Annotated in this window: 109 protein-coding genes (2 of these 109 only partly in view); 55 read left to right on the top strand and 54 right to left on the bottom strand. The window is 66.7% G+C overall.

The genetic code is table 11. From position 1 onward, the window contains the following. The 6 genes from ACTJKQ_RS06510 to ACTJKQ_RS06535 all read right to left on the bottom strand — a co-directional run. On the bottom strand, positions 1-857 hold the 5' portion of the coding sequence (locus ACTJKQ_RS06510) for an AMP-dependent synthetase/ligase (RefSeq protein WP_440596371.1). 946 nt of this gene lie to the left of the window's left edge; the window shows 857 of its 1,803 coding nt (coding positions 1-857); it begins with the start codon at positions 855-857; its stop codon lies off the left edge, out of view. Further along, the gene (locus ACTJKQ_RS06515) at positions 854-1,672 is read right to left on the bottom strand and encodes an ABC transporter ATP-binding protein (protein ID WP_015011891.1); all 819 of its coding nucleotides are present in this window, start codon (positions 1,670-1,672) and stop codon (positions 854-856) included. Before ACTJKQ_RS06515 ends, ACTJKQ_RS06510 begins: the two co-directional genes overlap by 4 nt. A 13-nt stretch (positions 1,673-1,685) precedes the next feature. Next, positions 1,686-2,864 (bottom strand): ABC transporter substrate-binding protein, encoded by a 1,179-nt coding sequence (locus ACTJKQ_RS06520; protein WP_440596372.1) that lies wholly within the window; start codon positions 2,862-2,864, stop codon positions 1,686-1,688. A 17-nt stretch (positions 2,865-2,881) separates the two neighbouring features. Continuing rightward, positions 2,882-3,919: a branched-chain amino acid ABC transporter permease gene (locus tag ACTJKQ_RS06525; protein WP_015011893.1), complete on the bottom strand. Its 1,038-nt coding sequence runs from the start codon at positions 3,917-3,919 to the stop codon at positions 2,882-2,884. Between the two features lie 94 nt (positions 3,920-4,013). Then, on the bottom strand, positions 4,014-4,904 hold the full coding sequence (locus tag ACTJKQ_RS06530; RefSeq protein WP_056056932.1) for a branched-chain amino acid ABC transporter permease: 891 nt from the start codon (positions 4,902-4,904) through the stop codon (positions 4,014-4,016). Next, positions 4,901-5,743 carry an ABC transporter ATP-binding protein gene (locus ACTJKQ_RS06535; RefSeq protein WP_108500294.1) on the bottom strand — a complete coding sequence of 281 codons (843 nt, stop codon included), beginning with the start codon at positions 5,741-5,743 and terminating at the stop codon, positions 4,901-4,903. Before ACTJKQ_RS06535 ends, ACTJKQ_RS06530 begins: the two co-directional genes overlap by 4 nt. A gap of 155 nt (positions 5,744-5,898) precedes the next feature. Here ACTJKQ_RS06535 and ACTJKQ_RS06540 point away from each other — a divergent pair, with 155 nt between their 5' ends. Continuing rightward, positions 5,899-6,744 carry a TetR/AcrR family transcriptional regulator gene (locus ACTJKQ_RS06540; RefSeq protein WP_440596373.1) on the top strand — a complete coding sequence of 282 codons (846 nt, stop codon included), beginning with the start codon at positions 5,899-5,901 and terminating at the stop codon, positions 6,742-6,744. Positions 6,745-7,099: 355 nt separating this feature from the next. Here ACTJKQ_RS06540 and ACTJKQ_RS06545 read toward each other — a convergent pair whose 3' ends face one another. The 4 genes from ACTJKQ_RS06545 to ACTJKQ_RS06560 all read right to left on the bottom strand — a co-directional run bounded on the left by ACTJKQ_RS06545 (position 7,100) and on the right by ACTJKQ_RS06560 (position 9,625). Further along, positions 7,100-8,350: an ATP-binding protein gene (locus ACTJKQ_RS06545; protein WP_440596374.1), complete on the bottom strand. Its 1,251-nt coding sequence runs from the start codon at positions 8,348-8,350 to the stop codon at positions 7,100-7,102. Beyond that, positions 8,241-8,741 carry an AlbA family DNA-binding domain-containing protein gene (locus ACTJKQ_RS06550; protein WP_440596375.1) on the bottom strand — a complete coding sequence of 167 codons (501 nt, stop codon included), beginning with the start codon at positions 8,739-8,741 and terminating at the stop codon, positions 8,241-8,243. Before ACTJKQ_RS06550 ends, ACTJKQ_RS06545 begins: the two co-directional genes overlap by 110 nt. 122 nt (positions 8,742-8,863) lie before the next feature. Beyond that, positions 8,864-9,382, bottom strand: a complete 519-nt coding sequence (cueR, locus tag ACTJKQ_RS06555) for a Cu(I)-responsive transcriptional regulator (RefSeq protein WP_440596376.1) — start codon at positions 9,380-9,382, stop codon at positions 8,864-8,866. A gap of 36 nt (positions 9,383-9,418) precedes the next feature. Next, positions 9,419-9,625 (bottom strand): heavy-metal-associated domain-containing protein, encoded by a 207-nt coding sequence (locus ACTJKQ_RS06560; RefSeq protein WP_056742486.1) that lies wholly within the window; start codon positions 9,623-9,625, stop codon positions 9,419-9,421. Positions 9,626-9,793: 168 nt separating this feature from the next. Here ACTJKQ_RS06560 and ACTJKQ_RS06565 point away from each other — a divergent pair, with 168 nt between their 5' ends. The 3 genes from ACTJKQ_RS06565 (at position 9,794) to ACTJKQ_RS06575 (ending at position 14,583) form a co-directional block, all read left to right on the top strand. Beyond that, on the top strand, positions 9,794-12,055 hold the full coding sequence (locus ACTJKQ_RS06565; RefSeq protein ID WP_440596377.1) for a heavy metal translocating P-type ATPase: 2,262 nt from the start codon (positions 9,794-9,796) through the stop codon (positions 12,053-12,055). Between the two features lie 118 nt (positions 12,056-12,173). Next, positions 12,174-13,841 carry a methyl-accepting chemotaxis protein gene (locus ACTJKQ_RS06570; RefSeq protein ID WP_260665760.1) on the top strand — a complete coding sequence of 556 codons (1,668 nt, stop codon included), beginning with the start codon at positions 12,174-12,176 and terminating at the stop codon, positions 13,839-13,841. A 154-nt stretch (positions 13,842-13,995) separates the two neighbouring features. Further along, positions 13,996-14,583: a hemerythrin domain-containing protein gene (locus ACTJKQ_RS06575; protein ID WP_440596378.1), complete on the top strand. Its 588-nt coding sequence runs from the start codon at positions 13,996-13,998 to the stop codon at positions 14,581-14,583. A 104-nt stretch (positions 14,584-14,687) separates the two neighbouring features. Here ACTJKQ_RS06575 and ACTJKQ_RS06580 read toward each other — a convergent pair whose 3' ends face one another. After that, positions 14,688-15,791 (bottom strand): alkene reductase, encoded by a 1,104-nt coding sequence (locus ACTJKQ_RS06580; protein ID WP_099731640.1) that lies wholly within the window; start codon positions 15,789-15,791, stop codon positions 14,688-14,690. A 172-nt stretch (positions 15,792-15,963) separates the two neighbouring features. On the opposite strand from ACTJKQ_RS06580, the gene ACTJKQ_RS06585 reads away from it, so the two are divergent. Then, positions 15,964-17,190 (top strand): YbfB/YjiJ family MFS transporter, encoded by a 1,227-nt coding sequence (locus ACTJKQ_RS06585; protein ID WP_440596379.1) that lies wholly within the window; start codon positions 15,964-15,966, stop codon positions 17,188-17,190. Between the two features lie 8 nt (positions 17,191-17,198). Here ACTJKQ_RS06585 and gstA read toward each other — a convergent pair whose 3' ends face one another. The 4 genes from gstA to ACTJKQ_RS06605 form a co-directional block, all read right to left on the bottom strand. Then, entirely contained in the window at positions 17,199-17,807 is a 609-nt protein-coding gene (gene gstA / locus ACTJKQ_RS06590; RefSeq protein WP_440596380.1) for a glutathione transferase GstA, read from the bottom strand. A gap of 116 nt (positions 17,808-17,923) precedes the next feature. After that, entirely contained in the window at positions 17,924-18,697 is a 774-nt protein-coding gene (locus tag ACTJKQ_RS06595) for a class II aldolase/adducin family protein (protein WP_440596381.1), read from the bottom strand. A 248-nt stretch (positions 18,698-18,945) separates the two neighbouring features. Next, positions 18,946-19,401, bottom strand: coding sequence for a carboxymuconolactone decarboxylase family protein (locus ACTJKQ_RS06600; protein WP_056057668.1), 456 nt, complete (start codon positions 19,399-19,401; stop codon positions 18,946-18,948). A 224-nt stretch (positions 19,402-19,625) separates the two neighbouring features. Continuing rightward, positions 19,626-20,543, bottom strand: a complete 918-nt coding sequence (locus ACTJKQ_RS06605; protein WP_440596382.1) for an RNA polymerase sigma-70 factor — start codon at positions 20,541-20,543, stop codon at positions 19,626-19,628. Between the two features lie 184 nt (positions 20,544-20,727). Here ACTJKQ_RS06605 and ACTJKQ_RS06610 point away from each other — a divergent pair, with 184 nt between their 5' ends. Further along, positions 20,728-21,144: a DUF4087 domain-containing protein gene (locus tag ACTJKQ_RS06610; protein WP_440596383.1), complete on the top strand. Its 417-nt coding sequence runs from the start codon at positions 20,728-20,730 to the stop codon at positions 21,142-21,144. 128 nt (positions 21,145-21,272) lie between these two features. Then, on the top strand, positions 21,273-21,701 hold the full coding sequence (locus ACTJKQ_RS06615) for a hypothetical protein (protein ID WP_288851764.1): 429 nt from the start codon (positions 21,273-21,275) through the stop codon (positions 21,699-21,701). Between the two features lie 364 nt (positions 21,702-22,065). Here the strand turns inward: ACTJKQ_RS06615 and ACTJKQ_RS06620 are convergent, their stop codons facing one another. The 4 genes from ACTJKQ_RS06620 to ACTJKQ_RS06635 all read right to left on the bottom strand — a co-directional run bounded on the left by ACTJKQ_RS06620 (position 22,066) and on the right by ACTJKQ_RS06635 (position 24,311). Then, complete coding sequence (locus tag ACTJKQ_RS06620; protein WP_288851763.1) at positions 22,066-22,323, bottom strand: YkgJ family cysteine cluster protein; 258 nt, start codon at positions 22,321-22,323, stop codon at positions 22,066-22,068. 79 nt (positions 22,324-22,402) lie between these two features. After that, entirely contained in the window at positions 22,403-23,014 is a 612-nt protein-coding gene (locus ACTJKQ_RS06625; protein WP_288851762.1) for an NADPH-dependent FMN reductase, read from the bottom strand. Positions 23,015-23,127: 113 nt separating this feature from the next. Beyond that, positions 23,128-23,661: a DUF1772 domain-containing protein gene (locus tag ACTJKQ_RS06630; RefSeq protein ID WP_288851761.1), complete on the bottom strand. Its 534-nt coding sequence runs from the start codon at positions 23,659-23,661 to the stop codon at positions 23,128-23,130. A 56-nt stretch (positions 23,662-23,717) separates the two neighbouring features. After that, positions 23,718-24,311: a Crp/Fnr family transcriptional regulator gene (locus ACTJKQ_RS06635; protein ID WP_288851760.1), complete on the bottom strand. Its 594-nt coding sequence runs from the start codon at positions 24,309-24,311 to the stop codon at positions 23,718-23,720. Between the two features lie 150 nt (positions 24,312-24,461). Here ACTJKQ_RS06635 and mnmG point away from each other — a divergent pair, with 150 nt between their 5' ends. From mnmG to ACTJKQ_RS06710, 15 genes are all read left to right on the top strand, one after another. After that, on the top strand, positions 24,462-26,447 hold the full coding sequence (gene mnmG, locus ACTJKQ_RS06640) for a tRNA uridine-5-carboxymethylaminomethyl(34) synthesis enzyme MnmG (protein WP_440596384.1): 1,986 nt from the start codon (positions 24,462-24,464) through the stop codon (positions 26,445-26,447). After that, positions 26,444-27,127, top strand: a complete 684-nt coding sequence (gene rsmG, locus ACTJKQ_RS06645) for a 16S rRNA (guanine(527)-N(7))-methyltransferase RsmG (RefSeq protein ID WP_440596385.1) — start codon at positions 26,444-26,446, stop codon at positions 27,125-27,127. The genes mnmG and rsmG overlap by 4 nt, the downstream gene beginning before the upstream one ends. Before the next feature lie 117 nt (positions 27,128-27,244). Beyond that, positions 27,245-27,859 (top strand): LysE family transporter, encoded by a 615-nt coding sequence (locus tag ACTJKQ_RS06650; RefSeq protein ID WP_440596386.1) that lies wholly within the window; start codon positions 27,245-27,247, stop codon positions 27,857-27,859. A 24-nt stretch (positions 27,860-27,883) separates the two neighbouring features. Beyond that, positions 27,884-28,696: a ParA family protein gene (locus ACTJKQ_RS06655; RefSeq protein WP_056742454.1), complete on the top strand. Its 813-nt coding sequence runs from the start codon at positions 27,884-27,886 to the stop codon at positions 28,694-28,696. 34 nt (positions 28,697-28,730) lie between these two features. Beyond that, a complete protein-coding gene (locus tag ACTJKQ_RS06660) occupies positions 28,731-29,273 on the top strand; it encodes an RBBP9/YdeN family alpha/beta hydrolase (RefSeq protein WP_056742452.1) in 543 nt (180 codons plus the stop codon). Positions 29,274-29,338: 65 nt separating this feature from the next. Then, positions 29,339-29,545 (top strand): hypothetical protein, encoded by a 207-nt coding sequence (locus ACTJKQ_RS06665; protein WP_288851755.1) that lies wholly within the window; start codon positions 29,339-29,341, stop codon positions 29,543-29,545. A 25-nt stretch (positions 29,546-29,570) separates the two neighbouring features. Further along, positions 29,571-29,867: a cupin domain-containing protein gene (locus tag ACTJKQ_RS06670; RefSeq protein WP_440596387.1), complete on the top strand. Its 297-nt coding sequence runs from the start codon at positions 29,571-29,573 to the stop codon at positions 29,865-29,867. A gap of 39 nt (positions 29,868-29,906) precedes the next feature. Then, positions 29,907-30,824 carry a ParB/RepB/Spo0J family partition protein gene (locus ACTJKQ_RS06675; protein WP_099731631.1) on the top strand — a complete coding sequence of 306 codons (918 nt, stop codon included), beginning with the start codon at positions 29,907-29,909 and terminating at the stop codon, positions 30,822-30,824. Positions 30,825-31,061: 237 nt separating this feature from the next. Beyond that, positions 31,062-32,420, top strand: a complete 1,359-nt coding sequence (locus ACTJKQ_RS06680) for a hypothetical protein (protein ID WP_440596388.1) — start codon at positions 31,062-31,064, stop codon at positions 32,418-32,420. 12 nt (positions 32,421-32,432) lie between these two features. Next, positions 32,433-33,176, top strand: coding sequence for a class I SAM-dependent methyltransferase (locus tag ACTJKQ_RS06685; protein ID WP_056056984.1), 744 nt, complete (start codon positions 32,433-32,435; stop codon positions 33,174-33,176). Positions 33,177-33,509: 333 nt separating this feature from the next. Then, positions 33,510-35,048 carry a COG3014 family protein gene (locus ACTJKQ_RS06690; protein ID WP_192419428.1) on the top strand — a complete coding sequence of 513 codons (1,539 nt, stop codon included), beginning with the start codon at positions 33,510-33,512 and terminating at the stop codon, positions 35,046-35,048. Positions 35,049-35,083: 35 nt separating this feature from the next. After that, complete coding sequence (locus ACTJKQ_RS06695) at positions 35,084-35,491, top strand: YcfL family protein (RefSeq protein ID WP_056056988.1); 408 nt, start codon at positions 35,084-35,086, stop codon at positions 35,489-35,491. Between the two features lie 42 nt (positions 35,492-35,533). Further along, positions 35,534-36,151: a penicillin-binding protein activator LpoB gene (gene lpoB, locus ACTJKQ_RS06700; protein ID WP_056742439.1), complete on the top strand. Its 618-nt coding sequence runs from the start codon at positions 35,534-35,536 to the stop codon at positions 36,149-36,151. Positions 36,152-36,343: 192 nt separating this feature from the next. Further along, entirely contained in the window at positions 36,344-37,306 is a 963-nt protein-coding gene (locus tag ACTJKQ_RS06705) for a hypothetical protein (RefSeq protein WP_440596389.1), read from the top strand. A gap of 6 nt (positions 37,307-37,312) precedes the next feature. Next, the gene (locus ACTJKQ_RS06710; RefSeq protein WP_440596390.1) at positions 37,313-38,398 is read left to right on the top strand and encodes an alpha/beta fold hydrolase; all 1,086 of its coding nucleotides are present in this window, start codon (positions 37,313-37,315) and stop codon (positions 38,396-38,398) included. Between the two features lie 11 nt (positions 38,399-38,409). Here ACTJKQ_RS06710 and ACTJKQ_RS06715 read toward each other — a convergent pair whose 3' ends face one another. Both ACTJKQ_RS06715 and ACTJKQ_RS06720 read right to left on the bottom strand, forming a co-directional pair. Beyond that, on the bottom strand, positions 38,410-39,045 hold the full coding sequence (locus ACTJKQ_RS06715) for a flavin reductase family protein (protein WP_440596391.1): 636 nt from the start codon (positions 39,043-39,045) through the stop codon (positions 38,410-38,412). 238 nt (positions 39,046-39,283) lie between these two features. Continuing rightward, the gene (locus ACTJKQ_RS06720; protein ID WP_440596392.1) at positions 39,284-40,231 is read right to left on the bottom strand and encodes an AraC family transcriptional regulator; all 948 of its coding nucleotides are present in this window, start codon (positions 40,229-40,231) and stop codon (positions 39,284-39,286) included. A gap of 65 nt (positions 40,232-40,296) precedes the next feature. Between ACTJKQ_RS06720 and ACTJKQ_RS06725 the strand changes: the two genes are divergently transcribed. The 3 genes from ACTJKQ_RS06725 (at position 40,297) to ACTJKQ_RS06735 (ending at position 43,800) form a co-directional block, all read left to right on the top strand. After that, positions 40,297-41,574, top strand: a complete 1,278-nt coding sequence (locus ACTJKQ_RS06725; RefSeq protein ID WP_440596393.1) for an MFS transporter — start codon at positions 40,297-40,299, stop codon at positions 41,572-41,574. Positions 41,575-41,718: 144 nt separating this feature from the next. Next, positions 41,719-42,231, top strand: a complete 513-nt coding sequence (locus ACTJKQ_RS06730; RefSeq protein ID WP_440596394.1) for a DUF1993 domain-containing protein — start codon at positions 41,719-41,721, stop codon at positions 42,229-42,231. 177 nt (positions 42,232-42,408) lie between these two features. After that, positions 42,409-43,800, top strand: coding sequence for a hypothetical protein (locus ACTJKQ_RS06735; RefSeq protein WP_440596395.1), 1,392 nt, complete (start codon positions 42,409-42,411; stop codon positions 43,798-43,800). Between the two features lie 108 nt (positions 43,801-43,908). On the opposite strand, the gene ACTJKQ_RS06740 is transcribed toward ACTJKQ_RS06735, so the two are convergent. The 5 genes from ACTJKQ_RS06740 to ACTJKQ_RS06760 all read right to left on the bottom strand — a co-directional run bounded on the left by ACTJKQ_RS06740 (position 43,909) and on the right by ACTJKQ_RS06760 (position 52,600). After that, complete coding sequence (locus tag ACTJKQ_RS06740; protein WP_121941539.1) at positions 43,909-46,146, bottom strand: NADP-dependent isocitrate dehydrogenase; 2,238 nt, start codon at positions 46,144-46,146, stop codon at positions 43,909-43,911. A 241-nt stretch (positions 46,147-46,387) separates the two neighbouring features. Continuing rightward, on the bottom strand, positions 46,388-47,125 hold the full coding sequence (gene pdeM, locus ACTJKQ_RS06745; protein WP_440596396.1) for a ligase-associated DNA damage response endonuclease PdeM: 738 nt from the start codon (positions 47,123-47,125) through the stop codon (positions 46,388-46,390). 5 nt (positions 47,126-47,130) lie between these two features. After that, entirely contained in the window at positions 47,131-49,845 is a 2,715-nt protein-coding gene (locus ACTJKQ_RS06750) for a ligase-associated DNA damage response DEXH box helicase (RefSeq protein ID WP_440596397.1), read from the bottom strand. Beyond that, entirely contained in the window at positions 49,842-51,539 is a 1,698-nt protein-coding gene (locus ACTJKQ_RS06755; RefSeq protein WP_440596398.1) for an ATP-dependent DNA ligase, read from the bottom strand. The genes ACTJKQ_RS06750 and ACTJKQ_RS06755 overlap by 4 nt, the downstream gene beginning before the upstream one ends. Beyond that, entirely contained in the window at positions 51,536-52,600 is a 1,065-nt protein-coding gene (locus tag ACTJKQ_RS06760) for a ligase-associated DNA damage response exonuclease (protein WP_440596399.1), read from the bottom strand. The genes ACTJKQ_RS06755 and ACTJKQ_RS06760 overlap by 4 nt, the downstream gene beginning before the upstream one ends. 317 nt (positions 52,601-52,917) lie before the next feature. Between ACTJKQ_RS06760 and ACTJKQ_RS06765 the strand changes: the two genes are divergently transcribed. Next, complete coding sequence (locus ACTJKQ_RS06765) at positions 52,918-53,448, top strand: BON domain-containing protein (protein WP_440596400.1); 531 nt, start codon at positions 52,918-52,920, stop codon at positions 53,446-53,448. Between the two features lie 29 nt (positions 53,449-53,477). Here the strand turns inward: ACTJKQ_RS06765 and ACTJKQ_RS06770 are convergent, their stop codons facing one another. Continuing rightward, positions 53,478-53,996, bottom strand: a complete 519-nt coding sequence (locus ACTJKQ_RS06770) for a hypothetical protein (protein ID WP_440596401.1) — start codon at positions 53,994-53,996, stop codon at positions 53,478-53,480. Positions 53,997-54,257: 261 nt separating this feature from the next. Between ACTJKQ_RS06770 and ACTJKQ_RS06775 the strand changes: the two genes are divergently transcribed. Next, a complete protein-coding gene (locus ACTJKQ_RS06775) occupies positions 54,258-55,733 on the top strand; it encodes an ABC transporter substrate-binding protein (protein WP_440596525.1) in 1,476 nt (491 codons plus the stop codon). Between the two features lie 50 nt (positions 55,734-55,783). Here the strand turns inward: ACTJKQ_RS06775 and ACTJKQ_RS06780 are convergent, their stop codons facing one another. After that, the gene (locus ACTJKQ_RS06780; protein WP_209816647.1) at positions 55,784-56,110 is read right to left on the bottom strand and encodes a YnfA family protein; all 327 of its coding nucleotides are present in this window, start codon (positions 56,108-56,110) and stop codon (positions 55,784-55,786) included. Further along, positions 56,104-56,832: an ArsR/SmtB family transcription factor gene (locus ACTJKQ_RS06785; RefSeq protein ID WP_440596402.1), complete on the bottom strand. Its 729-nt coding sequence runs from the start codon at positions 56,830-56,832 to the stop codon at positions 56,104-56,106. Before ACTJKQ_RS06785 ends, ACTJKQ_RS06780 begins: the two co-directional genes overlap by 7 nt. A gap of 79 nt (positions 56,833-56,911) precedes the next feature. On the opposite strand from ACTJKQ_RS06785, the gene ACTJKQ_RS06790 reads away from it, so the two are divergent. Continuing rightward, positions 56,912-57,250, top strand: a complete 339-nt coding sequence (locus ACTJKQ_RS06790) for an NIPSNAP family protein (RefSeq protein ID WP_440596403.1) — start codon at positions 56,912-56,914, stop codon at positions 57,248-57,250. A 424-nt stretch (positions 57,251-57,674) separates the two neighbouring features. On the opposite strand, the gene ACTJKQ_RS06795 is transcribed toward ACTJKQ_RS06790, so the two are convergent. Together ACTJKQ_RS06795 and ACTJKQ_RS06800 are read right to left on the bottom strand one after the other, a co-directional pair. Then, positions 57,675-58,295, bottom strand: coding sequence for an IPTL-CTERM sorting domain-containing protein (locus ACTJKQ_RS06795; protein ID WP_288851739.1), 621 nt, complete (start codon positions 58,293-58,295; stop codon positions 57,675-57,677). A 131-nt stretch (positions 58,296-58,426) separates the two neighbouring features. Then, the gene (locus tag ACTJKQ_RS06800) at positions 58,427-59,851 is read right to left on the bottom strand and encodes an FAD-binding oxidoreductase (protein WP_440596404.1); all 1,425 of its coding nucleotides are present in this window, start codon (positions 59,849-59,851) and stop codon (positions 58,427-58,429) included. A gap of 170 nt (positions 59,852-60,021) precedes the next feature. Between ACTJKQ_RS06800 and ACTJKQ_RS06805 the strand changes: the two genes are divergently transcribed. The 10 genes from ACTJKQ_RS06805 to ACTJKQ_RS06850 all read left to right on the top strand — a co-directional run bounded on the left by ACTJKQ_RS06805 (position 60,022) and on the right by ACTJKQ_RS06850 (position 68,498). Beyond that, complete coding sequence (locus ACTJKQ_RS06805; protein ID WP_436076619.1) at positions 60,022-60,714, top strand: TetR/AcrR family transcriptional regulator; 693 nt, start codon at positions 60,022-60,024, stop codon at positions 60,712-60,714. 96 nt (positions 60,715-60,810) lie between these two features. After that, positions 60,811-61,809 (top strand): Bug family tripartite tricarboxylate transporter substrate binding protein, encoded by a 999-nt coding sequence (locus tag ACTJKQ_RS06810; protein ID WP_440596405.1) that lies wholly within the window; start codon positions 60,811-60,813, stop codon positions 61,807-61,809. Beyond that, positions 61,806-63,314 (top strand): carboxylesterase/lipase family protein, encoded by a 1,509-nt coding sequence (locus ACTJKQ_RS06815; RefSeq protein WP_440596406.1) that lies wholly within the window; start codon positions 61,806-61,808, stop codon positions 63,312-63,314. Before ACTJKQ_RS06810 ends, ACTJKQ_RS06815 begins: the two co-directional genes overlap by 4 nt. Before the next feature lie 108 nt (positions 63,315-63,422). After that, positions 63,423-63,995, top strand: a complete 573-nt coding sequence (locus tag ACTJKQ_RS06820; protein WP_056643459.1) for a hypothetical protein — start codon at positions 63,423-63,425, stop codon at positions 63,993-63,995. Continuing rightward, positions 63,967-64,431, top strand: a complete 465-nt coding sequence (locus ACTJKQ_RS06825) for a DUF2752 domain-containing protein (protein ID WP_099731605.1) — start codon at positions 63,967-63,969, stop codon at positions 64,429-64,431. Before ACTJKQ_RS06820 ends, ACTJKQ_RS06825 begins: the two co-directional genes overlap by 29 nt. A gap of 264 nt (positions 64,432-64,695) precedes the next feature. Next, positions 64,696-65,490: a GntR family transcriptional regulator gene (locus ACTJKQ_RS06830; RefSeq protein ID WP_099731604.1), complete on the top strand. Its 795-nt coding sequence runs from the start codon at positions 64,696-64,698 to the stop codon at positions 65,488-65,490. Beyond that, a complete protein-coding gene (locus ACTJKQ_RS06835) occupies positions 65,487-66,308 on the top strand; it encodes a transporter substrate-binding domain-containing protein (protein ID WP_056057032.1) in 822 nt (273 codons plus the stop codon). The genes ACTJKQ_RS06830 and ACTJKQ_RS06835 overlap by 4 nt, the downstream gene beginning before the upstream one ends. 68 nt (positions 66,309-66,376) lie before the next feature. Continuing rightward, positions 66,377-67,051, top strand: coding sequence for an amino acid ABC transporter permease (locus ACTJKQ_RS06840; RefSeq protein WP_099731602.1), 675 nt, complete (start codon positions 66,377-66,379; stop codon positions 67,049-67,051). Positions 67,052-67,057: 6 nt separating this feature from the next. Further along, positions 67,058-67,711: an amino acid ABC transporter permease gene (locus ACTJKQ_RS06845; protein ID WP_056057035.1), complete on the top strand. Its 654-nt coding sequence runs from the start codon at positions 67,058-67,060 to the stop codon at positions 67,709-67,711. Next, positions 67,695-68,498: an amino acid ABC transporter ATP-binding protein gene (locus ACTJKQ_RS06850; RefSeq protein ID WP_313771893.1), complete on the top strand. Its 804-nt coding sequence runs from the start codon at positions 67,695-67,697 to the stop codon at positions 68,496-68,498. Before ACTJKQ_RS06845 ends, ACTJKQ_RS06850 begins: the two co-directional genes overlap by 17 nt. Before the next feature lie 131 nt (positions 68,499-68,629). Here ACTJKQ_RS06850 and ACTJKQ_RS06855 read toward each other — a convergent pair whose 3' ends face one another. Beyond that, positions 68,630-68,998 carry an EF-hand domain-containing protein gene (locus ACTJKQ_RS06855; RefSeq protein ID WP_056057038.1) on the bottom strand — a complete coding sequence of 123 codons (369 nt, stop codon included), beginning with the start codon at positions 68,996-68,998 and terminating at the stop codon, positions 68,630-68,632. Positions 68,999-69,314: 316 nt separating this feature from the next. On the opposite strand from ACTJKQ_RS06855, the gene ACTJKQ_RS06860 reads away from it, so the two are divergent. After that, positions 69,315-69,755 carry a hypothetical protein gene (locus tag ACTJKQ_RS06860; protein ID WP_056057040.1) on the top strand — a complete coding sequence of 147 codons (441 nt, stop codon included), beginning with the start codon at positions 69,315-69,317 and terminating at the stop codon, positions 69,753-69,755. A gap of 260 nt (positions 69,756-70,015) precedes the next feature. Then, on the top strand, positions 70,016-70,585 hold the full coding sequence (locus tag ACTJKQ_RS06865) for a cob(I)yrinic acid a,c-diamide adenosyltransferase (protein ID WP_099731601.1): 570 nt from the start codon (positions 70,016-70,018) through the stop codon (positions 70,583-70,585). Between the two features lie 200 nt (positions 70,586-70,785). Here the strand turns inward: ACTJKQ_RS06865 and ACTJKQ_RS06870 are convergent, their stop codons facing one another. From ACTJKQ_RS06870 to ACTJKQ_RS06885, 4 genes are all read right to left on the bottom strand, one after another. Beyond that, the gene (locus ACTJKQ_RS06870) at positions 70,786-71,208 is read right to left on the bottom strand and encodes a hotdog fold thioesterase (protein WP_015011965.1); all 423 of its coding nucleotides are present in this window, start codon (positions 71,206-71,208) and stop codon (positions 70,786-70,788) included. Between the two features lie 251 nt (positions 71,209-71,459). After that, entirely contained in the window at positions 71,460-72,611 is a 1,152-nt protein-coding gene (locus ACTJKQ_RS06875) for an ABC transporter substrate-binding protein (RefSeq protein ID WP_056057691.1), read from the bottom strand. 199 nt (positions 72,612-72,810) lie between these two features. Beyond that, positions 72,811-74,352, bottom strand: coding sequence for an acetyl-CoA hydrolase/transferase family protein (locus ACTJKQ_RS06880; protein ID WP_440596407.1), 1,542 nt, complete (start codon positions 74,350-74,352; stop codon positions 72,811-72,813). A gap of 142 nt (positions 74,353-74,494) precedes the next feature. Then, positions 74,495-75,784: a solute carrier family 23 protein gene (locus ACTJKQ_RS06885; RefSeq protein WP_440596408.1), complete on the bottom strand. Its 1,290-nt coding sequence runs from the start codon at positions 75,782-75,784 to the stop codon at positions 74,495-74,497. A 131-nt stretch (positions 75,785-75,915) separates the two neighbouring features. Here ACTJKQ_RS06885 and ACTJKQ_RS06890 point away from each other — a divergent pair, with 131 nt between their 5' ends. Continuing rightward, a complete protein-coding gene (locus ACTJKQ_RS06890; protein WP_192419472.1) occupies positions 75,916-76,662 on the top strand; it encodes a zf-TFIIB domain-containing protein in 747 nt (248 codons plus the stop codon). Positions 76,663-76,699: 37 nt separating this feature from the next. On the opposite strand, the gene ACTJKQ_RS06895 is transcribed toward ACTJKQ_RS06890, so the two are convergent. Next, positions 76,700-77,086, bottom strand: coding sequence for a hypothetical protein (locus ACTJKQ_RS06895; RefSeq protein ID WP_288851726.1), 387 nt, complete (start codon positions 77,084-77,086; stop codon positions 76,700-76,702). 175 nt (positions 77,087-77,261) lie between these two features. Between ACTJKQ_RS06895 and ACTJKQ_RS06900 the strand changes: the two genes are divergently transcribed. Then, positions 77,262-78,173 (top strand): class I SAM-dependent methyltransferase, encoded by a 912-nt coding sequence (locus tag ACTJKQ_RS06900; protein ID WP_440596409.1) that lies wholly within the window; start codon positions 77,262-77,264, stop codon positions 78,171-78,173. A 100-nt stretch (positions 78,174-78,273) separates the two neighbouring features. Here the strand turns inward: ACTJKQ_RS06900 and ubiM are convergent, their stop codons facing one another. The 4 genes from ubiM to ACTJKQ_RS06920 all read right to left on the bottom strand — a co-directional run bounded on the left by ubiM (position 78,274) and on the right by ACTJKQ_RS06920 (position 82,095). After that, on the bottom strand, positions 78,274-79,560 hold the full coding sequence (gene ubiM, locus ACTJKQ_RS06905) for a 5-demethoxyubiquinol-8 5-hydroxylase UbiM (protein ID WP_440596410.1): 1,287 nt from the start codon (positions 79,558-79,560) through the stop codon (positions 78,274-78,276). A gap of 179 nt (positions 79,561-79,739) precedes the next feature. Next, positions 79,740-80,171 (bottom strand): hypothetical protein, encoded by a 432-nt coding sequence (locus tag ACTJKQ_RS06910; RefSeq protein WP_056057054.1) that lies wholly within the window; start codon positions 80,169-80,171, stop codon positions 79,740-79,742. A gap of 167 nt (positions 80,172-80,338) precedes the next feature. Then, entirely contained in the window at positions 80,339-81,235 is an 897-nt protein-coding gene (locus ACTJKQ_RS06915) for an alpha/beta fold hydrolase (protein ID WP_440596411.1), read from the bottom strand. A gap of 248 nt (positions 81,236-81,483) precedes the next feature. Further along, positions 81,484-82,095, bottom strand: coding sequence for a TetR/AcrR family transcriptional regulator (locus ACTJKQ_RS06920; RefSeq protein ID WP_056057057.1), 612 nt, complete (start codon positions 82,093-82,095; stop codon positions 81,484-81,486). Positions 82,096-82,201: 106 nt separating this feature from the next. Between ACTJKQ_RS06920 and ACTJKQ_RS06925 the strand changes: the two genes are divergently transcribed. After that, the gene (locus ACTJKQ_RS06925; RefSeq protein ID WP_440596412.1) at positions 82,202-84,274 is read left to right on the top strand and encodes an acetoacetate--CoA ligase; all 2,073 of its coding nucleotides are present in this window, start codon (positions 82,202-82,204) and stop codon (positions 84,272-84,274) included. Positions 84,275-84,362: 88 nt separating this feature from the next. On the opposite strand, the gene ACTJKQ_RS06930 is transcribed toward ACTJKQ_RS06925, so the two are convergent. After that, positions 84,363-85,361 carry a Bug family tripartite tricarboxylate transporter substrate binding protein gene (locus ACTJKQ_RS06930; RefSeq protein ID WP_440596413.1) on the bottom strand — a complete coding sequence of 333 codons (999 nt, stop codon included), beginning with the start codon at positions 85,359-85,361 and terminating at the stop codon, positions 84,363-84,365. Between the two features lie 94 nt (positions 85,362-85,455). Continuing rightward, positions 85,456-87,408, bottom strand: coding sequence for an AMP-binding protein (locus ACTJKQ_RS06935; RefSeq protein ID WP_440596414.1), 1,953 nt, complete (start codon positions 87,406-87,408; stop codon positions 85,456-85,458). 272 nt (positions 87,409-87,680) lie between these two features. Between ACTJKQ_RS06935 and pssA the strand changes: the two genes are divergently transcribed. Beyond that, positions 87,681-88,307, top strand: coding sequence for a CDP-diacylglycerol--serine O-phosphatidyltransferase (gene pssA / locus ACTJKQ_RS06940; RefSeq protein WP_056057700.1), 627 nt, complete (start codon positions 87,681-87,683; stop codon positions 88,305-88,307). A gap of 42 nt (positions 88,308-88,349) precedes the next feature. Continuing rightward, complete coding sequence (locus ACTJKQ_RS06945) at positions 88,350-89,192, top strand: PhzF family phenazine biosynthesis protein (protein WP_440596415.1); 843 nt, start codon at positions 88,350-88,352, stop codon at positions 89,190-89,192. 117 nt (positions 89,193-89,309) lie between these two features. On the opposite strand, the gene ACTJKQ_RS06950 is transcribed toward ACTJKQ_RS06945, so the two are convergent. Next, on the bottom strand, positions 89,310-90,191 hold the full coding sequence (locus ACTJKQ_RS06950; RefSeq protein WP_440596526.1) for a LysR substrate-binding domain-containing protein: 882 nt from the start codon (positions 90,189-90,191) through the stop codon (positions 89,310-89,312). Positions 90,192-90,257: 66 nt separating this feature from the next. On the opposite strand from ACTJKQ_RS06950, the gene ACTJKQ_RS06955 reads away from it, so the two are divergent. Next, entirely contained in the window at positions 90,258-91,403 is a 1,146-nt protein-coding gene (locus ACTJKQ_RS06955) for an MFS transporter (protein ID WP_440596416.1), read from the top strand. Between the two features lie 55 nt (positions 91,404-91,458). Further along, positions 91,459-91,737, top strand: coding sequence for a hypothetical protein (locus ACTJKQ_RS06960; RefSeq protein ID WP_288852457.1), 279 nt, complete (start codon positions 91,459-91,461; stop codon positions 91,735-91,737). A 602-nt stretch (positions 91,738-92,339) separates the two neighbouring features. Here the strand turns inward: ACTJKQ_RS06960 and ACTJKQ_RS06965 are convergent. Then, on the bottom strand, positions 92,340-93,266 hold the full coding sequence (locus ACTJKQ_RS06965) for a DMT family transporter (protein WP_440596417.1): 927 nt from the start codon (positions 93,264-93,266) through the stop codon (positions 92,340-92,342). Positions 93,267-93,439: 173 nt separating this feature from the next. Here ACTJKQ_RS06965 and minC point away from each other — a divergent pair, with 173 nt between their 5' ends. The 4 genes from minC to yccS all read left to right on the top strand — a co-directional run bounded on the left by minC (position 93,440) and on the right by yccS (position 97,707). Beyond that, complete coding sequence (minC, locus tag ACTJKQ_RS06970) at positions 93,440-94,204, top strand: septum site-determining protein MinC (protein ID WP_056057065.1); 765 nt, start codon at positions 93,440-93,442, stop codon at positions 94,202-94,204. Between the two features lie 47 nt (positions 94,205-94,251). After that, the gene (minD, locus tag ACTJKQ_RS06975; protein ID WP_056057067.1) at positions 94,252-95,067 is read left to right on the top strand and encodes a septum site-determining protein MinD; all 816 of its coding nucleotides are present in this window, start codon (positions 94,252-94,254) and stop codon (positions 95,065-95,067) included. A 2-nt stretch (positions 95,068-95,069) separates the two neighbouring features. Further along, positions 95,070-95,336, top strand: coding sequence for a cell division topological specificity factor MinE (minE, locus tag ACTJKQ_RS06980; RefSeq protein ID WP_015011987.1), 267 nt, complete (start codon positions 95,070-95,072; stop codon positions 95,334-95,336). A gap of 172 nt (positions 95,337-95,508) precedes the next feature. After that, positions 95,509-97,707, top strand: a complete 2,199-nt coding sequence (gene yccS / locus ACTJKQ_RS06985) for a YccS family putative transporter (RefSeq protein ID WP_440596418.1) — start codon at positions 95,509-95,511, stop codon at positions 97,705-97,707. A gap of 40 nt (positions 97,708-97,747) precedes the next feature. On the opposite strand, the gene ACTJKQ_RS06990 is transcribed toward yccS, so the two are convergent. Together ACTJKQ_RS06990 and ACTJKQ_RS06995 are read right to left on the bottom strand one after the other, a co-directional pair. After that, on the bottom strand, positions 97,748-98,338 hold the full coding sequence (locus ACTJKQ_RS06990) for an MOSC domain-containing protein (RefSeq protein ID WP_440596419.1): 591 nt from the start codon (positions 98,336-98,338) through the stop codon (positions 97,748-97,750). Then, the gene (locus ACTJKQ_RS06995; protein ID WP_015011990.1) at positions 98,335-98,856 is read right to left on the bottom strand and encodes a flavin reductase family protein; all 522 of its coding nucleotides are present in this window, start codon (positions 98,854-98,856) and stop codon (positions 98,335-98,337) included. The genes ACTJKQ_RS06990 and ACTJKQ_RS06995 overlap by 4 nt, the downstream gene beginning before the upstream one ends. Before the next feature lie 104 nt (positions 98,857-98,960). Here ACTJKQ_RS06995 and ACTJKQ_RS07000 point away from each other — a divergent pair, with 104 nt between their 5' ends. Continuing rightward, complete coding sequence (locus ACTJKQ_RS07000; protein ID WP_440596420.1) at positions 98,961-99,752, top strand: alpha/beta fold hydrolase; 792 nt, start codon at positions 98,961-98,963, stop codon at positions 99,750-99,752. A 61-nt stretch (positions 99,753-99,813) separates the two neighbouring features. After that, positions 99,814-100,572 (top strand): YdcF family protein, encoded by a 759-nt coding sequence (locus tag ACTJKQ_RS07005; RefSeq protein ID WP_056742352.1) that lies wholly within the window; start codon positions 99,814-99,816, stop codon positions 100,570-100,572. Positions 100,573-100,617: 45 nt separating this feature from the next. Here ACTJKQ_RS07005 and ACTJKQ_RS07010 read toward each other — a convergent pair whose 3' ends face one another. Further along, positions 100,618-101,193 carry a flavodoxin family protein gene (locus ACTJKQ_RS07010; protein ID WP_440596421.1) on the bottom strand — a complete coding sequence of 192 codons (576 nt, stop codon included), beginning with the start codon at positions 101,191-101,193 and terminating at the stop codon, positions 100,618-100,620. 48 nt (positions 101,194-101,241) lie between these two features. Beyond that, positions 101,242-102,579, bottom strand: a complete 1,338-nt coding sequence (locus ACTJKQ_RS07015) for a D-amino acid dehydrogenase (RefSeq protein ID WP_056742348.1) — start codon at positions 102,577-102,579, stop codon at positions 101,242-101,244. A 176-nt stretch (positions 102,580-102,755) separates the two neighbouring features. On the opposite strand from ACTJKQ_RS07015, the gene ACTJKQ_RS07020 reads away from it, so the two are divergent. Together ACTJKQ_RS07020 and ACTJKQ_RS07025 are read left to right on the top strand one after the other, a co-directional pair. Further along, positions 102,756-103,667: a LysR family transcriptional regulator ArgP gene (locus ACTJKQ_RS07020; protein WP_056057711.1), complete on the top strand. Its 912-nt coding sequence runs from the start codon at positions 102,756-102,758 to the stop codon at positions 103,665-103,667. 116 nt (positions 103,668-103,783) lie between these two features. Next, positions 103,784-104,407, top strand: a complete 624-nt coding sequence (locus tag ACTJKQ_RS07025) for a TetR/AcrR family transcriptional regulator (protein ID WP_082522288.1) — start codon at positions 103,784-103,786, stop codon at positions 104,405-104,407. Positions 104,408-104,508: 101 nt separating this feature from the next. On the opposite strand, the gene ACTJKQ_RS07030 is transcribed toward ACTJKQ_RS07025, so the two are convergent. From ACTJKQ_RS07030 to ACTJKQ_RS07050, 5 genes are all read right to left on the bottom strand, one after another. After that, positions 104,509-105,447 (bottom strand): fasciclin domain-containing protein, encoded by a 939-nt coding sequence (locus tag ACTJKQ_RS07030; RefSeq protein WP_146870307.1) that lies wholly within the window; start codon positions 105,445-105,447, stop codon positions 104,509-104,511. Between the two features lie 55 nt (positions 105,448-105,502). Beyond that, on the bottom strand, positions 105,503-105,958 hold the full coding sequence (locus ACTJKQ_RS07035) for a fasciclin domain-containing protein (protein ID WP_056057084.1): 456 nt from the start codon (positions 105,956-105,958) through the stop codon (positions 105,503-105,505). Positions 105,959-106,149: 191 nt separating this feature from the next. Then, the gene (locus ACTJKQ_RS07040; protein ID WP_015011999.1) at positions 106,150-106,572 is read right to left on the bottom strand and encodes a universal stress protein; all 423 of its coding nucleotides are present in this window, start codon (positions 106,570-106,572) and stop codon (positions 106,150-106,152) included. 113 nt (positions 106,573-106,685) lie between these two features. Then, positions 106,686-107,531 carry a metallophosphoesterase gene (locus tag ACTJKQ_RS07045; RefSeq protein WP_440596422.1) on the bottom strand — a complete coding sequence of 282 codons (846 nt, stop codon included), beginning with the start codon at positions 107,529-107,531 and terminating at the stop codon, positions 106,686-106,688. 12 nt (positions 107,532-107,543) lie between these two features. Then, on the bottom strand, positions 107,544-108,230 hold the 3' portion of the coding sequence (locus ACTJKQ_RS07050) for a LysR family transcriptional regulator (protein WP_440596423.1). The gene runs 291 nt beyond the window's last position; only the last 687 of its 978 coding nucleotides appear in the window; its start codon lies off the right edge, out of view; it ends in the stop codon at positions 107,544-107,546.

Raw genomic sequence — 108,230 nt, forward strand, 5'->3', positions numbered from 1 at the left:
TGCAGCTTTTCCCAGATGCGCGGCACGCCCAGGAACATGGTGGGCGCGACCTCGCGCAAGTCTTCCTGCACGGTGCGGATGGACTCGCCAAAGTTCACTTGCGCGCCGATGTACACGGGCACAAAGCTGGTCAGCATCTGCTCGGCCACATGGCACAGCGGCAGGTACGACAGGTGGGTGGTGTCCCGGGATAGCTCCAGCCGGTCCACGATGCCCGGCACCACGCCCCGGATGTTGCGGTACGAAATCATCGCGCCCTTGGGCTTGCCGGTGGAGCCCGAGGTGTAGATCATCAGGCCCACATCGTCGAGCCGCTGGCGTGCGAGGGCTTCGTCGATGATGGCTTGTTGGCCCGACGCTGCGCCCAGCTGTTCCACCTCGTCAAACGTGGTGATGAACTGCCGCACCTCGGGCGCAAAGCTGCGCAGGCCCTTGGTCTCCATGACCACGATCTTTTTCAGGCGCGGAAGCTCGGGCAGTGCGGCCAGCAGCTTGTCGGTTTGCTCCTGGTCTTCGCAGACCATGATCTCGATGTCGGCATGGCCCACCACATAGGCCACTTCGTTGGTGGGACTGGTGGGGTACACGCCCACCGTCACGGCGCCCACCAGGCCTGCGCCCATCTGGGCCAGCACCCATTCAATGCGGTTCTCGGCGATCACGCCCACATGTCCGCCCGCAGGCAGGCCCAGCGCCTTGAGGCCCAGGCCGAAGTGGCTGGCGCGCTGGTGGTATTGCGCCCAGGTAAAAGGCTTCCAGATGCCGAAGTCCTTTTGCCGGATGGCGATGCGCTGCGCGTCGGTGCGTGCGCGCTCGCGCAGCATCTGGGGCAGAGTGAGGTCGGGGAGTGTGCTCATGACAGCCAGCGTTTGCGACGCTTGTAGTGCTTGATCTCTTTGAAGCTCTTGGCCTCGCCACCACCGCCCATGCCCAGATAGAACTCGCGCACATCCGGGTCGTTGGCCAGGCGCTCGGCCGTGCCGTCGATCACGATCTTGCCGTTCTCCATGATGTAGCCCCGGTGCGCCACGGCCAGGGCCACGGTGGCGTTCTGCTCCACCAGCAGCATGCTGGTGCCGCGTTCGGCGTTGATGCGCGCGATGATGGTGAAGATGTCTTCGACCAGTTTGGGCGACAGGCCCAGCGAGGGCTCGTCGAGCAGGATGAGCTGGGGCTGCGCGATGAGCGCGCGGCCAATGGCCAGCATCTGCTGCTCGCCGCCTGACAGGTACCCGGCGAGACCCTTGCGCCGTTCATGCAGGCGCGGGAAGTAGCTGTAGACCAGATCGAAGTCGGGCGTTGCATCCTTGCGCCCCGTCAGCGCATAGGTGGCGGCCACCAGGTTCTCTTCGACCGTGAGGTCTTCAAACACGCGGCGGCCTTCCATCACATGACTCAGGCCGTTGCGCACCAGCTGCTGCGGTGCCACGGCGGCCGTGGGCTGGCCGTTGAAGTGGATGCTGCCGCTTTCCACCACACCATCCTCCAGCGCCAGCAGGCCCGAGATGGCCTTGAGCGTGGTGCTTTTGCCTGCCCCGTTGCTGCCCAGCAGCGCCACGATCTGCCCCCGCGGAACGGCCAGCGACAGGCCGCGCAGGGCCTGCACCACCTTGTTGTAGATGACCTCGATGTTGTTGACTTCGAGGACGTGGGCCGGGGTTGGCTGGGTCATGGCAACAGCAGGGTCAGAGCTTGATCCAGTCGGAGGCGGCGACCATCTTCTGGGCCTTCATGTCGGCGCGGTACACGCGGCCCACGGGGATCGAATTCCCGCTGATGGTGATCGGCACGCCGATCAGCCCGCCCGTGTCGAAGTCCTTGATGGAATTGAGTGCGGCCTTCAGGTTGGGGCCGGTAAGGGGCTTGCCAGCGTCCAGCGTGCGCTTGGCTGCCTCGGTGAACAGCATCGCGGCCAGGAAGCCCTGGATGTAGGCCGTGCTCTGGTACTCGGGCCGCAGCGCGCGGATCTTCTCCAGCATCGGCGCCTTCTCGGTGTCGTAGTAGTAGCGGTAGGGCATCACACCCATGAAGCCGTCGGCGGCGTCGCCCATCTTCATGACGGTGGAGCTGTCCATAGTCCAGAAGGTGCCCATCCACTTGCTGGTCATGCCCTGCTGCTTGCCCTGGGTGATGAACTCAGGGATGGGCGCGAGGATGTAGCCGTGGAAGATGGTGTAGTCGGGAGCCGCGCGGCGCAGCTTGATAACCTCGGTGGACACATCCACGCTGCCGGCGGGCGTCATGATCTTGATGGGCACCGACAGGCCCAGCTGCTTGGCCATGGCTTCGCTGGACTCGATGGGGTCGCGGCCGAATTCCGAATCGGAGTACACGAAGGCCACCTTGGCACCGGGCTTTTCCTTGGCGATGTGCTTGAGCAGGATGCCGAACATCTCGGTGTAGTCGGGGCCCACGAGGAACTGGTTGGGGTACTTCTTGGGGTCGTTGAGTTCGGTGGCAAACGACGCGCCCGCCATCAGGATATTGCCGTTGCGGTCCAGCTCGGGGTTGATGGTTTTGGAGAAGCCTGTGGAGTCGCCGTAGTACAGGTTGACCTTGTTCTGGCTGGTGATCTTCTTGAACGCAGCCACCGACACATCGACCTTGTAGCCGGTGTCCTCGGGCACGTACTTGACCTTGCGGCCCTTGATGCCGCCCGCGTCATTGAGCATCTTCACGTAGTCGCCCATGCCCGCGTTGATGCCCACGCCCGCAAACGCGAACACGCCGGTGAGCGGGATGGAGCCGCCGATCACGATCTCGTCAGCGCCTTGGGCCAGCACCGACAGCGGGCTGGTGAGGGCGGCGGCGCCGGCAGCTGCCAGCAGGGTGCGGCGGCGTGGGGAGGTGGGGGTGGGCTGCATGCGTGTCTCCTTGGGGGTTAGTTTCTGAAAGGCCAGAGATGGAAGAAACGACGGACGCGCCGCCACACTTCGGCCAGGCCATGGGGCTCGAAGACGAGAAAACCGATGATGAGCAGGCCAAAGATGACCGTGCGCACGGGCGAGAGGAACACCGTGAGTTCGCTGCCGCCAGGCATCAGGTCCACCACGAGCTTGAGCAGCTCGGGCACCATGGTCATGAACACCGCGCCCAGAATGCCGCCCAGGATGGAGCCCATGCCACCGACGATGATGGCCGCGAGGAAGAAGATGGACATGAGCAGGGGAAAGCTCTCGGGCGTGACCACGCGAAAGAAATACGCCCACAGGCCCCCGGCCACGCCTGCATAGAACGACGACAGCCCAAACGACAGCAGCTTGTAGCGCAGCAGCGGTATGCCCAGCACCTCGGCCGAGATGTCGCGGTCGCGAATCGCGATGAAGGCACGGCCCACGCGCGTGCGAAACAGGTTGGCCGCGCCCAGGAGCATGAGGAGGGTGACTGGCACGATGAGCCAGTACAGCCGGAACGAGGTGTCGAGCGCCATGCCGAACAGCTTGGCGGGCGGCACGCTCAGGCCACCGGTGCCGCCGGTGAACTTCCAGTTGGCAAAGATGAAGTGCGCGATGAACGATGCGGCAATGGTGGCAATCGCCAGGTACAGCCCTTTCACGCGCAGCGAAGGAATGCCCACCACGATGCCGCCCAGCATGGCGACAAAGCCACCTGCCAGCAGGTTGAGCACAAAGGGCGTGCCCACCTTGGTTTCCAGCACGGCCACCGTGTAAGCCCCCAGGCCCATGAAGGCCGCCTGCCCCAGGCTGACGAGGCCCGTGTAGCCTGTGAGGATGTTGAGCCCCGTGGCACTGGCCACATTGATGCTGACCAGGCAGGCCAGGTAGAGCCAGTAGTCGCTGGCCATGAAGGGGAAAAGCACCAGCAGCGCAGCGCCCACGGCCAGCCACACTTTTTGCGTGCGCGAGTCGAACAGCGCCGCGTCGGCGATGTAGGTTTCCTTGAGGGTTCCGATGCGCATGGGTCAGGCCTGCCGCCGGGCCGCCCCAAGGGAGGCCTGCGCCCCCTTGGGGGGCAGTGAATACACGAGGTGATGAACGTGGGGGTTCATGTTTTTACAGTCTCTCGATTTCGTGGGTGCCGAACAGGCCGTAAGGCCGCACCAGCAGCACGGCCACCAGCACGATGAACGTGGCCAGCAGCTTGTATTCGCCGCCCAGGTAGGCCCCGGCCAGCGCCTCGATCAGGCCGATGAGGATGCCGCCGACGAGCGCGCCCAGCACGCTGTCGAGCCCGCCCACGATGACGACCACCAGCACCGACAGCCCGAACACGCCCATGCTGGACGAGATGCCGCCAATCGAGCCAACGATGATCCCGGAGATGGCAGCCAGCATGGCCGAGGCCACCCAGGCCAGCGAAAACACGCGCGGCACGTTGATGCCCACCGAATACGCAGCCGCCTGGTCGCTGGCCGTGGCACGCAGGGCCACCCCGCCGCGCCAGAAGCGGAACACCACCAGCACGGCCGCGATGAACACGATGGCAATCACGGCGCCCCAGAACACCTTGGGTGCCAGGAATGCGTCCCCCACCATGATGGGCTGCGTGGGCATGAAGTCGGGCAGGCGGCGCTGGTCTGCCGTCCAGATCATCTCGACCAGGCCCACCAGCACCGAGGCCAGGCCCACGGTGACCATGAAGACGGAGATCGGCGGCTCGCCCAGCAGCGGGCGGATCATGGTGCGCTCGATCACCGCGCCCAGCAGGCCCGTGCCCAGCACGGCGGCGGGGATGGCCAGCCACAGCGGCAGCGCAAACATCGATGCAAAGGTGAAGAACAGGTACGCACCCACCATCAGCAGCTCGCCAATGGCAATGTTGACCACGCGGGTGGCCTTGTAGACCATGACAAAAGCCAGTGCGGCCAGTGCGTAGAGACCGCCACCGGCGATGCCGGTGAGGCTGATCTCAAACAGGTAGGCCCAGTCGAAGTTGCCGGTCATGCGGTGGTCACTCCCTGCAGCTTGGCACGCAGGTCGCCCACGTCGCCCGCGCCCAGGTAGGCGCGGATGACCTCGGGGTCCGCCTGCACCTGCGCGGGCGTGCCCTGCGCGATGACCTGGCCGAAGTTGAGCACCACCACGTGGTCCGACAGGTCCATCACCATGCCCATGTCGTGCTCCACCATCAGCACCGTCACGCCCCACTCCTCGCGCACGTCGAGGATGAAGCGCGCCATGTCTTCGGTCTCTTCACGGTTCATGCCGGCCACGGGCTCGTCCAGCATCAGGATCTGCGGCTGCATGGCGAGGGCCCGGGCCATCTCCACGCGCTTTTGCAGGCCGTAGGGCAGGGCCGAGACGGGTGCGTGGCGGATGTGGTCGATTTCGAGGAAGTCGATGATGCGCTCCTCGATGTCGCGGCGCAGTTCGGCCTCTTCGCGTCGGGCGCGGCCGAAGTACAGCAGCGCGTCGAGCACGTTGGTTTTGAGGTGCGCGTGGCGGCCCAGCTTGATGTTGTCGAGCACCGTCATGCCGCGAAACAGCGCGATGTTCTGAAAGCTGCGGCCCAGGCCCAGCTTGGCGCGCTGCGGCGCGGGCACGCGGGTGATGTCCTGCCCCTGAAAGCGGATCGAGCCCTGGCTGGGCCGGTAAAAGCCCGAAATGGTGTTGAACAGCGAGGTCTTGCCCGCACCGTTGGGGCCGATGACGGCGGTGATGGAGCCGGGCTGCACGTCAAAGCCTACGCCGGTCAGCGCCTTCACGCCACCGAACGCCAGGGTCACGCCCTGCACCTGCAGCAGGGGCGTGGCAGCAGCGGGGCCGGAAGGGGTTGTCTCCATTGGCTTTCTAATACGGGTTGACTGCAGCTTTTGACAGAAATTTCGATGGAACCCAGCGCAAATTTCCTACTTGTGCGTAAACTGTTTACTCGCAAGTAGATTCTGGAAGCCGCGACCCTCATCAGCATCCGTACTTTCCCGAGGAACTGCCATCCATGCCCCACGCCAAAGTGGCACCCCGCCGCCGCAGCGCCACCGCCACCGCCGCAGCCCCGTCTTCGCCACCCACAGCCAAGCGAGCCACGCCGGTCAAAGCGGCCAAGCAGGCCAAGGCCACGGCCGCCCAGACCGCAGCCGCTTCTCCCTGGCCCCCGGTGTCGCACCGCGAGCGCCAGCGCGAGGCCAAACGCAATGCCGTGCTGCAGGCAGCGGCCCAGCTGTTCAACGAACGCGGCTTTCACGCCACCTCGCTCGACGACATCGCCGCGCGCCTGAACGTGACCAAGCCCACGCTGTACTACTACGTGAAGAACAAGGACGAGATCCTGCTGCAGTGCGTGAGCAAGGGGCTCACGATGATGCTGGAGGGGATTGACGCCTCGCGCGCTGCGGGCGGCAAGGCCATTGACCAGCTCATGACCTGCATGCAGGTGTACGCGCGCATCGTCACCATGGACTTCGGCATGTGCCTGATCCGCGTGGGCGACGAGCAGCTGCCCCCCGAAAGCCGCAAGGAGCTGCGCCGCCTCAAGTCCGCCATCGACCAGGAGTTCCGCCGCCTCGTGGCCGAGGGCGTGGCCGAAGGATCGCTGCAGCCCTGCGATCCGAAGATGACGGCCTTTGTGATTGCCGGAGCGCTCAGCTGGATCGGCCGCTGGTACCAGCCAGATGGCGAATACACGCCCGAGCAGGTGGCGCAGCAGTGCATTGCGACGCTGTGCGATGGGGTGCTGCGGCGGTCTGCGACGGGCATCGCCGATGGTGCTGTTTCAGCGCCAGTCCCCCAACCAAAGCCCGCCAGCGGCAAGGCAAAGACCCGTGCCCAACGCGGTGGAGGCTAGCGTGTTGTATCTACCGATGGATTGAGCGAAATTGGCTTCTGGCGTCGTTGGATAGGCGCTGAAAGCTGTCTATCTGATAGTGTTTTCAGGGTATTGAGCCTGTATCTCCGATGCTTGCTTGACGTGCTCGTTTGGGCTGAGCTTGTCAAATCCTCACGCTGTGCCTTGGCAAGTTCAGCGGGACCGGCTTTCGTCAGCGCATTGCCTTTTTCACGTGATGTGAGCGAGCGGCTTCTTGTGGCTGGCTTGTTTAAACAGGTTGTTTAACTCGCTATCGTGTTCTTTGTGCGGTTTTGGGTTTTATAAGTCGTTGATTTATATGAAATATTCTGCGGCATAAAGCATTGCTTTACCTCTAGGTATTGCCAGTTGGCTTAAAGACGGCTGCATCTGACAGATACCAACGGGCCCAGCGCCGCTGGCCGAGAACATTGATCACCCCTTCATTGCGCAACTCCTCCAGGAGCTTCTGTACGGCCTTCATGGGAAGGGTCGGCAGCACTTGTCTGAACTCGCTCAGTGGCGCACCGGCTTCGCCTTGGTCTTTGAGATGCTGCAGCAGCAAAGCCTTGTTGGTTCCATGATCCAAGCCCCGCTTCCGGGTATAGGTGCCTTTGCTGCCCAGCGACGCATACAAGGCGGCCGCAAGGATGTACTTGGCGGTTTTGCCCCTACCGATAGTTTCTACGGCACCCACTTCCGCAAGGGCGGGCAACCGGTCCAGCAGCTGGGGTGCCAAGGGCCGACCCTGTTGCAGGCATTCCAGCGCCAAATAGTCCAATGTCGAAAAGCTGCGCAGCGTCTCCTCTCCCAGCCGCTCCATGAACCGTACAAATGCCGGGTTGCGTACGCCACCCTCCAGCGTCAGCCGCACCTCGTGCGCGGCGGTGCCCGCAAAGCTGGGCAGGGGCTTGCCCTGGCGCACAGCGCTTTCCATCATCAGATTCAGGCCTTGGCCGGATCGCTCAATCAGCCCACAGCGTCCCAGAGCCTCAGCCAAGCGGCGGTTGCGCGGGTTTTGTTGGTCAATGATGTTTTCGGGAGTTATCCCGGGTGGCAGGCCGCCGGGGCTCACCACCTCCAGCCGCTTGGCAAACTGCCGCACAAAGATTGAGCCGCCCAGGCGATAGTCACGGTGGGCTACCGCGTTCAGGATGGCCTCGCGTACGGGTACCTCGTCAAAGGTGGGCAGGTCCATGCGGAAGAAGTCGTCCTGGTAACTCTGCCGGTCGTTGCGCAGATTGATCTTTTTCCACAGCGCGTCCTGCCAAGCAAAGAAGCCGGCACGGTATTCCTCGCGGTCGGCCGCGGGGCCAGCAGCCTCTGAAGAGCGGTACTCAAACACCAGCTCAGCCTGCGCTAGCCACCGCGTGAGGCCTGCCCGCGTGCCAAACAGGATGAGCGCTGCATAGCTCACTTGGTCCCCCTCCACCAGCAGTTCGGCGTCGCGCAGGGTTTGCTGATCGTTCAAGTCGCGCTTGCGCAGGTCGCCACTCTTACGTGCCCAGCGTTCGCGGAAGAGGGCGATGGACTCGGGCTCCAAGTCCGCCAGCGTGGCACCGGAGCAAGGCTGGGCCACCTTCGGCACACATGGCGCGCAGCTCATGGTCGACTAGCGGGGCCAGATCATCGCCCGCGCGCTTGAAGTAGCTGCCGTCGACATTCCACGCCGTACCTGACAGTCTCGGGGGCACATGCACTATCAGTACCCGCCCTTCGGGCAGGCGCATTTCTTCCACCGGGATGCGATGACCCAGCCGCTGGTGCAGGCCTGCCTCGGTGCGGCCTGGGTCTTCAAATGCCTGCGTGCCCACAATGCGCCGGGGCCGCTTGTCTGTCACGCCCAATACCATGATGCCGCCGCCTTCGTTGGCTAGGGCTACACAGTACTTGAGCAGCTTTTCGAAGTGGTAGTGCTGCTTGGCCTCTTTGAACTCCAGGCGCTGGCCTTCGGGTTCAAGCAGCCATTGTTGAAGCTGGGCGACGGAGGTGGGCATGGGGCGGGCAGTAGCAGGCTGTGGGAAAGCCTGAGAGTCTGCCATGCGGAGCCTCTAGGGGCCTTATGTGGTCAGTTTGAGGCATTTTTTGCCCCAAGCGCTAGTGGAATATGCGCAAGCAGCTATTGATTTGGTAGCGTTTTGCGCGAAACCCTGGGCATGTGGTGTTCTGCCTGCCCCGCTGCCAGGTCGTCCAGGATGGGGCAGTCCGGCCGGTCGTTGCCCTGGCAGCAGGACACCAGCGTTTGCAGGCTGCGCTGCATGGCCTGCATCTGGGCGATGCGTTCGCTCAGGTCGTCGATGTGTTGTTGGGCGATGCGCTTTACCTGGCTGCTGGCGCGGCTGCGGTCGTGCCACAGGCCCAGCAGTTCGGCGATTTCCTCCATCGAAAAGCCCAGGTCGCGGCTGCGGCGGATGAAGTGCAGGGCGTGCACGTCGGCCTCGGTGTACTGGCGGTAGCCGCTGTCGGTGCGCGCCACGCCGTTGATGAGGCCCAGCGATTCGTAGTGCCGCACCATGCGCGCCGAGATGCCTGCGCGCTTGGCAGCGACGCCGATGGGCACGGGCCAGGCGATGGGGCGGGGCGCTGTGGCCTTGGCGCGCGTGGTCGGCGCGGCATCGGGGGAATGGGGCATGGTCATGGTGTGGCCCTCGCTGGGTGCGTGGTGGCGCGGCGTTCAGGCCGCGACGGTGTAGCCTTCTTCGGCAATCGCGGCGGCCAGGGCCTCGCGGGGGGCGGTGCTGTCCACGTCCACCTTGCCGCTGGCGCGGTCGATGCGCACCTGGGCGTTGGGATCTACCTGCTGCACGGCCTGGGTGACGGCGCGTTCGCAGTGGCCGCAGGTCATGCCCTGCACTTGGAAAGTCGTGGTGGTGGTTGCCATGGGGTGTCCTTGTTGGGGGTTGCAAAAATGGCCGTGGATGCGACCGAAGCGAATGTTGAAGCTTGACATCGTGGCAGAGTCAAACGCCGTTCAAGACACTCATGATGTGAGGGTTGATCAATATCAATGCTTGACCTTGCCATCACGTCAAGGATCAGCATCCCTGCCATGAACACCATCACCACCCCCCCCAACATCGCGCCCGGGTCTGTGCACTCGCTGGACCTGGGCATTTCTGGCATGACCTGCGCAAGCTGCGTGGGCCGTGTGGAGCGCGCGCTGCGCAAGGTGCCGGGCGTGCAGGAGGCCTCGGTCAATCTGGCGACCGAGTCTGCGCGCATTGCCTTTGTCACGCAGGTGGGCGCTGACGCCGCGGCCATGGAGGCGGTGCTGCGCCGCGCGGTGCGCAATGCGGGCTACGAGCCGCGTGCGGCGGGGCAGGAGGATGCACCGGAGGACTTGTCGCCCTGGGCCGGCTTTTTACCCGTGGGCATTGGCCTGCTGCTGTCGGCGCCGCTGGTGCTGCCGATGATCGGCGACCTGTTCGGCCAGCACTGGATGCTGCCGGCCTGGGTGCAGTTTGTGCTGGCCACGCCGGTGCAGTTCATCCTGGGGGCACGGTTTTACAAGGCGGGCTGGCATGCGGCCAAGGCGCTGAGCGGCAACATGGACTTGCTGGTGGCACTGGGCACCAGCGCGGGTTGGGGCCTGTCGATGTGGCTGTGGCTCACGGCGCCCTCAGACCACCCGGGGCATGTGCCGCACCTGTACTTCGAGGCGTCGGCCGTGGTGGTCACGCTGGTGCTGCTGGGCAAGTGGCTGGAGGCGCGCGCCAAGCGCCAGACCACGGCGGCCATCCGTGCGCTGCACGCGCTGCGGCCCGATGTGGTGCATTTGCTGACCAAGCAAGGCGAGGTGGATGTGCCGGTGTCCGAGGTGCTGGTGGGCGATCAATTGGTGGTGCGGCCGGGCGAGCGCATCCCTGTGGACGGCACGGTGCACGAGGGCCACACGCAGGTGGATGAATCCATGCTGACCGGTGAGCCCCTGCCGGTGGCGCGCGATGTGGGCGCGGCACTGACGGGTGGATCGATCAACGGCGATGGCCGCATCGTGATGGCGGTGACGGCCGTGGGCGCCGAGACGGTGCTGGCCCAGATCATCCGGCTGGTGGAAGACGCCCAGGCGGCCAAGGCGCCTATCCAGCGGCTGGTGGACCAGGTGTCGGCCATTTTTGTGCCGGTGGTGCTGGTGGTGGCGCTGGTGACCCTGGCGGGCTGGCTGGCCATGGGTGCGGGGCTGGAGGCGGCGCTGATCCACGCCGTGGCCGTGATGGTGATTGCCTGCCCCTGTGCGCTGGGGCTGGCCACGCCCGCGGCCATCATGGCGGGTACGGGCGTGGCGGCCAAACACGGCATCCTGATCAAGGACGTGCAGGCGCTGGAGCTGGCGCACAAGGTGGACACGGTGGCCTTTGACAAGACCGGCACGCTGACCGTGGGCCAGCCCCGGCTCACGGCGTTTGAGGTGGTGCCGGGTCTGGACGATACGGCGGTGATGGCGGCCGTGGCCGCAGTGCAAAGCGGTAGCGAACACCCCTTGGCGCGCGCGGTGGTGGCGGCTGCGGGCGAGCGGCAGATCCACGTGGCCACCGCGCAGGACGTGCGCGCCGTGCCCGGGCGCGGCACCGAGGGCGAGGTGGACGGCCAGAGCTACCTGGTGGGCAGCCTGCGCTGGATGCAGGAGCTGGGGGTGGGCCTGGGCCCGCTGTCAGACCGAGCGGAGGCGTTGCAGCGCGAAGGCGCCACGGTGTCCGCCGTGGCCCAGCGGGTCACGGAAGGGTTGGCGCTGCGGGCATTGATGGCCTTTGGCGACGAGCCCAAGCCGGGCGCGCGCGAAGCTTTGGCGGCGCTCAAGGCGCGCGGCATTCGCACCGTGATGGTGTCGGGCGACAACCGGGGCGCGGCCGAGGCCATGGCCCGGCGCCTGGGGCTGGACCCGGCCGCTGGCGAGGTGATGGCCGAGGTGTTGCCGGGCGACAAGGCGGCCAAGGTGGCTGCGTTGCAACAGGGCACCGATGGCAAGCACCATCATGTGGCGATGGTGGGCGACGGCGTTAACGATGCCCCCGCGCTGGCGGCGGCCGATGTGGGTATGGCCATGGGCAACGGGACTGATGTGGCCATGCACGCAGCGGGCATTACGCTGATGCGCGGCGACCCGATGCTGGTGGCGGCGGCGCTGGATATTTCGCACCGCACGGTGATGAAGATCCGCCAGAACCTGTTCTGGGCGTTTGCATACAACGTGGCGGGCATTCCGCTGGCGGCGCTGGGTTACCTGAACCCGGTGGTGGCGGGCGCAGCCATGGCGCTGAGTTCGGTCAGCGTGATGGCGAATGCCCTCCTACTCAAGCGGTGGCGCATGTGATAAATACGTACAGCACGGTCATCGATGTCTGGCAAACTGCAACGATTTGTTGCGAATCCGTCGCCTCGGGGGAGGTGCGGCGACCGCATTGGCATAGCTATATCAAGGACGACAGATCATGAATCTCTTCTCGCTCATGCGGCAGTTCACCATACGTTTGCGCATGTTGGGTGCCATTGGCGTGGTGCTGGGCCTGCTGGGGCTGCTGGGGGGCGCGGGCATGCTGGGCATGTTCCGCATCCACAACATGAGCCAGGACTTCATGGACCACTCGTTCGCCGAGGTGGGTTACATGGCCGAGCTGCGGGGCGAGATGGGTGCCATCCGCCAGTTCGAGAAGGACATGATCATTGGCTACGAGAAGCCCGAAGCCGTGAAGGCCGCGCATGCCAAGTGGGTGGAGAGCCAGGACAAGGCCAAGAAGATTGCCAACAAGTTCCTGGAAGGCGAGGAGGACTCTGACAACCCGGTGGTGCGCAACATCGTCAAGCGCCTGGACAGCTACCGCGAGCTGTTTGCGCACGTGGCGCGCCAGCTGGAGGCAGGTGGCTATGACACCGCCACCATTGCCAACCGCATGAGCGGCAAGGCCGTGGCGGAGTTTGCCGAGGCCGACAAGCTGATGGCCGAGCTGGACTCGGTGCTGCGCGCGGAGGTGGCCAAGTCGGTGGCGCAGCAAAGCGAAGTGTCCAACCAGACCAAGTGGCTGTTTGTGCTGGCGGTGCTGATCACCGTGGTGGTGGTGGTGCCCACCACGCTGATGAACATGAACTCCATTTGCAAGCCGCTGGAAGACGCACGCAAGATGGCCCAGGCGATTGCGGGCGGCGACCTGTCGCAGCACATTGCTGCCGAGGGCAAGGACGAAGTGGCCGATTTGCAGCGCGCGCTGCGCGACATGCAGCAGGGCCTGAGTGCGCTGGTGGCGCAGGTGCGGGATGCCAGCGGCAACATCGCCACGGCCAGCCAGGAGATCGCCACGGGCAACCAGGACCTGTCGCAGCGCACCGAGCAGACGGCCAGCAACGCGCAGGAGGCCGTGTCCTCGCTGTCGCAGCTCACGTCCACGGTGCAGCAGACGGCATCGTCGTCGCAGATGGCAAACCAGCTGGCCGCGTCGGCCTCGCAGATGGCCACACACGGTGGCGGCGTGGTGCAGCAGGCCGTGGCCAGCATGCATGAGATTTCGACATCGAGCCGCAAGATCGGCGACATCATCGGCCTGATCGACTCCATTGCCTTCCAGACCAACATCCTGGCGCTGAACGCGGCCGTGGAAGCTGCCCGTGCAGGCGAGCAGGGCCGGGGCTTTGCCGTGGTGGCCAGCGAGGTGCGCAGCCTGGCGCAGCGCAGCGCAGCGGCGGCCAGCGACATCAAGGGCCTGATCCAGAGCAGCGTGACGGCCGTGGACGGCGGCGTGCGCCATGTGGAAGAAGCCGGCACGGCCATGAAGGACATCGTGAGCAGCGTGCAGCGCGTGGGCGACATCATTGGCGAGATCACGGCGGCTGCGTCCGAGCAGTCGGCTGGCATCGGCCAGGTGAACAGTTCGGTGGGCGAGATCGACCGCATGACGCAGCAGAACGCGGCGCTGGTGGAGGAATCCGCCGCAGCCGCCGAGTCGCTGCGCGAGCAGGCCGCGCGCCTGTCGCATGTGGTGCAGCAGTTCCGCCTGGCCGAATCTGCAGCCGGCTACGGCCACGGCGGTGCGGTGGCCGCACCGTATGCAGGGCATCAAACCCAGGCGCTGGCAACAGGCGCCGCGCAGGCGCGCCTGACGCACTGACCGCACCAGGCCTTTTCTTCCGATGAGCCCCGCAGGCTTGGTCTGCGGGGCTTTTTTGTGGGCAGAGCTGCCCGGCGGTTTATTGACCTGCGTCATGGGCGCACCCGTGCACGCGTGGCACCCTTGGGGCCTTGTTGAACCTGGGGAGTGCGCCATGCCGTCGATCAGTCTGCGAACCATTCGCGAGGAGCATGCGTCGCTCGCGGCGGTGCTGCACTCGCTGCGCCTGATGCTGGACCAGGGCCCGGGCGACGAGCCCGCCGCGTTCTTTGACGTGATGCGGGCCATGCTGTTCTACATCGACGAGTTTCCCGAGCGCCAGCACCACCCCAAGGAGTCGCAGTGGCTGTTCCCCAAGGTGGCTGAGCGCTCACCCCAGGCGGCCGAGGCCATCGCCCAGCTGGAGCGTGACCACGAGGGCGGCGAGGCTGCGGTGCGCGAACTGCAGCACCTGCTGCTGGGCTGGGAGCTGATGGGCGACGCGCGCCGCGAGGCGTTTGCGCTGGCGCTGGAGCGCTACATCCGCTTTTACCTGGAGCACATGCGCCTGGAAGAAACCGTGGTGCTGCCCGCCGCGCAGGAGACCCTGCAGCCGGGCGACTGGACCGCCATCGACGCGGCCTTTGCCAGCAACACGAACCCGCTGGCCCCGGGCAAGCCGCGCGACGCGGCCTATGACCGGCTCTTCACCCGCATCGTCATGCGGGCGCCCAGTCCGATCGGGCTCGGCTCACCCTCCTGAGCGACTGCGCCGTTTGGTGCTGACTGCGGCAGGCGACCGCTGGCTCGCGCAGCGGCAGCTGCAACCGGTGCGGCCCCATGGGGCCGTTCCGGCGCTGTGCAGACTCAGGCGCTGAGCGCCGGGTAGTCCGTGTACCCCTCGGCCCCGCCGCCGTACAGCGTGGCGCGGTTCACCTCGTTGAGCGGTGCGTTGGCTTTCAGGCGCGCTACCAGGTCGGGGTTGGCGATGAAGGGGCGGCCAAAGGCCACGATGTCGGCGCCTTTGGCCAGGGCGGCATCGGCCAGTTCGCGCGTGTAGGCGTTGTTGACCATCCACGCACCCTTGCCACCCGCTGCACGGTAGGCGGCCTTGAGCGCGGCGTAGTCGAAGGGGCGGCCTTCCACCTCGCGCGGGCCGCCGGTGGCGCCTTCGATGACGTGGATGTAGGCCAGGCCCAGCGGGCCCAGGTGGCGCACCACGTGGTCGAACAGCGGCTGCGGATCGGCGTCCACGATGTCGTTGGCGGGCGTGACGGGTGACAGGCGGATGCCGGTGCGGCCACCGCCGATTTCCTCGACGATGGCGCGGGTCACTTCCAGCAGCAGGCGCGCGCGGTTGGCGATGCTGCCGCCGTAGTCGTCGGTGCGCTGGTTGGCACCGGTCTTGAGGAACTGGTCGATCAGATAGCCGTTGGCCGCGTGGATTTCCACACCGTCAAAACCCGACGCAATGGCGTTGCGCGCGGCGTGGCGGTAGTCCTGCACGATGCCGGGGATCTCTTCGGCATCGAGCGCGCGGGGCATGGAGGTGGGTGTGAAGGTGGGCACGCCGTCCTTGATGAGCACGGTCTTGGTGTTGGCCTGCACGGCCGAGGGCGCGACGGGTGCGGCGTTGCCGGGTTGCAGGTCGGTGTGCGAGACGCGGCCCACATGCCACAGCTGCACCACGATCTTGCCGCCGGCGTCGTGCACGGCGCGGGTCACCTTCTTCCAGCCGTCCAGCTGCTCGGTGCCGTACAGGCCGGGCACATCGGCATAGCCCTGGGCTTGCGGGCTGATGGCTGTGGCCTCGGAAATGATGAGACCGGCACTGGCGCGCTGCGCGTAGTAGGTGGCGACCAGGTCGGTCGGGATGGCCTCGGGCGAGCGGTTGCGCGTGAGCGGCGCCATGGCAATGCGGTTGGCCAGCTGGAGGTCGCCCGCGCGGGTGGGTTCAAACAAAGAGGTCATGTTGAAGGTGTCCTGTAGAGGTACGTGCAAACAAAGCAGCCTTGCAGCTTAATGCTGCAGCGCAAAACGTGCAGCGCACTGGCGTCAACAAGGGCACCGGTTTTGTGTTAACCGAGTCGCTCAAGCCTGTCACTTCTGCAGCACCGTGGCCGTTGCATGAGAATGAAAGGCCATGCCCTTGCCACCGCCCCCCGCCCCGTTCCCTGTCTCCCCGTTGCGCAGCCTGTGGCTCGCCGTGGCCCTGTCGATGGGCGCCGCCATTTCGCTGGGCATCACGCGGTTTGCCTATGCCCTGTTGCTGCCGCCCATGCGCGAAGACCTGGGCTGGTCGTACACGCTGGCAGGGGGCATGAACACGGCGAACGCGCTGGGCTATCTGCTGGGCGCTCTGGCCACGCCCTGGCTGTTGCGGCGCGCGGCCCCGGGCTCAGTGCTGTTGGTGGGCGCCGTGATGGCCACGGTGTTCATGGGCCTGAGCGGATTTTTCACACAGGCAGCGCCCTTGCTGGTGCAGCGCCTGCTGGCCGGCGGGGCCAGTGCGCTGGTGTTCATTGCCGGGGGGCTGCTGGCGGCGCGGCTGGGTGCCCAGGTGCCGGGGCGCAGCGGCTTGCTGCTGGGCCTGTACTACGGCGGCACGGGCTGGGGCATCAGTCTGTCGGCTTTGCTGGTGCCAGCCGTGCTGGGTGTGGCGCCCGCGCCGCATGGCTGGACCTGGGCCTGGTGGGCCTTGGCGTTGGCCTGTGTGGTGGCTACGGTTGCATTGCTGTGGCCGGCGCGGGTGTTGAACGGGCTGGCTGCACCCGTGGCCGCCGCATCCGAGACCGCACCGGCGGCTGCAGTGCCCGACCGCGTGCGCTGGCGGGCCCTGGCCCCTGCGCTGCTGGGTTACGGCCTGTTTGGCGTGGGCTATATCGGCTACATGACCTTTGTGGTGGCGCTGCTGCGCGAGCAGGACCGGGGTGCGGGCGAGGTGACGCTGTTCTACGCCTTGCTGGGACTGGCCGTGGTGCTGTCCTCACGCATCTGGGCCGGGCTGCTGGACCGCAGCCGGGGCGGCGAGGCCCTGGCGCGCCTGAATGCGCTGCTGGGCGTGGCCACCATCCTGCCCGCCGTCACGGGCACGTGGCCGGTGGTGCTGGGCTCGGGGCTGCTGTTCGGCGGGGTGTTTTTGTCGGTGGTGGCATCGACCACGGCGCTGGTGCGGCACAACCTGCCGCAGGCGCTGTGGGCCAGCGGCATCAGCGCGTTCACCATCGTGTTTGCGGCCGGGCAGATCGTGGGGCCCACGGTGGTGGGCTGGATCGCCGACGGGCCTGGAGGCCTGGCGCGCGGGCTGGTGTTCTCGGCCTGCGCGTTGTGGGTGGGGGCGCTGGTGGCGTGGCGGCAGCGCCCCTTGTAGCCCTGGCCTTACTTCAGCAGGCCTTCGGCCTTCATCGCGGCTTGCACCGCGGGGCGGGCACCCACGCGTTCACGGTAGGCCGCCAGGTTGGCAAGGCCGGAGATGTCGAGCTTGGTGGGCTGGGTCCAGTTGGTCACGGTGAACAGGTAGCCGTCGGCCACGGTGAAATGGTCGCCCATCAGGTACTGCTTGCCGGCGAGCTGGCCATCCACCCACTGCAGTCGTTGCAGCAGGCGCTCGCGCACCATGGGCTTGTACTCCTCGGGGGTGGCGGGGTTGAACAGGGGGCTGAAGCCCTTGTGCAGCTCGGTGCCGATGAAGGTCAGCCACTCTTGCAGGCGGTAGCGCGCCAGGGTGCCGTTGGCGGGGGCGAGCTGCTTGTCGGGCACTTGGTCAGCAATGTATTGCACGATGGCCGGGCCTTCGCGCAGGCGCTCGCCGTTGTCCAGCTCCAGCACGGGCACGTAGCCCAGCGCATTGATGGTGTAGTAGTCGGTGCCGTCCTGCAGCTTGTGGCTCTTGGTGCTGGCCAGCACGGGGGTGTAGGCCAAGCCGGCCTCTTGCAAGGCGATGTGGGGGGACAGGGAGCAGGCGCCGGGGGAGTAGTAGAGCTTCATGGATCGGTCCTTGAAAACGGTCGGAAACCGCCGATCCTATGCGCTGCGCCGGATTCTTGCAGGCGCCGGGGCGCAACCCCAGCGCCCGCTGCGTGGTGCAGCGGGGAGGGGTCGCGTCAGCTGTCGTATCCAGGCAGGTCGCGCTGCACCTTGCGCAGCAGCGCGGGCCAGGCAAAGGCGCCGCCCAGGCCGCCGGTCTGCACGCGCATGGCCTGGGCCACGCCGCTCACGATCTGCGGGTTCACCTGCGTCAGTTCGCCGCCGGCCTGTGCGTCGATCTGGATGCGGCAGGTGTTCTCGAAGGTGTACATGGACAGGAAGGCGTCGGCAATCGTCTTGCCCACCGTCAGCAGCCCGTGGTTGCGCAGCATGAGGAAGTTGGCATCGCCCAGGTCGGCCTGCAGGCGCGGCTTTTCTTCGTCGCGGAAGGCCACGCCTTCGTACTCGTGGTATGCCAGCGAGCCCAGCACAAAGGTGCTTTGCTGGCTGATGGGCAGCACGCCGCCCTTTTGCGCGCTCACGGCCACGCCAGCTCGGGTGTGGGTGTGCAGCACGCAGCCCGCCTCGGGCCGGGCCTCGTGTACGGCGCTGTGGATCACGAAGCCGGCAGGATTCACGGGGAAGGGCGAGTCGTGCAGCTTGTTGCACAGCATGTCCACCTTGATCAGGCTCGACGCCGTGATCTCGTCGAACATGAGGCCATAGGGGTTGATGAGGAAATGGTGCTCGCCCGGGCCTGACACCGACTCGGGCAGCTTGGCGCTGATGTGGGTGAAGACCAGGTCGCTCCAGCCGTACAGCGCGACGAGCCGGTAGCACGCGGCCAGGTCGCAGCGCAGCTGCCATTCTTCAGGGCTGACGCTGCCTTGCAGCGAGGGGATGTTGAGCATGGGTGGGTGTCTCCGGTGTTGTGGGTGGGAAGACACCACTGTATGGCGGGGCGGTGGCTGGGTCTGTCAGGCAGGCTACACCCGTAGCCATGTGTCGGGTGCCTTGTGCTTCATTATTGATAGCAAAAGAGGCATGATTCACTGGCGCTATCGGCCATTTCGACCCGAATTTCTGGTGCACGGCGCCCGCAGCGGGCCTCACGGGCCGATGTCCCCTTCACCGGCCCGTACCCCTCATCGGCCAGCGCTCAGCCGGCCTGTGGGATCGGTGCGCGCATGCCCGCGTTCAGCAGGTTCCAGGCGTTGATGATGGCGATGGCAAAGCCCAGGTCGGAAATCTCGGCGTCGGAGAACAGGGCCTTCAGCTTGGCGTATTCGTCATCGCTCGCGTCGCTGTGGGGTGTGGCGGTGATGATCTCTGCCCAGCGGAAGGCGGCGCGTTCGCGTTCGCTGAAGAACGGTGCCTCGCGCCAGCCAGCCACAGCGTTGAGGTGGCGCGGATCGGCGCCGTCCTTGACGAGCGCGCTCCAGTGCATGTCCATGCAGTAGGCGCAGCCGTTGATCTGTGAAACGCGCAGGAATACCAGCTCGGCCAGCCGGGTGCCCAGCGGGCCTTTCTTGATGGTTTCAGAGACGTTGACCAGGCCCATGAAGGCCTTGGACGACAGTTGGTGGTAGGGCAGGCGGGCGCTGTGTTGCGACATGGAAAACTCCTGGTGTGAAAGGGTGTTGATAACGGCGGTGAAAGACGGCGCTCGTGTGCAGCCTTGTGGCCTTGCTACCGTGTGGCCACACTGCCGTCTTCCATACCCTTCAAGACGCTGCACCGTGCCGGGTTGTGACAGGTGGCCTGCGTTTTTTCTGCCCTGGCGCACTCGCCGGAGCTGCCCGCGTGATGGTCTGCGCGGACGGCGCTATGCCCGTGTCTTTACAGCGGCAGCATGGCCGGGATGCCGGCCAGCTTGTCCGGGTTGCGCACGGCGTAGATGGCCACGATGCGCTCGCCATCGGTCACAAACGCCTGGGCCGACTCGATGCGCCCGTCCACATAGCGCAGCAGGCCCGGCTCGCCATTGATGAGCGCCATGCGGTACACCACCTGCGCGCCCAGGCGCCGGAACACCGCCCAGTACAGGTTGGTGATGCGAAACGGCCCTACCAGCGGCTTGGGAAACGAGGGCACGATGCCACCGCCATCGCCGATGAGCTGGGCGTCTTCGCTCAACAGTGCCTCGATGGCATGGCGGTCGCCACTCTGGGCGGCTTTCATGAAGCGCTGCAGCAACTGGTGGTGCACCGCCTGCGGCACCTCAAAGCGGGTGCGCGCCTGCTGCACGCGCTCGCTGGCGCGGTGCACCATCTGGCGGCAGCTGGCCTCGGTCTTGCCCAGCTGGGCGGCGATCTCGGGGTAGTCGTAGTCGAACACCTGGCGCAGCAAAAAGGCCGCGCGCTCCTCGGGCCCCAGGCGCTCCAGCACATACAAGAAGGCCACCGACAGCTCGCCCGCCAGCTCGGCGGCCGCCTCGGGCGTTTGGTGGTGCTGCGCATCGCCGGTGGCGGGGTCGTGCAGCTGCACCAGCGGCTCGGGCAGCCACCAGCCCACATAGGCCTCACGCTCGGCCTTGAGCGCGCGCAGCCGGTCGATGGACAGGCGCGTGACCACCGTCACCAGCCAGGCCTCGGCCGACTGCAGCGCGGTGGGGTCCTGGCGGCTCCAGCGCAGCCAGGCGTCTTGCAGCACATCCTCGGCATCGGCGCGCACGCCCAGCATGCGGTAGGCAATGCCGAACAGGCGCGGGCGCAGGGTGGTGAAGGGGTCGGCGGGGGTGGGGGCAGAAAGCGTCATGGCAGCGGAGCGGGGGAGGTAGAGTGTGCGCCCAATGCACCGGATCGGGCGGGGCCTGGGCTTAGACGCGCGGGGCCGCCGCTGTGTGACACCAGAGTATCAAGCGCTGCTGTTTTGATAGCTATCAAGGCATGATGGACGAGCTGAAGGGCCCATTTTTCTTCAAATCCAGAGAGGACCAACCATGCCACCCGCCCCCACCCCACTGCGGCGCCACGCCCGCCACCTGGCGCTGGGCGCCGCGTCGCTGGCCTGCGCCGTGGCCGCCAGCGCCCAAAACACTGCTGTGCCATCGACCAGCCGCGCTGCCCCGCTGGAAAACCGCTGCGGCTGGTTCCACAACCCCACCCCCGGCAACGCCACCCTGACCGACCGCGATGGCGAGTGGGTGATCGCCACCCAGGGCGGCGCCAGCGCCGAGGGCGACTGGCCCGTGTTCACCGACGCGCAATGGACAAAGACCAACGGCCACTACGGCCACGGCTGTGCCTGCATGAAGGTGGTGGTGGACCGCCGCGAGCAGCGGGTGCTGCGCATCGCCTCGGCCACGGCCAAGCCGCTGAATGCGTGCCGGGAGGATCGGGCGTTGGCGAGGCCGTGAGCTTGCTTGGAGAGCGGTGTAGTTATGCCCGGGCGGCGTCGGATTGGGCAAAGAGCCTCGTGGCGCAAGTCTTGTATCGTCGCGCGAGCCCAAGACCCTTGGGTGCCATTCAGAGAAGTCCCGTTGTTATGCTTTTCCGTGCCTTGATCCTGCTGGAGTTCGTGCTCGTGGTGCTGCCGTTGTCCATGACTTGGCTTCTTGAGGCCTGGCTGATGGTGGTGGCACCGCTTCTTCGTTGGAGCCCTTCCACATCACTGGTGGGCTTAGTCCTAGTTTTTCTTTGGATGACGGCGTGCGGTGCAGGACTGGTGGCGTTGTGGGCGTTGTTCTTTCGACATGTTCGGTATGCCACCTCGGGTGTTCCGTTGGCAGTCAAGGTCTGTGCGGGGTTGGGTTTGATTGGTTGGTTGCTCCTCACTGTGCCGCAGGCGCTTGATGCTGTGAGACTGGGTCAGTCAGCCCCGGTATTGCTGGCTGGCATCACGGTCGTGCTCTTGATTCCAGTGGGCCTGTTGTGGCAATTTCACTGGTTGATTGCCCGGCAGAGACGCTTCTAGTCTGCTGCGGCAGTGGTCGCTGAAGGCTGCTGCAAGGGAGCGATGCCAAGGTGCAGTCTGTCGGTGGTCAGGTGGTGGTGCCCCACTCGGAGTTTGGCAACGGCTTCGGCTTTTTTGCCCACTTTGCGGACACCGAGGAAAACAAGGTGGGGCTGCACTCGATGCAGTAGAGGCCTCGCCAGCAATTGCAGGCGTCCGCTGGCGCTGGCGCCTGGTGGTGATTTTCGGCGATTGCTATCGCTTGTATAGCTATCAGGGCTTGATCAGAGCGCGGAAGCGGGTGTTTTGGATTGTGTTCTGCCCGCGTTTCAATACAGCCAGGCCTCCAACAGGTTCATTGCGCCTGTCCGGCCCTGCGCTTGCGTCATTGCGGGGCCGTTAACCGCTCCAGCTGCGCCAGGTAGAACAGGGCCTGCTCTGCGCTCGGGCCGCACATTTCAGTGGATGGCATCAACCCGCCGCACACCGCCGGGCGCTCGGGCTGCCCAAAAATGAGGCAGCGCGCATCCTCCCCCAGCTGGATGCAGCGCACCCCCGCCGGTTTACCCTGGGGCATGCCCGGGATGGGCGAGCTGATGGAGGGAGCGGTGCAGCAGGCGCCGCAGCCGGGGCGGCAGTCCATGGGTGTTTGCTCTTGTTTATATAGCTATAGAGGCATATGGGGTGCGCGCAAGGGCTTATTTTGACCCTTGTATTCATGCTCACTGACCTGTGGCCGCCTCAGCATTCAGCCGGGCCGATGCCCACAGCACCTGGTCCACCACGGCGCGCACGCGGTCGCGGTGGGTTTGCTGGATGAGGGCGCCGCTGTCGTCAAATGCGCTGCCCGCCGAGCCCAGCGCAAACGCCTTGGGCGCGAGCCAGCATTCGGCATTGATGAGCAGGGGCGCCAAGTGGCTTTGCGAGCGCAGGCCGCCCAGGGCGCCGGGCGACGCGCTGAGCATGCCCACCACCTTGCCGCGAAAGCTCTTGCCGCCGTCCTGCCAGTCGGGGTTGCCTTTGACGGGGCTGGAGGCCCAGTCGATGGTGTTCTTGAGCAGGGCGGTGTAGCTGCCGTTGTATTCGGGCGAGCAGATCACCCAGGCCGGGTGCTGCCACAGGATTTCCTTCAGACGGATCACATCGGCGGGCGTGCCCTGGGCTTCGAGGTCGGCGTTGTACAGCGGGATGTCGAACTCGGACAGCTCCAGCAGCGTGACGCTGGCACCCGCATCGCGCGCGATGGCGGCGGTGGCGTGGGCCAGTTTGCGGTTGAACGATTGCTGGCGTGTGCTGCCGGCAAAGACGAGGAGGGAGGGGGTGGTGTTGGGCATGGTGCCTGCGATTGAATCACAGGCGCGCGGCAGGAATCCTGCAAGCGGGGAGCGCGTTGCGGTTTTTTGGCTCGGTGCTGTGCGTGGGATGACGGTGGCCACCGCTCACCACGTCAGCCCGGCATGCGGCGACCGGCCAGGCGCCCCACCAGCGTGCCCAGCGCCGCCGCAAAACACCCCAGGCTGAGCCAGGCCCGCCACAGGTTGGCGGCATTCCACTGGTCGCGCACCCGGGCCCAGTCGGCGGGCAGGGCCTGGGGGTTCCAGGCTTCGGTGGTGTAGTTCAGGGGCAGGTTAACCTGCTGGGTGAAGAACACGATGCCCAGCAGATAGGCCGCGCCGACCAAGGCCAGCAGGCGCCACCACAGCGCGCGGTGTTCACGCCAGGCCGTGGCGAGGGTCAGGGCGCACCACACCGGCGGGCCGAAGAACAGCGTAAAGAACAGGGCGTGCCGCACGTTGCGGTTGAAGGCGGACTGCACCGTGGCATAGGTCGCGCCATCCATCTGCAGCAGGGCCAGGTTGACGTTGGCGCTGTAGGTGCCGAAGAACCCGGCCATGAGGCCCAGCCACAACACGGCAAGGGTGTGGGGCAGGAGCGAGAGGTGCAGGGGCGGTGTTTTGTGGGCGTGTGGGTGGACGGTCATGGGCGGGACTGGTGGGTGCGATGCCCGCACTCTGCCGAAGGCCCGCGCCCCCCGCCTTATCCTTTGATAAGCCCCATCTCGCTGCGCAGGCGCGACAGCGACACATCGGTCACGCCGAGGTACGACGCCAGGTGCTTGAGGGCGATCCGCTCGGCCCATTGCGGGTGTTGCTCCAGCAAGCGGGTGTAGCGCTGGCGGGCGCTGAGTTGCAGAAATTCCTGCTCGCGCTGCATCTTGCCGTCGAGCAGGGCGCAGAGTACCCGGTGCTCCAGGGCGGTCCACGGTGCCCAGCCTGCGCCGGGCAGTGGGTCGCTGGGATGGAGGGGCAGCGCCCACACCACGCTGTCTTCCAATGGTTCCACGTGAAACATCACCGGCTGCTGGCGCAATGTGGGGGTGATGGGCCAGCACAGGGCGCCGTCCAGAAAGAAGTTCTTGTTGGACTCGGCCCCGTCGCGGTCCAGGTAGTACAGCCGCAGCGCGCCGCGCTCCACCCACCACAGGTGCCGCCAGTGTTCGCCCGCCCGCAGCAGGGGCTGGCCACGCTCCAGCAAGCGCCGTTCAGCACGAGTCCACCAGGTCTCCATAGCCGGAGGCGGGGCGCCAAGCAACTCGGTCAGGAAGAGGGTGAGGGGGCTGGAAACAGACACGGCCTGCGCAAAGTGGGAAAATCGCGGGTTGCCTGCTGGGGCGCCAAGTGCGCCCACCTCCAGCAGGGCCGGTGTGCGGCGCCTTTGACAGGGTGCCCGCGTGCACCGGGTGTTTTGATTATCGGGCCCGCCAGGCCCCGGAGTGTCCCCATGTTGTATCCCCAGGAATTTGATGTGATCGTTGTTGGCGGTGGCCATGCAGGCACCGAGGCCGCGCTGGCCGCTGCCCGTATGGGCAGCAAAACGCTGCTGCTGACCCACAACATTGAGACCCTGGGGCAGATGAGTTGCAACCCCAGCATTGGGGGCATCGGCAAGGGCCACTTGGTGAAAGAGGTGGATGCGCTGGGCGGGGCCATGGCGCTGGCGACGGACGAGGGGGGCATCCAGTTCCGCATCCTCAACAGCTCCAAGGGCCCTGCGGTGCGTGCCACGCGCGCCCAGGCCGACCGCATTCTGTACAAGGCCGCCATCCGCCGCATGCTGGAGAACCAGCCCAACCTGTGGCTGTTCCAGCAGGCGGTGGACGACCTGATGGTGGAAGGCGACCGCGTGGTGGGCGCCGTGTCGCAGGTGGGCATCCGCTTCCGCAGCCGCACCGTGGTGCTGACGGCGGGCACCTTTCTGGACGGCAAGATCCATGTGGGGCTGAACAACTACGCAGCCGGCCGGGCAGGGGACCCACCGGCGGTATCGCTGTCGGCGCGCCTCAAGGAGCTGAAGCTGCCGCAAGGGCGCCTCAAGACCGGCACGCCGCCCCGTATCGATGGGCGCAGCATCGACTTCTCGAAGTGCACCGAACAGCCCGGAGACGGCATGCCCGGCGGCGTGAACGAGGGCACGGTGCCTGTGTTCAGCTTCATGGGCAATGCACAAATGCACCCCCAGCAGGTGCCCTGCTGGATCACCCACACCAACGAGCGCACGCACGAGATCATCCGCAGCGGCTTTGACCGCAGCCCCATGTTCACCGGCAAGATCGAGGGTGTGGGCCCGCGCTACTGCCCGAGCGTGGAAGACAAGATCAACCGCTTTGCGGACAAGGACAGCCACCAGATCTTTCTGGAGCCCGAAGGCCTGACCACGCACGAGTTCTACCCCAACGGCATCAGCACCAGCCTGCCGTTCGACATCCAGTACGACCTGGTGCGCAGCATGCCGGGGCTGGAGAACGCGCACATCCTGCGCCCCGGCTACGCCATCGAATACGACTACTTCGACCCCCGCTCGCTCAAGAGCAGCTTTGAAACCCGCCAGATCCAGGGCCTGTTCTTTGCTGGGCAGATCAACGGCACCACCGGTTATGAAGAGGCGGCGGCCCAGGGCCTGTTCGCCGGCATCAACGCCGCGCTGCAGTGCCGGGGCGATGCGCCCTGGCTGCCCGGCCGCGACGAGGCTTATCTGGGTGTGCTGGTTGACGATCTGATCACCAAGGGCGTGACCGAGCCTTACCGTATGTTCACCAGCCGGGCCGAGTTCCGCCTCCAGCTGCGCGAGGACAATGCGGACATGCGCCTGACGGAAGTGGGGCGCCAGATGGGCCTGGTGGACGATGCGCGCTGGGATGCCTTCAGCCGCAAGCGCGATGCGGTTTCACGTGAAACAGAGCGCTTGAAGGCCACCTGGGTGAACCCGCGCAATCTGCCTGCCGCCGAATCTGAGCGGGTGCTGGGCAAGAGCATCGAGCACGAGTACAACCTGTTCGAGCTGCTGCGCCGCCCCGATGTGGGCTACGCCAACCTGATGTCCATGGATGGCGGCAAGTACGCATCCGCCGATGTTTCACGTGAAACCCTGGGCGACCTGAGCGCCCCGGTGCTGGAGCAGGTGGAGATTGCCGCCAAGTACGCAGGCTACATCGACCGCCAGAAGGGTGAGGTGGAGCGCGCTGCCCACTTCGAGAAGCTGCGCTTGCCGCCCGACCTGGACTACATGCAGGTCACCGCGCTGAGCATCGAGGCGCGCCAAGTGCTCACCCGTCACCGGCCCGAGACCCTGGGCCATGCCTCGCGCATCACGGGCATTACGCCTGCGTCGATCTCGCTGCTGATGGTGCATCTGAAGAAGGGTGGGTTCAAGGAGTTCGCCGTGGCACCCGCCATGCCATCCAAGGCAGAAGGCGAAGTGGCGGCATGACGATGGCGGTGAACAACAACCACGACAGCCTGCGCCAACAATTGCAAGCCGGGGTCGACGCTCTGGCGCTGGGCCTGAGCGATGCGCAGGTTTCCCTGTTGATGGATTTCCTGGCGCTGCTGCAAAAGTGGAACAAGGTCTACAACCTGACCGCCGTGCGTGACCCGCAGGAGATGATGACGCACCACCTGCTGGACAGCCTGGCTGCCGTGGCGCCGCTGCGGCGGCATGTGGCGGGCCTGCAGCAGGATGGGGTGGCGGCGGTGAAGCTGCTGGATGTCGGATCGGGCGGCGGGCTGCCCGGTGTGGTGTTTGCCATCTGCTGCCCGGATGTGGACGTAAGCTGCGTGGACACCGTGGGTAAGAAGGCAGCGTTCATCCAGCAGGCAGCAGTGGCGCTCAAGTTGCGCAACCTGCACGGCGTGCATGCACGGGTTGAGACGTTGAGCACGCCGTTCGATGTCATCAGCTGCCGTGCGTTTGCCTCGTTGCCAGACTTTGTGACCTGGTCGCGCAGCGCACTGGCCGCGCCCCATGGCGCGTGGCTGGCCATGAAGGGCAAACACCCCCATGAGGAAATCGCTGCGCTGCCTGGGGATGTGGCAGTGTTTCACGTGGAACAGCTCACGGTGCCGGGTCTGGACGCGGAGCGCTGCATCATTTGGATGAAGCCCGCCTGATGGCTCTGTCCTCAGTGCGCCGACTTTTCGACGGGTGGGGCAGGGGGCTCGCGTAAACTCGGCTCCTCACCCGGGTGCATCTTTCGGTCGCACCCTCCCCGCGCACCAGGAGAAACCATGTTCGGCATCGCAGACTACGGCGCCTTTGTCGCCGCCATCGTGTTGTTCCTGCTCATTCCGGGCCCTGGCAATCTGGCGCTCATCACCTCCACCAGCAAGGGCGGTATTCGCGGCGGCATGGCGGCCACCATGGGCGTGATTGCGGGCGACCAGGTGCTGATGTGGGCGGCAGTGGCCGGTGTGGCTGCGTTGCTTGCCACCTACCCCACGGCCTTCCACACGGTGCAGTGGCTGGGGGCCGCCTATCTGGCGTGGCTGGGTTTCAAGATGGTCACGGCCAAGCCGGGCGCCCAGCCCATCCTGAACATCGAGCCACGCCACTATTTCAAGCAGGCCGGGCTCATCACCTTGCTCAACCCCAAGGCCATCGTTTTCTACATGGCGTTCTTTCCGCTGTTCGTCGATCCTGCGCGCCACCAGGGCATGCTGACCTTTGGCGTGATGGCGGCCACGGTGGCCGCGTTGACGTTTCTCTATGGCTTGGTCGCCGTGCTGCTCACGCACCACCTGGCCGAGCGCATGCGCGCCAACCCGCGCATCGGCCGCGTGCTGGAGAAAGTGGCAGGCGTCTTCCTGATCGGCTTTGGCATCAAGCTGGCCATCTCCAAATAACACCACACGAACTGCAGCACCCACATGGCCAAGATCTTTTGCGTTGCCAATCAAAAGGGTGGGGTGGGCAAGACCACCACCACCGTCAACCTCGCCGCCGGCCTGGCCAAGATCGGCCAGCGCGTGCTGATGGTGGACCTGGACCCGCAGGGCAACGCCACCATGGGCTCGGGCGTGGACAAGCGCAGCCTCGACCTCACGGTGTACGACGTGCTGCTCGAATCCGCCTCGGTGAAAGAGGCGGCCGTGCTGTCGGACAAATGTGGCTACTGGGTGCTGGGCGCCAACCGCGAACTGGCCGGGGCCGAGGTGGAACTGGTGGCGCTGGAGCACCGCGAAAAGCGCCTCAAATCCGCGCTGGCGGAGGCCGATGGTGACTACGACTTCGTGCTGATCGACTGCCCTCCGTCGCTGTCGATGCTCACCCTCAACGGCCTGTGCAGTGCCCACGGCGTGATAGTGCCCATGCAGTGCGAATACTTCGCGCTGGAAGGCCTGACCGACCTGGTCAACACCATCAAGCAGGTGCACGCCAACCTCAATGCCGACCTGCAGATCATCGGCCTGCTGCGCGTGATGTTCGACCCGCGCATCACGCTGCAGCAGCAGGTGAGCGACCAGCTCAAGGGCCACTTTGGCGACAAGGTGTTCAACAGTGTGATTCCGCGCAACGTGCGCCTGGCCGAGGCGCCCAGCTATGGCCTGCCCGGTGTGGTGTTTGACCCGGCCGCCAAGGGCAGCCAGGCCTTTGTGGAGTTTGCGCAGGAGATGGTCGAGCGTGTGCAAACCATGCCTCCAGCAGCCTCTTCCATGGCCAAAATGGCTGCAGGCGCTTGAAGAATATGCGGCAGCAGCTATTAATTTGATAGTAATGAAGGCCTCCAACATCCTGCTGCTGCCTGGCTGGCAGAACTCTGGCCCCGACCACTGGCAAAGCCGCTGGGAGGCCGCGCACGGCTACCAGCGCGTGGAGCAGCACGACTGGATGCGCCCGCTGCGCGGCGACTGGTCTGCACGCCTGGAAGAAACTGTGGCCGATGCGGATGGCCCCGTGGTGCTGGCGGCGCACAGCCTGGGCTGCATCCTCACCGCCTGGTGGGCGGCGCACACCCGCCACGCGGCCAAGGTGCGCGGCGCGCTGCTGGTGGCGCCGGGCGATGTGGAGCGGCCCGACCTGGCTGCGCAGATCCACGGCTGGGCGCCCATTGCGCGCCAGCCGCTGCCGTTTCCGGCTGTGCTGGTGGGCAGCCGCAACGACCCGTACTGCAGCTTCGAGCGCGCCGAAGGGCTGGCCCAGGCCTGGGGTGCGCGGTGTGTGGACTATGGCGAGCGCGGGCACATCAATGCCGAATCCGGGCTGGGTGACTGGGACGAGGGGCGCGGCTGGCTGATGCAGCTCGCCACCCCGGCATGAGCCGGTGGGCTTTTTGGCGCAAGCGCCCGGATACGGCGGGTGTTGCACAGAGCCAATTACCCATGATGGCGCGGCGTCCTGTGGCGCTCTACTGGCCGCTCGATGCGCTGCAAGTGGTGCTGGCCTGGCTGCTGCCCAGCAGCGCGGTGGTGGTGGGCGCGCTGGGGCAGTTCATGCTGGCCCTGGTGCTGCTGGCCATCGGGTTCGGTGTGTGGCTGCGCCTGTGGCGCAGTCGCAAGCGGCGCCGCGTGGCGAGCCGCTCTGCGCGTTGATGTTTTGAACCCTTGTTGCCGACCCATGACCAAGATCAGCCTGCCCGCCATTGCCGACCAACTGCCCCGCGCCTGGAACTCCACGGTGGTGGGCCAGGCTGCGGGCGCCAACGTCAAGGTGCTGCGCATGGACGACGCGGCCTATCCCGACGAATCGCACGACTTTGACGAAGCCCTGCTGGTGCTGGACGGCTGCATGCGCCTCGCCCTGCAAGGGCAGGTCACCGAGGTGAATGCGGGCGAGGTGTTCATCGTGCCCGCTGGCGTGGCCCACGCCGTGGCGCCCGGCAGCCACGGCACGCTGGTCATCATCGACCGCTGATTCTTAGCCCTTTCCTTTTCCTTTCGCGAGACGCATTTCATGGTCACCAAAAAACCCAAGGGCCTCGGCCGAGGCCTGGAAGCCCTGCTGGGCCCCAAGGTAGAAGACAAAGTGGAGCAGGCCCAGGCCGCCGAAGCGGGCCTGCCCAGCAGCCTGCCGCTCTCCGAGCTGGTGCCGGGTGTGTACCAGCCGCGCACGCGCATGGACGAGGGCGCGCTGTACGAGCTGGCCGAGTCCATCAAGGTCCAGGGCGTCATGCAGCCTATCCTGGTGCGGCGCCTCGCGGGGGGTGAACACGCGGGCAAGTACGAAATCATTGCGGGCGAGCGGCGTTTTCGGGCCTCCCGCCTGGCGGGCCTGGCCGAGGTGCCGGTGCTGGTGCGCGATGTGCCGGACGAGTCGGCCGCCGCCATGGCGCTCATCGAAAACATCCAGCGGGAAGACCTCAACCCGCTGGAAGAAGCCCAGGGCCTGCAGCGCCTGGTCAAGGAGTTTGGCCTGACGCACGAGCTGGCTGCCCAGGCCGTGGGCCGCTCGCGCAGCGCCGCCAGCAACCTGCTGCGCCTGTTGAATCTGGCCGAGCCGGTGCAGACCATGCTGATGGCGGGCGACATCGACATGGGCCATGCGCGTGCACTGCTGTCGCTGGACCGCGCCGCGCAGATCACGGCCGGCAACCAGATCGCGGCCAAGAAGCTGTCGGTGCGCGAAGCCGAGGCCCTGGTCAAAAAGATCGGCGCCGAGTTCAGCCTGGTGCCGCAAAAGCCCCAGAAGGAAAAGTCGCGCGACCTCAAGCGTGTGGAAGAAGAACTGTCGGACCTGCTCATGGCCGAGGTCGAAGTGCGCGTCAAGAAACGCGTCAAGCGCAACGGCCGGGTGGAGGACATGGGCGAGCTGGCGATCCAGTTCGGGTCGCTGGAGGCTTTGAACGGTCTGATCGACCGCCTGCGCGGCTGACCCTCTCATCGCTCCGGGGCGCGAGGTTGTTGCCGCGCAAGATGGCGTGAAATAGCGCACACAAACGGTTTCCACAAGTAACTTGCAGGGGCAAAATGCGTCCTTGCGGGGCCTACACTGCGCTGCGTTCAACACACCCGGGTTGACCGCAAGGCCTCTTCACAGGGCGGCGACGACGCTGCTTTGCGGCCCATGATGGTTTGCCGGGTGATCCATGTATCTCCTGGAGCAGACCTGATGACAACCCCTTTGCGCTACCTGACCCCCGCCTGCCTGGCCGCTGGCCTGTGCATTGCCAGCCTGGGCGCCCAGGCCCAAAACACCAAGGCTCCCAAGGTGCAGCTGTGGATGGACCTGTCCACCGGCACCATGGCCGGCATGCCCGAGATGGACAGCCTGCCCGGTGGTGGCGGCATGCTCGGCGGCCTCATGGGGGGCATGGGCGGCGGCGCTGCGCCGGGCATGGGGGGCGGCAGCAACACGTCGTATGGCAACGCCCGCGCCATGTCCATCATGCCGCCGCGCGTCATCGATATCGCTTTGCACAACAGCCTGCGCCCCGGCGTCGAGGCCAGCCAGTCCATCCCGCCCGGCATGCGCATGGGCGAGTCCTTGCCGCTGATCCCTCCGCGTGCCCAGCCCACGCAGACCGAGCCGGGCGAAGTGCCGCGTGAGTACCAGCAACAGCAGCAGCCCAAGGGTCGCATCCTGCTGTACTGGGGCTGCGGTAGCGCGGTGCGTGCGGGCCAGCCCCGCGTGATCGATCTGGCACGTGCCAAGCCCTCCGACTACGCCCAGGCCTTCGCGGGCCGTGCCGTGCCGGACCGGGGCCCGCGCGTGGGCCCGGCCTATGCGCTGTACCCCAACGAACGCAACCAGGTCAGCCTGTCGCGGGACAGCTCGGTGGTGGGCGAGCACCAGGTGCGTGGCGACGGCGTGCCTGCGTCCATGAAATTTTCCCTGGGCGCGGCGCAGGACCTGATGCCCGCCATCGACCTGCGCACCACCGGCAAGCCGCAGGACAGCATGGGCACCAGCTGGCAGCCCGTGCGCAATGCGCGCGCCTACTACCTGCATGCCATGTCACAGAGCGGGGACGATCTCATCATGTGGTCCAGCGCCGAGATGCCGGACACTGGCATGGGCCTGTTCGACTACCTATCGCCCGCCACCATCGACCGCTGGCTCAAGGAGCGCGTGCTGCTGCAGCCCGAGACCACCCAATGCGCCATCCCGCAGGGCATCTTTGCGGGCGGTGGGCGCGATGCCACGCCCATGTTGCGCATGATGGCCTACGGTGGCGAGAGCCACATCGTGTACCCACCCCGCCCGGCCGACCCCAAGGCTGCGTGGGAGCCTGAATGGTCGGTGCGCGTGCGGGTGAAGTCACACACCATGGCCATGCTGGGCGAGGAGATGCAGGGGCGCCGTGGTGGCATGGGCGCAGCACCCGCTGCATCGTCGGGCGGCACAGGCGCTTATTCCAGCGGCATGGGCGGCGCGCCCGCAGGCCAGCCGCCAGCAGGCGACGGCGGCACGGACGCGGGCAATGTGGTCAACCCCGTCAATCTGCTGCGCGGCATTTTTGGCCGCTGAGAACGGAGAACCATGCTCGCGCTGCGCATGCCCTGGCCCCTGCCCGCACTGGCGGCGTGGGCGTGCGCGTGGCTAATCTTTGTGGCGCTGCAGCGCGCGGTTCCCCCGGTGGCCGCCTTGCTGGTGGCCTGCCTGCTGGGCACGGCTGCCAGTGTGCTGGGCGACAGCTGGTGGCGGCGCGGGCTGATTGCCGCAGGGTTCCCGTTGTCGCTGGCGCTGCTGGGGGCGGCCAGCCTGCCCACCTGGGCGTGGTTGGTGCCGCTCTCGCTGTTGCTGCTGGTCTATCCGCTCAATGCGTGGCGCGATGCGCCCCTGTTCCCCACGCCGCGCCATGCGCTGCAGTCTCTGGCCGTGCAGGCCCCGCTGCCTTTGGGTGCGCGGGTGCTCGACGCAGGCTGTGGCCTGGGCGATGGCCTCAAGGCCCTGCGCCATGCCTACCCGGCCGCCCAGCTCGACGGGCTGGAGTGGAGCTGGCCGCTGCGCCTGCTGTGCGCCCTGCGCTGCCCCTGGGCGCGGGTACAGCGTGCCGATATGTGGAAGGCCGACTGGAGCGCCTACCAGATGGTGTACCTGTTCCAACGGCCCGAGAGCATGGCCCGCGCGGCTGCCAAGGCCCAGGCCGAGCTGGCGCCTGGCGCGTGGCTGGTCAGCCTGGAGTTTGCGGTGCCCGGCTGGCTGCCCAGCGTCCAGCTGCGTGCGCCCGGCGGGCGGGTGGTGTGGCTGTACCGCATGCCGCGCCAGCAGCAGGAGGGATGACATGCACACCATGCTCCCACTGTGCTGGCCCCTGTGTCCGTCTGTGTCACCGGCCCCACACGGTTACAGAAAAGATACAAGCTTTTGCTACATTCCGCGGCTGGCTACAACCCCATACACAACAACCAAGAAACTCACAGCCAGAGGGGGCCGCACACAGCACGTATCCGCGCCGGGAGGGGGCGCACGGGCTGCCAGCGCCCGCCTTGACCGGACTTCCACCACGCACGCCGTATTCAAAGCACCCTCCCTCTGGCGGGGCTGTTGCACGGCTGCGCGTGGTAAGCGCGGGGTGTTTCTGGTGAGCAACCGACCGATCTGCAAGGAGCATCCATGACCGCCCACCCACCCCGTTTCCGTCCGCGCCTGCTATGGGCCCTGGCACTGAGCGCGGCCCTCACCGGCTGCGCCACCATGCAGAGCCATGACAAGCTGGCCACCGACATGCAGACCGCCGGGCGCAGTGGCGGCATTCCCGCCGCGCTGGCCAGCCTGGAAAGCACGGCCAAGACCGAAGAAGAAAAAACGGCGCTGCTCTTCAACATGGAGCGCGGCGAACTGCTGCGCATGGACCGCCGCTATCCCGACAGCACCAACGCCTTCCTGCTGGCCGACAACAAGGTCAAGGAATGGGAAGAAACCGCCAAGACCAACCCCTCCAAGCTGATGGGCACCGTGGGCGCCGCCCTGGTGAGCGAGCGCCTGAAGGTCTATGAAGGCCAGGATTACGAAAAGGTATGGCTGACCACGCGCCTGGCGCTCAACCGCATGGCCGTGGGTGATTTTGAAAACGCCCGCGTGGACATCAAGCGCACCCACGAGCGCGAAGCCATCATTGCCGAGTTCCGTGCCAAGGAAACCCTGGCCGCTGAAGAAGAAGCCAAGTCCAAGGGCGCCACATCGGGTGGCAAGGAGCTGAATGGCTACCCCGTCGAGACCCTCAACGACCCCGAGGTGCTGGCGCTCAAGAACGGCTACTCCAACGCGCTGAGCCACTACCTGGCCGGCTTCCTGTACGAAATGCTCAACGAGCCCGGCCTGGCCGCGCCCGGCTACCGCAAGGCCATCGAGCTCAAGCCCGACACCCCCGTACTGGAGGAAGGCCTGCGCGGCCTGGACAACCGCACCGGCTTCACCTGGAAGCGCCGCCAGCGCATGACCGACGTGCTCTTCATCGTCGAAGCCGGCGACGCCCCCGCGCGCAAGCCCAAGGCCTTCACCATCCCCGTGCCCACCGGCCGGGGCCTGGTCACCGCCAGCATTTCGTACCCTGTGATCGAGCCTTCCAAGGACGCACCCCTGACGGTGGTGTCGGCCGCTGGCACCGACCTCAAGCTCGAAAAAGTGGTGGACGTGAACGTTATGGCCCGCCGTGCCCTCAAGGATGAAATGCCTGGCATGGTGCTGCGTGGCTTCACCCGCGCCGTGGCCAAGGGCGTGCTGCAGAACGAGCTGCAAAAGCGTGGCGGTCTGATCGGCGGCATCATCGGTGCCGCAGCCTCGGTGGCCACCGAGCAGGCCGACGACCGCCTGTGGCGCATGCTGCCCGGCCGCGTGTATGTGGCCCGTGGCTACCTGCCTCCTGGCGAGCACACCGTCACCATCAATGGTCGCCAGTTGCCCCAGCCGATCAAGATCGACGGCCAGTATGCTCTGGTGCCCCTGCGCATGTACGACAACAGCGTGTTGATCGGCGACGTGGCCATGCTGGGCCAGCTGCCCACGGTGGCGGCCGCACCCCAGCCGGCTCCCGCCGCAGCAGCGGCACCCGCGGCCCCGGTGCGCACCACCAACAACAACCGCGCCCGTACCGTGCCCTCGTCCACCGTCAAGCCCACGGCCGCCCAGCCTGCAGCGGCTGCCAAGAACTGACCCCTGTTTCTGACCCCATTCAAGGAGCCTCTGGCATGAGAACCCGTTTTGTCCCCGCCGCGATCCCTGCAGTGCTGTGCGCGGCCCTGATGACCCTGGCTGGCAACGCCAGCGCCCAGTTGCACGATCCCGCCACGCCGCTGGCCGTGGCGGCCAAGGTGGCGCTGCGAGGCGAGGCCAACAGCATCGCCGTGCGCGAGATGCGCATCGTGCGCAAGAACGACATCCTGGTGGTGCAGGCCGACATGGCCAACATGGGCCGCACCGACCGCACCGTGTTCTACCGCTTCAAGTGGCTGGACAACGTGGGCAACCAGGTGGGCGATGGCGAGTCCTGGAAGCAGATGAGCGTGCTGGGCTTGGGCCAGCAGACTGTCAAGAGCGTGGCGCCTACCTCTGCGGCTGTCGATCTGCGCCTGGAAATGAATGTGGAGCCGCGCTGATCGCGCCGCACCAATCCCTGTTTGAGTGAGGAGTAAACCAACATGAACACCAAGAACCGCATCCAGCGCAGCGCGCTGATCCTGGCCTTTGCGGCCAGCACCCTGGCCCTGTCGGCCTGCCAGAACCTGTCGTCGCCCACCGTGCGTTTTGACCGCCAGGTCAACTACGGCGACGCCAAGGCCGTCGAGCTGGTGACCAACGAGTTCGGTTCCACCGACCTGCAGATGATTGCCGAGAAGATGACCGGCGGTTTGCTCGAAACCGGCATCTTCCAGGGCCGCCCCACGGTGACGATCTCCACCGTGAAGAACAAGACCAGCGAGTACATCGACACCACCAACGTGATGAACTCCATCCAGACTGCGCTGGTCAAGTCCGGCAAGGTGCGCTTCGTGCGCTCCATCAACGAGATGCAGGCCGGTGTGGACGAGCTGCAGCGCCAGAACCAGAGCGGCCTGTACAAGCAGGGCACCACCGCCAAGGTCGGCCAGATGACCGCCGCCAAGTACAGCATGGAAGGCGAGCTGACCAGCATCGTCAAGCAGAACAACAGCACCAAGGACGTGTACTACAAGTTCACGCTGAAGCTGTTTGATGTGCAGGAAGGCACGATCGAGTGGCAGGACGAAAAGGAAATCCGGAAGACGAGTAAGAGGTAACCCCCTGAGCGGCTGCGCCGCTTCCCCCTTTCTCTCGCGCTGCGCGCGGGAAGGGGGACGCCGCCAGCGCGGCGGGGCGGCCCTAGCGCGGCGGCCGCTGGCCTGGGCCGCGCCAGTTTCGAAGGATGTGAGCGCTAAGGCCACATCGCTCGATGGATTCATGAATTCCCGTTAGCTCACAAGGAGCACACCATGCAACGCAGAATCACCCTCCACACGGCCCTGGCCGTGATCGCGGCCACCACGCTGGCCTGGGGCACGGGCGCGCAGGCGCAGCAGCCCGGCGCCGCGCCCAAGATCGCCGTGACCGACCTGGCCTATGCCCAGCGCGTGTCCGAATACTTCATGGCCGGCACCTACCAGCGCAGCAGCCAGATGAGCGCCCAGGTCAGCCAGGGCGGCAGCCACAGCCATGGCATGTACGGCGGCGGGGGCTCGTACTCCGGCCAGCAGTCCATGCAGGCGTCCGAGCAGGCCAGCGGCACTTATGTGGCCGGGCGCTACAGCTACATCGAGCAGCGCGAGCTGGGCGGCTACACCAACGACATCAAGGGCGCCATCCTGCAGGGCACGTACTTCCGTCTGGTGCAGGGCAAGGGCTTTGACGCTGGCAAGCCCCAGCCCAGCAAGGCCGAGCAGGTGCTCAACCAGGTGCAGGGCGGCAAGATGGCCACGCCCCAGGCACAGCCCCAGGTCAACGACGTGATCACCCGCATCAAGAAGGGCGAGTTCAACGGCGCCGACTACGTGCTGTTTGGCGTGGTGTCCAGCATCGAGTTCACCGACGCGCTCTCGCCCCTGCAGGGCACCACCAGCGCCACGCGCCAGTACGGCCTGCAGCTCCTGGCCGACTTCTCGCTCATCAACACCAAGACCTACGAGATCAAGGCCGCGTTCTCCGCCCAGGGCGAAGGCAACGACACCAAGATCCTGTCGATCCGTGGCGACATTGCGCCCCCCAACCGGGCCAAGGTGATGCGCGAAACCTCGCTGTCGTTGGCGCAGGACGTGTACCAGCAGCTCGCGGTGCAACTGGGCTACACCGACGCCAACTTGGCGCGCGGCGTGCGCCCACCGGTGGTTTACCAACAAGGCGGCCAGCCCATGCCCGTGCCGCAACCGCAGCAGCCCGAGCAGGTGCTGATCCTCAAGTAAGCCGCAGTGCGTCCCACCGTGCACCCGCAGCCCTTGCGGGCACCGGCCAGTGCGGTGCCCGTCCTCCCCAAGGCCAGCCCTGCGCTGGCCTTTTTTGCGTCTGCCGCCCTGGCCATGGCGCTGGTGGGTTGTACGGCCCCGCGCGCACCTGAAGGCGCTGCTGCGGCACAGGCAGACCTTCAAGGGATCGCCGTCGAGCAGGGCCCAGCGCAGGACGCAGGGTTCATTCTGCGGGCCATGCCGGGCGTGGGCGGTGCTGTGCTCCAGACCCTGCAGCGCGCGGAGCGCACCGCGCCGCTGCGTTACCGCGTGATCGTCATCCCTGGCTCGGGCTGCGCGGGCATGGGTCCCATCGCGGACCGTTACTTTGCCGGCCTGCTGCACGCGCAGGTGCTGGTGCTGCACAAGCCCGGGGTCGATCCCCAGTCACAGACAAAGCCCGCCGACTGCCCCCACCCATTTGTGCTGCAAGACCGCCACTCCACCTGGTTCGCCCAGGCGCGCGCGGCGCTGCTTGCAGATGCACTGCAGCGCCAGGGCCAGCCCGCCGTGCCGCAGCTGCTCGTGGGTATCTCTGAAGGGGCCGAGCTACTGCCCGCGCTGGCCCCTGAGGTGCCCCATCTGGCCGGTCTGGTGCTCATTGGGGCCAGCGGCCTGGACCCCCAGGAGGCAGGGGCACTGCAAGCCCGCCGCATGGGTGCAGAGGGCGACTGGACCGCGCTGGGGCAGCTCGTGGCAGGGGCCCCCCACGACAGCGTGGTGGTGCAAGGGCGCAGCCTGGGTTATTGGCGCGACCTGTGGCACTGGCCAGTGGCGCAGCCGCTCATCGACAGCCCCTGGCCGGTGTTACAGGTGTGGGGGGCTGAAGATGCGCTGGTGCCTGCGCAGGCCTACGAACTGTTTGCGAAACGGGCGGCGCCGCGTTCACCTGCCGGTTGGTGCGTACGCCGACTCCCAGGGGCAGACCATGGCCTGCAACAGCGGGTAGCAGACGGCGAGCACCCGGCAGATGGCGTGCAGCGCGTCTGGGCCTGGCTGGAACAATGGGCACGCCCCCCCCAGGGCGGGCTGTGCGCCCCGCTGCAGCGCTGAGCGCCTGGAACTCAACGGGGCCGATACATCCTGAACAGCTGCTCCGGCCCCACTGTGAAATAGTCCGCCGGACCGCCGCCGCGCAGGATGTGCCCCGCGTTCGCGGTGTCGTACACGCCGCCCTTCAGCAGCGCCTGATCGATGTGCACGGCCACCACCTCGCCCAGCACCAGCCAAGTGTCCACCGGGGCCCCGTCCACCCCCTGCAGCTGCAGGATCTGCGTGCTGCGGCATTCAAAGGTGACCGGGCTTTCGGCCACGCGTGGGGGGCGCACGCGGGTGGAGGGCAGGGGGGTCAGACCGGTCAGGTCGAACTCGCTCACTTCAGGTGGCACGGCGGCGCAGCTTTGGTTCATCACCTCGGCCAGGTCGCGGGTGGCCAGGTTCCACACGAACTCGCCCGTGGCCTGCACGTTGCGTACTGTGTCCTTGTAGCCAATGCTGGCAAAGCCCACGATGGGGGGCACGTAGTTGAAGGCGTTGAAGAAGCTGTAGGGCGCGAGGTTGGTCGTGCCCGTGGCGCTTTGCGTGGAAATCCAGCCAATGGGGCGCGGCCCCACGATGGCGTTGAACGGGTCGTGCGGCAGGCCGTGGCCCAGGCGGGGTTCGTAGCTGTGGAAGGTGTGTGGGGGCTGTGGAGTGGTCATGGGGCTCGGCAGGGTGGGGCGAACAGGCCGACACCTTAGCGGCAGTCGCGGCGCGCTGCAGTCATCGGGGTATCTGAATGCTCACTTTTTCATAGCTGCCTGGGCATATGGTTCTAGCACACAGGGGCAATAGCAGGCAGATAGGGCTCACCGAGCTCCCGTACACCCTGGCCAAGGCCCCGTGCGGCGAAGTCATCCCATAACGCCCGGCAGCTTCGGCTGCACGCACCGCACGGGGCTACGGGACCGCAGCCGCCGGCTGCTGCTGCCCCAGAAACCGCCCCGGCGGCTGCCCCACCGACTTGCGCACCATGGCGCTGAAGGCGCTGGCGCTGTAGCCCAGCTCGGCGGCGATCTGGCCCATGGGCATGCGGCCGGCGGCCAGCGACACGGCCTTGGCCAGGATCACCTGCTGGCGCCATTGGGTGAAGGTGCTGCCCAGCTCGGAGCGAAACAGGCGTGCCACGGTGCGGGGGCTGGCGCCCGTGTCCTGCGCCCAGTCGGCCAGGGTGTCGTGGCGCGTGGGGTCGGCCAACACGGCCTCGCACAGGTGGCGCAGGCGCTTGTCCTGGGGCAGGTCCACGCCCAGCTTCACGGCGGCGGCGCGGGCCAGTTCGTCGCGCACCAGGGCGCTCAGGTGCTGCTCGCGCCGCAGGTCGGCGGGGCTGATCGCGGCGCCACCATCGGGCGTGGTAGGCATCTCGCGCACCAGGGCGCGCAGCAGGTCGGACACCTCCAGCACGCGGCACTGGCGCCATGCGTCTTCCTGGTCGCGCGGCACGCCGGGGCCGCAGCGCCCCCGGGGCTGGTGGAAGTAGAGCGTGCGCAGGTCGGCGTCTTCCACCATGGTCACGGCATGTTCCACACCGGGCGGAATCCACAGCGCGCGCGAGGGCGGCACGATGTAGGTGCCGTGGTTCACTGTGAGCCGGATCACGCCCGTGGTCGATATCGCCACCTGTGCCCAGGGGTGGCTGTGGGGCATCACCTGCGTGTCGGCGGCCAGCCAGCGCAGCTTGGCGCGCACCGGGCGGGCGGCGGTGGGCACAAAAAGCTCGGGCGTGAGCGAGTCCACGTACGACATCCCGCGCGGCTTGCCGGCCTGGGCGCGAGGCACGACCTCGGCGGCGAAGTGTTCCACCACCGGTTCGGTAGGGGTGGGGGGCCTGGTGGGTGGGTTTGGCATGTTTGCGATAGAAATTGGCCGTCTATCGTAAACCTGCCGAGGGCATGCTGCCTAAGATCCAACCCATGACTGCTTCCACCTCCGGCGCTACCGCCACGACTGCCAACCCCGTCCCCCTGCGGCAGGACGCCCGCACCATCGGCCTGATCGGTCTGGCCCACGGCAGCTCGCATTTCTTTCACATGCTGCTGCCGCCTCTGTTTCCGTGGCTGATCGGGGAGTTCGGCTTCAGTTATTCCGAGCTGGGCCTGCTGGTGTCGGTGTTCTTCGTGATCTCGGGCGTGGGCCAGGCGCTGTCGGGTTTCCTGGTGGACCGTGTGGGCGCGCGGCCGGTGATGTTTTTTGCGCTGTCGAGCTTTGCCGCCGCAGGCCTGGCGGCTGGCACGGCGCAGGGCTACACGGGCCTGCTGCTCGCGGCGGCTTTGGCCGGGCTGGGCAATGCGCCGTTCCACCCGGTGGACTTCACGATTCTGAACAAGCGTGTGTCGCCCCAGCGCCTGGGGCATGGCTTCTCGGTGCACGGCATCAGCGGCAACCTGGGCTGGGCGACGGCGCCGGTGTTCATGGCGGGCATTGCTACCGCTACGGGCTCGTGGCGCACGGCCTGCCTGTGCGGCGCGCTGCTGGCCCTCACGGTGCTGGCCATCATGGTGTGGAACCGCGATGCCATTGACGACCGCCAGGGAGCCTGGGCCCACCAGGCCAAGGGCGGCGCGGCGGCGGTGAAGCCCGAGCACCCCATGGCCTTCCTCAAGCTGCCTTCGGTGTGGCTGTGTTTCTCGTTCTTCTTCTGGAGCACCTGCGCACTCAGCGCCATCCAGAGCTTTGCCAGCCCGGCGCTGCAGTCCATGTACGGCCTGCCGCTGAGCGTGACGGCCATGGTGGTCACGGGCTACATGCTGTGTGGCGCGGCAGGCATGCTGGTGGGCGGCTTTCTGGTGGGGCGTGTGCAGCGGCTGGAGAAGATCATCTCCGTGTGCCTGCTGGGCTCGGCCGCGCTGCTGGTGGTGGTGGCCTCGGGGCTGCTGCCCGGCATGGCGGCGCTGGTGGTGGCCTCGGTGGCGGGGCTGGGCACGGGCCTGGCGGGCCCCTCGCGCGACATGCTGATCAAGCGCGCCGCGCCCCCCGGTGCCACGGGCCGCGTGTATGGCACGGTGTACTCGGGGCTGGACCTGGGCTTTTGCCTGGCGGCGCCGGTGTTTGGCGCCATGCTGGACCACGGCATGACGGCGGGCATCTTCTACGGCTCGGCCGTGACGCTGGGCCTGAGCGTGGTGTCGGCGGCGCTCGTGGGGGTGGGCGTGGCAGCGCGGGCGGCACGGCCCGTGCCGGCAGCGGCCTGAAGGGGCCACGGGGCGGGGGCTCTGTACGGCGCCCAGCACGCCGCGCGGGCCTGTGTTGCAATCGCGGTCGGTGGCGCCGGGGCCCTGTTTGGCAGGGTCCGCAACGGCGCCCTTTGTTTTCAACGCACTTCCAGGACACCGCCCATGACGAACCCCATGTACAACGCCAGCATCCCTGTCTTTCGCCAGATGCTGGGCTCGCTCCAAGACATCCTGGCCAAGACCGAGGCCCATGCCGCTGCCCGCAAGATCGAGCCGGACGCATTGCTGCAGGCCCGACTGTTCCCCGACATGTTTCCCATGGCCCGCCAGGTGCTGATCGCCTGCGACTTTGCCAAGGGCGTGGCCGCGCGCCTGGCCGGTGTGGAGGTGCCTTCGCTGCCCGACGCCGAGCGCCCCGGTTTTGCCGACCTGAACGAGCGCATCAGCACCGTGCTGGCGTTCATCGACAGCCTGCCGCAGGCCGCGTTTGCCGAGGCTGCCACGCGCCAGATCACCATCCAGCCCGGCACGCCGCGCGAAAAGCAGTTTGTGGGCGAACACTACCTGCTGCACTACGGCCTGCCCCAGTTCTTCTTCCACGTGAACGCGACCTACGCCATCGCCCGCCACAACGGCGTGGAACTGGGCAAGCGCGACTATATGGGCAAGTTCTGACCCTGAGCCCTGTCCCGGGGCGCCAAGGTGCCCTGGGTGCTGCCGTGTGGGGTCAAGCATGCAGATATGGGTAAAAATGGCCCGTAGCGCTAGTGAATCATGACTGAGATGCTATCAAACTTGTAGTATTTAACTCGACGCCCAGCGCGGACAAAAAAGACAACGGAGACCCGACCCATGCCTACCCCCCGTGCCACACCACGCACCCTGCCAGCCTTGGCGCTGGCCGGCGTGACCTGCCTGCTTTCTGCCTGCGCGCCGGTGCCCACACAACCACCAGCTTCGGCGCCGGTGAGTGCCACGGCCGAGGCCGCGCCCACGGCCACCCCGTGCCCCAAGGACCTGGCGCCCATCGCCCGCTGCCTGTCGGGCAAGGACTCGGCCGGTGCGTATTACCTGGTGGCGGTGCCTCAGCAGTGGAACGGCCACCTGGTGCTGCACGCCCACGGAGGCCCGGCACTGGGCGCGCCGAAGATGGAGCGGTCGGTGGAGGACCTGGAGCGCTGGGCCATCATGGTCCGCGCGGGGTACGCCTGGGCGGGCAGCACCTTCCGCCAGGGCGGTGTGGAGGTGCGTGCCGCGGCCGAGGACACCGAGCGGCTGCGCCAGATCTTCGTGCGCCACGTCGCCCAGCCGCAGCGCACCATCCTGCACGGCCAGTCCTGGGGCGCCAGCGTGGCGGCCAAGGGGGCTGAGATGTTCCAGACCACGGCCGATGGCAAGCGCCCCTACGACGCCGTGCTGCTCACCAGCGGCGTGCTGGCGGGCGGAACGCGCTCTTACGACTTTCGCACCGACCTGCGCGTGGTCTACCAGTACCTATGCAACAACCACCCCCGGCCCACCGAGGTGCAGTACCCGCTGAACATCGGCCTGCCTGCCGATGCGGCGATGACCCAGGCGGACCTGGCCGCACGCGTGAACGAATGCCTGGCGCTGAACAAGCCGGTGGCCGAGCGCACGCCCGAGCAGCAGCGCAAAGTCAAAACCATCGTGGATGTGATCCGCATCCCGGCCAGCTCCATCCAGGGCCACATGAACTGGGCCACCTTCCACTTCCGCGACGTGGTGCAGCACCGCACGGGCGGCGCCAGTCCGTTTGGCAACCGGGGGGTGTCGTACCAGGGCTCGCCCGACGACGCAGCTCTGAACGCCGCCGTGCTGCGCTACCGTGCAGACCCCGCCGCCGTGGCCCGCTTTGCGCAGGACACCGACCTGACCGGCCGCATCCCCGTGCCCGTGCTCACCGTGAAAGGCGTGGACGACCCCACGGCCTTTGTCGAGCTGGACGCGGCCTTCCGGGCCACCATGGCGCAAGGCGGCAGTGCGGCGCGCCTGGTGCAGACCTTCACCCAGCACAACACCCACAGCTACCTGAGCGACCCCACCTACCCCACGCTCATGACCGCGCTGCTGCGTTGGGTGGACGCGGGCGACAAGCCCACGCCCGAGGGCATTGCGCAGCAGTGCGCAGGCATGGAGGCCACGTTCGGCAAGGGCTGCGCCTTCCTGCCTGGCTATGTGCCGGCGGCGCTGAATACCCGCGTGGCCGACCGCGAGCGGCCGTAGATTGTTTTTTCTTGCGGTTCCCGCCGCGCCATGAAAAAAGGCCCCGCAGAGCGGGGCCTTTTTCATTTGCCGCTGCAGCACAGGGCCGCTGCAGCGGTGGGGCCGGACTCAGGCCGCCACGGCCTTGAGGGCTTCATTCAGCGTCTTGCTGGGGCGCATCACGGCGTCCAGCTTGGCCACGTCGGGCAGGTAGTAGCCACCGATGTCGGCGGGTGCACCCTGCACGGCAGCCAGTTCGGCCACGATGGTCTGCTCGTTGTCGGCCAGTTGCTTGGCCAGTGGGGCGAACAGTTGGGCCAGTTCGGCATCGGCCGTTTGCGTGGCCAGCTCTTGCGCCCAGTACAGGGCCAGGTAGAACTGGCTGCCACGGTTGTCCAGCTGGCCGGTCTTTGGCGAGGGGTTCTTGTTGTTGTCCAGCAGCTTGCCTGTGGCGGCGTCCAGCGTCTGGGCCAAGATCTTGGCCTTGCCGTTGCCGGTCTTCAGGCCCAGGTCTTCCAGCGACACGGCCAGCGCCAGGAATTCACCCAGCGAATCCCAGCGCAGGTGGTTTTCTTCCACCAGCTGCTGCACGTGCTTGGGCGCCGAGCCGCCCGCGCCGGTTTCGTACATGCCGCCGCCGGCCATCAAAGGCACGATGGACAGCATCTTGGCCGAGGTGCCCAGTTCCATGATGGGGAACAGGTCGGTCAGGTAGTCGCGCAGGATGTTGCCGGTGGCGCTGATGGTGTCCAGGCCACGGATCACGCGCTCCAGCGTGTAGCGCATCGCACGCACCTGGCTCATGATCTGGATGTCCAGGCCGGTGGTGTTGTGCTCGTGCAGATACATCTTGACCTTGGTGATCAGCTGCGCTTCGTGCGGACGGTACGAGTCGAGCCAGAACACCACGGGCATGCCGGAGTTGCGGGCGCGGTTCACGGCCAGCTTCACCCAGTCGCGGATCGCGGCGTCCTTCACCTGGCACATGCGCCAGATGTCGCCTTGCTCCACGTTCTGGCTCAGCAGCACTTCGCCGGTGGCCAGGTCAGTGATGTTGGCCACGCCGTCTTCGGGGATCTCGAAGGTCTTGTCGTGGCTGCCGTATTCCTCGGCTTGCTGGGCCATCAGGCCCACGTTGGGCACCGTGCCCATGGTCTTGGGGTCGAACGCGCCGTGCCATTTGCAGAAGTTGATGATCTCCTGGTAGATGCGGGCGAAGGTCGATTCGGGCATCACGGCCTTCACGTCCTTCAGGCGGCCGTTGGCGTCCCACATCTTGCCGCCGTTGCGGATCATGGCGGGCATGGAGGCGTCCACGATGATGTCGTTGGGCGAGTGGAAGTTGGTGATGCCCTTGGCCGAGTCGACCATGGCCAGCTCGGGACGGTGCTCGTGGCAGGCGTGCAGGTCACGCTTGATCTCGTCGCGCTGGCTTTGCGGCAGGGTCTCGATCTTGGTGTACAGGTCCACCATGCCGTTGTTCACGTTCACGCCCAGCTCTTCAAAGGTCTTGGCGTGTTTGGCGAACGCGTCCTTGTAGAAGATGCGCACGCAGTGGCCGAACACGATGGGGTGGGACACCTTCATCATCGTGGCCTTCACGTGCAGCGAGAACATCACGCCGGTCTTGCGCGCGTCTTCGATTTCCTTCTCGTAGAACTCCAGCAGCGCCTTCTTGCTCATGAACATGCTGTCGATCACTTCGCGGTCGAGCAGGCTGACCTTGGGCTTCAAGACGATGGCCTTGCCGCTCTTGGTGATCAGCTCCATCTTCACGTCACGGGCGCGGTCCAGCGTCATGGACTTTTCGCCGTGGTAGAAGTCGCCGGCGTGCATGTGCGACACATGCGAACGCGAGGCCTGGCTCCACTCGGCCATGCTGTGCGGGTTCTTGCGGGCGTATTCCTTCACGGCCTTGGGCGCACGGCGGTCGGAGTTGCCTTCGCGCAGCACGGGGTTCACGGCCGAGCCGGTGCACTTGCTGTAGCGGGCCTTGATTTCTTTCTCTTTGTCGTCCTTGGGCTGGTCCGGGTAGTCGGGCAGGGCGTAGCCCTTGGCCTGCAGCTCGGCGATGGCTGCCTTGAGCTGCGACACGGACGCGGAGATGTTGGGCAGCTTGATGATGTTGGCATCGGGCTGCAGCGTCTTCTTGCCCAGCTCGGCCAAGTTGTTGGGCACGCGCTGTTCTTCGGTCAGGTAGTCGGAGAACTCACCCAGGATGCGCGCTGCCACCGAGATGTCGCTCTCCAGCACGTTGATGCCTGCCGGTGCCGCAAACGTGCGAATGATGGGCAGGAAGGAAGCCGTGGCCAGACGGGGTGCTTCGTCGGTCAGGGTGTAGATGATGGAAGGTTGCTGGGTCGTCATGGCTTGTCTCACGAAACAGAGTAGGTAGATGCCCCCGGCTGCGTCGCAGCGGGGCCAAACGCGGATGCTCTCTGATTCTCCTTGCTCGGGGCTGTCACTGCCCGCTGTTTTTGCAATCGAATCTCACAATGCAAAATTATCATAAGCCCAGGGCACTTTTTTTCACCAAATAGGTGGTAATCACCCTGCGGCCTTCTGCAGTTTGACCCCGTTGGCGCTCGCGCGCCACCCCCCGCAGACCCTAGGAACTCCCCCCAGGAACCGCCAACACGCGGCCAGGCAGGACGGCAAACTGCGTCCAGTGCGCGGGCAGGGTGTCGGGTGCCGTGCCGGTGAAAGCCCCGAAGGCGGGCAGGATCAACTGCCCGTCGCCCCAGCCAAAGCAAGGCGCCCGCAGTGCATCGCGCGCCGGGCCGCGCAGCCGCAGCGTGGGGTGCAGATGCCCGGCGAGCACCGTGTGGCCTGCCACAGCCTGCGGGTGGTGACAGGCCAGCACCGGCGCATCGGCACAGGGCAACCAGGGCTCGTTGACCAGCGCCACTGCCAGCGCGGCCGGTGGGTCGCCCGCATGTTGGTCATGGTTGCCGCGCACCAGGGTCATCGCCATACGGGCATGGCGCTGGCGCCAGGGCAGCAGCTGCTGCCACAGCGCATCGGCCGCGCCGCTGCGCGCGTGCAGGAAGTCACCCAGAAACACCAGGTGATCGGCGCCGGTGGCAGCGAGCACCGCGTCCAGCCGCGCCAGGTTGTCGGCCGTGGTGCCGTGGGGCACCGGCTGGCCCGCGCGGCGGAAGGTGGCGGCCTTGCCGAAATGCACATCCGCCACCAGCACCATGTGCGCGGCGGGCCACCACAGGGCGCGCTGGGGCAGCAGTTGCAGTGCGGTGCCGCAGGGCAGGGTAATGGCGTGCGCACCGACGAGGAGCGTAGGGACAGCCGGCGTTCCTAGGGCTGCGGTGTGAAGGGGGAGCGTGGTCATCGTCCTCAGAATCCGTGGCGTCTGCGGGTGCGGCGGGGGGTGTCCCCGCCCGCTGCACGGCGCGCGCGTTGTGTGCGGGCGCCGGAGCTATCGGGCAGGTCCCACGCCATATCTGTGGACTGCACCGCGTGCTGCGCCAGGTGGGTGCCCGTGGTCGCGTCGGCCGCCTGCTCCAGCGCCTGCACCATGCGCGCCAGCCGGTCGGCCAGGGTCTCGGTGCTCAGGCGCTCGCGAAAGCGTTCCACCATCAGCGGCAGGGCAAACGGGGTGGGGCGCTCCAGGGCGTGGATGGACAGGGTCTGCGCCTGCATGCCGCGCAGCGTGCGGGCCAGCCGGTCCATGTCCAGCTCGTTCGTCAGCAGCTCGGCGCGTGCTTGGGCCAGCAGCAGGTTGTCGGGGTCGTACTGCGCAAACACGTCGTAGTACAGCGACGACGAAGCCTGCAGCTGGCGGCTGCTGCGCTGCTCGCCCGGGTGGCTCTGAAAGATCAGGCCCGCGATGCGCGCGATCTCGCGAAAGCGCCTGCGCGCCATCTCGGTGGCGTTCAGGCTGGCCAGCACTTCGTCTTCGAGCCCGCGACCGATGGTGGTGTGCGTGCCTTCGCCAATCAGCCGCGGCAGCAGCGTGGCCCAGTCCACCGGCTTGGCCGACAGCAGCTCCAGCCCATAGTCGTTGACCGCGATGGAGAAGGTGTTGGGCACCTGCTGCGACGCACGCCAGCCCAGCAGACCGGCCAGCCCCAGGTGCACCAGGCGCCCCGCCAGCGGGTACAGGTACAGGTGCCAGCCCTCGCGCGTGTGCAGGGTTTCGGCCACCAGGCGGCCCGGGGTGGGCAGGGCCGACCAGGCCTGCTGCAGCTCCAGCAGTGGCCGGACGCAGCGCATCTCGGGCGTGGTGAATTCGCCGTGCTCGGCCTGCGCCAGCTGTTCCAGCATCGCATCGGCCAGCGTGTTCGACAGCGGCATGCGCCCGCCACTCCAGCGCGGCAGTGCGGCGCTGCCCCTGGGGGCGATGCGCACATAGGCCGTCATCTGCTGGGTGCGCACCAGCTCCAGCAGCCGGCCTGCAAACATGAACACATCGCCCTTGCGCAACCGGGCGATAAAGCTCTCTTCCACCGACCCCAGGCGCCCGCCGCTCACAAACTGCACCTGCATGCTGGCATCGCTCACGATGGTGCCGATGTTGCTGCGGTGGCGGCGCGCCAGGCGGGCATCGGGCACGCGCCAGATACCTTCGTCGTCGGGCACCACGCGGTGAAAGTCCGGGTAGGTGGCCAGCGATGCGCCGCCCTGGCGCACGAACTGCAGCGTCCATTGCCAGTCGTTGTAAGCCAATGCGGCATAGGCCGGTGCGCGGCGCACTTCGGCCAGCAGCGCATCGGGCACAAAGCCGCCGCCCAGCGCCACGGTGACCAGGTGCTGCACCAGCACGTCGAGCGGCGCACGCGGAGTGTGCCGGTCCTCAATGCGGCCCTGCGCCAGGGCGTGGCGCGCGGCGGCGGCCTCCACCAGCTCCAGGCTGTGCGTGGGCACCAGCGTGATGCTGGAGCTGCGCCCCGGCGCATGGCCCGAGCGGCCCGCACGCTGCACCAGCCGCGCCACGCCCTTGGCCGAACCGATCTGCAGCACCTGCTCCACCGGCAAAAAGTCCACGCCCAGGTCCAGGCTCGATGTGCACACCACGGCCTTGAGCTGCCCGGCCTTCAGGCCGTGCTCCACCCAGTCGCGCACCTCGTGCCCCAGCGACCCATGGTGCAGCGCGATGGCGCCCGCCCAGTCGGGCCGTGCCTCCAGCAGCGCCTGGTACCAGCGCTCTGCTTGCGACCGGGTGTTGGTGAACACCAAGGTGGACGCCGCCGCTTCGATCGACTGCACCACCTGCGGCAGCAGGCTCAGCCCCATGTGGCCCGCCCACGCAAAGCGGTCGGCCCGCGCGGGCAGCATCACCTGCACATCCAGCCGTTTGTCGATGCGGCCCTGCACCAGCACGGCGGGCGGTGGCTGTGACCCGTCCAGCACGGGCTGCGGCAGCAAGGTGTGCAGCGCCTCCTCCAGGTTGCCCAGCGTGGCCGACATACCCCACACCTGCAGCGCCGGGTTCCAGCCCGACAGGCGCGCCAGCGCCAGCTGCACCTGCACGCCGCGCTTGTTGCCCACCAGCTCGTGCCATTCGTCCACCACCACCAGGCGCACGCTGGCCAGGCGCTCACGCGCATCGGCGCGGGCCAGCAGCAGCGACACGCTTTCGGGCGTGGTCACCAGCAGCGTGGGCAGACGGCGGTCTTGCGCGGCGCGTTCGCCGCTGGCGGTGTCGCCGGTGCGCAGGCCGCTGGTCCAGGTGGGGGCCAGTTCGGGCAGCGGTGCCTGCAGGGCGCGCAGCGAATCGGCAGCGAGTGCACGCATGGGCGTGATCCACAGCACGGTGAGCGGTGGTGCCGCAGCGCGGCGCGTGCGCAAGGCGGTGCGGGCGGTGGGGGCTTCTTCAGTCGCCGGTGCAGTACCGGCCCGTGCCAGGTGCTGCAGCGCGCCCAGCCACACCGCATAGGTCTTGCCCGCGCCCGTGGTGGCATGCAGCAGCCCCGAGCGGCCCTCGCCCATCGCGCGCCACACGCCTTGCTGGAAGCCGAAGGGCTGCCACCCGCGCGCCGCCATCCAGGCGGCTGCGGCACTCGGTGCCACCGGGGGCAGGGGCTTGCGCGGGCGGCGTGTCGTGCTCATATGGCCGCGTCCTGCCCCGGCAGCAGTGCCATCAGCGTTTGCAAGGTATCGGCCTCGGCCACGGGTTTGTCTTGCCGCCAGCGCAGCATGCGCGGAAAGCGCACCGCAATGCCGCTCTTGTGGCGCGGGCTGCGCGCAATGCCTTCGAAGCCCAGCTCAAACACCAGCGTCGCGTCCACGCTGCGCACGGGCCCAAAGCTCTCGCGCGTGGTCTTGCGGATGATGGCATCCACCTGCGCAATCTCGGCATCCGTCAGGCCCGAATAGGCCTTGGCAAAAGGCACCAGTTGCCGGTCCGGGTCGTCCTGCGGCCCGGTCCACACGGCAAAGGTGTAGTCGGTGTAGAGGCTTGCGCGGCGGCCGTGGCCGCGCTGGGCGTAGATGAGCACCGCGTCCACGCTCATGGGGTCGATCTTCCACTTCCACCACACTCCCACATCCTTGGTGCGGCCCACGCCATAGTGGGCGCTGCGGTGCTTGAGCATGAAGCCCTCGGTGCCCATGCTGCGCGCGGCCTCGCGCTGGCGTGCCAGGTCTTGCCAGTCGGTACCTTGCAGCAGTGCGCTCAGGCGCAGGGCCTTGTGGGGCGGGGGAGCGATGGCGGTGTCATCGGGTTGCTGCAGCATGGCCTCAAGCAGCGCGCGGCGTTCCTGCTGGGTCTGCGTGCGTACATCCTGCCCTGCGTGCTCCAGCAGGTCGTAGACCACCAGCACCACAGGCAGCTCGCGCAGCAGCTTGGGGGTCAGCGTCTTGCGACCCAGGCGCTTTTGCAGGTCGGCAAAGGGGCGGGGCTGGGGCTCGCCCGGCAGCCACACCAGGATCTCGCCATCGACCACTGTGCCGTCAGGGAGCTGCTCCATCGCGGCCTCGGCCAGTTCGGGGAAGCGGTCGGTCACCAGCTCTTCGCCGCGTGACCAGATCCACACCGCACCGCCCCGGCGCACGATCTGCGCGCGGATGCCGTCCCACTTCCATTCCACCAGCCAGTCACTGGGCGTGCCCAGCAGTGCAGGCATCTCGGCCACAGGCTGGTTGAACGGGTGGGCCAGGAAGAACGGGTAGGGCTGGCCCGCATCGGCAGCATCCTGCGTAGTTGCATCGTCATCCACCGGCGCGATCAGCGCCTGGTAGTCGCTGGCCTGCGGCTGCCGGCTGATCTGCGTGTAGCCCATCAGCCGGTGGGCGATGCGCTTGGGGTCCAGCGCGCTCACCGTGGCCAGCGCCTGCGTCACCTGCAGGCGCGACACCCCCACGCGGAAGTTGCCGGTGATGAGCTTGAAGTACACAAAGCGCTTCTCAGGTGCCAGCCTGTCCCATTGCGTGCGCAGACGGGTATCGGCCTCATCGGGCGGCAGGGTTCGCAGGGGCAGCAGCTGGGCCATCCAATCGGCCAATGCCAGCTCGGTGGGCTGGGCAGGCGGGGGTAGCAGCAGGGCCAACGTTTCGGCCAGGTCGCCCACGGCCTGGTAGCTTTCTTCAAACAGCCACTCGGGCAGGCCAGCGGCCTCTTGCGCCAGCGCTTTCAGGCGCTTGGTGGGCACCATCTGTCGGGGTTTGCCGCCTGCGAGAAAGTAGGTGGCCCAGGCTGCATCGGCGGCCGGTGCCACGCGCAGGTAAGCCACCAGTGCCGCGAGTTTGGCCGACTGCGCGGTGGTGGCGTCGAGCGCCTGGAACAGCTGGGCAAAGGCCTTCATGCGGCTGCCTCGGGTGTAGGTGTGCTGCCTGGCACCTCAGGCGCCGCCCCTGCATCGTCCTCGTTGTCATCGGCGCCGTATTCGGTGGCGAACACCTGGGCGTCCAGCCCGTGCTCGCACAGCCAGCGCACCATCACGGCCGTGCTGCCATGCGTCACGATGATGCGCTCCGCGCCCGTGGCGCCAATGGCTTTTTGCAAGCTGGGCCAGTCGGCGTGGTCGCTCATCACAAAGCCCCGGTCCACCCCCCGGCGTCGGCGTGCGCCGCGCACCAGCATCCAGCCGCTGGCAAACGCGTCGGAGTGTTCGCCAAACCGCTTGAGCCAGGGTGTGCCCGCTGCCGAGGGCGGCGCCAGCACCAGCGCGCGTTTCAGATCGGCCTTGGTGAGGCCAGGGTCCGTCACGCGCAGCGTGGGCGGCAGGTCCACGCCCGCCGCGCGATAAACGGCGTTGAGCGGCTCCACCGCCCCATGCGCTACGATGGGCCCGATGCTGGCATCCACCCCGTGCAGCAGCCGCTGCGCCTTGCCGAAGGCGTAGGCATACAGCACGCTGGCCTTGCCCGCCGCTGCATTGGCAGCCCACCAGGCATTGATATCTGCAAACAGCACGGGCTGCGCAGGCCAGCGGTAGATCGGCAGGCCGAAGGTCGATTCGGTGATGAAGGTGTGGCAGCGCACCGGCTCGAACGGCGGGCAGGTGCCATCGTCTTCCAGCTTGTAGTCGCCCGAGGCCACCCACACCTGGCCACCTTGTTCGACGCGCACCTGGGCCGACCCCAGCACGTGCCCGGCCGGGTGCAGCGAAACGCGCACGCCATGGTGGTTAATGACCTCGCCGTAGGCCTGCGTCTGCAGCGCGATGTCCGCACCCAGCCGGTTGCGCAGCGTGCCCGCGCTGTCGTGGTGCGCCAGGTAGTGGGCCGAACCCATGCGCGCATGGTCCGAATGCGCGTGCGTGATCACGGCACGCTCCACCGGCCGCCAGGGGTCGATGTAGAAGTCGCCGGGTGGGCAGTACAGGCCTTCGGGGCGGTGGACGATCAATTCGTTGCAGGACATGCGTGTGGCATCGTAGGCGGCAAGGCAAAGCCGGTGGGGCTGCCCGGGTTTGCCCGGTGGGGTGTTGCAGGCGCATTTGACGTCCAATCTGCCACAAGCGCCGGTTTTGCATGTCTCATTTGCTATCAATAATGAAGCATATTGAGCTGTTGGGCCGTGCCGCTGAAGGCGCGTCCCTGCCCATCATCCCGCCATCGGTTGCGCCGTCTGCAGGACTGCGCCGCGTTCTGCGCAAGGTCGGCTGTCTTTACGGCAGAAAACCACGCCCGTACGATGGCGGTCGCCTGCGGCCCAGACCCGCAACCAGGGACTCATCCATGCGCTTGTATCCGTCGTATCGGTCGCTTTTTGTCGTGCTCTACGGCCCGGTTTTGGGCCTCGTGGCCGCATCAGCCGCTGCCCAGGTCTCTCCGGGCGCCGCGCCGCGCACCAACGCCTTCAACGACCCCTTCGTCCAGGTCACCCAAGCCATCCCGCAATGCCCCGTGCCCGAAGGGCCTCTGTACACCGAGGCCGAGGTGCGCGAACTGGCGCATGTGCGCTCTCAGCATGGCGGCAGCTGCCACCGCGTGGGGCGCTGTCGCCTGCCCAACTCCTACCTGTACGACGACGAGATCATCCCGCGCGTGCAGCGCTACATCCAGCAGGACGGCCGCTTTGACGACACCAGCGTGTGGGTGCTGGGCGAGCGGCGGCTGGTGACGCTCCAGGGCTGCGTGCAGTCGCAAGCGCAGTCTGATGCGCTGGAGAAGGCTGTGTGGCTGGTGGACGATGTTATGGGAGTGATCAACCTGCTGCAGGTGGGGACGGATGCAGCGGCGGCGCGGTACCCGTTGCTCAGACCTTGACGGCGCCCTGAACAAGGGCAGGCTGCGCTTCAGTCGAAATGGGTGATTGAGAAACGCACTGTCGCCTGGCCGTTGTTCTTAGGCAGTGCATGCATGCCCAATACAACCAAGTCTCCTCGTGTCGACCGGTATTGCACTTCACGGAGGGTAGGCACCACCGTACTCAGGTTGGTGCTGTATGCGGGTGTGGGATCCGTGCCGTCATGGGATGCTGTGGAGTGCTGCAGCCCCTGGCCCAAGAGTTGAGCATCCAAGGCATTCCAGACCCGTTCGCCTGCGCCAGCTGCCGTGGTGAAGCCAAGCTGCGATTGCGGCGGCTTGTTGCCATCGCCCACCGATCCGAAGTATTCCTGATCCTCTGCACCCTCCGGTACTCCCAGGCTTCGAATCAATCGCGATATGCCCGCGTAGTAAACAGGAGATCCGGGCTGCGCCACGAAATCCTCCATAGAAAATATGTAGCCGATGGTGATGAGCAGGCCACACAGGGCGGCGAAGGCTACACCCGCCAGGGACAGGATCACGGTTCGGATGGAGGTGCGGCTCATAGGGCAGATCGTTGGGCACCGGATTGTGGTGCTGAGCAACGTGTCCTACCGGGATTTCCATGGTCTCCAGACCCATTCATGTGCTGCAAAGTGTTGCCTTTCATTCACAAGGAGTTATCTGTGCAGCTGCTGTCTTCCCCGCTTTTATCTAGATACCTGCCAGCCGTGTCCATCGCCGCTGTGGCACTGCTCCCCTGCCTGCTGCCCAACTATGCCTGGGCCAAACCCTTCAAGTGGTCTGGCTCCAGCGACATCCAGACCATGGACATCCATTCGCAGAACAGCGCTCTGGGCAACGGCATCCATGCTGCGGTGTACGAGTCGCTGGTCATGTTCAACAGCCGCACGCTCAGGGTGGAGCCGCTGCTGGCCACGTCGTGGCAGCTGGTCAGCCCCACGCAGATACGCTTCAAGCTGCGCCAGGGCGTGAAGTTCAGTGATGGCTCTGCCATGACGGCGGACGACGTCGTGTATTCGCTGCAGCGTGCGATGAGCAAGACCTCCACCTACGCCATCTACACCCAGGGCATGGACCGCATTGCCAAGGTGGATGGCGAGACCATCGACATCTTTCTGAAGAACCCCAACCCGGTGCTGCTCAACCAGCTGACCGAGCTGCGCGTGATGAGCAAGGCCTGGGCCGAGAAAAACAACGCGGTGGAGCCCAAGGACATCAAGGCCAAGGACGAAACCTATTCGCACCGCAACGCCATGGGGACAGGCCCGTACGTGCTCAAGGAATGGGTGCCCGACCAGAAGATTGTGTTCGCTGCCAATCCGGGCTGGTGGAACGCAGGCAAGGTAGAGGGCAACGTGACCGAGATCACCTACCTGCCCATCAAGTCCGAGGCGACGCGCATTGCCGCGTTGCTGTCCGGCGAGGTGGACATGGTGCGCGACACCAGCATCCAGGACCTGAGCCGTATCAAGGCCAACCCGAACCTCAAGGTCATGGAGATGGTGGAAAACCGCACCGTGTACCTGGCCATGGACCAGTTCCGCGACGAACTGGCGGGCAGCAACATCAAAGGCAAGAATCCGCTGAAAGACCTGCGCGTGCGCAAGGCGCTGTACCAGGCCATCGATGGCGCAACACTGCAGCGCGTGACCATGCGCGGCATGTCCAAACCCACGGGCGCGATGGTGTCGCCCCTGGTCAACGGGTGGACCGAGGCGGTGGACAAGCGTCTGCCCTATGACCCCAATGCCGCCAAAGAACTGCTGACGCAGGCCGGCTACAGCGACGGCTTTGAGGTGGACTTTGCCTGCAGCAACAACGCCATCGTGCAGGACGAGCAACTGTGCCAGGCGATCACCGCCATGTGGTCGCGCATCGGCATCAAGGCCAAGCTGCGCACCATGCCCGCCGTGAGCTACTACCCCATGGCCCAGCGGCACGAGGCCAGCATCGCGCTGCTGAGCTGGGGCGTGCCCACGTTTGATGCGCTGTACACGCTGCAATCGCTCACCCGCACCAAGACCACGGGGGGCGATGGCAACTACAACCTGGGCCGCTACAGCAACGAGCGCATGGACTACATCGTGGACCGCGTGAAGACCGAGACCGACCTGCCCGTGCGCAACCGGCTGCTCACCGAAGGCCTGCAGCTGCAGAACGACACCGTGGCCCATATCCCCCTGCACAACCAGATGCTGGCCTGGGCCATGAAGAAAAACGTGGAACTGGTGCAGCGGCCGGACAACCGCATCGACTGGCGGTTGATCAAGGTGAACTGAGTCGCTTCCTGAGGTGCTGGTCAGCGCCTTGCCCACGGCGCATGTCGGCGTCAGCGCGCAGGTTGCAGCATGATGATCGCCATGCCTGCCAGCGCCACCAGCACGCCCGCTACATCCCATGGCGTGGGGCGGATGCCATCCACCGCCCACAGCCATACCAGTGCCACCCCGATGTAGACCCCGCCGTAGGCTGCATACACGCGGCCTGCGCCTGCGGTATCGTGCAGCGTCAAGAGCCATGCAAACAGGGCCAGGCTCGCTGCAGCAGGCAACAGGAGCCACGCGGGCTTGCCTTGCTTGAGCCAGAGCCAGGGCAGGTAGCAGCCCACGATTTCGGCGAGGGCCGTGGCGATGAAAAGCAGCAGGGTATTCAGCATGGTGCGGGGCCTTGTGCGGCACTGGAGTTCGGGGCATCCGGGTGGGTGGCCAGCCACTGGCGCAGCGCCAGCTCGCCCTTGGGGGTGAAGTGCACCACGCGTGAGCCCTGCGCGCGGTGTGCCCATCCCCCTTCGAAGAGGCGCTGCAGCAGCGCCGCGCCCAATGCGCCGCCCAGGTGGTGGCGGCGCTCGCTCCAATCCAGGCAGGGGCGGCACACCATGCGTTGCTGCTGCGCCAGTGTGGATGTGTCGATACCCACGTGCGCAAACCACCGCGCGCCAGCGGGCGTGAGGATCGTCCCCTGGGGCGTGGCCTGCAGCATGCCCTGGCGCACCAGCGCTTCATAAAACTGCACGCCCACCTCGCCCGCCAGGTGGTCGTAGCACATGCGCGCGCGGCGCAGTGCTGGCTCCCGGGGGCTGGCGCGCAGCCGCACGGCACCGGCGCGAAACGCCACGTTCATCAGTGACTCCAGCAAGTGCGCCACATCGCGGTCTGCCAGCCGGAAGTAACGGTGCCGACCCTGGCTCTCCACGGCGATCAGGCCTGCATCCAGCAGCTTGGCGAGGTGGGCGCTGATGGTCTGCTTGGTCACGCCTGCAATGTCAGCCAGCTCGGTGGCTGTGAGCGCGCGGTCCGCCATCAGGGCGGTGAGGACTTCGGCGCGTGCGCTGTCGCCGATGAGCGCGGCAATGCGCGCGATGTGGGGGCCGTCTTTCATGGTTCGATCTTGGGCGAACCATTGGAAGCCGTCAACCGCCTATCGTGAAGCCCTTGTCCACCAACCACTCCTGAACGCCATGATCACCTGCTTCATTCGCTACGAAATCGATCCCTTTCAGCGCGAGGCGTTTGCCGAATACGCGCGCCGCTGGGGCCAGATCATTCCCCGCTGCGGTGGCCATCTGCTGGGCTACTTCCTGCCGCATGAAGGCAGCAACTACGAGGCCTGGGGCCTGATCGGCTTTGAGTCCCTGGCCGCCTACGAGGCCTACCGTGCGCGGCTGCGCGCAGACCCGGAAGGCCGTGCGAACTTTGCACTGGCGCAGGATAAGCGCTTCATTCTTCGCGAGGAGCGCACGTTCACACAGGGGGTGGTAGGCACGCTGGACCTGCCGACCCACTGTGGGGCGCCCTAACGTTTTTGCACTCCCGCGTGTCCTAACGCTCGTGGCAGCCGCGTATGACTTGACCGATTTAGTTCATAGCGGAGAGTGTCCGGTCTGTTTGATGTCTGCGTGCTTTGAGCACGAGCTTGCTGCGGAGGCGTCTGCTGCACTTACCGCTTCGGACCCAATGACCGACGAGAGCCTCACTCTAGGTCCTGTCCAGAGTTTATTCACGAGCGGAGCAGAGAAAGCAACGTGTGCAATGCACGTAGTGTTGATCGGTCTGTGTCGGGGCTTCCGCAACCACCGGGTCCTGTTCATCTAGGCCCAGTTCCGCTCGATCGTCATATGTCCGTGCCCCCTCAAGCTTTGCAACTCGCTGAGCTAAGCCTCTCGCTCAATGACGTTCTTCGTGCAATCGCCTTTTTCTTGGTCGCCCCGAAGTGGTAGATACCTATCGCGATCTGTTATGACGTCGAATGCCGACAACGCCGCTCAAGCCCAATACCGAAACGAGCGCAATCAAACCCCATTCTGATAGTGTAGGAATCGACGCAGGGCTCGCGGCAAGAATGTTCAATGTGATGGTGTCCGAACTCCCGCCATTGCTGAGCGTGTAAGCGTAACTACCGGGTGTGAGCCCGGCACTGGCAAGGGTAGCACCTGCGAACGTCATCGTTGCTACCAAGTTGGTGGCCGATGTCCAACCGGTAGGTCCCCAGAATCCTGATGCCAAGTTGGGCTGAAAGAAGTATGAGACCCCGGCGTTTGTTGGTCCTGTAAGGCTCGCTCCCGTGCCAAAGTCAGTATTGGGCGTAATGGTCGTACCAAGGCATTGCTGCTGCGATGATCCCACTGCACCGAATGCGAGGCCAGCGTTGACACCCGTATCCATGCCATTGGCGCTCGAGACGGTTGGGCCACCTATCCCCGTGCAAACAGCGGTATTCAGCGTGCCTGTTGAATTGACTACCAAACTAGAACCAACTTGCTGAATCGTCACCGTCACCGCAGCTTGCGCAACTGTCCCGCTGATCAGCAAGGCGGCTAGCATGGTTTTAATTGGTCTTTTCATGATTACTACTACTGGGCTGTGAGATGTAACAGTGTACGGTCTCATCAGGTGCAGGGTAACCAACCGGACTGTCTTATCCGAGAACGAATGTGGCGCAGGCGACCTGTAGCCAGACTCTCTTCGGCACTGTCTCAAAGCGCAAAAATCTTTCCAGGATTGAGAATATTTTTGGGGTCCAACGCCCGCTTGATGGCGCGCATCATGTCCACCGCGCCGGTGCCGGTCTCGTCCAGCAAAAAACCCATCTTGTGGATGCCCACGCCGTGCTCACCGGTGCAGGTGCCGCCCATGCTGAGGGCCCGGGCCACCAGGGTGTGGTTCATGGCCTCGGCCTTGGTGCGTTCTTCGGCGCTGTTCGGGTCGATGAGGTAGCCGAAGTGGAAGTTGCCGTCGCCCACGTGGCCGACGAGGAAGTAGGGGATGCCGCTGGCTTCCACTTCGTCAACCGATTCGAGCAGGCAGTCGGCCAGGCGGCTGATGGGCACGCAGGTGTCGGTGCTGATGGCGCGGCAGCCGGGGCGGCTTTGTACGGCGGCGAAGTAGGCGTTGTGCCGCGCGGTCCACAGGCGGGTGCGTTCTTCGGGCGTGCTGGCCCATTCGAAGGCCTGGCCGCCGAATTCGCTGGCGATGTCTTGCACCATCTCGGCCTGCTCCTTCACGCTGGCGGGTGAGCCGTGGAACTCCATCAGCAGCATGGGTTCCTCGCGCAGGGTCAGCTTGCTGTGCGCGTTCACCATGCGCACCGTGTGGTGGTCGATGAGTTCCACACGCGCAATCGGCACGCCGATCTGGATGGTCTGGATGGTGGTGCGAACAGCCGCTTCGATGCTGGGGAAGGAGCAGATGGCGGCGCTCACGGCTTCGGGCAGCGGGTACAGGCGCACAGTGATCTCGGTCATGATGCCCAGCGTGCCTTCGCTGCCCACCATCAGGCGCGTGAGGTCGTAGCCCGCGCTGCTCTTCTTGGCGCGGGTGCCGGTGTGGATGACTTCGCCGCTGGCGGTCACCACCTCCAGCGCCAGCACGTTTTCGCGCATGGTGCCGTAGCGCACGGCGTTGGTGCCGCTGGCGCGCGTGGCGCTCATGCCGCCGATGCTGGCGTCGGCGCCGGGGTCGATGGGGAAGAACAGGCCGGTGTCCTTGATGGCTTCGTTCAGTGCCTTGCGTGTGATACCGGGCTGCACCGTCACCGTGAGGTCTTCGGCGTTGATGCTGAGCACCTGGTTCATGCGGCTCACGTCGATGCTGATGCCGCCCTGCACGGCCAGCAGGTGGCCTTCGAGCGACGAGCCCGCGCCGTAGGGGATCACGGGCACTTCGTACTGGCTGGCCAGCTTCACCGCATCGGCCACGTCCTGCGTGCTTTCGGCAAACACCACGGCGCTGGGCGGTGGGGCCTGCAGCGAACCTTCGTCACGCCCGTGCTGCTCGCGCACAGCCTGGGCCAGCGAGCACTGCGCGCCAAAGCGGGTCTGCAGCGCATCGATGAGGGCTTGCGGAACGTCGCGCAGTTGGATTTCGGGCAGCAGGTGGGCGGTAGCGGTGGGGGCGTTCATGGTGTGTGTCTCCGGTGGGTGCGGTCAGTGAGAAGCATTCTAGGTTCGGCCCCGTGGCTGGGCCCTGGGTGATCCACCTTGGGCCCGGGTGGGGATGCGGGTATTCACGGGCTTGCTGGTCAGCGGGGGTGTAAATACATTACGTTCGAAATGTATATTGTGAAAGCGCCATGAACCACCGTGTTTCCCCCAAGGCCGGGACGCGCCGCACCCATGCGGAGCGCAGCGCCGCCACCCGCCAGCACCTGATCGCCACGGCCATCGACGTGATCCAGCACCGCAGCCTGGAGGAGATGTCCATCCACGAGCTGGCCAAGTCGGCGGGCATGACCTCGGGCGCGGTGCAGCACCACTTCGAGTCGAAGGCGGTGCTGATGATGAACGTGCTGAGCGAGCTGATCGAGTCCACCGTGCGCTCGGGCGAATTCTGGCCCAGCGCGGCACTGCCCGCGCGCGAGCGGGCGGCGAAGTTTGTGCAGGCGGTGTGGCGCCTGGTCTACGCGCAGCCGCGTTTCATCGTGGCCTGGAACATCTACCTGGGCTGCCGCAACCAGCCCGAGGTGCTGGGCCACATTGCCGAGCTGCGCCAGAGCGTGCAGGCGCGCATGCACGAAGGCTTTTTCAGCGCCTTCCCCGAGCTGGCAGCAGAACCCGACCGCGATGGACTGCTGGGCCTGGTGCTGTCGTCGCTGCGCGGGCTGGGGCTGCTGCAGCTGTTTGCGCCTGCACCGCCCACCGTGCCCGATACCGTCCAGCAGGCACAACTGGCTTGCCTGGCCGACTGGATTGCCACCCGGTGCGAAGCGGCTGTGCCATCAACGGCAGCCGCTGTGTCCACCAAGGCACGTACACGCCGTCGCTGACCCCTTGTGTCTGCCTGCTTGTCGTGCGGCATCTCCCGCCTGCACGCCACGCATCGCGGACATCCATCGAAGAAAACATTACCAGGAGACACACCCATGACCTCAGCTTTTACGCGCGTTCCAAGCATGGTCGCGCTGGCCGCACTCGCCTGCCTGGCCGGTCGCGCCCAGGCGCAGCAGCCTGCTGCCTACCCGGTCAAACCCATCCAGCTCATCGCCCAGCAGCCGCCCGGCAGTGGCTCGGACGCGATGACCCGCGTGTGGGCCGACTGCGCCGCGCGCGAGTTGGGTCAGCCCGTCGTGGTGCAGAACAAGCCCGGGGCCAACGGCATCCTGGCTGTCAACTACCTCAAGGCCCAGCCTGCCGATGGCTATAACCTGCTGAGCATCGGCATGTCGCAGATGACCATCACGCCCTACGTCTACAAGCAGCAGCCCTACGATCCTCTGCGCGACTTTGACGGCGTGGCCGTGCTGGGCACATCGCCGCTGGTGCTGGCAGCGCCCGCAGGGCAGGGCATTGCCAGCCTGGCCGATCTGCAAAAGCTGGCGCGGTCCACGCCGGGCGGGGTCAACTTCGGGTCGCCGGGCAAGGGCAGCCCAGCGCACCTGCTGACCTCGGCGTTGATAGAAAAGCTGGGTGTGCCCGGCACCCATGTGCCTTTTGTGGGTGAGGGCGCGGGCCTCACCGCGCTCATGGGCCAGCAGATCCACGCGATGACGCTGGTGATTGGCACGGCAGCAGCACAGGTCAAGGCGGGCAAGCTGGTGCCGCTGGCGCTGTTTGGTGCGCAGCGCTCGCCGTTGCTGCCCGAAGTGCCCACCATCGCCGAAGCCTTGCCGGCCGGCAGCGACCTGGCGCGGCCCGCGTGGATTGCCGTGGTGGCCAAGGCCGGCACGCCCCCCGAGTTGCTGAACCGGCTCAATGCGGTCACTGAGAAGTGTCGGGGTGGCGATTCGCAGTACAAGACCCGCCTTGAAGCCATGAACGTCACGCTCACTGCCACCGCACCTGCCGATGCGCGCACCTGGGCGGCGCGTGATGCGGCCGTGTGGCGCCCGCTGATCGACAAGCTGGGCCTGGCCACGGAATGACGACGGGCACTGCAGAGCCTCAGGTCACGCTGGCCCACGGTGGGCAACTGCGCGGCCTGTGGGAGGAGGGCGTGCGTGTGTTCCGTGGCATGCCGTACGCGCAAGCGCCACGCGGCGCGCTGCGGTTTGCGGCGCCGTTGCCCACATTGCCGTGGTCTGGTGTGCGCGATGCCACCGCGTTTGCGCCCATGGCACCGCAGCTGGCCCGCACCGCGCGTGCCCATGCGCCCATGCTGGGGGGCGACGACTGCCTGGCGATCAATGTGTGGGCGCCAACCGCCGAGCCAGGAGCCCACCTGCCCATCATGGTCTGGGTGCATGGCGGAGGCTTCTTTCGCGGCGCGGCCAGCGAGCCGCTGTATGACGGGGCAGCGCTGGCGCGGCGCGGCGTGGTGGTGGTGTCGGTGCAGTACCGTTTGGGCATTGACGGGTTTTTGCACTTCGAAGGCGAGGAGCACGCTGCGCCCGCCAATCGCGGCCTGCTGGACCTGCTGATGGCACTGCAGTGGGTGCGCGACCATATCCACGCCTGGGGCGGAGATGCGGGGCGCGCCACGGTGTTCGGCCAGTCGGCCGGTGCCGGGGCCTTGGCCTGCCTGATGGGCATGCCCGCTTCGCGTGGGTTGTTCCAGCGCGCCATTTTGCAAAGCCCCAGCGTCGCCTGCCAGACCTTGCAGGAGGCCGCTGCGGCGCGCCATGCCGTGGCCGTGCTGGCGGGTGTGGAGCCCACCCTGGCTGCACTGGGCGCGGCGCAGCAGGCTGCTGTGCTGCACGCCGTACACCGGCTGGCCTCCGAGCCTGCCCTGCGGCAACAGCACGGGCTGGGCGGACGCAACTTCTTTCCCTTGCGGCCCGTGGTCGATGGACGGGTGCTCACCGCACCGCCGTTGGAGGCGCTGGCGCAGCAGTGGGCGGCTCAGCCGCCCGACCTGCAGGTGCTGGTGGGCAGCAACGCGCAGGAGATGCGCCTGTACCACGTGCCTGGCGGTGCCATCGACCGGGTGACGGAGGCGCAGGTCCATGCCTTTGCGCAAGATGTGGGCTTGAGCACTAGTAGCGCCGAGGCCCTGCGCCACATGCTCCCGCTCGCCCAGCAAACGCCCGGGGAATGGCTGTGTGCGCTGCAGTCCGACTACTACTACCGCATGCCCGCGCAGCGCATTGCCGCGCTGGCCCACCGCTGGGCCCGCAGCGCCCATGGTTATGAATTCACCTGGCCCTCGCCGCAGTGGCGTGGGCGCTTGGGCGCAGCGCATGGGGTGGAGCTGCCGTTTGTGTTCGGCAATCTCCACACGCCCACAGGGCAGGAACTCACGGGGCCGACGCCGCCCGCTGCGCTGGCCGAGGCACTGCAGCAGCGCTGGGTGGCGTTTGCGCGGGATGGCAACCCTGGATGGGTGCCGTATGCCGGTGCACAGCCGCCGTTTCAGCACTTGGGTGAGACTCTGTTTTGTGCACCCCACCCGCAGCCTGAGCGGTTTGCGCTCTGGGAGGGAGTGCTGTAGCGATCCGCTCTCATGGCTCACCCGTCAGGGGTACCACAGCGGCCGTTGGCTCGCTACACTGAGCCAGCGCTTGCGCGCGACTGACCAACTACAGAGAGAGGGATTGCCATGGCTTCAGCCAGTGTGGGAGATTGCCTGTCGGGTGCCTGGGGCACCTTCAAGAAAAACGTCCTCACCCATGTGGTGTGCACCTTGCTGGTGATGGTGGTCGCCGGCATCAGCGCGGGCCTGTTGGCCGGGCCCATGATGGTGGGCTACATGCGCATGATCGAGCGCGAGACGCGCGGTGAAGCGGTGCAGATCGGCGACGTCTTTCGGGGCTTTGACGACTTTGTGCCCGCCTTTGTGGCGGGGCTCATCAGTTCGCTGGTGGTGTCGCTGGGCTTCATGCTGTGTTTCATCCCCGGCTTGCTGGTCATGGCGCTGCCCCCGGTGGCACTGTTCCTCGTGGCGCGTGGCGAGCGCGATGGCGTCGCGGCTTTCAGCCAGGCCTGGACCATCGTGACAAAAAACCTGGGCTCGGCGTTCTTCTGCTCGCTGGTTCTGGGCATCGTGGGCTCGCTGGGTTTCCTGCTGTGCTGGGTGGGTGCGCTGCTGACGCTGCCGCTGTCCACCATCGGTTCCTACTACATGGCACGCCAGCTGGTGGGCGATGAGCCGGTGGCCCTTCCTCCCCTCTGACCCCGGCCCCGCAGTGGTGCCGGTGGGCAGCCCGCCGGCCTGGCAGCCGCTGGGCGGGGGCGATCGGCGGCAGCGACTGGCGTTGGGCCTGGGCTGGCCGCTGGCCATGGCGGCCACGCCCTGGTGGCTGGGTCAGGGCGGGCTGGGTCTGGGTTGCGGGTTTCTTGCGCTGACGGGCATACCCTGCCCGCTGTGCGGCGGCACGCACGCGTGTGCGGCCCTGGTCCAGGGCGATTGGGCGGCCGCCTGGGCGGCCAACCCGGGTGCGCTGGTGTTGCTGCTGTGGCTGTCGCTGCTGGCGGGCCAGGCGGTGGTCGAAGGCGCTCAGGGCCGCCGCCGCGTGGCGCGCTGGCCCTGGTGGCACCCGGCAGTGTTTGCCGTGTTGGGCAGCGGGTTGGTGCTGTCTTGGCTCTCGCGCCTGGCCGGGCTGGTGTAGCCGCTCGCTGGGTCCTTGGGTCTTGGTACTTCCTCTTCGTGAGGTGACCGCCTTCTATGGCCGTCTGAGTGCCCTGCGCAGCCGGTGGCCCGCCAACGCCAGCGCCTGCACCACATCCATGCACCAGCATCCCTTTGGTTCAGGCTAGCGCAGCCCCACGCATCGTTGCGGGGCAGGCTGCCCCATGGTGCACAGCCTCCGTGCGCCAGGCTGGTGCATTCAGCTTGTATACCAGTTGGCACGGAACCTGCGATACCGCAGGCAATGACCACCGCCACCGAGATCAGCAACCGCATCATCGAAGCCGTGATGGCGCAAAAGCTCGCGCCCGGCTCCCGCCTGGGCGAGCAGCAGCTGGCCATGCTGTTCGACTGCAGCCGCACCATCGTGCGCGAGGCGCTCACGCGGCTGGCCACACGGGGCATCGTCACCGTCAGTGCCCGGCGCGGCTGGTATGTGATCGAGCCGTCGCAGGACGAAGCGCGCGAGGCCTTTGAGGCGCGCCGCGTGATCGAGCTGGGCCTGCTGCACCAGCTCAAGGTGGTGGACAAGACGGCGCTGCGCCAGCTCAAGAGCCATCTGCAACGCGAAAAAGCCGCGCTGGCGGGCACCGATGTGGGCATGCGCAGCTTCTTGCTGGGAGACTTCCATGTGTGCCTGGCTGAATGCCTGGGCAACAGCCTGCTGGCCGACACGCTGCGCGACTTCACGGCGCGCACCACGCTCATTGCCATGCTCTACCAGTCATCGCACGATGCGGCTCAGAGCTGTGCCGACCATGTGCGCATCGTCGAGGCGTTGGAAGCGGGAGACATTGCCGGCGCCGAGGCACTCATGTCCGAGCACATCGGCACCGTGCAGTCGGCCCTGCGCCTGCAGGCCAGCAGCGACCCGCTGGCCGGGCTGCGCGACGCGCTGGCACCGGTGCGCAAGAGCCCCGCACCAACCACCGCACCAGCCCGCGCGCGCAAGCCCCGCGCCGCCACCAGTTCCATCCCCCCAGCGTCTGACCCAGACGCACCCGCCGACGCATCCACCTACCTAGGAGCCCTGCTATGACCACCGTCCGCACCGTCACTTCGTCCACCCGCCGCCTGACCCTGGGCGTGCTTGCCGCCACCGGCCTTGCAGCGGCCCTGATGGCACCTGCCGCCCACGCGCAGAACGCGCTGGACAACATCCTCAAGGCCAAGGAAATCAAGATCGCCATTCCCACCGACTACCCGCCCTACGGCTTTGTCGGCACGGACCTCAAACCCCAGGGGCTGGACGTGGAGATGGCCAACTACATCGGCACCAAGCTGGGCGTGAAGGTCGAGCTGATCCCCGTGACCAGCGCCAACCGCATCCCGTACCTGCAAACGCAGAAGGCTGACCTCGTGATCTCCACGCTGGGCAAGAACCCCGAGCGCGAGAAAGTGATCGACTTCACTGCGGCCTACGCACCGTTCTTCCAGGCCGTGTTTGCGAGCAAGAGCCTGAACATCAAGAGCTTTGCCGACCTGGCGGGCAAGACGGTGGCCGTGACGCGCGGCGCCATGGAAGACCAGGAGCTGGCCAAAGTCGCGCCTCCCGGCGTGGACGTGAAGCGCTTTGAAGACCACGCCGCCAGCATTGCGGCCTTTGTGTCGGGCCAGACGCAGGCCATTGCGACCAGCGCATCGACGGCGGGCACCATCATGGTCAAGAACCCCAACCTGGCCACCGAATACAAGCTGCTCCTCAAGGACAGCCCGAACTTCATCGGTGTGGCCAAAGGCGAAGACAAGCTGCGCCTGCGCGTGAACGAAATCATTGCCGAGGCCCGCAAGTCGGGCGACATCGACAAGCTGTCCAACAAGTGGCTGGGTCGTCCTGCGGGTGACCTGCCCCTGTGATGCGGCGCACAGGATGAATTGCTGAAACCCAAGGGCCTGCGGCGCGACAAGCGGCGCAGGGCACAAGCATGCTGATTGCGCTCGATTTTTCTGCCGTCTTCGCGTCGTGGCCGTTGCTGGTGCGCGGCGTGGTCTGGACCATAGCCCTCACCATCGTGGGCACCGTGCTGGGCCTGCTGCTGGGCACGGTCTGCGCCTGGGCGCGTGCGCGCAACCTGGGCCACCGGCCCACTGCGTTGCGCTGGGCCGTGGCCAGCTATGTGGAGCTGGTGCGCAACACGCCTTTCATCGTGCAGCTGTTCTTCCTGTTCTTCGGCCTGCCCGCGCTGGGGCTCAAGCTCTCGCCCGAGTTCGCGTCGGTCTTGGCCATGGTGATCAACCTGGGCGCGTATTCCGCCGAAATCATCCGCGCAGGCATCGAGGCCACGCCACGCGGCCAGATCGAAGCCGCGCACAGCCTGGCGCTGACGCCGGGCCAGACCTTCCGGCGCGTGGTGCTGCCGCCCGCGCTGCAAAAGGTGTGGCCTGCCATGGTCAGCCAGATCATCATCGTGATGCTGGGCTCGGCCGTGTGCGGCCAGATCTCCACGCCCGAGCTGAGCTACGCCGCCAACCTCATCTCCAGCAACACCTTCCGCGCCTTCGAGGCCTTCATCCTGGCCACTGCTGTGTACCTGGTGCTGTCGATGTTGACTCGTCGTCTGCTGATGTGGGTGGGGACCCGATTCTTGGTGGGGAGGTAAATCGAGATGGTTGAATTTTCCCTTTGGGACATCCTGCGCAACCTGCTGCTGGCAGCGCGCTGGACGGTGTCCCTGTCCCTCATCGCCTTCATCGGCGGTGGCCTGGTGGGCCTGGTGCTGCTGGTACTGCGCCTGTCCAAGGTCCGGGGCGTGGACCGCGCGGTGGGCGCTTATGTGCAGGTGTTCCAGGGCACGCCGCTGCTGATGCAGCTGTTCCTGGCCTACTTCGGCATTGCGCTGTTCGGTATCAAGACCTCGCCGTGGACGGCCGCTGCGGTGGCGCTCACGCTCTACACCAGTGCCTACCTCACAGAGATCTGGCGCGGCTGTGTGGCCTCCATCCCCAAGGGGCAGTGGGAGGCGGCGCAGAGCCTGGCGCTCAACTTCGGCGAACAGCTGCGCCATGTGGTGCTGCCGCAGGCGCTGCGCATCGCGGTGCCGCCCACGGTGGGCTTTCTGGTGCAGGTGATCAAGGGCACGGCGCTGGCTTCGGTCATCGGCTTTGTGGAGCTGACCAAGGCGGGCAGCATGATCTCCAACGCCACCTACAAGCCCTTCCTCGTCTACGCCTGCGTAGCGCTGCTGTATTTTGTTTTGTGCTTCCCGGTGAGCCTGGTGGCGCAGTCCCTTGAAAGGAAACTCCATGGCCATCGCCGCTGAAGCCTCCGCAACCCAACCCACCCCTGCGCACGACGGCATCGTGGTGGGTGAGCCGCCCATTGTGGACATCACTGCGCTGCGCAAGTCCTATGGCAGCAATGAAGTGCTCAAGGGCATCGACCTGAAAGTGCAGCGCGGCGAGGTCATCGCCATCATCGGCAAGAGTGGCTCGGGCAAGAGCACGTTGCTGCGCTGCGTGAATGGGCTGGAGGAGTTCCAGGAAGGCGCCCTCAGCGTCAACGGCCAGAAGCTGCTGCACGACAGCCCTGCCGCCATGCGCGCGCTGCGCCAGCAGGTGGGCATGATCTTCCAGAGCTTCAATCTGTTTCCGCACCTCTCTGTGGGCCGCAACATCATGCTGGCGCCCACGCTGGTGAAGGCGCGCGATGCCAAGGCGGCCGAGGCGCAGGCGCGTCAGCTTTTGGCGCGCGTGGGGTTGGCCGAAAAGTTTGACGCCATGCCCGACCAGCTCTCGGGCGGGCAGCAACAGCGCGTGGCCATTGCTCGCGCACTGGCCATGGAGCCGCAGGTGCTCCTGTGCGACGAGATCACCTCGGCGCTGGACCCTGAACTGGTGGGTGAGGTGCTGCGCGTGGTCGAATCGCTGGCGCAAGAAGGCATGACGCTGATGATGGTCACGCACGAGATGGCGTTCGCCCGCAAGGTGAGCGACCGTGTGATCTTCATGCACCAGGGGCGGGTGCATGAGCAGGGCACGCCTGCCCAGCTGTTTGGAAGTCCGCAGACGCCTGAGCTGCAGCAGTTTTTGTCATCGTTGCACGACTGAAATTCATTTGCTGCTGCTTGTACGCACAAAGGCCTGCCCACGCCCTGGAGTTCCAGCGCGGGCAGGCTTTGCGGTTTGGTAGTTGCGCCTACCCCGGCCTCTGGCTCAGGGCAGTTAAGCGTTGGGCAGGGTCAGGACTGCACCCCCTTGTCGAACTCGGCGCGGGACAGCGATCCGTTCTTGTCGGTATCGAGTTCCTTGAAACGTTGGCTGATGGCTGGCAGCGTGGCGGCCTCTTGCGCGCTCAGCTGACCGTCCTTGTTGGTGTCGGCCTTGTCAAATGCGGCGGCCGCTGCGGTGGAGACGCCGCCACTGCTGGGCCCCACAGAAAAAGGCGAGCCTGACTGTGCGGTGCTCTTGCTTGCGGGGCCAAATTGGGGAGGAGAGGAAGAGGAGGACGTCTGTGCCTGCAAGGCACCCACACCACCCAGAGAGAGGGCGGCGAAGAGCATCACGCTGCGTGTGTCGAACGAGTAGTGGCGTCGTTGCAGTGCTTTCATGGTGAGCCTGGCTCCTTGGAAGTTGAACAGGGTTGCATTGCACCGCAGCAAAGCGTGCCGCGCCAGCACTCTTGCCTGCTGTTGCCTCACTCTACATTTGCCAGCGCGGTGTAACGCGGCACGCCTGTTGTGTGTAGATGTCCGCACAGTTTGTAGCCAGACGCAAGCGTCCCCTGGTACGCGTTCACACCCCACATGCTCAGGCGCTTGGCCTGACCTGCAGGCCCGTGAACGTCCTACAAGCGGGGGCGGGGTGCGGCAAAACAATGCATCCAAGCATTTCGCTTGATCGCACGTTTTTCTGAAGGAGTTCTCCATGCAAAAGCAAACCGTCTTCGCCGCTCTGGCCGCATTGGCATGCACCGCTGCGCTGGCCCAGGCCCCCGCCAACAGCAATGCGCGCCCTCCGTCCGAGGTGAACCCTTCTGCATCCGGTGGTGCGGCGGCGTCCAAGGCACAAAACAAGGTGGACACGCGCAGCGCCAACAGCAGCGCCATGCCTGCCAACCCCGCAGCTGGCGACGGACGTGCGGCTCCGGTGGCCGAGATCAACCCCAGCGCTTCAGGCGGCAAGGCCGCAGCCAAGGCCGATGCACGCGTCAATGCGCGCCTGATGGACACCAACGGCGACGGCATGGTGTCGCGCCAGGAGTGGGACACCTACCACGCACATGCATGGGACACCATGAAGCCCACCAACGCTGGCGTATCCACAGCCGACATCGACAAGCTCAACCGCGCCCCCGCTGCGCATTGATCTCGCCGTACGCAGCGCCTTCATAGCGCTGCGCCGTCGCCCTGTGGCGCACCATGCTGTGTGCCACAGGGCGTGGGTTCGCGTAGCGGGCAGCTGCGGGTGGTGGGCAGTCTGTGCTCAGGGCGCAGTGCGTAGGGGATTGGAGGCGAAACGCTTGCACCCGCGTGGCGGTGGCGGAGAATTCGGGGCAGATTCACTGCGGTGGCTTGTGCCGCGCAGAAGATGGCATCCATCCTCCCGTTTCCTCATCAAGGCTCCCCATGGGCAACCGACTCACAGAAATCGCAACCCGCACCGGCGACGCAGGCACCACCGGCCTGGGCAACAACCAGCGTGTCTCCAAGAACAGCTTGCGCATTCACGCGATGGGGGATGTGGATGAACTCAACTCGCACATCGGCCTGTTGCTGTGCGAGCCGTTGCCCGATGAAGTCCGCACCTTGCTGGTCGAGGTGCAGCACCAGTTGTTCAACCTGGGAGGCGAGCTGTCGATCCCGGGCTTTGAATTGCTCAAGGCGGAAGCAGTGCTGGCATTGGACCAAGCCCTGGCCCACCACAACGCCGCGCTGCCGCGCCTGCAGGAGTTCATCCTGCCCGCGGGCACCCGCGCCGCGTCACAGGCGCACGTGTGCCGGACCGTGGCCCGCCGCGCCGAACGCGCCGTGGTCGCCCTGGGCAACGAAGAGGCCCTGAACGACGCGCCGCGCCAGTACCTCAACCGCCTCTCCGACCTGATGTTCGTGCTGGCCCGCGTGCTCAACCGCATGGATGGCGGTGATGACGTGTACTGGAAAAGCGAGCGCCTGGCCCAGCAAAACGCTACAGAATAGATAGCTATCAGCGCATATTCTTCTAGCGCTTAGGGTCGATTTCATCACAAACACCCCCACAGCCTTTGCCACGGGCGCGTCCCCAGGCCAGGACCGCCGCGCAAGGGCCGCCCCGCCGCGCTGGCGGTGTCCCCCTTCCCGGATCGCGCTAGCGATGCGAGAGAAGGGGGAAGGCGCGAAGCGCCTCAGGGGGATGCCCACTAGCGGGGTGCGAGGATCGCCATCGTCAGCCGCGACACACAGGTCAGCTCACCCGCTTCGTTGTGCAGATCGATGTGCCACACATGTGTGGTGCGGCCGATGTGCACCGGCTTTGCCGTGCCGGTTACCCAGCCGCTGGTGGCAGAGCGCAGGTGGTTGGCGTTGATGTCCAGGCCCACGGCGCGGTAGCCCTCCGGCAGGGCGTAGTAAGCGCCGGTGGAGCCCATGGACTCGGCCAGCACCACGCTGACACCGCCGTGCAGCAGGCCAAAGGGCTGGATGGTGCGGTGGTCTACCGGCACCCGGGCGCGCAGAAAGTCGTCACCCACCTCGACAAACTCAATGCCCAGGTGCTCTACGGCAGTGTTGCGGTTGGCGGCCTTCAGCAGGGCCAGGTCGATGGGTTTTTTCCAGATGGGCATGGTGGTCACGGGGCAGGGCCTAGTCAGTGCAAGCCGCTGATTGTGCCAATGCCTGTGGTCCCGCCCTGTGCCGCAGGCGCCTAGGAGCCTGTCCGACTTGGAAGTCGTCGGCTGCGAATCGGCCGCAGCGGTCCATTTTTTACCGTCTTTTTGCCCCATAGCTGGGCTATGGGTCTGCAAATCCGGCAAAAACTGTCCTCGCTGGGGCCGATTCTCGCTATCGACGCTCCAAGTCCGACAGGCTCCTAGCCTCAGCCCACAAACTTCCCGTTGGCGCCCATCACCCCCAGGTCCAGAAAACGCGAGCCCACATACGGCGCGCCGCTGGCGTAGTCGATGGACAGGCCGCCCAGGTCGTTGCTGCGGATGCCTGCGAGGGCGTTGCGCAGCTTGGCGCGGGTCAGGTCGCGGCCGGCGCGCTCCAGGCCCTCGGCCAGCACGCGGGCGTTCACATAGCCTTCAAAGCTGCGGGCCGAGAACTCCTGGTAGCCCAGTGCGCGCATGGCCTTCTGGTAGTCGCGCACCACGGCAAAGCTGGTGCGGGCCGCGTCGGGCAGCACCATCGACAGTGCAATGCCCGAGGCCTTGCCACCGAGCTGACGCAGGTTGTCGCCCGACAGCGCCACGCTGGTGGCGGCCAGCGGCGTGCTGGGCGACACTTTCTTGAACTCGTTGACCAGCGTGGCGGTGATGTCGCCCGCCGTGCCCAGCAGCACGGCGTTGGGCTTGGCAGCCACGGCCTTGCCCACCACATCCGCCACCTGGGCGCCTTGGGCGTCGAGCTTGAAGGCTTTGGGTGCGGGCTGCTTGGCGGCGGCCATGGCCTTGGTCACATCGGCCAGAAACTCGCGGCCAAAGGCGGTGTCCTGGTACACGACGGCCAGCTCGGTGATGCCCATGGACACCAGCTTTTGCGCCAGGCGCTGGGCTTCGTCGGTGTAGCTGGCGCGCACGTGGAACACCGAGCGGTACTCGGCCTTGCGCAGCGAGGTGGCGCCGCTTTGCGGGGCCACGTAGGGGATCTGCGCCTCGTCCACCAGCGGCAGGATGCGCTGGTTGTTGGCCGTGCCCATGCAGGAGATCAGCGACACCACGTTGGCATCGGCAATCAGCTTGCGCACATTGTCTTCGGAGCGCGCGGCGTCATAGCCGTCGTCCATGGCCAGCAGCTTGATCTCGCGGCCGTGGATGCCCTTGGCGTTGGCCTGGGCCAAGCCTGCGTCCAGCCCCTGCTTGAGTTCCTTGCCCAGGCTGGCCAGCGCGCCGGTCGTTCCCAGCGAGCAGCCAATGGTCACGCTCTTGGCGTCCATGGGGTCTTGCACGCCCACGGCGCGCGACGAGGGGGCAAGCAGCAGGCCGGCGCTGGCGGCCACGAGGGATTGGGTGAACTGACGGCGTTGCATGGTCAAAAAACTCGCAGACAAAATGCCACCAGCCCCGCATGGGGGCTGGTGGGGGTGGACAGGGGGAGGTCGAAAGACCTAGGGTTAACCCTGATTTTATCTGCGCAGGCTGGCAATTGGCTGTCAAAGGCTCCGGCAGGGCCTGGCGCGCGCGCCGCGTCCCCTTGTGCCGAATTTGCCCTTTGTGGCCCTTATGCCCTTATGCCGCGCTGGCCGGGCCCGCTGGCGCGCGCATGCTGCCCGTCTCCACATACCGCTGGTGCCACGACAAGGCCTCGTTCAGCAGGTGCGGCGTGTGCTGGCCCACGGCGCCCCGTTTGGCGCGGGCCACATAGTCGTGCAGTGCGGGGCGGAAGTCCGGATGCGCGCAGCGGTCGATGATGATGTCGGCGCGCTGTGTGGGCGAGTGGCCGCGCAGGTCGGCCAGGCCTTGTTCGGTGACGAGGATCTGCACATCGTGCTCGGTGTGGTCCACATGCGAGGCCATGGGCACGATGCATGAGATGCTGCCGTTCTTGGCCAGCGACGGCGTCATGAAGATCGACAGGTAGGCATTGCGCGCAAAGTCGCCCGAGCCGCCAATGCCATTCATGATGGCCGAGCCCATCACGTGCGTGGAGTTCACGTTGCCATAGATGTCGGCCTCGATCATCCCGTTCATTGCGATCAGGCCCATGCGGCGGATCAGCTCGGGGTGGTTGCTGATCTCCTGCGGGCGCAGCACGATGCGCTGCTTGTAGAAGTCGATGCGCTCGTTGAAGTCCTGCATGGCCGCCGGGCTCAGCGACAGCGCCGTGGCCGATGCGCTGGCCAGCTTGCCCGAGCGCAGCATGTCCAGCATGCCGTCCTGCAGCACCTCGGTGTAGGCCGTGAGGTTGTCGAACGGGCCGTTGTTCAGCCCCGCCAGCACCGCGTTGGCGATGTTGCCCACGCCCGACTGCAGCGGCAGCAGGTCTGCGGGCAGGCGGCCCTTTTTCACCTCGTGCTGCAGGAAGTCGATGATGTGGCCCGCGATGCGGTTGGAGGTGTCATCGGGCGCGGCGTAGACGCTGTTGCGGTCGGGCTGGTTGGTCATCACCACCGCAATCACCTTGTTCGGGTCGCAGCGCAGGTAGGGCTCGCCAATGCGCTCATCAGGCCGTGTCATGGGGATCGGCTTGCGGTGCGGCGGCCGGTCGGTGCCGTAGTAGATGTCGTGCATGCCCTCCAGCTGCGGGTTGTGCCAGGCATTCACCTCCAGGATGACCTTGTCGGCCTGGTCCAGCCAGGTCTTGTTGTTGCCCACCGAGGACGAGGGGATCAGGCGCCCGTCGGGCAACACGCCCGCCACCTCGACCACCGCCACATCCAGCTTGCCCAGAAAGCCGAACCACACAAACTGCGCCACGTGCGACAGGTGGATGTCCACGTACTGCATCTGCCCCGCATTGATCTGGCGGCGCACCGTGGGGTCGGACTGGTAGGGCAGGCGCATCTCGATGCCGTCCACCTGGGCCAGCGCGCCGTCCAATTCGGGTGCGGTGCTGGCGCCTGTCCACAGCCCGATCTTGAAGCCATGGCCCTGCGCGTTCAGGCTTTCGATGCGGCGGGCCAGCGCGCCCGGCACAGCCTTGGGGTAGCCCGCGCCGGTGAATCCGCTCATGCCCACATGGGCGCCGGCAGGGATCAGGGCGGCCGCTTCATCGGCGGACATGGTGCGGGGGAGAAAGTCGGGGTACAGCACCCGATCGGCCAAGGACATGAACAAACTCCGCAAAAAGAAAAAGGCCACCCGCCCGGTGAGCGGATGGCCCTGTGGACAAAACCCAGGATGCTAGCCTTCGTTCCTTACAAATTAAGGGTTAACCCTTACAAATGCGGTTCAGCCTGGCCACATCCACAGATTACGCCGCTTTGCGGTTGAGCAGCGCGTACAGCAGGATCGCCCCGAACGTGGCGGTGCCGATGCCGCCCAGCGCAAACTGGCCGAACTTGAGCGTGAAGTCGCCCGTGCCCAGGATGAGGGTGATGGCCGCGACGATGAGGTTCTTGTTCTTCGAAAAGTCCACCTTGTTGTCCACCCAGATCTTGGCGCCCGCCACCGCGATCAGGCCAAACACCACGATGGACACGCCGCCCATCACCGGCAGCGGAATGGTCTGGATCAGTGCGCCGAACTTGGGGGAAAAGCCCAGCACCAGCGCAAACACACCCGCCAGCAGGAACACGGCGGTGGAATAGATCTTGGTCGCCGCCATCACGCCGATGTTCTCGGCATAGGTGGTCACGCCCGTGCCGCCTGCGCTGCCACTGACCATGGTGGCAATGCCGTCACCGATGAACGCGCGGCCCATGTAGCGGTCCAGGTTCTGGCCGGTCATGGCCGTCACGGCCTTCACGTGGCCCAGGTTCTCGGCCACCAGGATGATGGCCACGGGCGCAATCAGCAGCATGGCATTGCCGCTGAACTGCGGGGCCGCAAAGTTCGGCAGGCCAAACCACGCAGCGTTGGCCAGTGCGGTCAGGTCCATGGGCTTGCCCAGGCCCAGGCCGTTGGTCAGCACTGCATAGATGATGCTGGCCACGATCAGCCCCACCAGGATCAACAGGCGCTGCACCATGCCGCGCGTGAGCACGGCCACCAGGCCTACGCTCACAAAGGTCACCACCTGCATCCAGCTGTCAAAGTTGCTGGCCGCCATGTTCTTGATGGGAATGCCCGCGAGGTTCAGCCCGATCACCGCCACCACCGAGCCGGTGACCACGGGCGGCATGAAGCGCTCGATCCAGCCCGTGCCAATCGCCTGCACCAGCGCTCCGATGAGCGTGTAGACGAGGCCACACGCAATGATGCCGCCCAGCGCCACGCCGATGTTGGCATTGGCCCCTTGGCCCGCATAGCCCGTGGCCGCAATCACCACGCCAATGAACGCAAAGCTGGAGCCCAGGTAGCTGGGCACCTTGCCGCCGGTGACGAGGAAGAAGATCAGCGTGCCGATGCCGCTCATCAGGATGGCCACGTTCGGGTCAAAGCCCATCAGGATGGGCGCCAGCACCGTGGCGCCAAACATCGCAATCACGTGCTGCACGCCCATCACCGCCGTCTGCGGCCAGGGCAGCCGCTCGTCCGGCGCGATCACGCCGCCTTGTTGCAACACATCAGCGCTTTTCACACGCCAGTTCATGAATCCCATGTGGTTGTTCCTTGTGGTTGAGGCGCGAATGCTAGTGGATGCGGCCAGGGTGGGGGACGAGCATCCCGGGCGGGTTACGATGCCCCCGCCCCCGCGAGGCACCCCGCACCGTTGCCCAGACCCTCACTGCCATGTTTCCTGCACCCACTTGCCCCTCGTGCCGCCAACCCATGCAGGCACACCGCTTTGCCAGCAACCTGGGCGATTCGCTGGAGCTGGACATCTGCTTTGCCTGCCAGGGCCTGTGGTTTGACCGGCACGAGAACCTCAAGCTCACGCCCCAGTCCGTGGTCGAGCTGTTTCGGCTGCTGCACGAGCACCGTGTGGACCAGCACCAGGCCCTGGCCGAGAGCATGGCCTGCCCGCGCTGCAACACCAGCCTGGCCAAGGGTTACGACGTGGTGCGCAGCGGCCGCTACATGGTGTACCGCTGCGGGCGACAGCATGGGCGCTTCAGCACTTTCTCGTCCTTCATGGTCGAAAAAGGCTTTGTGCGCCACATGACGCGCCCCGAGATCGACGACCTGGCCAAGCGCGTGGGCGCCATCTATTGCACCAGCTGCGGCGCGCCAGTGGACATCCGCAAAGACCACGCCTGCCCCTATTGCCGTGCCGCGTTCTCCCTCATCGACCCCCAGGCCGTGTTGCGCGCCATGGAGGGCTATGCCGCCGCGAGCGCCAAGGCACCAGCGGCGCCGGCATCGCCCGTGGACATTGGCGACGCCCTGGTGGCCCTGGAGCGCGACCGCACCCGGGCCGAGCGGGAGCGCCAGAAGCGGGCGTTCACCACGGCCAGCAGCGACGCCAATGACAGCTCGTTCACCGGAGACCTGCTGGCCGCCGGGGTGGCGCTGGTGTGGGCGCTGGTGAAGGACTGATCTGTGCGGCGGCGGGGCGCCCTGATGCATCGACAAGCTAGTTCCTCTTCCTCTCCTTCTCCAACCTGTTCAACGCGTACCCCGTGAACAACTGGTGGGTGGGGCCGGACATCGCGATGACCGGGATCAATTCCTTGCCGTAGCGCGGAAATACCAGAAACAGGGCGACGTAGAGCAGGGGCCAGCATCCCGCCACCAAGTCTCTCCATGCAAACAATCGGGCAAAGGCTTCAATGCCCTGCGGCGGCCGCACCAGCCATTGGTGGGTCAGTGCTGTCCGATGCAGGATGCCGAGCTGGTAGGCGCGCCAGAACAGGAAGACAGCCAATCCTAATGGCAGCAGGATGTGAAAGAAGAGCGTGAGCCAAAACCAAATCATCGGACGGAGGGTGAGCGGTTGTACTGAGGTGTTTTTGGTGGACATCAGGGATCTCGTCAAGCAATGTTTTGCCACCGCATGCGGCGCGGGGTCGTGTCCCCCGTAGCGCTGTGGGTTTGCGATACGTCACGCCGGGCCGAGCGGCTCCCTTCACAATGGGGTACTGAAGGCCCTTGAAACTCACTGACCGTGGCATGCGCCACAGGAGAAGGAGAGACCCGTGCCCCCGTCCCTTGTGCCCGCGCGCCCAGCGCCTCCCGCCGCGCGCCGCGCCCCTCGTGCGCAAGCCGCATCGTCCTGCCTGCTGGCCGAGGCCCAGTTGCCTGCCGTGCCCAGCACGCTGCTCATCCCCCTTGCTGCGCGAGCACACGGGGCGCAGTATTTTCCTTGGCTGGCCTGCCAGGACGCAGTTGCCATGCAGGTTCTGGCGGCGCTGGGCGCCGACGTGAGCGCCTACCTGGATGACTTGTCCACGGTGCTTAATGTGTTGTGGCGCACGCGCGCCATCAAGGAACTGGGGCAGGAGTTCTTTGCGCGGCATCCGAGTGCATTGGGGGCCAATTTGGGGTGTGGACTCACGCACTATTTCCAGTGGCTGGACACGGGCACCAACCACTGGCTGGATGCTGACCTCCCCCCGGTGATGGCGCTGCGCAAGCCCCTGTTGCCGCCGCAGTGCCCGCGCATGCGCCATGCCGATCTGGACCTGTCGCAAACCGGCTGGTGGCAGCGGCTGGGGCTGCCCACGCAGCGCAGCGCCACGCCGGTGCTGCTGTTGTGCGAAGGCGTGCTGATGTACCTGCCACCCGCGCAGGTGCATGCCGTGCTGGCCGAGTTTGCGCAGCACGCGCCACCGGGCTCGCGCATGGTGCTGGATGTGATGACGCGCCAGGCCGTGGGTTGCGCGGCCCGCCACGCCAGCGTGGGGCCTACGGGCGCGGAGTTTCGGTGGGGTGTCGGCCGCATGGCAGAGCTGGCGGCCGTGCACCCGCGCCTGCACCTGCTGCGCGAGCAAAGCGTGGCGGAGGGCTACGGCTGGGCCGGTATTGCCATGGACATGTGGTGGCGCCCCTGGCTCGGTGCGCCGCTGTATGGCCTGGCCACGCTGGGGGTAAGGGGCGGCCCCCCCTAAGCCGCTTCGCGTCTTCCCCCTGAGGGGGACGCCACCGGTGGCCTGGCACAGCCAGTTCCACGGTGGCGCTGGCGTGGGGCGCGCCCGTTGCAGAGGTTGGCTACGGCCTGAGCGTCAGTGCGCGCATCCATTGGGGCGCCTTGCCCGTCAGCTGCCCCACGATGGCCGCCTGCAGCGGTGGCAGGCGCCGCGCGCCCTGCAGCACCAGTTGCCGCAGCAGGCGGGGCACCGGGCGGGCGTCGGTGTACAGGCGCACGATGGCGTTGGTGCCCTGGTAGATGGGCCAGGCGTGGCGGTGGTGGCCCTGGGCGTAGGGGGCCAGGGCGTCGGCGCTGCCAATGTCCTGCCCGCGCTGGCGGGCGCTGACCAGCGCGGCCGTGAGCCGCTCCACCCCCGCCAGCCCCAGGTTGTAGCCATGCGCCGTGACCGGGTGCATGCCCACGGCGGCGTCGCCCAGCAGCGCGCAGCGGTGGCCCGCAAAGCGCTGGGCATACACGGCCACCAGCGGGTAGGCATGGCGCTCGCCCACCAGCGCCATGGGTCCCAGCCGGTCGTTTAACTGGGCCTGCACCTGGGTGGCAAAAGCCTCGGGGCTTTGGGCCATCAGCGCGGCGGCGTCGGCCGCGCCCGCCGTGACCACCACCGAGCACAGCGCTTGTCCAGTCTGTGGGTCATCGGGCAGGGGCAGCACGGCCAGTGTGCGGTCGTAGCCAAAACATTCGTGCGCCACGTTGCCGTGGGGCAGTGCGTGGCGCATGCGGCAGACGATGACGGTGCGGCCAAAGTCGGTCATGTCCGCGCCAAGGCCCAGTTGGCGGCGCGTGGCCGAGAAGCGGCTGTCGGCGGCCACCAGCAACGGGGCCGTGAGGCGCTGGGGCGTGGCGTGGTCGCCAGGGCCCGTGTGGGAGGGCACGCAGTCCAGCTCGGCATGGCCGGGCAGCGCGGCCACGCGGGTGACCTGGGTGCCGGTGAGCAGGCGCACGCCCGGGGTGCTCGCAGCCACCGCGTAGGCCGTGCGCCGCAGCGCGTGGTTGGGCACGATGAAGCCCAGGGCGCCGGGAGCTGACACATCGCCGTGGGTGCCGCTGGCCGCGTTCAGTTGCAGCGCGCTGTGGCGGCCCAGCGGGCCGTCGTGCACCTGGGCCTCGGCAATCTGGCCCACCTCGTGGTCGGCCAGATGCGCCCAGCTGCCCAGCCGCTGCAATGTTGCCCGGCTGGGGTGGGTGAGGGCGATTTCGCGGCCGTCAGGTGCGGGCTGGGCCAGCGCGCGGTCGCCCTGCTGCTCCACCACGGTGGCGGTGAACCCGGCCTGCGCCAGGGAGATGGCCAGCGACAGGCCCGCCGGGCCTGCGCCGACGATGAGCACGTCGCTGTGGTGGGTGGTCATGGCGGGATGAATACAGGGTGACAAGGGGCCCGCCCCGGGTCGGGGAGGCCGCGCGCCATTGTGGGCGGGCGGGTCTGGGCACGCTTTGCCCTGCGTCAAGCCATGGCGTGGTGGTGCTATCTAATTAATAGCTGCTCAGGCATATGGTTCTAGCGCCTGGGGGCTAAAACAATCGAAATTCAGTCTCTGGCTGCCTTGCGCGGGGTTTTGCTGGACTTCTTTTTGGCCGGGCCTGCCTTCTTGCCGCGCAGGTGCAGCACCCAGGTGACCAGCAGCCACAGGTAGCCCGCCGGGATGCTGTACGCCGCAAAAGCCGCCAGCGACAGTGGTGGTGCGGTGATGGAGCGCGGGTTGGCAATGGTCTCCAGCAACTGGCGCGTGCCGGTGCCCAGCGTGGGCGTGGCGTGCTGGCTGCCCGAGCGGGCCATGAGGGCGCCCATGAAAGTGAAGAACTCCATCAGCAGCGCGCCGATCAGAAAACAGGCCAGCAGGGCCATCAGCTGTGCAAACGCCCGCCGGTTGCCCTTGGCCAGGAACACGATCGCCGACACCAGCCACAGCGCGGGCAACAACAGGACCAGGGCGGGCCAGGCGGACAGGAGAGTGGACATGGGAGACACGGCAGGTAGCAACAGGCAGCAGGGGCCGCTGGTGCGGGCACCAGCGATTCATCGGCAGGGCGCCTCCAGGAAGGCGGTCGAGTGCGGATGATAGAGGCTGCCTGTTTCCGGCTGATTCCTGCGGGTCGCGCGACCTGTCTGCCACCGCCGGCCGGCGCTTACGCCGCCACAAAGTCGGCCACGGCCTGCAGCACCTCCGCCTGCTGCAGGATCTTGCGGTGCCCCAGCCCCTCGGTGGCCAGCAGCGCGGCACCCGGAATGTGGTCGCGGTAGGCCTCGCCATCGGCAAAGCGGTTGATGCGGTCGCCCCGGTCGTGCACCACCAGCGTGGGCAGTGCAATGCGCGGGCCCACTGCGGGGGGCTCGAACTGTCGCATCAGGATGCCCTCGCGCGCCTCGATGCGCCGCTGCATGGCGGCGCGGGTGCGCTCGGACAGGCCGAACACCTGTGCGAACAGGCGCGTGTATTCATGTGGCGAAGCAGGCGGCGCCAGCAACACCAGGCGCCCGGTGGCCAGACCCCGGCTGGCCGCGTGGGCCGCTGCGTTGGCCGCCAGCGAATGGGCCACCACGGCGTGGGGCGCCGAGTCCTGTGCGTGCAGGCGGGCCGTGGTGTATTCGATGGCGCGGGCGAACTGCGGCAGATTGCTCACGCGGCCCCGGCTGCTGCCATGCGCGGGCAGGTCCACCAGCACCGGGCGCAGGCCGCGCGCGGTCAGGGCGTCGGCCAGCGGCAGCATCTGGCGCGCATGCCCGCCCCAGCCGTGCAGCAGCAGCACCGTGGGGCCGTTCGGCTGGGCCTGGGGCAGGTACAGCGTGATCTCGGCGTCTTCAAACGCCAGGCGCTCCGTGCGCCAGTGGCCTGGTGGCACGGCGTTGCGGCCGGGTTTGCGCAAGGGCAGGGGCGTGCCAAACAGGCGGTAGGCCGCGCGCACGGCCAAGGTGGGCCACAGTCGTTCGGCCGTGCCCAGCGCTGCACGCAGAAGCCGCATGCCGGGGTGCTCGCCGTAGAAGCTGGACGTGGCCTGCAGCGCGGCGGATGGGGAGGTGTTCATGGTGGGACTCCAGGAGGGAGATGGGGGTAGATGGGGGAGGTGGACCGGGCGGACGGTCAGTAAAAGATCCAGTCCCGGTTGCTGCGCGGGAGGCTGGTGAGGGTGCTGCGCAGCGACCGGATGGCGCCCACTGCGGCCGCAATGGCGGCAATGCCCAGGATGATCAACATGGTGGCTCCTTTCTTCGCACGGTTGTGCGAAATTGGGGCATAAAAAAACAAGAGCACTCCCTGGCACGCCACCGCGTATCAAGCGGGGGAGGGGAGGTAACTCTTGACGAGGCGCGCCCAGGACGCCTCGGTGCGTGCCACTGCCTGCGGATCGCGCAGGAAGCGAACGTCGTGCAACAAGCCCATGATCAGGCCATAGATCTCGCCCACCAGCTGGTCGGGGGATGTGTCGGCCGCCAGGTGCCCGGCCTCGATGGACTGGATCACGGTGCGGCGCAATGCGGCGCGCCAGCGGGTGATTTCAGCGTGCAGCAGGTCGCGCAGCTCGCCCTCGCGGTCGTCCAGCTCGAAGGCGCCTGCGGTGTAGATGCAGCCCGTGAAGGCCTCCACGTCGCGCGTGCGGGCAATCCAGCGGCGCAGGATCTCCTGCAGGCGCGGCAGGCCCTTGGGCTGCTGCATGGCGGGTACGAACACGTCGGCCAGAAAGCGGCGGCCAAACTCCTCGATCACCGCTTTTTGCAGCGCCTCGCGCGAGCCGGCCCGCGAGAACACGCCGCTCTTGGACAGGCCCACGCGGTCCGCCACGGCCTGCAGCGTGATCGACTCCAGCCCCTCGGCCGCAGCCAGGTCCAGCGCCGCGCCGACGATGGCGGCGCGGGTGAGTTCGGCTTTCTGGGTTTTGGCGTCCATGGGCGCAATTTAGCACGATTGTGCGAAACAAGGCAATCCCCGCGCTGTCAACCGGGCGACGGGTGTGGCTGGCCTCTGCCGGGCGCCGCTGGTACGCTGCGTCGCCATGGAGACAACACACAACACCCCGCCCTACATTCCCCAGATCCGCCTGTACCAGAACTGGCTGCGCGACCAGCGCGGTCTGCAGTTCGACAGCTACGACGCGCTGTGGCGCTGGTCCACTACCGACCTCGACGCCTTCTGGCAGAGCATCTGGGACTACTTCCAGTTGCAGTCGCCCACGCCCCACACGGCCGTGCTGGCGAAGAACACCATGCCCGGCGCGTTGTGGTTCCCTGGCGCCCAGGTCAACTACGCACGCCAGGCGCTGCGGCATGTGGATGCCGCCCACGCGGCGGGCCTGCCCGCCATCATCAGCCGCAACGAAAAGGGCCAGCACCGCGAGCTGAGCTGGCCCGAGCTGCGCCGCCAGGTCGCGTCGCTGGCGTTGCACCTCAAGGCCCAGGGCGTGATGCCCGGCGACCGCGTGGCCGCCTACCTGCCCAACGTGCCCGAGGCCATGATCGCCTTTCTGGCCACCGTGAGCATCGGCGGTGTGTGGAGCATCTGCGCGCCGGACATGGGCACGCACGCGGTGCTCGACCGCTTCCGCCAGATCGAGCCCAAGGTGCTGATCGGCGTGGACGGCGTGAGCTACGGCGGCCGCGACCACGACCGCCGCTCCGTGCTGGCCGAGCTGCGCGAGGCCCTGCCCAGCGTGCAGCACGCGGTGCTGCTGGGCAATCTGGATGCTTCTGTTTCAATAGCTGGCTGGGCAAGCTGGACTACCGCTACCGCCCAAAACGATGCAGAAACGGCGGCCTTCGAGCCGATGTGGCTGCCGTTTGACCACCCTCTGTGGATCGTCTACTCCAGCGGCACCACCGGCCTGCCCAAGCCCATCGTGCACGGCCACGGCGGCACGGTGCTGGTGGCGCTGCAGCTCAAGGTGCTGCACAACGACATCGGCTGCAGCTACGAGGCCAACAGCTTTGGCGAGCGCTACCACTGGTACAGCTCCACCGGCTGGGTGATGTGGAACGCGCAGCTCAGCGGCCTGCTGTCGGGCACCACCTGCGTGATCTACGACGGCAACCCCGGTGGCAGCAAGGACCACCCCGACTGGGGCGTGCTGTGGCGCTTTGCGGCCGAGACGAGCGTGACCTTCTTCGGCGCGGGCGCGGCGTTCTTTGCCAACTGCATGAAGGCGGGCATCACGCTGGCCGACTATGGCGACCTCACGCGCGTCCGCGCGCTGGGCACCACCGGCTCGCCGCTGTCGCCCGAGGTACAGCAGTGGGGCACGGCGCAGTTCGAGGCCATTGGCACGCATGACATCTGGTGGAACAACATCTCCGGGGGCACGGACTTTTGCGGCGCCTTCATCGGCGGCAACCGCGAGATGCCGCAGGTGCCCGGCGAGATGCAATGCCGCATGCTGGGCGCTGCCGTGGAGTCGTGGGACGCCGAGGGCCGCCCCGTGCAGGACGCGGTGGGCGAGCTGGTTTGCGCGCAGCCCATCCCGTCGATGCCTTTGTTTCTGTGGGGCGACAAGGACGGCAGCCGCTACCTGTCGAGCTACTTCGACATGTACCCCGCAGGCCACGGCCGCCAGCCCGGCGGTGGCGATGGACCCGCGAGCATGGGGGCAGTCTGGCGGCATGGCGACTGGCTCAAGATCGGCGCCAACGGCGGCTGCGTGATCTATGGCCGCTCTGACGCCACCATCAACCGCCACGGCCTGCGCATGGGCACGAGCGAGATCTACAGCGCGGTCGAATCGCTGCCCGAGGTGCTCGACAGCCTGGTGGTGGACCTGGAGTACCTGGGCCGCGAGAGCTACATGCCGCTGTTTGTGGTGCTGCGCCCCGGCTACGCGCTGGACGATGGCCTGCGCGCGCGCATCAATGGCGCGGTGCGCACGGCGCTGAGCCCGCGTTTTGTGCCCGACGACATCTTTGCCGTGGCCGAGGTGCCGCGCACGCTGAGCGGCAAGAAGCAGGAGCTGCCCATCAAGAAACTGCTGCTGGGCCAGCCCATCGAAAAGGTGGTCAACAAGGACGCGATGGCCAACCCGGGGTGTCTGGACTGGTATGTGGCGTTTGCGGCGCAGCGGGCGAGTGCGCTCCAAAAATAATAGCTGCTAGCGCTTATTCAATAAGCGCTAGCGCCCTGTTTGAATGCAAGGGTTCGTGCGGCACCGAGGCGCGCTGCGCCTCAGGGGGTCAGTCCAGCTTCGCGCCCGATGCCTTGATCAGCCGCTCCCACACCGGGCGCTCCTTGTTCATGGCTGCGGTGAACAAAGCCGGTGAGCTTTTTTGCACGTCAAAGCCCATGGCCGTGATGCGCTGGGCCACATCGGGATGTTCGGTGGCTTTGCGGACTTCGGCCGCAACGCGCTCCAGGATGGCGGGCGGTGTGCCTGCGGGGGCTCCAAACGCCAGCCAGCCCGCCACGCGGTAGGCCTCGTCGTTCAGGCCCTGTTCGCCCAGCGTGGGCACGTTGGGCAGCGTGCCCATGCGGCGCTCGCCGCTCACGCCAATGGCCTTGAGCTTGCCGGCGTCGATGTGCGCCTTGACCTGCAGTGCACTCGCAAAAGCAATCTGGATCTGCCCGCCCAGCAGGTCCTGCACCATGGGCGCCTCACCCCGGTAGGCCACGTGGCTCATGTCGGCGTTTTGCGACTGGCTCATGTACGCGCCGGCCAGGTGCGGGTAGGCACCCGTGCCGTACGACCCGTAGGCCACCTTGCCTTTGTTGGCGGCGATGTACTTCAGCAGCTCAGGCCCCGTGGCCACCGGCACGCTGGGGTGGGCCACCAGCACCAGGGGCGCGATGGCGATCTGGTAGATGGGCGCGATGTCCTTCTCCGGGCTGTAGGGCAGCTTGGTGTACAGGAACTGGTTGGTGAGCATGGAGTTGCTCAGCGCCAGCAGCAGGGTGTAGCCGTCCGGTGCGGCCTTGGCCACCGCGTCGGTGCCGATGATGCCGGCCGCGCCAGGCTTGTTGTCGATGACCATGGGCTGGCCCAGGCCCACGGCCATCTTCTCGGCCAGCACGCGCGCCAGCACGTCGGTGGCGCCGCCGGGGGCGAAGGGCACCACCACCTTGATGGGCTTGTTGGGGTAGGCGGCCTGCGCCCAGGCGGCGGTGCCGGTGCAGGCGGTGGCAGCGGCCAGCGCGGCAGCGCCGAGCCAGCAACGGCGGGTCAGGGGGAAGGGCATGCGTTGTCTCCTGTCGTGGCTATTAGCAATGAGAAATCGAACGGGCTCCACCAGACATGGTGGTGGGCCGGAGCCTGGCTGTCACGCCATGGGCTTATGCGGTCTGGGGGCTCCCTGGGGCGGGGCCGGTGGTGACGCGCACGGTGAGGGGCAGGGGCGCAAGCACTTCGCGCAGGCGGGCCTGCAGCGCGTCGGTGTCTGGGCCCGGGGCCACGGTCACGCGCACGGCGTTGTCGCCCTCGGGCTGTACCTGGGGACGGAGGCCGTCCGTGGCTTGTCCGCACACCCCATCGACCAGCGCCTGCACCGTGTGGCAGGCCGCGCGCTGGCGCAGATCGGGCTTGTAGATCTTGCCCACGTTGGTCACGGGCATGGTCTGCAGCACCTGCACCCAGCGCGGGCGGGCCACGGCCTCGTCCACGCGTTCGGCGGTGAAGGCCAGCAGTTCGGCCTCGGTCACAGCCGGTGCACCGGGCACCAGCGTGGCGTAGACCACGGGCAGCTCGCCCGCATAGGCATCGGGGGCGCCCACGGCGGCGCACAGCTGCACGGCGGGGTGGGCGCCCAGCGCGTCCTCGATTACCTTGGGGTCGATGTTGTGGCCGCTGCGGATGATGAGGTCCTTGGAGCGGCCACTCAGGTGCAGGCGGCCCTGCTCATCCACAAAGCCCAGGTCGCCCGTGGCCAGCCAGCCATCGGGCGTGAACGCCTTGGCCGTGTCGGCTGCATCCAGAAAGCCGGAGAACAGGTTGGGCGACTGGAACAGCACCATGCCCGGCTGGCCGGGCGGCAGGTCCTGGTCGGACGCGTTGCCCTGCGCATCCAGCGCCACCACGCGCAGCTGGGTGTACGGCAGCCGCCAGCCCACGCAGCCTGCGGGCGCGTTGACGCCCGGTGGGGTGATGGTGGAGATGCCCGCCATCTCCGTCATGCCCAGGCTTTCGTGGATGTGCAGGCCAAACAGGCGCTCAAACCGCGCCGCCAGCTCGGGCGCCAGGATGGCCGCGCCGGTGCGGCAGTAGCGCAGCGTGGCAATGTCGGCCCCGTCCAGCGGCACGTTGGCCAGCGCCGCCAGCACCGTGGGCACGGCTGAGAGGTAGGTGCAGCGGTAGCGCTCCACCAGCCGCCAGTAGTTGGCAATCACCTCGCGGTTGCGGAACAGGCCGGTGGTGGGGATGATGGTCTCCACCCCTGCAGACAGCGCCGCCAGCGAGCCGGGCAGCACGCCCGCCACATGGAACAGCGGGTAGCCGTTGATGCCCACGTCCTCGGGCCGTATGCCCTGCATCTGCACGCTGCCCCAGGCGGTGAACACCTGCGCGCCGTGGCTGTGGCGCGCCAGCTTGGGCGCACCCGTGGTGCCGCCGGTGTGGAAGTACGCGGCGATGTCGCTGGCCACAATGCGGCGGCCGCTTACCAGGTGGTCGCCAGGGTGCTGGTGGCGCGCGGCCAGGTCGAGCACGCCTGGGGGCAGGGCGGGCGTGGTACCCGTTGCCTCATCGTGCGGGGCTACGCGCAGCACCGTGGTCAGGGTGGGTACCAGGGCGTGCAGGCGCAGGGCCTTGCTCCAGTAGCCCAGGTCGCCCTCGCAGCCGTAGGCAATCAGCACCTTGGCCCGGGCCAAGGTCATCATGGCCGCGATCTTCTTGTCGGTGAGCATGGGGTTGAGCGGCTGCACGATGCCCGCCGCCTCGCCACCCCACAGGGCCAGGTGGTATTCCAGGCAGCCGGGCAGCAGCACGGCCACGGCGTCCTGCGGGCCCACGCCCAGGTGGTGCAGCAGGTTGGCCGTCTGGTGGATGCCGGTGAGCAGCTGCGCATACGACCAGCGGATGGGCTCGGCAGCCGGGTCGGCGGTGGGCAAAAAGGCCAGCGCCGTCTTGTCGCCAAACGCCGCCGCCGAATTCACAAAAATTTCGTAGGTGCTTTGCACCGGTAGCGCCTCGGCCAGGGGGCGGGCTTCGAGCCGTTCCACATCCTGCAGGCTGCGCACCGGGGCACCCGGGGCAAAAGGACTGTGCAGGGGGGGCAACGAGGGGTGGCGCATGGGGTTGTCTCGGGTCTTGTAGGGAATCAGGTCGGTCACCGATGGAGCACATATGCGGCGTCGTCCTACCTGGCGGCCGTCGCCGCTTGCCCACAGTCTGTCCGTGTGCCAGCGCAAAAGCAGTCACGCAGATGTCAGGGCAGGTTTTCAGGGCATACAGGCGATCCGCTGCGCGATGGACAACAGGCGCTTGACGCGCCGGTGGCGCTGCAGCACACCCATAATGGACCTTGTTGATTGCCACTGCGCGCCCCGCTGCGCGCCTTTACTTCATGAACACACCGCAGCCGCCCAAACGTTTTTCGATGATCCGTGAGTTCCACCTGGCCGACTGGTTCACGCTGGGCAACGCGGTCTGCGGCGTGGGCGCGCTGTTCTCGGTCATGTCGTACCTGGAGACCAGCAATGTGGTGCATGTGTACTTTGCATGTGCCCTGGTGCTGGCCGCGCTGATCTTTGATGTGCTGGACGGCCGCATCGCCCGCTGGCGCCAGAAAAGCTCGGCCATGGGCCGCGAGCTGGACTCGCTGGCCGACGTGATCTCGTTTGGCGTGGCCCCGGCCATCATTGCCTATGGCTGCGGCATGCAGGGCCTGTACGACCGCATTGTGCTGGCCTACTTCGTGGCCTGCGGCGTGTCGCGCTTGGCGCGCTACAACGTCACGGCCGAAACCCTGTCGGGCGACGACGGCAAGGTCAAATACTTCGAGGGCACCCCCATCCCCACCTCCATCGTGCTGGTGGGCCTGCTGGCCCTAGCCGCCTGGCTGGGCGCCGTGCGCGAGAACCTGTGGTTCGGCAAGCTGCTGATCGGCGGCTTCACGCTGCATCCGCTGGTGCTGCTGTTTGCGGTGTCGGGGTCGCTGATGATCAGCCGGATTCGCATTCCGAAGCTCTGAGCCGCTGGCTAGCGCGTCCTTTCTTTGTGGATGTTGAACACCATGGCACTCCAAAAAATCGCAGCGTTCTCCGACGGCCCCCAGGGCGGCAACCCCGCCGGTGTATGGATCGGTGACGCGCTGCCCAGCCCCCCAGACATGCAGCGCATCGCTGCTGAAGTCGGTTTTTCTGAAACTGCGTTTGCCGCCCCGCTGGGTGATGGCCGCTGGCGGGTGCGCTACTTTGCGCCCGAGAGCGAGGTGCCCTTCTGTGGCCACGCCACGATTGCCCTGGGCGCCGCGCTCGCGCAGCGCGAGGGCGACGGCGTGTTTGCGCTGTCGCTGAGCCAGGCCGAGATCACGGTCGAAGGCCGCCGCGCGGGCGATCTGGTGCAGGCGGCGCTGCAGTCGCCCCCCACGCGCAGCGGGCCTGTGCCTGCCGCGTTGCTGGCCGACGCGCTGGCCCTGTTTGGCTTCAGCGCGGCCGATCTGGACCCGCGCATTCCGCCCGCGCTCATCCACGGCGGGGCGGACCACCTGGTGCTGGCGCTGCGCAGTCGCGAGGCACTGGCGGCCATGCACTACGCGCTGGACGCTGGTCGCACGCTGATGGTGAACGCCAAGCTGGTCACCATTGTGCTGGTGTGGGTGGAGTCCGACCGGCTGCTGCACACCCGCAATGCCTTTGCGTCGGGCGGCGTGCTGGAAGACCCGGCCACGGGGGCCGCCACGGCCGCGCTGGCGGGTTACCTGCGCGACCTGGGCTGGCCCCACGGCGGCGCCATTGACGTGGTGCAGGGCGAGGACATGGGCATGCGCTCGCGCCTGCGGGCCGAGATCGGGCCGGTGGCTGGCAGCTCCATCCGCGTGTCGGGAACGGCACGGTGGATGGGCGATGGTGAATGATTTTGCTATTGAAAATATAGCTGCTGGCACATGATTCACTAGCGCTACCGCCCGATTTGTGCAGAAATCGGGCAAGCCGAGCACGTGGGGCTCTGTGCGCCCTGCCCGGCCTCCCGCTCAGGCGCTGATCTCTTCCTGGAGCCACTGCACAAAACGCAGCGTCTCCGGTGACGGGTCCGGCGCCATGCCCAGGTAGTGCCGCGTGAGCGGCAGCCGCAAGCTGGGCAGCGGCGATACCAGCCGCCCCGAGGCCAGGTCGTGGGTGATCAACGACACCGGGGCCACCGCAAAACCCAGCCCATCCACGGCGGCCTGCAGCACAAAGTGCAGGTGGTCAAACTGCAGGCAGCTGGCGGGCTGGAGCCTTGGCGCGTTCACCAGCTTCTTCCAGCTTTCCCAGTCCTTGCTGCGCGATTTGGACAGCAGCAGCACATGGGCCGACAGCGCCTCGGGCTGCGCCACCGGGCGCTGGGCGAACAGGGCCGGCGACCCCACCACCAGCGCCTCGTCTTCCAGAAACGGGTGGACCTGCATGCCCGGCGGCCACCCGCGCGGGCCGCGACGCAGGGCCAGGTCGAAGGTCTCGGTGGCATGGTCTGGCGCCAGCGTGCTGGTGATGACCTGGGGCTCAATGTCCGGATGCTGGGCCACAAAACCCGGCAGTCGAGGGATCAGCCACCGCACCGCAAAGCTGGGCCGCACATTGATCTTCACGCTGCGCAGCCCGGCATCGCCCCGCAGCGACTGGGCGGCAGCGCCGATCTGCGCGAGCGCCGGCCCGACCTGTGCGTGGAACTGGTGGCCCGCCGCGGTGAGGAGCACCTGCCGGGTCTTGCGCTCGAACAGGTCCACGCCCAGGTGGGCCTCCAGCGCCTTGATCTGGCGGCTGATGGCGCTGTGGGTGACGTGCAGCTCCAGCGCGGCGTGGGTAAAGCTCTGGTGCCGCGCCGCCGCCACAAAGGCGCGGACGGCGTTCAGCGGGGGCAGGCGGGGTGGCATGCGTGCAATTTTGTCACGCATGGCGCGCAGCAATATCGTTTGTCGCGCCCGGCACTGCCGCGCACCATGCGGGCCATGCCACAGCCTTCAGACAACACCTTGGCCTCAGACCACCACTCGCGCCGCGCCGCCTTGGCGCTGGGCCTGTCACTCCCCGGGGACACGGTGCTCTACCTGCTGTTGCCGATGTTTGCCCCGGCGTTTGGCGTCACCCTGTTTGAAGCGGGCATTCTGCTGGCCGCAAATCGCCTCGTGCGCATTGCGGGCTACGGGGCGGTGGCGCGGTCCTATGCCCGCCATGGCGAGCGCCTCACCTGCTCGCTGGCCGTGCTGGCCGCCGCCGCGTGTGCGCTGGGGTACGCCACCCTCAGTGGCTTCATCGCCTTGTTGGGCCTGCGGCTGCTGTGGGGCCTGGCGTTTGCGGCGCTGAACCTCGCCACGCAGGCGCTGGCCACGGCCGAGCCTCTGGGCGCAGCGCGCCGCGCCGGGCAGTCGCGCGCCTTTGCAGCGCTGGGGCCCATGCTGGCCCTGCCTGCGGGGGGTGTCTGCGCGCTGTGGTGGGAGCCCCGGGCGATCTTCTGGGTGTTTGCCGCCGTCGCGTTGTGCGCCTTGCTGGCCACGCGGCATTTGCCCGCCCAGCCGCATGCTCTGCCGCCACCGCCCAAGCGCTGGGACAGGTTGCCGGGTCGCCTGGACCGCTTTTCGTTCGTTGAGGGGTTGGTGCTGGACGGCCTGTTCATCATCGGCCTGTCGTACCTCGGCCGCGATGTGCTGCCGGGCCATCCGGTAGTCGTGGCGGGGCTGTTGCTGTCGGTGCGCTACCTCGCCGAGATCGTGCTGAGTGCGGTGGGTGGCGGCCTGGCCGAGCGCTATGGCGCCGAAGTGCTGCTCGTGGGTTTTTCGGTGCTCACGTCGCTGGCCCTGGTGGGTTTTGGCCTGGGGTGGCTGTGGACCAGCGCTCTGGCCATCGTGATTTTGCGAGCCCTGTTGCTGCCGCTGTTGCCGCAGCTGGTCGCGCGCCGCACACCGGGGCCGGGGCGCATCCAGGCGCTGGCGACGCGGTCGGTCTGGCGGGACCTGGGCGCCGGTGCGGGCCCGGTGCTGGCGGGGGTGCTCCTGCCCATTGCGCCGTCCGCCTGGGTGTATGGCGTCGCAGCCTTGCTGCTGTCGGCCACGGCCATCGCCTGCTGGGCGCCGCGCAGCGACGGATGAGGCGCCGATCGGCCATCGCCCCCTTTTTACAACCTTCTGTTTTGGAGAAGTCCCCGTGAACATCCACACCACATTGATCCGCTGTGCCGGTGGCACGGTCGACCTGCCCGCGCGGCCCATGAACCACCGCAGCGATGGCGGGCATGTGCTGGTCCACCCGCCGCGCCCCGTCTGGGAACGCAGCGAGCTGACGCCCGAAGAGCTGGCGCATTGGTCATGCCTGGTGGCCGCCACGGGCCGGGCCATGCTCGACACCTTGCCGCAGCTCGCCGGAGGCTGCCTGAACTACTGGGAGGCGGGCAACAACGCGCTGAACCCGCTGGCCCATCCCTAGAGCCTGTTCAATGTCTTTTTGGAGAGCGCATTGGAGTGCACTCGGGATGAGTGGATGCTTCGGGTGCGCCGCATGGGCTCGTGCCCATGCAAGCAGTCGGGGCGTCCAATCGCCCGATTTCACTCCAACCCTTCGGGCAAGTGCCTTGCCGGGCGGTCTGCGGCGTTGCGGCGCTTGCCGATAGCACGGGCTATCGGCAGCGCACCGCGCCTAGCATTCCATCCCGGCAAGGTACTTGTGCGACTTCAAAAAGACTTTGAACAGGCTCTGAGGCCCAAAACCCCCGCACTGCATCGCAAGATGCACCTGCATGTATTTGGGCGAAGCCCCCGGGCCACCCACCCGGACTGGCTGTGGGGCGAACCGCCCCGGTTTCCGAATTTTGCGCAGTCTGAGGCTTGGACCCAGCAGTTCACACGGCTGGAGGACGATGAAGGCGCCGCGCTGGGTGCGCGCATTCAGGTGTTGCTGGATACGCGGTATGCACTGAGTCGGGTTGGCTGACGATACCTGCCAGCACACGAATTGCTATTAAAATTGAAGCTGTAAGCGCTTGCTGGTCAGGCGCTAGGCGGTGTTTTTATGAATCTCTTTTGTTACGGTTACTGCGCGACCACAGGCCGCCGGTTCACCAGCACGATGCCCGCCGCCACCAGCACCAGTGCCGCCACCAGCCCGGGCGTCACGGGCTCACCCAGCCACAGCGCGCCAAATAGCAGCGCAAACACCGGCGTGAGGAAAACGAACACCGAGATCTTGGTCGCCGGGTAGTGCGCGAGCATCCACATCCAGGCCAGGTAGCTCACAAACGCACCCACCAGCGCCTGCACCAGCAGCGATCCCCAGGCAAAGCCGCTGAACTGCCAGACCCAGGCCTCGCCCAGGCCCAGCGACAGCACTGGCAGCACGGCCGTGCTCACCGCCACTTGATAGAAAAGCTGCTTGGCGGGGGCCACACGCGCCAGCGGCGTGGTGCGGATGACCACCGTGGTCAGCGCCCACATCAGGCCCGCGGCCAGTCCCAGAAGATCTCCCAGCCAGCCTTTGGGCCGCGCCGTGCTGGCATGGCCCAGCAGCCCGTCGCCAAGTGCCAGCCCCACGCCCACAAATGCCGCCGCCAGGCCCAGCCACTGCCAGCCCTGCAGGCGCTCACCGGGGATGAAACGCGGCAGCAGCAGTGCCACCCAGAAGGGCGACGCATACAAGAACACCGTGAGCCGCGAGGCGGTGGTGTACTGCAGCCCCAGATAGATGCACGCAAACTCGCCGGCAAACAACGCCCCCGCCAGCAGTCCGGCACGCGTGGCCCCGGCGGGCTCGCCCGCGCCGGAAAGGCCTACACCACGCCACAGGCACCAGGCCGCCACCGCGACCGTGGCCAGCGCAAAGCGCACAAAGGCCTGGAACACGGGCGCCACCTCAGCCACTGTGGCCTTGACTAGCACCTGCTGGAAGCCCCAGAACATGCAGCAGGCGAGCAGCAGGGAGATAGCCAGGGCGTCGATGTGTGTTTTGAGGGTGGAAGGCATCGGCGCATTATCAAAGGGCGCGCTGGGTCTGCCGGTCTCCTGGGTGCATCCGTTAGCCTTCTTGCAGTCCGCTGTGAATGCCGAAAAAGCGCATACGGACGCTTACACAGGCCCACGGTACACTTTGCGCCTTCTGAAACAGGTTACCGCGCTCCTTTTTCCTATCCCCCCTCATGGCACTTACGACGGCGGCGCAGTCCCGCTCCAGCTTTGACCTCAAGAGCGCCTCGCTGCCAGTGGTGGCGGTGTTGCTCAAGACCACCGACGCCGCCCAGTTCGTAGCCGATCTGGCCGAGCGCGTGGCCGACGCCCCGGGATTTTTTGACAACGACCCCGTATTGATCGACCTGGCGCCCGTGCGTGAGGCCGAAGCACCCATCGACTTTGCTGCCATCGCAGCCGCGCTGCGCCAGCACAACACCCTGCCCGTGGCCGTGCGCGGCGGCAGCACTGCCCAGATGGAGGCCGCGCGCGCCGCGGGGCTGGCCGCCGCACCCGACGCGCCTCCCGCGCGTGCAGAGGCGCCAGCGCCGGTGCAGGAGGTGGTGCGTGAAGTGATCCGCGAGGTTGAGGTGGAAGTGGTACGCGAAGTGCCCATGCCCGGCCCCGGCACCGTGGTGGTGGACAAGCCCTTGCGTTCTGGCCAGCAGGTCTATGCGCGCGGCGCCGATCTGGTGGTGATGGCCGTGGTGAGCTTTGGCGCCGAGGTGATTGCAGACGGCAACATCCACGTTTATGCCCCGCTGCGTGGCCGCGCAATTGCCGGTGCGCGGGGCAACACTGAAGCCCGCATCTTTTCGACCTGCCTGGAGCCGCAACTGGTCTCCATCGCAGGCATCTACCGCACCACCGAGACCGAGCTGCCTGCCGATGTGCGCGGCAAGCCGGCCCAGGTGCGGCTGGAAGGCGAGAAGCTCCTCATCGAGCCGCTGGCCTAAGCCCTTCATTCCCCATTCGTACCAACCCCACAGAGAATCAGCAACACATGGCCAAAATCGTCGTCGTGACCTCCGGCAAAGGTGGCGTGGGCAAGACCACCACCAGCGCCAGCTTTGCCACCGGCCTCGCCCTGCGCGGCCACAAGACCGCCGTGATCGACTTTGACGTCGGCCTGCGCAACCTGGACCTCATCATGGGCTGCGAACGCCGCGTGGTGTACGACCTCATCAACGTCATCCATGGCGAGGCCAACCTGAACCAGGCGCTCATCAAGGACAAGCAGTGCGACAACCTGTTTGTGCTGGCCGCCAGCCAGACACGCGACAAGGATGCGCTCACGCAAGATGGCGTCGAGAAGGTCCTCAAGGACCTGGCCGCGATGGACTTTGAATACATCGTCTGCGACTCGCCTGCCGGCATCGAAAGCGGCGCCCTGATGGCCATGCACTTCGCCGACGAGGCGCTGCTGGTGACGAACCCCGAAGTGTCTTCGGTGCGCGACTCCGACCGTATCCTGGGCATGCTGGGCAGCAAGACCAAGCGTGCGATTGACGGCGGCGAGCCTATCAAGGAACACCTGCTCATCACGCGCTACAACCCCAGCCGCGTGCAGGACGGCCAGATGCTGAGCCTGGAAGACATCCAGGACATCCTGCGCATCAAACTGATCGGCGTGATTCCCGAGTCGGAAGTGGTGTTGCAGTCGTCCAACCAGGGCACGCCCGCCATCCATGCGCAGGGCAGCGATGTGAGCGAGGCATACAAGGACGTGATCGACCGCTTCCTGGGGCAGGACAAGCCGCTGCGTTTCATTGACGCCGAAAAGCCCGGCTTCTTCAAACGCCTGTTCGGGAGCAAATAGCCATGGCTTCTTTTCTGTCCTTCCTGCTCGGCGAGAAGAAAAAAACCGCCAGCGTTGCCAAGGAGCGGCTGCAGATCATCCTGGCGCACGAGCGCAACGGCCGCAATGCGTCCGAGCCCGACTACCTGCCCGCGCTGCAGCGCGAGCTGGTGGCGGTGATCTCCAAGTACGTCAAGATCAACCCCGACGACCTCAAGGTGCACCTGGAACGCCAGGACAACCTGGAAGTGCTGGAAGTCAAGATCGAGCTGCCCGATACCGTGCGATAGGCAGCCACCGCCACCGGGCCACGCACTCCCATCGTGCCCCGGTATCGCGCCCCAGACCCTGCCCCGCAACCCTGCGCGGCAGGGTTTCTTTTTGGGCCGGCGTGGCCTGATTTGGCCTGACAATTGCTAGATGTACTAGGGTAATCCCTAATCTCACGGCAACAAGGCTCCTGTGGACACAACCTGGAAACTCAGCTGGCAGCGTGCACGCAACCACGAAGGCGTCACGCGCGGCGCGCGTGCCTTGGTGGCCTTGGCCGCCGTGCTGGCCTATGGCTGGTGGGCCGACTGGCAGGCCGAGTTGATGCCGGTGCTGCTGGGCGTGATCGCCAGCGCGCTCACCGAAACCGACGACAGCTGGCGCGGGCGCCTGCGTGCGCAGTGCCTGGCGCTGGCGTGTTTTGGCCTCATGGCGGGGGCAGTCTGGGCGGCGGTGTCGTGGCCCTGGGTGCTGATGGGGGTGATGGCGCTTCTGGCCTTCGGCATCACCATGCTGGGGGCGCTGAGCGAGCGCTACCGCGCCATTGCCTTTGGTTCGCTCATCCTGTTCATCTATGCGGGGCTGGCCGCCCACAGCAGCCGTGCGGGTGCGGGTGACGCCATCCCCCGCATGCTGGCGGGTGCGGCCTGGTATGGCGTGGTGTCGGTGCTGTGGCATGCCGTGCTGCCGCGTGCACCGGTGCGTTACCGCCTGGCCAAGCTGTACGCCATGCTGGGCGAATACCTGCGCCTGAAGGCGCTGTTGCTGGAACCGGTGCGCGATGTGGACCTGGAACGCCGCCGCATGGCGCTGGCGCTGCACAATGGCCGCGTGGTGGATGCCCTCAACGCCACCAAGGAAAGCCTGATCAGCCGGATGGGCCGGGGTACGCCCCCGCGGTGGTTACAAACGGCCATGCACCAGTACCTGGCGGCCCAGGACGTGCACGAGCGCGTGAGTTCGTCCCACGAGCATTACGACCTGCTCGCCCAGTCGTTTTTTCACAGCGACGTGCTGTACCGCTGCCAGCGGGTGCTCACGCTGCTGGGTGAGCAGGCGCTCAAGCTGTCGGTGGCGATCGAGGCGCAGACGGTGCCCCAGCACTGGGGCGTGACGGCGCGCGCCATCGAGGACATGCAGGCTGCCGTGGCGCACCTGGCGTCCCAGCCGCAGTCCGTTGGTGCAGCGTCCCTGCCTGCCCAGTCCCGTGCGTTGCGGTCGTTGCAGGCGCTGGCTGACAACCTGACCGCACTGGCCGGGGTGTTTGCCGGTGCGCTGGCGCTGCCCGCCCACACCGCGGAAGCGGCGGTGGACTACGCCCTGTTTGACCGCGAGCCCCGCAGCCTGCGCGATGCCTGGGCGCGCCTGCGCTTGCACTGGCAGCTGCAGTCCCCCTGGCTGCGCCACAGCCTGCGGCTGAGCCTGTCCCTCATGGTGGGCTTTGCCCTCATGCAGGCCACGGCCGATCCGCACGGGTACTGGATCTTGCTGACCATCGTGTTCGTGAGCCAGCCGCAGTACGCGGCCACGCAGACGCGGCTGATGGAGCGCGCCAAGGGCACTGCCATGGGGCTTGCGCTGGGGTGGGCGGTGATCCAGCTGTTTCCGGGCGAGCTGGTGCAGGCCGCCTTGCTGGTGCTGGGGGGCGCTGTGTTTTTTGGGGCGCGGCACACCCGCTATACCTTGGCTACGGCGGCTGTCACCACCTTGTTGCTGCTCAGCTTTCACCAGATGGGCGCGGCCAGCGGCGTGATCTCCGCGCGCCTGCTCGACACCGTGGTCGGCTGCGTGATCGCCGCCGTCGCCTCATGGCTGGTGCTGCCGTCGTGGCAGTCGCGCCACTGGCCCCGGTTGGCCGCCCAGGTGCTGCAGACCCAGGCGTTGTACCTGCGGGAGATCCTGGCGCAGTACCAGGGTGGCAAGTGCGACCACCTGGCCTACCGCCTGGCCCGGCGCAATGCCCACAATGCGGATGCCGCACTGTCCAACTCGTACAGCGCCATGCTCAAGGAGCCCTTGCATGTACGTGGCAACGCCGAGGTGGTGGGGCATTTCCTGTGCCTGTCGCACACCCAGCTCAACTACCTGTCGGCCCTGGGTGCCCAGCGCGGTGGTGCGGCGGCCCAGCCCATGGACGAGGCCACGCGTGAACTGGCGCAAAGCCTGCTGGCGTCCCTGCAGCAACTGGCGCTGGAGCTGGAGCGCGCGCAGCAGTCAGGCCGGGTGCGCAAGTCCCACAGCGCCCCGGCAGTGGCCCAGGTGCTGCGCGAGTGGGGCACGGTACCGGCAGCGCCCAGTGCGCACAGCCTCATGGCGGCGCAGCTGCAGCTGGTGGGCAAGGTGTTCCCACAGCTGCAGGCGCAGGCGCGCCAGCTGGTGACCACGGAATAACCTGGGTGGAGTGCGGCGCGCGAATGCTGCCGCAGCCGGGTCAGCGTGCGTGTTTGGCGAACTTGCCCGCAAATGCCTGGGCAATGCTCAGCCCGCGTTGCCCCGCGACCAGCGTGGCGGCCTGCCCGGCGGCGATGGTGCCAGGCCGGTCCACCGCCAGGTAGTAGCCGCAGCAGCCCGCCAGCGCCATGGCGCGGCCGGCCTGGGCAAAACCTATCACGGCATTGAACTTGAAGCAGGGCTCGCGGGGGGCCGTCACGCGCAGCACGCAGTCCGGGAAATGCCACTCGTCGCCCACAAACACCTCATGCTCCAGCGGTCCGTCAATGGTGAGGTTCTCGCCCATGAAGCCTGGTGGCAGCGCCTCGTCGAACAGGCTCACGCCCCGTTCGCGGCGTTGGGCCTGCCAGAACGCATAGTGCGCAGCGGGGTAGGCATACACCGCCTTGGCCAGACCGCCGTGCACGCTCAGGTCGGCCTGCTCGTCACCCGCCAGCCCCAGCGGGCCCAGGGCCACGGGGCCAGTGACGGAGGTTTTGCCGATGGCGGTAAGCACCGACCGCTCGCCCACCTTCAGCCGCCGGGCGGAGCCGACGTTCACGTGGCGTACGACGATGACGGGCGCCGTCACAGCGGGTGCTCGGTGTAGAACTTGCCGCCGTGGTACAGCAGGGGCGACGCGCCCTCGCGGTGCTCGCAGCGCTCCACCTCGCCCACGAAGATGGTGTGGTCACCCTCCTTGTACTGGCTGCGGTTGAAGCACTCGAACGTGGCGGCGGCACCGGCCAGCAGCGGCGCGCCGCTGATACCGGGGCGGTGCTCCAGGCCGGCCCAGCGGTCGATGCCGCGGGTGGCGAACCGTTCGGCCAGGTCTTTCTGGTCCGCTGCCAGCACATGGATGGCGTAGTGTGAGCCGTTGGCAAACGCCGGCATGGTGCTGGCGCCATGCGACAGGCTCCACAGCACCAGCGGGGGCTCCAGCGACACCGAATTGAACGAGCTGGCCGTGAGCCCCACCAGTTCGCCCGCGGCATTGCGGGCGGTCACGATGGTCACACCCGTGGCGAACATGCCCAGCGCATTGCGGAATTCGCGGGTCGAAAAGCTCGGTGGCAGGGCGAGGGCGGGGCGGGGGAGCGATGGGTTCACAAAAGCGGCGCCAGCGGTGGCGGCGTGGGGGCAAGCAACAGGACCTATTATCAGGCGCCACCCTCCGCTGCGCTGTTGCGGGGTTTACTTCTGCTTTTCACCGCATGGCTGCACTGCTCCCTACCTTCACCACCCTCGGCTCCGGCCCCACCGTGCTCATGCTGCACGACGCGGACGGCGACCACCTTACCTTTGCGCCCCAGGTGGAGACCCTGGCCACCGCTGGCTACCGGGCCGTGGCCTGGGACATGCCAGGTTATGGCCGCAGCGCGCCCGTGGAGCCCTACACCTTCAAGGCGCTGGCACAAAGCTGCCTGGCGCTGATCGATGCGCTGCGTTGTGGCCCTGTCACGCTGGTCGGCCACGGCATGGGCGCCATGGTGGCGCTGGAGGCTGCGGTGCGCGATGCGTCCAAGGTGCGCCGCATGGTGCTGTGCGCGGGCGGTCCGGCGCTGGATGCCCAGGCCGTGCAGGACTGGGTGGCACCGCGCGAGCAGGCCCTCAAGGCCCTGGATGTGGGTGGCAGCATGGAACAACTGGCACAGACCCTGGTGCCGCAGTGCATCGGCACCGGCGCCTTGCCTGAAGGTGTGCGGCTGGCGGGCCATGCACTGGGCCAGGTGTTCCCGGGCGCTTACCGCCGCGCCCTGGAGGCCCTGCCCACGTTTGACCGCGGTGCCGCCGCGCTGGCGCACCTGGCCATGCCGGTGCTGCTGGTGGGCGGTGATCAGGATCGTTGCACTCCGCCGGCAGCCCTCCAGGCGCTGGCCCAGGTGTTGCCCGATGCGCAGACGGTGCTGCTGCCGCATGTGGGGCATTGGCCCCAGCTGGAAGACCCCGAGGGGTTTGACGCTGCGCTGCTCGATTTTCTGGCCCACCGGCGCACGCTGCACTGACCCATTTGATCTTGGCTCGTCCGGCCGCCGCGCCCGGGCATGAACGCTGCCTTCTTTCTCCATGTTGTTTGCCCTCAAGAAAATTCTGTCTGCGCTGCTGTTGCCGCCGGTGTCCAGCATCGTGCTGGCGCTGTTTGGCCTGTGGCTGGCGCGGTACCACCGTCGCACTGGCAACACGCTGGTGGTGCTGTCGCTGTTGTCGGTGCTGGTGTTGTCCTGGCCGCCGGTGTCGGACGCGCTGGTAAGCAGCCTCGAGCGCTACCCCGCCGTCACGCCGCGCCAGTTGCCCGAGGCGAAGGTGCAGGCCATCGTGGTGCTGGGCGGCGGCGCCGACACCGTGGCGCCCGAATACGGGGTGGACGTGCTCAGCCGGGGCGCACGCGAGCGGGTTCGCTATGCCGCCTACCTGCAGCAGCAGACCGGCCTGCCCATTCTGGCCACAGGGGGCTCGACAGGCGGCACACGGGCCGAGGCCCTGGTGATGAAAGATGTGGTGGAGCGGGAGTTCAAGGGCCGCGTGCGCTGGACCGAAGTGGAGTCCCTCGACACCCGCAACAACGCCGAAAAATCGGCTGTCCTGCTCAAGGCCTCGGGCATCGAGCGCATTGCGCTCGTCACCCACGGCTGGCACATGGTTCGGGCGGCGAAGGACTTTGAACACGCCGGGCTGCAGGTGCTGCCTGCGCCCATGGGCTTCAAAGGGGGGCAGTCACGCAAGCTCTATCGCGTGCTACCCCGCGCCTCGGCCCTGTCCGACAGCAGCCTGGCGCTGCACGAGTGGCTGGGCATAGTGGCCCAGCGTGCTTCGCTGGACCGCTGAGAGCTCGTTGACGATCCCCTGCGAGATCGTCCACAGGCTCTCAGATCAGCCTGCAGCGGGTATGACCAGGAAGCGGCTGGCCGCCTCCACCGCCTGCGCGTCGGCCTGCACGGCGCCCGGGGGGCCGCCCTTGCCCCACAGGGCGCCGCCCCAGGTCATGGACAGGAACTGCGCGCACAGCGCCACCGAATCGATCATGGGCTGGGCCTTGGTGCGGTCGCCGCTGGTGGTGATGAGCGACAGCGTCTTGCGGCCCATGGCGTCCTTGAAGTCCAGGCCGGGCACGCGCATCCAGGCGCTCCAGTGGTCGAGGTAGGTTTTGAGCGGCGAGGGGATGCTGTACCAATACACCGGCGCCACCCAAACGATGTGGCTGGCGGCCAGCGTGGCGTCCAGCAGGGTTTTCATGTCGCCCTCAGGCGGTGCGTAGGTGCCGGTGGTGTGGCGCTGGTCCACAAAGGGCGGCAACTGCATGCGCGCGAGGTGGTGCCAGGTTTGCTCCGTGCCCGCAGGCAGGGCGGCGGCGGCCTGCCGCGCCAACCATTCGGTGTTGCCGAGGTGGCCGGGTTCGCGGGTGGAGGTGGTGAGGAAGAGGTAATGGGGTGCAGACATGGCCGGCATCGTAGCGGCACCGGCCCGTGTCTGCAGGCGCAGGGTGGGCGCCGTCCCTCAGGCCGGGACCACAGCGCGGGGCGCGCGCACGGCTTCGGCACCCAGAAAACCAAAGTTCATCGCAGGCTGTTCGCCACTGATCAGCTCGGCCAGGGCCTTGCCCGAGCCCGCACCGTGCGTCCAGCCCAGCGTGCCGTGGCCCGCGTTGACCCAGAGCTTGCCCACGCGGGTGCGACCGATGAACGGGATGTTGGTGGGCGTGGCGGGGCGCAGGCCGGTCCAGTACTGCGGGTTGCCGCCTTCCTCGGGCGTGCGCGTGTCGCACACGCCGGGCAGGATGGCCTCGATGCGGCGCGAGAGCATGTGGCAGCGCGCGCGGGCCAGGGAGCTGTCGAGTGTCAGGTCCCAGCCGTTGAGCTCGATGGTGCCCGCCACGCGCAGGTGGTTGCCCAGCCGGCTCATGGCGATCTTCTTGCCGTCGTCGATGGTGGAGACCATGGGAGCGCCCTCGGGCTTGAGCAGCGGGAAGGTCGCGCTGTAGCCCTTGCCAGGGTAGATCGGCAGGTCCACGCCCACGCTGCGCAGCAGCGGTGCGCTGTACGAGCCGCAGGCCACCACGATGGCGTCCGCCTTCAATATGAAGTCTTTTTTGCCGCTTGCGCTAGTGGAATTTGGCATGACTGCTACTGAATCAATAGCATTGCCAATCTTGTTCAGCCGCAGCACATCGTGGCCGTACAGGAACTGCACGCCGCGCGCTGCGCAGCGGCGGGCCAGTTCCTGGGTGAAGACCCGTGCATCGCCGCTTTCGTCAGTGCTGGTGTAGGTGCCGCCGGTGATCTTGTCGCCATAGGCCTTGAAGGCCGGTTCGATCTGCAGCAGCTCATCGCGGCTCACCAGGCGGCGCTGTACGCCGTGCTTGCGCATCAGTTCGACCGCATGGCCTGCGGCGTCGAACGATTTCTGGTCGGTGTAGAAGTGGGCAATGCCGCGTTCGAGCCGGTTGTATTCGATGCCCGTGGTTTTCACCAAGTCCTTCAGCGCCGCATGGCTGTAGGCGCCCAGCGCCACGATCTGCTGCACATTGCGCTCGAACGCTGCGTCGTTGCACTGCGCCAGGAACTGCAGGCCCCAGCGCCATTGCTGCCAGTCCATCTGCGGGCGAAACAGCAGCGGCGCTTCCTTGTCGAACATCCACTTGAGCGCCTTGAGCGGCGCCTCGCGGTTGGCCCAGGGCTCGCAGTAGCTCACCGAGATCTGTGCCGCATTGGCAAAGCTGGTTTCGAGTGCTGCATCGGGCTGGCGGTCGATCACGATGACTTCGTGACCGCGTTCCAGCAGGTGCCACGCCGTGCTGATGCCAATGATGCCGGCGCCGAGAACAATGGTTTTCATATGCGGAATGCCTTGTGAGCCTTTGCGTGCCACACGCCCCAGTGCGGGACACGATGGGGCGCAGTGTGCGCGACATTGCATTCAACTAAAAGCAAAATTAAACTTACTCCAAAAACATCAGCGCACCTAATGAATAGCGCTGCGGAGACAACCCTCTTTTGTTCGAGCCCGAGACCATGAGCACCTACGATCCCGCCGCCCTGGAATGCCTTGCCGCCATCGTTGAAGAGGGCGGCTTCGAGCGCGCCGCGCAGCGCCTGAACGTCACGCAGTCGGCCGTCTCGCAGCGCCTGCGCGCGCTGGAGGCGCAGGTGGGCTCGGTGCTCATCGTGCGCAGCCGCCCGCTGCGGCCCACGTCGGCTGGGCAGCTGCTGCTCAAGCACACCAAGCAGATGCGCCTGTTGCGCGCCGACCTGGAGCGCGACCTGCAGGAGCTGGCGCCCAGCGCGCCGGGGGGCTCGCGCGAAGACGAGCGCATCTCGATCGCCATCAACGCCGACAGCATCGCCACCTGGGCCATGGGTGCGCTGCACGATCTGGTGCGCCAGCGCCTGCCGCTCGAAATCATCGTGGACGACCAGGATTTCACGCAGGAATGGCTGCGCTCGGGCCAGGTGCTGGGCTGTGTGACCACGCTCAAGCAGGCGCTGCGTGGTTGCAAGATGGTGCCGCTCGGGGCCATGCCTTATGTGGCGGTGGCGTCGGCCAGTTACGCGCAGCAGTACCTGCCGCAGGGGCTGACGCCCCACAACTTCCGCGACGTGTCGTTTCTGTCGTTCAACCGCAAGGACGACATGGCGGCCGAGTTTGTGGCCCGTGCGTTCGGGCTCAAGCGCGTGGCGCTCAACCACCTGTTTGTGCCGGGCTCTGAGGCGCAGATGCGTGCGGTGGCCGCTGGCTGGGCCGTGGGGGTGATGCCCGAGCTGATGGCGCGGCAGGCGCTGGCCGACGGCAGCATGGTGGACTTGGCCCCAGGCCGGTCGCTGCCGATCCAGCTGTACTGGCATTGCTGGAACCTGGAGTCCGAGCTGCTGGATGCATTGTCGGCAGCGCTGACGGGCGCCGCGGCCCAGGCGCTGGTGTCCTGACACGGCCTTGCTGTTCGCCACATGCGGGGCGCAAGGCACGGTTTGTGCTGTCAAAAACGTGAACGACGTAGTTGCATTGCAACTTAGTCATTTATTTTTTTACTGCAATGTATAAAATGGACGCCATGCAAACGCCGCAACCCAAAGTTTCTTTCAAGGAGCAGATGCATCAGGCCCGCGAGGATGCCATCCTCCAGTCCGCCTGCCGCCTGCTGGGCGAAAAAGCCTTCGACGCCATGACCATGGACGACGTGGCCAACGCCGTCGGTATCGCCAAGGCCAGCCTGTACAAGCATTTCTGCAGCAAGGAAGAGCTGTGCAGCGCCGCCATGGTGCAGATCCTGGGGCGCGTACAGGCTTATCTGGCAGGGTTGCCGGCCGACATGCCGCCGCTGGAAAAGCTGCATGCGCTGGTGCGCTGGTCGCTGGAGCGGCTGCTGACCAACGAGATGCCCCTGCTGCCCAGCCGCAACTCCACGCTGCGTGCGGTGCTCATGGCCAACAAGGACTACCTGAACGGACTGGTGGCCGTGAGCGACCAGATCGGCGAATGGATCACCCAGGCCCAGGCCCAGGGGGTGATCAGCCCCACGCTGCCACCGCTGGTCGTGCTGTACACCCTGTATGCGCGTGCGTGCGACCCGGTGGTGAGCTTCCTCAAGGAAGGCGGGCAGTACTCGGACGCCGAAATCGTGGACCTGGTGGTGCGCACCTGTTTTGACGGCCTGGCGGCGCGTTGAGCCGGGCGGCTTCATAGGCCACACAGCAAAAAGCCCGGCACGCCGGGCTTTTTGCTGTGTGGGTGCTGCGCCGGTGGAGCCGCGCAGCACCTGGGGCCCTGTCACTTCGGCAGGATCACCTTGTCCACCACGTGGATCACGCCGTTGCTGGTGAATACGTCGGTCGCCACAATATTGCTGGTGCGCATGTTCTGGTCGGTGATCACCAAGCTGGAATTGATGCTGAAGGTCTGGCCCTGCACGGTGGTGATGGCGGTGTTCACAGGCACTTCGGCCTTGAGCACGCGCGCGGGCACCACGTGGTAGGTCAGCACCTGGGTCAGCAGGGTCTTGTTGGCCAGCAACGCGTCCTTGGTCACGCCCAGCTCGGTCAGCAGCGCCGCAAACGCGGCGTTGGTGGGGGCAAACACGGTGAAAGGGCCCGCGCCTTGCAGTGTGCTCACCAGGCCCGCGGCCACTACGGCCTCGACGAGGATGCTGAAGTCCGGCAGGGCCGAGGCCGTGGCCACGATGTCCTTGTCGGCGGGCAGCAGCACCTTGTCCACCAGATGCACCACGCCGTTGCTGGCCTGGATGTCGGTGCTGGTGATGGTGCTCACGCGGTTGCGGCCATCGGTGATCTTCAGGCCGTTGTTCGACTCGACCTTGAAGAAGCCGCCCGACACCGGCGTGATCGCCTTGCCCAGAGGCACATCAGCCCGCATCACCTTGCTGCCCAGCACGTGGTAGGTCAGCACGGCGGTCAGCAGGGGCTTGTTGGCCAGCAGCGCTTCCTTGGTCACGCCCAGTTCGGTCAGCAACGCCGCAAACGCCGCGTTGGTGGGCGCGAACACGGTGAGCGTGCCTGTGCTCAGCGTGGGCGCCAGGCCAGCTGCGACCACGGCTTCGACCAGGATGCTCAGCTCGGGGGTGTTTTGCGCCAGCTCGACGATGTTGCGCTGGGGTTCGTCGTCGCTGCCCCCGCAGGCCTGCAACAGGGTGGTGCTGGCGCCCAGGGCGGCGGCCATCAGGACGGTGCGGCGATTGAATACGGTGTTCATGGCGGCTTCTCCTCGTGAATGGATGGTGGGTGAAAAGAGCGGTGGTGCCTGTGGCTTACTTGGGCATCAGCACCGTGTCGATCGCATGGATCACGCCGTTGCTGGCGGCCACGTCGGCGGCGATGACCTTGGACTGGTCCACCATCACGCCCATGTTGGTGGTGACGGTGAGTTCCTGGCCTTGCACGGTCTTGACCTTGCCCGCCTTCACATCCTTGGCCATGACCTTGCCGGGCACCACGTGGTAGGTCAGCACCTTGGTCAGTGCGGCCTTGTCAGCCAGCAGGCCGTCCAGCGTGGCCTTGGGGATCTTGGCGAACGCTTCGTCGGTGGGGGCAAACACTGTGAACGGGCCGGGGCCCTTGAGGGTGTCCACCAGACCGGCGGCCTGCACGGCGGCCACCAGGGTCTTGAAGTTGCCCGCCTTCACGGCGGTATCGACGATGTCTTGCGCCATGGCGCTGAAGGTGGCGCCAGCGGTCAAAGCGAGTGCAATCAGGGTCTTCTTCATGGGTCGTTCCTCTCGGTTTCGATGGAAATGACACGCCAAGATGGGCGTGGCGCGAATGTATAACCATTTGGTACGAAAGTAAACTGATTGGTTATTCAATAACCCCTTGGTCGTAACGAGATGAAAAAAAGCCCTGCAAGGCAGGGCTTTGGGGTGGGCGTTGCGCCGTTGTGCGCTGTGGACCTGTGCGTTCAGCGAACGATCAGCAGCGGCACCTTGCTGTGGGCCAGCACCTGGGTGGTCACCGAGCCCATCACCAGCGTGGCGATGGCGCCATGGCCGTGCGAGCCCATGACCAGCAGGTCGAACTTGCCGGTGTCTGCCACCTTGGCAATGGTCTCGCCCACCGCGCCGACCTTGACGCTGCGCTTGGCATCCACCCCGTGGCGGCCCAGGAACTTGCACACCGGGGCGAGGATTTTTTCGGCTTCTTCCGCGTGGTAGTTGTCGACCACTTCCTTGCCCAGCGCGGCGCGTGCGCGGGGAGGCAGCGGGGCCTGCACCGTCAGCACGGTGTAGGTGTGGGTGCCGCCCAGCAGTTCTTCGTGGGTGGCCAGGTAGGCCAGCATTTTCTTGGTGTAGGCGCTGCCATCGACAGCAAGCAGGATGTTCATGGTGTTCTCCGAAAAAGGATGAAGCAGACTACTCTGCGCGGGTGCCTGTTGTCTTGACCTGGGTCATGTTGTTCTGTTCGGCGCGTGGCGGATTCGTACGAACCGCGCACCGATCATACGGTGACCATGCAGCGCGGCTGAAACGCTATCTGCTCGCCCTTGCGCGCATAACCCAGCGGGTTGGCCACCACCCGGCACTGCCAGGCGGAGCCATCGCTGTGCGTGCCCTGGGCGGTGTAGTCGCTGGGCGCATGCAGGTGGCCGTGCAGCCACAGCGGGGTGTACATCAGCAGGTCGTCCAGCGCGTTGCAAAACCCCGCCGTGCCAGGCACCAGGCCGTAGCGGGGGTCGGCGCTGCGCAGGCTGGGCGCAAAGTGGGTGACAACCACGGTGGCACCGTCAAATGGCTGCTGCAGCGCATCGCGCAGCCACTGCTGGCAGACCAGCGCCTGATCGCGCATGGGTTCGGCCAGAAACGGCTCCGCGTGGCGCGTGCCACCGGTCTTGCGCAGGTAGAAGTTGGCCGCGCGAAAAGCCTTGTCGCGCAGCTTGAGCCGGCGCGTGAGGTCGGTGGTGCCTTCATGGTCGGCCAGCGCGTCGAAATCGCTCCAGAGCGTCGTGCCGACAAAGCGCACGCCTTGCAGCACCAGGGTTTCACGTTCGAGCCACGCAATGCCCAGGCGGTCGCAGGTCCGGCGCAGCCGCAGGTGCGCGCCATCGAAGTCCTGGGCGTCGTACTCATGGTTGCCGGGCACAAACAGCACGGGGGTCGGCCAGCCTGCATATTGGGACAACGGCGAAAACCGGGCCAGGCCGAAGTCGTCGTCGTCCAGTTGAGAGCCCTGCTGGTAGGAGCCCACGTCCCCCGCCAGCACCAGCACATCGGCGCCAGGGGCGGGCTCGGGCACAAAGTGGGGGTGTGCCTCCAGATGGAGGTCGGACAAAAGCTGGATATTCATCAGCCGTGCAGTCTAAGGCGTGCCGTGCAGGCCCTGCTCCGGAAAGGTGCGCCGGGCTGACCGTGCAAGTGCCTGCAGCAGCCAGGTCATCGCAGCCTGCTGGGGGCCGCGCCGGCGCCACAGGGCATCCACGTGCACGGCGGGCACGTCCAGCGGCAAAGCCCGTTGCACCAAGGCGTCGGCGATGCCGGTTACTGGCACAAAGTGGCGCGGCAGCACGGTCAGCAGGTCCGAGCCCGACACCACCCGACCGGCCGTGAAGAATTGGTTGACCGTGATCACCACCTTGCGCTCGCGGCCCAGCGACGCCAGGGCTTCGTCGATGAAACCAAAGGGCCGGCCCGAAAAACTCACCAGCATGTGCCGCGCTGCACAGTAGGTGTCCAGTGTCAGGGGCGCGTCGGCCAGAGGGTGGCCCTGGCGCATCACGCACACGTATTCGCCGTCGTACAGCCGGCGGCTTTCAAAGGCGACCACGCCGCCGGACTGTGCCCGCGCCGTGAGGTCGGCCAGTGCCGCTGGAAAGTAACCCACAGCCATGTCGGCCGCCTCTTCTTCGAGCAGACGCCGGGGGTCGCGCGTGGTCAGTGGCAGCACGCGGATGGAGATGCCGGGGGCTTCGCGTTCGATGATCTCCACCAGGGCCGGCACCAGCGTCGCCGCCGTGGCATCGGCCATGGCCAGCACAAAGGTGGACTC

The sequence above is a fragment of the Acidovorax sp. 22279 genome, from assembly GCF_052045435.1.
Classification (GTDB): Bacteria; Pseudomonadota; Gammaproteobacteria; order Burkholderiales; family Burkholderiaceae_C; genus Acidovorax; species Acidovorax delafieldii.

What these genes read in the sequence shown, in the direction of transcription:
- ACTJKQ_RS06630 (WP_288851761.1), bottom strand. Translation starts at nt 23,661, where the DNA reads ATGACCGTCCACCCACACGCCCACAAAACACCGCCCCTGCACCTCTCG.
- ACTJKQ_RS06895 (WP_288851726.1), bottom strand. Translation starts at nt 77,086, where the DNA reads ATGTCCACCAAAAACACCTCAGTACAACCGCTCACCCTCCGTCCGATG.
- ACTJKQ_RS06925 (WP_440596412.1), top strand. Translation starts at nt 82,202, where the DNA reads ATGGAGACAACACACAACACCCCGCCCTACATTCCCCAGATCCGCCTG.
- ACTJKQ_RS06755 (WP_440596398.1), bottom strand. Translation starts at nt 51,539, where the DNA reads ATGAAGGCCTTTGCCCAGCTGTTCCAGGCGCTCGACGCCACCACCGCG.
- ACTJKQ_RS06795 (WP_288851739.1), bottom strand. Translation starts at nt 58,295, where the DNA reads ATGAAAAGACCAATTAAAACCATGCTAGCCGCCTTGCTGATCAGCGGG.
- pssA (WP_056057700.1), top strand. Translation starts at nt 87,681, where the DNA reads ATGAACACACCGCAGCCGCCCAAACGTTTTTCGATGATCCGTGAGTTC.
- minE (WP_015011987.1), top strand. Translation starts at nt 95,070, where the DNA reads ATGGCTTCTTTTCTGTCCTTCCTGCTCGGCGAGAAGAAAAAAACCGCC.
- ACTJKQ_RS06520 (WP_440596372.1), bottom strand. Translation starts at nt 2,864, where the DNA reads ATGCAGCCCACCCCCACCTCCCCACGCCGCCGCACCCTGCTGGCAGCT.
- rsmG (WP_440596385.1), top strand. Translation starts at nt 26,444, where the DNA reads ATGACGATGGCGGTGAACAACAACCACGACAGCCTGCGCCAACAATTG.
- lpoB (WP_056742439.1), top strand. Translation starts at nt 35,534, where the DNA reads ATGAACACCAAGAACCGCATCCAGCGCAGCGCGCTGATCCTGGCCTTT.
- ACTJKQ_RS06915 (WP_440596411.1), bottom strand. Translation starts at nt 81,235, where the DNA reads ATGAACACCTCCCCATCCGCCGCGCTGCAGGCCACGTCCAGCTTCTAC.
- mnmG (WP_440596384.1), top strand. Translation starts at nt 24,462, where the DNA reads ATGTTGTATCCCCAGGAATTTGATGTGATCGTTGTTGGCGGTGGCCAT.
- ACTJKQ_RS06695 (WP_056056988.1), top strand. Translation starts at nt 35,084, where the DNA reads ATGAGAACCCGTTTTGTCCCCGCCGCGATCCCTGCAGTGCTGTGCGCG.
- ACTJKQ_RS06545 (WP_440596374.1), bottom strand. Translation starts at nt 8,350, where the DNA reads ATGAGCTGCGCGCCATGTGTGCCGAAGGTGGCCCAGCCTTGCTCCGGT.
- ACTJKQ_RS06620 (WP_288851763.1), bottom strand. Translation starts at nt 22,323, where the DNA reads ATGGACTGCCGCCCCGGCTGCGGCGCCTGCTGCACCGCTCCCTCCATC.
- ACTJKQ_RS06570 (WP_260665760.1), top strand. Translation starts at nt 12,174, where the DNA reads ATGAATCTCTTCTCGCTCATGCGGCAGTTCACCATACGTTTGCGCATG.
- ACTJKQ_RS06765 (WP_440596400.1), top strand. Translation starts at nt 52,918, where the DNA reads ATGCGCTTGTATCCGTCGTATCGGTCGCTTTTTGTCGTGCTCTACGGC.
- ACTJKQ_RS06665 (WP_288851755.1), top strand. Translation starts at nt 29,339, where the DNA reads ATGGCGCGGCGTCCTGTGGCGCTCTACTGGCCGCTCGATGCGCTGCAA.
- ACTJKQ_RS06875 (WP_056057691.1), bottom strand. Translation starts at nt 72,611, where the DNA reads ATGCAACGCCGTCAGTTCACCCAATCCCTCGTGGCCGCCAGCGCCGGC.
- minC (WP_056057065.1), top strand. Translation starts at nt 93,440, where the DNA reads ATGGCACTTACGACGGCGGCGCAGTCCCGCTCCAGCTTTGACCTCAAG.
- ACTJKQ_RS06580 (WP_099731640.1), bottom strand. Translation starts at nt 15,791, where the DNA reads ATGACCTCTTTGTTTGAACCCACCCGCGCGGGCGACCTCCAGCTGGCC.
- ACTJKQ_RS06560 (WP_056742486.1), bottom strand. Translation starts at nt 9,625, where the DNA reads ATGGCAACCACCACCACGACTTTCCAAGTGCAGGGCATGACCTGCGGC.
- ACTJKQ_RS06965 (WP_440596417.1), bottom strand. Translation starts at nt 93,266, where the DNA reads ATGCCTTCCACCCTCAAAACACACATCGACGCCCTGGCTATCTCCCTG.
- ACTJKQ_RS06955 (WP_440596416.1), top strand. Translation starts at nt 90,258, where the DNA reads ATGCGGGCCATGCCACAGCCTTCAGACAACACCTTGGCCTCAGACCAC.
- ACTJKQ_RS06660 (WP_056742452.1), top strand. Translation starts at nt 28,731, where the DNA reads ATGAAGGCCTCCAACATCCTGCTGCTGCCTGGCTGGCAGAACTCTGGC.
- ACTJKQ_RS06535 (WP_108500294.1), bottom strand. Translation starts at nt 5,743, where the DNA reads ATGGAGACAACCCCTTCCGGCCCCGCTGCTGCCACGCCCCTGCTGCAG.
- ubiM (WP_440596410.1), bottom strand. Translation starts at nt 79,560, where the DNA reads ATGACCACCCACCACAGCGACGTGCTCATCGTCGGCGCAGGCCCGGCG.
- ACTJKQ_RS07010 (WP_440596421.1), bottom strand. Translation starts at nt 101,193, where the DNA reads ATGCCGGCCATGTCTGCACCCCATTACCTCTTCCTCACCACCTCCACC.
- ACTJKQ_RS07025 (WP_082522288.1), top strand. Translation starts at nt 103,784, where the DNA reads ATGGACGCCATGCAAACGCCGCAACCCAAAGTTTCTTTCAAGGAGCAG.
- ACTJKQ_RS06850 (WP_313771893.1), top strand. Translation starts at nt 67,695, where the DNA reads ATGGCCATCGCCGCTGAAGCCTCCGCAACCCAACCCACCCCTGCGCAC.
- ACTJKQ_RS06550 (WP_440596375.1), bottom strand. Translation starts at nt 8,741, where the DNA reads ATGCCCACCTCCGTCGCCCAGCTTCAACAATGGCTGCTTGAACCCGAA.
- ACTJKQ_RS06715 (WP_440596391.1), bottom strand. Translation starts at nt 39,045, where the DNA reads ATGACCACTCCACAGCCCCCACACACCTTCCACAGCTACGAACCCCGC.
- ACTJKQ_RS06935 (WP_440596414.1), bottom strand. Translation starts at nt 87,408, where the DNA reads ATGCGCCACCCCTCGTTGCCCCCCCTGCACAGTCCTTTTGCCCCGGGT.
- ACTJKQ_RS06720 (WP_440596392.1), bottom strand. Translation starts at nt 40,231, where the DNA reads ATGCCAAACCCACCCACCAGGCCCCCCACCCCTACCGAACCGGTGGTG.
- ACTJKQ_RS06680 (WP_440596388.1), top strand. Translation starts at nt 31,062, where the DNA reads ATGACAACCCCTTTGCGCTACCTGACCCCCGCCTGCCTGGCCGCTGGC.
- ACTJKQ_RS06685 (WP_056056984.1), top strand. Translation starts at nt 32,433, where the DNA reads ATGCTCGCGCTGCGCATGCCCTGGCCCCTGCCCGCACTGGCGGCGTGG.
- ACTJKQ_RS06945 (WP_440596415.1), top strand. Translation starts at nt 88,350, where the DNA reads ATGGCACTCCAAAAAATCGCAGCGTTCTCCGACGGCCCCCAGGGCGGC.
- ACTJKQ_RS06615 (WP_288851764.1), top strand. Translation starts at nt 21,273, where the DNA reads ATGCTTTTCCGTGCCTTGATCCTGCTGGAGTTCGTGCTCGTGGTGCTG.
- ACTJKQ_RS06575 (WP_440596378.1), top strand. Translation starts at nt 13,996, where the DNA reads ATGCCGTCGATCAGTCTGCGAACCATTCGCGAGGAGCATGCGTCGCTC.
- gstA (WP_440596380.1), bottom strand. Translation starts at nt 17,807, where the DNA reads ATGAAGCTCTACTACTCCCCCGGCGCCTGCTCCCTGTCCCCCCACATC.
- ACTJKQ_RS06515 (WP_015011891.1), bottom strand. Translation starts at nt 1,672, where the DNA reads ATGACCCAGCCAACCCCGGCCCACGTCCTCGAAGTCAACAACATCGAG.
- ACTJKQ_RS06730 (WP_440596394.1), top strand. Translation starts at nt 41,719, where the DNA reads ATGACGAACCCCATGTACAACGCCAGCATCCCTGTCTTTCGCCAGATG.
- ACTJKQ_RS06885 (WP_440596408.1), bottom strand. Translation starts at nt 75,784, where the DNA reads ATGGGATTCATGAACTGGCGTGTGAAAAGCGCTGATGTGTTGCAACAA.
- ACTJKQ_RS06840 (WP_099731602.1), top strand. Translation starts at nt 66,377, where the DNA reads ATGCTGATTGCGCTCGATTTTTCTGCCGTCTTCGCGTCGTGGCCGTTG.
- ACTJKQ_RS06740 (WP_121941539.1), bottom strand. Translation starts at nt 46,146, where the DNA reads ATGACGACCCAGCAACCTTCCATCATCTACACCCTGACCGACGAAGCA.
- ACTJKQ_RS06810 (WP_440596405.1), top strand. Translation starts at nt 60,811, where the DNA reads ATGACCTCAGCTTTTACGCGCGTTCCAAGCATGGTCGCGCTGGCCGCA.
- ACTJKQ_RS07045 (WP_440596422.1), bottom strand. Translation starts at nt 107,531, where the DNA reads ATGAATATCCAGCTTTTGTCCGACCTCCATCTGGAGGCACACCCCCAC.
- ACTJKQ_RS06655 (WP_056742454.1), top strand. Translation starts at nt 27,884, where the DNA reads ATGGCCAAGATCTTTTGCGTTGCCAATCAAAAGGGTGGGGTGGGCAAG.
- ACTJKQ_RS06735 (WP_440596395.1), top strand. Translation starts at nt 42,409, where the DNA reads ATGCCTACCCCCCGTGCCACACCACGCACCCTGCCAGCCTTGGCGCTG.
- ACTJKQ_RS06785 (WP_440596402.1), bottom strand. Translation starts at nt 56,832, where the DNA reads ATGAAAGACGGCCCCCACATCGCGCGCATTGCCGCGCTCATCGGCGAC.
- ACTJKQ_RS06835 (WP_056057032.1), top strand. Translation starts at nt 65,487, where the DNA reads ATGACCACCGTCCGCACCGTCACTTCGTCCACCCGCCGCCTGACCCTG.
- ACTJKQ_RS06880 (WP_440596407.1), bottom strand. Translation starts at nt 74,352, where the DNA reads ATGTCCTTGGCCGATCGGGTGCTGTACCCCGACTTTCTCCCCCGCACC.
- ACTJKQ_RS06760 (WP_440596399.1), bottom strand. Translation starts at nt 52,600, where the DNA reads ATGTCCTGCAACGAATTGATCGTCCACCGCCCCGAAGGCCTGTACTGC.
- ACTJKQ_RS06595 (WP_440596381.1), bottom strand. Translation starts at nt 18,697, where the DNA reads ATGCTCAACATCCCCTCGCTGCAAGGCAGCGTCAGCCCTGAAGAATGG.
- ACTJKQ_RS06920 (WP_056057057.1), bottom strand. Translation starts at nt 82,095, where the DNA reads ATGGACGCCAAAACCCAGAAAGCCGAACTCACCCGCGCCGCCATCGTC.
- ACTJKQ_RS06815 (WP_440596406.1), top strand. Translation starts at nt 61,806, where the DNA reads ATGACGACGGGCACTGCAGAGCCTCAGGTCACGCTGGCCCACGGTGGG.
- ACTJKQ_RS07035 (WP_056057084.1), bottom strand. Translation starts at nt 105,958, where the DNA reads ATGAAGAAGACCCTGATTGCACTCGCTTTGACCGCTGGCGCCACCTTC.
- ACTJKQ_RS06585 (WP_440596379.1), top strand. Translation starts at nt 15,964, where the DNA reads ATGCCCTTGCCACCGCCCCCCGCCCCGTTCCCTGTCTCCCCGTTGCGC.
- pdeM (WP_440596396.1), bottom strand. Translation starts at nt 47,125, where the DNA reads ATGACCACGCTCCCCCTTCACACCGCAGCCCTAGGAACGCCGGCTGTC.
- ACTJKQ_RS06865 (WP_099731601.1), top strand. Translation starts at nt 70,016, where the DNA reads ATGGGCAACCGACTCACAGAAATCGCAACCCGCACCGGCGACGCAGGC.
- ACTJKQ_RS06830 (WP_099731604.1), top strand. Translation starts at nt 64,696, where the DNA reads ATGACCACCGCCACCGAGATCAGCAACCGCATCATCGAAGCCGTGATG.
- ACTJKQ_RS06610 (WP_440596383.1), top strand. Translation starts at nt 20,728, where the DNA reads ATGCCACCCGCCCCCACCCCACTGCGGCGCCACGCCCGCCACCTGGCG.
- ACTJKQ_RS06605 (WP_440596382.1), bottom strand. Translation starts at nt 20,543, where the DNA reads ATGACGCTTTCTGCCCCCACCCCCGCCGACCCCTTCACCACCCTGCGC.
- cueR (WP_440596376.1), bottom strand. Translation starts at nt 9,382, where the DNA reads ATGACCATGCCCCATTCCCCCGATGCCGCGCCGACCACGCGCGCCAAG.
- ACTJKQ_RS06790 (WP_440596403.1), top strand. Translation starts at nt 56,912, where the DNA reads ATGATCACCTGCTTCATTCGCTACGAAATCGATCCCTTTCAGCGCGAG.
- ACTJKQ_RS06675 (WP_099731631.1), top strand. Translation starts at nt 29,907, where the DNA reads ATGGTCACCAAAAAACCCAAGGGCCTCGGCCGAGGCCTGGAAGCCCTG.
- ACTJKQ_RS06845 (WP_056057035.1), top strand. Translation starts at nt 67,058, where the DNA reads ATGGTTGAATTTTCCCTTTGGGACATCCTGCGCAACCTGCTGCTGGCA.
- ACTJKQ_RS07005 (WP_056742352.1), top strand. Translation starts at nt 99,814, where the DNA reads ATGTTGTTTGCCCTCAAGAAAATTCTGTCTGCGCTGCTGTTGCCGCCG.
- ACTJKQ_RS06650 (WP_440596386.1), top strand. Translation starts at nt 27,245, where the DNA reads ATGTTCGGCATCGCAGACTACGGCGCCTTTGTCGCCGCCATCGTGTTG.
- ACTJKQ_RS06870 (WP_015011965.1), bottom strand. Translation starts at nt 71,208, where the DNA reads ATGCCCATCTGGAAAAAACCCATCGACCTGGCCCTGCTGAAGGCCGCC.
- minD (WP_056057067.1), top strand. Translation starts at nt 94,252, where the DNA reads ATGGCCAAAATCGTCGTCGTGACCTCCGGCAAAGGTGGCGTGGGCAAG.
- ACTJKQ_RS07040 (WP_015011999.1), bottom strand. Translation starts at nt 106,572, where the DNA reads ATGAACATCCTGCTTGCTGTCGATGGCAGCGCCTACACCAAGAAAATG.
- ACTJKQ_RS06725 (WP_440596393.1), top strand. Translation starts at nt 40,297, where the DNA reads ATGACTGCTTCCACCTCCGGCGCTACCGCCACGACTGCCAACCCCGTC.
- ACTJKQ_RS06600 (WP_056057668.1), bottom strand. Translation starts at nt 19,401, where the DNA reads ATGTCGCAACACAGCGCCCGCCTGCCCTACCACCAACTGTCGTCCAAG.
- ACTJKQ_RS06565 (WP_440596377.1), top strand. Translation starts at nt 9,794, where the DNA reads ATGAACACCATCACCACCCCCCCCAACATCGCGCCCGGGTCTGTGCAC.
- ACTJKQ_RS06930 (WP_440596413.1), bottom strand. Translation starts at nt 85,361, where the DNA reads ATGCCCTTCCCCCTGACCCGCCGTTGCTGGCTCGGCGCTGCCGCGCTG.
- ACTJKQ_RS06855 (WP_056057038.1), bottom strand. Translation starts at nt 68,998, where the DNA reads ATGAAAGCACTGCAACGACGCCACTACTCGTTCGACACACGCAGCGTG.
- ACTJKQ_RS06825 (WP_099731605.1), top strand. Translation starts at nt 63,967, where the DNA reads ATGAGCCGGTGGCCCTTCCTCCCCTCTGACCCCGGCCCCGCAGTGGTG.
- ACTJKQ_RS06750 (WP_440596397.1), bottom strand. Translation starts at nt 49,845, where the DNA reads ATGAGCACGACACGCCGCCCGCGCAAGCCCCTGCCCCCGGTGGCACCG.
- ACTJKQ_RS06690 (WP_192419428.1), top strand. Translation starts at nt 33,510, where the DNA reads ATGACCGCCCACCCACCCCGTTTCCGTCCGCGCCTGCTATGGGCCCTG.
- ACTJKQ_RS07030 (WP_146870307.1), bottom strand. Translation starts at nt 105,447, where the DNA reads ATGAACACCGTATTCAATCGCCGCACCGTCCTGATGGCCGCCGCCCTG.
- ACTJKQ_RS06530 (WP_056056932.1), bottom strand. Translation starts at nt 4,904, where the DNA reads ATGACCGGCAACTTCGACTGGGCCTACCTGTTTGAGATCAGCCTCACC.
- ACTJKQ_RS06800 (WP_440596404.1), bottom strand. Translation starts at nt 59,851, where the DNA reads ATGAACGCCCCCACCGCTACCGCCCACCTGCTGCCCGAAATCCAACTG.
- ACTJKQ_RS06950 (WP_440596526.1), bottom strand. Translation starts at nt 90,191, where the DNA reads ATGCCACCCCGCCTGCCCCCGCTGAACGCCGTCCGCGCCTTTGTGGCG.
- ACTJKQ_RS06805 (WP_436076619.1), top strand. Translation starts at nt 60,022, where the DNA reads ATGAACCACCGTGTTTCCCCCAAGGCCGGGACGCGCCGCACCCATGCG.
- ACTJKQ_RS06525 (WP_015011893.1), bottom strand. Translation starts at nt 3,919, where the DNA reads ATGCGCATCGGAACCCTCAAGGAAACCTACATCGCCGACGCGGCGCTG.
- ACTJKQ_RS06890 (WP_192419472.1), top strand. Translation starts at nt 75,916, where the DNA reads ATGTTTCCTGCACCCACTTGCCCCTCGTGCCGCCAACCCATGCAGGCA.
- ACTJKQ_RS06770 (WP_440596401.1), bottom strand. Translation starts at nt 53,996, where the DNA reads ATGAGCCGCACCTCCATCCGAACCGTGATCCTGTCCCTGGCGGGTGTA.
- ACTJKQ_RS07020 (WP_056057711.1), top strand. Translation starts at nt 102,756, where the DNA reads ATGAGCACCTACGATCCCGCCGCCCTGGAATGCCTTGCCGCCATCGTT.
- ACTJKQ_RS06705 (WP_440596389.1), top strand. Translation starts at nt 36,344, where the DNA reads ATGCAACGCAGAATCACCCTCCACACGGCCCTGGCCGTGATCGCGGCC.
- ACTJKQ_RS06670 (WP_440596387.1), top strand. Translation starts at nt 29,571, where the DNA reads ATGACCAAGATCAGCCTGCCCGCCATTGCCGACCAACTGCCCCGCGCC.
- ACTJKQ_RS06780 (WP_209816647.1), bottom strand. Translation starts at nt 56,110, where the DNA reads ATGCTGAATACCCTGCTGCTTTTCATCGCCACGGCCCTCGCCGAAATC.
- ACTJKQ_RS06910 (WP_056057054.1), bottom strand. Translation starts at nt 80,171, where the DNA reads ATGTCCACTCTCCTGTCCGCCTGGCCCGCCCTGGTCCTGTTGTTGCCC.
- ACTJKQ_RS06775 (WP_440596525.1), top strand. Translation starts at nt 54,258, where the DNA reads ATGGACATCCATTCGCAGAACAGCGCTCTGGGCAACGGCATCCATGCT.
- ACTJKQ_RS06540 (WP_440596373.1), top strand. Translation starts at nt 5,899, where the DNA reads ATGCCCCACGCCAAAGTGGCACCCCGCCGCCGCAGCGCCACCGCCACC.
- ACTJKQ_RS07015 (WP_056742348.1), bottom strand. Translation starts at nt 102,579, where the DNA reads ATGAAAACCATTGTTCTCGGCGCCGGCATCATTGGCATCAGCACGGCG.
- ACTJKQ_RS06625 (WP_288851762.1), bottom strand. Translation starts at nt 23,014, where the DNA reads ATGCCCAACACCACCCCCTCCCTCCTCGTCTTTGCCGGCAGCACACGC.
- ACTJKQ_RS06860 (WP_056057040.1), top strand. Translation starts at nt 69,315, where the DNA reads ATGCAAAAGCAAACCGTCTTCGCCGCTCTGGCCGCATTGGCATGCACC.
- ACTJKQ_RS07000 (WP_440596420.1), top strand. Translation starts at nt 98,961, where the DNA reads ATGGCTGCACTGCTCCCTACCTTCACCACCCTCGGCTCCGGCCCCACC.
- ACTJKQ_RS06820 (WP_056643459.1), top strand. Translation starts at nt 63,423, where the DNA reads ATGGCTTCAGCCAGTGTGGGAGATTGCCTGTCGGGTGCCTGGGGCACC.